Origin of the sequence: Streptomyces sp. NPDC014734 (assembly GCF_043083325.1) — a bacterium.
GTDB lineage: Bacteria > Actinomycetota > Actinomycetes > Streptomycetales > Streptomycetaceae > Streptomyces.
Window position 1 is genome coordinate 231,938 of the sequence record NZ_JBIBYN010000005.1, and the last position, 115,343, is coordinate 347,280.

The window sequence follows — 115,343 nt, forward strand, 5'->3', positions numbered from 1 at the left end:
CGGCTGCGGGTGAGGAGGTTGAAGGCGAACTGCTGGGGCGGCTGGTCGACGTGGGTGGCGAGTTCCTCGAACCAGCGCAGGCTGGCCGCGGCGGCCCGCTGGGTGGACTCGACGACCGGCCGCCGCTCGGCCTCGTACGCGGCCAGCGCGTCCGGCAGCCCGGTCCGCTCCTCGACGCAGGCGGCGAGTGCGAGCGCGTCCTCGACGGCGAGTTTGGTGCCGGAGCCGATCGAGAAGTGCGCGGTGTGCGCGGCGTCGCCGATGAGCACCGTGTTGCCGTGCGACCAGTGGTCGTTGACGACGGTGCGGAAGGTGAGCCAGGCGGAGTTGTTGGAGCGCAGCGGCCGTCCGCCGAGGGCCTCGGCGAAGATCTCGGCGCAGCGCGCGGTCGAGCGCTCCGCAGAGCAGGTGTCGAATCCGGCGGTGTGCAAGACCTCTTCGCGCATCTCGACGATGACGGTGGAGGCGTCGGCGGCGAAGGGGTAGCCGTGGAGTTGCATCACCCCGTACGGGGTTTCGGCGATCTCGAAGCGGAACGCGTCCAGCGCGAAGTCCGCGGCGAGCCAGATGTAGCGGCAGCGGTGGGTGGCGAGGCGGGGGCGGAAGATGTCGGCGTGGGCGGTGCGGGTGAGGCTGTGCACCCCGTCGGCGGCGATCACCAGGTCGTACGCGGCGGCGAGTTCGGCGGCGGGCGGGGCCGCGGTACGGAAGCGGAGGCGTACGCCGAGGGAGGCGCAGCGTTCGTGCAGGATCTCCAGGAGCCTGCGTCGTCCCAGGGCCGCGAAGCCGTGGCCGCCGGAGGTCCGGGTCACGCCGCGGTGGACGATGTCGATGTCGTCCCACCGCACGAACTCGTGCTGGAGGGCCCGGTGGACCACGGGGTCGGCGTGCTCGATGCCGCCGAGGGTCTCGTCGGAGAGGACGACGCCGAAGCCGAAGGTGTCGTCGGGGGCGTTGCGCTCCCAGACCGTGATGTCGCGTTCCGGTCCGAGGCGCTTGAGCAGGGCCGCGGCGTAGAGCCCGCCGGGGCCGCCGCCGATGACCGCGATCCGTCGCACGCCGGGCCGGTGCGGGACGGGGTCCGGCTGGGTGGGGCGGGGTGCGACGGGCTCCTGCGGGGCGGGAGCGCCGGTGCGGGGGATGCCGGTTCCGGAGGGCATCGCGCTACCGGCCCTGCCAGTTCGGGGGCCGCTTCTCGGTGAAGGCGGCATGGAATTCGGCGTAGTCCTCGCCGTGCATCAGCAGGGCCTGGGTCGCGGCGTCCATCTCGACGGCGGCGGCGAGCGGCATGTCGAGTTCGGCGGTCAGCAGGGCCTTGGTCTGGGCGAGCGCGAGGGCCGGCCCGTCGGCGAGCCGGCGGGCCAGCTCCGCCGCCCGCGCGTCCGCGCCGCCCTCCTCGGTCAGTTCGCTGAGCAGCCCGATCCGTTCCGCTTCGGGGGCGCGGACCGGTTCGCCGAGCATCAGCAGCCGGGTGGCGTGGCCGAGGCCGACGACGCGTGGCAGCAGGTAGGCGGCGCCCATGTCCCCGCCGGAGAGGCCGACCTTGGTGAAGAGGAAGGCGAAGCGGGCGGAGGGGTCGGCGATCCGGAAATCGGCGGCCAGGGCCAGAACCGCGCCCGCGCCCGCGGCCACCCCGTGTACGGCGGCGATGACGGGGAAGGGGGTTTCACGAAGGGCCCGCACCACCTGGCCGGTCATCCGGTTGAAATCGAGGAGCTGGGCGGTGTCCATGGCGAGCGTCGCGCCGATGATGTCGTCGACGTCGCCACCGGAGCAGAAGCCGCGGCCCTCTCCCGCGAGCACCAGGGCGCGCACGCGGCGTTCGCGGGACAGTTCGGCGAGCAGGTCGCGCAGATCGGCGTAGGCGCCGAAGGTGAGCGCGTTGAGTTTCTCGGGTCGGGCGAGGGTGACCGTGGCGACTCCGTCGTCCGTCGTCACCCTCAGATGACGCCAGTCATCCGTTCGAGGGGCGGAGCTGGGAAACGGGCTCATGGAGGGTGCTCCCCTTCAGCCGTCGGGCCGCTGCCTGTCGTCGAAGCTATCACTTGCACGTGACTCCCGTCACGGGAACGTCACATCAGGAGCGTGAGAGCGTAGTGCCGAACGTCCCCTTCGTACCGGTCGACGGACCCTTGTCCGCGTTGTTGCACTTCGTAAGGTTGAAGTGCAGAAGTATTGGCCGCCAAACAGTCCATCGACTCCGGAACGGAAACCTTCCCTTGCCCCCCGATGTCCCCCTTCCCGCCTCCTGGCGGATCGCCCTGCCGCACTCCACGGCGGCCGTACCGGTCGCCCGTGCGCTGATCCGTACGGCGCTGGCGGACATCGACGCACCGGCGGACTCCGACACCGCCGAGCTCCTCACCGCCGAGCTGGTGGCCAACGCGGTGGAGCACACGCGCGGCGAGGAGCCCATCGAGCTGGTGGTGGAGCTCTGGCCGACGGGCTGCCAGGTGGAGGTGCACGACCGCGACCCGACCCCACCGGGCGACCTCTCCCGTCCGGTGCCCGGCAGCGAACCGAACCCCTGGCAGGAGCACGGACGGGGCCTGCTGCTGATCCGCGCGCTCAGCTCCGCCTGCGGTCACCGCACCACGGAGCGGGGCAAGGCGGTGTGGTTCACGCTGCCGTCCCGTGCGCCCCGTGTCTGACCGCCGCGCGACGCCTCCCGCGCGGGAGGCGACCGGCGGCACGCCGCATCCGCCCCGCGGGCCGCTCGACGATCACCGCCCCGTTCCGTCCGCCGCGGCCAGCCGGGAACGGGCGCGCCCGTAACAGGCGTACACCGTCGCGCCGACCGCGAGGAAGACGGCGAACTGCGCCCAGGTCCGCCACCCCGTCCCGTACATGAGGTAGAGGCAGAAGCCGACGCCGAGGAGCGGGCTCAGCGGATACAGCGGCACCCGGAACGATCCCCTCACCTCGGGGTTGCGGCGGCGCAGCACGATCACCGCGAGGTTCACCGCGACCATGGTGGCCAGCGTGCCGATGGTGGTCAGGTTCACCACCATGTCGAGGGACGCGAAGGCCGCGGGCACCGCGAAGACGGCGGCCACGATCCAGGTGTTGGCGACCGGCGTCGAGGTGCGCGGCGAGACCCGCTCGAAGACCCGCGGGATCAGGCCGTCCCGGGACATCGACATCAGGATGCGGGTCTGGCCGTACATCACCGCGAGCACGACCGAGGCGATCGCGGCGACCGCCCCGAACGCGATGACACCGCCCCCGATGGTCGAGTCGGTGACCTGGTCCACGACGATCGAGAGCGCCGCGGGCCTGTCGGCGACCTCCCGGGGCCCGAGCGCACCGATGGCGGCGAGCGCGACGGCGCAGTAGAGCAGGGTGACCAGGCCGATACAGACCATGATCGCGATCGGGATGTTCCGGCGCGGGTTCCTCACCTCCTCGCCGGCGGTGGTGATGGCGTCGAAACCGATGTACGAGAAGAACGCCAGCGACGCGCCTGCGGTGACCCCGCCCGCCCCGTGCGCGAAGAAGGGCGTGAGGTTGTCGTGCCGGAAGGCGGTGAAGGCGATGGCGCAGAACAGGATCAGAACGGTGATCTTGAGAACGGCCATCGCGGCGGTGGCTCCCGCGCTCTCCCGTACCCCGCGCACCAGCAGGGTCGCGGCCATGAGGATCACCAGGACCGCCGGCAGATTGATCACTCCGCCGTCACCGGGGCCCGCCGAGAGCGCGGCGGGCAGTTGCCTGCCGATCACACTGTCCAGGAGTTCGTTGACGTACTGGCTCCAGCCGACGGCGACCGCGGAGACCGAGACCCCGTACTCCAGCAGCAGGCACCAGCCGACGAGGAACGCGACGCGTTCCCCCAGGGTCGCGTAGGCGAAGGAGTACGAGCTGCCGGACACCGGGATCGCGCTGCCCAGCTCGGCGAAGGAGAAGGCGGTGAACACACAGGTGATCGCGGCGAGCGCGAAGGACACGACGACGGCCGGCCCGGCCTCGGCGACGCTGTCGGAGAGGCCGACGAAGATGCCGGTGCCGACGACCGCGCCGACACCGAAGCACACGAGCTGGAAGAGGCCCATGGTGCGCTTGAGGCCGTGTCCCTCCAGGTCGGCGCCGGACTCGGCGATCAACTGGTGAGGGTTCTTGACGCGCGGACCGGACGGGCTCGGGCGGTTCGACGGTCGCAGCGGACTCACGGGGTGTTCTCATCTCCGGTGGAGCGTGTGGGGGGAACGCGACTCGGGGCCCTTGGGGGGCTCCGGGAAGCGGGGCTTGCGGATCGGCGCTTTTCGGACGACGGGGTTCCGGGAACGGCCGGCGTCTTCCGGGAGTGGGGTCCCGGACCGCTCGCAGGCGTGGCCCTCGGCCGTTGTCCCGCGACGGCGGGTGCGGCACGGCCGACGGTGGCACGCACGGGAGCGGGGTTCGAGCGTGCGAGCCCGAACCCCACCGCGCGGCGCGGAACGGCGCGTGCGCGCGCGAGTTCACCCCGACGGCCGCCCGCTCACGCGGTGAGCCGTTCGCGGCCGACCGTCCGCGTCCAGTCGCTCGAACGGTCAAACGTTCGCGATCAGCCGTTCGCGGTCAGCCACGCGCGGTCAGCCGGTCATGGCCAAACCGTTCGTGATCAGTCGTTCGTGATCAGCCGTTCGCGGTCAGCGGGCGGCCAGCGTGGCCACCAGAACCGCCTTGATCGTGTGCATCCGGTTCTCGGCCTCGTCGAAGACGACCGAGTGCGCGGACTCGAAGACCTCGTCGGTGACCTCCAGCTCGGTCAGCCCGTGGGCCGCCTCGATCTCCCGCCCGACCGCGGTGCCCAGGTCGTGGAAGGCGGGAAGGCAGTGCAGGAACTTCACGTCCGCGTTGCCCGTGGCGCGCAGGACGTCCATGGTCACCGCGTACGGCGCGAGGGCCTCGATCCGCTCGGCCCAGACCTCCTTGGGCTCCCCCATGGAGACCCAGACGTCGGTGGCGACGAAGTCCACGCCCCCGACGCCCTCGGCGATGTCCTCGGTGAGGGTGATGGTCGCCCCGCTCGCCCCGGCCAGCCTGCGGGCCTCGTCGACGACCGCCTCGGCGGGCCAGTACGCCTTCGGCGCGACGATCCTCACGTCCATGCCCAGCAGGGCGCCCGTGACCAGGTAGGAGTTGCCCATGTTGAAGCGGGCGTCGCCGAGGTAGGCGAAGGCGATCCGGTCCAGCGGTTTGGCACAGTGCTCGGTCATGGTGAGGACGTCGGCGAGCATCTGGGTGGGGTGCCAGTCGTCGGTGAGTCCGTTGAAGACCGGAACGCCGCCGTGGGCGGCCAGCTCCTCGACGGCCGCCTGACTGTCGCCCCGGTACTCGATGCCGTCGAACATCCGGCCGAGGACACGCGCGGTGTCCTTCACCGATTCCTTGTGTCCCATCTGGGAACCGGAAGGGTCGAGGTACGTCGTGGAAGCGCCCTGGTCGGCGGCGGCCACCTCGAAGGCGCAGCGCGTGCGGGTCGAGGTCTTCTCGAAGATCAGCGCGATGTTCCTGCCGCGCAGCCGCTGCTCCTCGGTCCCCGCCTTCTTCGCGGCCTTGAGGTCGGCCGCGAGGTCGATCAGACCGCGGAACTCCTCGGCCGTGAAGTCCAGCTCCTTGAGGAAATGGCGGCCTGCGAGGTCTATGGCCATGGAACAGCTCCTGGGTGGGCGACGGTCGGACGTACAGCAACCATGAAAGTCTATACGAAAGAACGCATCAATATACAGTGTCTGTGCGAAGCACCGCACACGGCACCTCCATGCGCGGTGGTGCGGTGGCGGTGCGGCCGGGGGACCGGGCCCTACGGCACGGCGTCCCGCTCCACGGGGCAGCTCATGCACCGGGGGCCGCCCCGGCCCCGGCCCAGCTCGCTGCCCCGGATCTCGATGACCTCGATGCCCTCCTTGCGCAGGTGGGTGTTGGTGGTGGCGTTGCGCTCGTACGCGACGACGACGCCCGGCTCGACGGCCAGCACGTTGCATCCGTCGTCCCACTGCTCGCGCTGGGCGGCGTGCACGTCCTGAACGGCGGTGAGCACCCGGATCGCGTCCAGCCCCAGGGCGTGCGCGATCGCCCGGTGCATGTGCTCGGGCGGGTGGTCGGTGACCCGCAGATCCCTCGGCCCGTCCCCCGGTTCGATGGTGTACGAGCGGAGCATGCCCAGGCCCGCGTACTTGGTGAACGTGTCGCCGTCGACCATCGTCATGACCGTGTCGAGGTGCATGAACGCCCGGCGCTTGGGCATGTCCAGCGCCACGATCGTGCGCGCCGAACCCGCGTCGAACAGCCCCCGGGCCAGCATCTCCACGGCCTGCGGGGTGGTGCGCTCGCTCATCCCGATGAGGACCGCGCCGTTGCCGATGACCAGGACGTCGCCGCCCTCGATGGTGGAGGGGTAGTCGTCCTGCCCCTCCGACCAGTGGTGGAAGGCGCCCGCCTCGGGCCCGGTGAAGAGCGGGTGGTGGCGGTAGATCGCCTCGAAGTGGACGGTCTCGCGCTGCCGGGCCGGCCAGCGCATCGCGTTGATCGACACCCCGTCGTATATCCAGGCGGAGGTGTCCCGGGTGAAGAGGTGGTTCGGCAGCGGGTCGAGCAGGAAGTCGTCGAGACCCATGACATGGAAGCGGACCGAGGTCGGCTCGGTGTGCCGCTCCAGGAACTCCCGCTTGGTCATCCCGCCGACCAGCGCCCCGGCCAGTTCCGCCGCCGGCAGATCCTCGAACGCCGCGCGCAGGTGCTCGGTGGCGAGCGGGCCGTACTCCTTCTCGTCGAAGACCCGGTCCAGGACGAGCCGTCTGGCCACCGGGATCTCCAGCGACTCGCACAGCAGATCACCGAAGAGGTGCACCTCCACCCCGCGGTCGCGCAGCACGTCCGCGAAGCCATCGTGCTCCTGGCGGGCCCGGCGCACCCAGAGCACGTCGTCGAAGAGGAGCGCGTCCTTGTTGCCGGGTGTGAGCCGCTTCAGTTCCAGATCCGGACGGTGCAGGATGACGCGGCGCAGCCGCCCGGTCTCGGAGTCGACGTGGAATCCCATGTCTCCATCCTCACCATGCCGAGCACCGTTCACCCGGCGAATCGCCCGCGCGTTTCCGGTGGCCGCCAGGGGGCCGCCCACCGGCGCCGGTGGGCGGCCCCGGTTCCGGTGGACGGGGCGGCAGGCACGGGGAACGCCACAGCCGGGAAGCGCCCACCGCGGGCCGGCGCTCGGTCGTGGTCCGCCGCGCGACGTGCCCGGTGCCGTACGGGATGTGCCGGACACGGCCTACAGCCGGGGGTCGACCGGCTCCGACTCCAGGGCCAGCACCGCGAACACCGCCTCGTGGACCCGCCACAACGGCTCCCCGTCGGCCAGCCGGTCCAGCGCTTCGAGCCCGAGCGCGTACTCCCTCAGCGCCAACGACCTCTTGTGGCCGAGGAACCGGCCGCGCAGCCGTTCCAGGTTCTCCGGGCGGGTGTACTCGGGACCGTAGACGATCCGGAGGTACTCCCGGCCGCGCACCTTGACGCCCGGCTGGACGAGCCGCCCCTTGCCGTCCCGTACCAGCGCGGCGAGCGGTTTGACGACCATGCCCTCGCCGCCGCGTCCGGTCAGCTCCAGCCACCAGTCGACCCCGGCGCGGACCGATGCCTCGTCCCCGGTGTCGACGACGAGCCGACGGGTCATCCGGAGCAGCCCGGTCGGGTCGTGCTCGACGAGCCGGTCGATCCCGGCCAGTTGCTCGTCGTGCGGCACGGAGGCCAGCGAGCGGCCCCGCACGGCGAGGATCTGGAACGGTGCGAGCCGCACCCCGTCCAGCCCCCGGGTGCCCCAGCAGTAGCGGCGATACGCCTCGGTGAAGGCGGTCGCGTCCTCGGCCCGTCCGCGTAGGCGGTCGGCGAGGGCCATCACGTCCACCCCGCGGGCCGCCGCAGCCGCGAGGGCCTGGCCGGCGGCCGGGAGGGCGGCGCCGGACGCGGCGCCGACCGCCGCGTACTGCGTGCGCAGCAGCCCGGACGCCTTGAGGGACCACGGCATCAGTTCGGCGTCGAGCAGCACCCAGTCGGTGTCCCACTCCTCCCAGAGCCCGGCGGCGGTGATCGCGGTGCGCAGCCTGTCGAGAATCGCCTCGGTGAGCGCGTCGTCGTCGAGGAACGGTCGGCCGGTGCGGGTGTAAAGCGCCCCGGTCGGGCCCGGCGCGGCGCCGGGGGCACGGGTGGTGTCGCCCACGCCGAAGCGTTCGCGGGCGGCGTCCGCGTCCCGGCAGACCAGGGCCACCGCACGCGAGCCCATGTGCTTCTCCTCGCACACGACCCGGGCGACACCGTCCGCCCGGTACTGGGCGAAGGCCTCCGCCGGGTGCTCCAGATAGCCGTCCTCGCGCGAGGTGGCGGTGGGCGCCATGGTCGGCGGGAGGTAGCCGAGCAGCCGGGGGTCGACGGCGAACCTGCTCATGACTTCGAGCGCCGCCGCGGCGTTCTCCTCACGGACCGCGACGCGCCCCAGGTGCCGGGTCTCCACGACCCGGCGGCCCTGCACGTCCGCGAGGTCCAGCGGGCGGCCCTCCCGGCCCCCGGGCGCCTCGGTGGTCAGCGGTCTGACCGGCTCGTACCAGACCCGCTCGGCCGGTACGTCGACGAGCTCGCGCTCCGGCCAGCGCAGCGCGGTCATCCTTCCTCCGAAGACCGCACCCGTGTCCAGGCAGATGGTGTTGTTGATCCAGGAGGTGCGGGGCACCGGGGTGTGGCCGTAGACCACGGCGGCACGACCCCGGTAGTCCTCCGCCCACGGGTAGCGCACGGGCAGACCGAACTCGTCGGTCTCCCCCGTGGTCTCCCCGTACAGCGCGTGCGAGCGGACCCGCCCGGAGGTGCGGCCGTGGTACTTCTCGGGCAGGCCGGCGTGGCAGACGACGAGCGCGCCCCCGTCGAGCACGTAGTGACTGACGAGTCCGTCGATGAACTCCCGTACCCGCGCGCGGAACGCCGGGTCCTTCTCGTCCTCCCGGTCGAGCTGCTCGATGGTCTCGGCGAGTCCGTGGGTGGGCCGCACCGTACGGCCCGCGAGGTACCGCCCGAGCTTGTTCTCGTGGTTGCCCGGTACGCACAGCGCGTTGCCCGCGGACACCATGGACATGACGCGGCGCAGCACGCCGGGGCTGTCGGGCCCCCGGTCGACCAGGTCGCCGACGAAGACCGCCGTACGTCCGTCGGGGTGCGCGCCGTCGACATAGCCGAGCCTGCCGAGCAGCGTCTCCAGCTCGGAGCTGCACCCGTGGATGTCACCGATGATGTCGAAGGGGCCGGTGAGGTGGCGCAGGTCGTTGTGACGGCGCTCCAGCACGACCTCGGCGTGCTCCGCCTCCTCCTCTCCGCGCAGGACGTGCACCTTGCGAAATCCCTCGCGCTCCAGGCCCCGTAGGGAACGGCGCAGTTCGCTGCGGTGGCGCCGGACGACATGGCGCGGCATGTCGGCGCGGTCCGGACGGGCCGCGTTGCGCGCCAGGCAGACCTCCTCGGGCAGGTCGAGGACGATCGCGATGGGCAGCACGTCGTGGCTCCGGGCGAGCTGGACGAGCTGCTTGCGGCTCTCGGGCTGGACGTTGGTGGCGTCCACGACGGTCAGCCGGCCGACGGCGAGCCTCTTGCCGGCGATCACGTGCAGGACGTCGAAGGCGTCCCGGCTGGCGCTCTGGTCGTTCTCGTCGTCGGCGACCAGGCCGCGGCAGAAGTCCGAGGAGATGATCTCCGTCGGCTTGAAGTGCCGACGGGCGAAGGTCGACTTGCCGGAACCGCTGGCCCCGATGAGGACGACGAGGGAGAGGTCGGTGACGGGCAGGGTGCGGGCGGTACCGGTCATGCGGCTTCCCCCTTCTTCTCGGTCCGGTGTGCGGTGTCGCCGGCGGTCATGGTGAACACGGCCATCTGGGTGGGTGGCCCGACCTCCGGGTCGTCGGGACCGACCGGCACGAACTCGACGCCGTATCCGTGCCGGTCCGCCACCTCCCGGGCCCAGTCGCGGAACTCGGCCCGCGTCCATTCGAACCGGTGGTCGCCGTGGCGGACGTGTCCGGCCGGAAGGGTCTCCCAGCGGACGTTGTACTCGACGTTCGGTGTCGTCACGAGGACCGTCCGCGGGCGGGCCGAACCGAACACGGCGTACTCCAGCGCGGGCAGCCGCGGCAGGTCGAGATGTTCGACGACCTCGCTGAGCACGGCCGCGTCGTACCCCTTGAGCCGCTTGTCGGTGTAGGTGAGGGAACCCTGCCGGAGGGTCACCCGCCCGGCCTGCCGCTCGCCCATCCGCTCCAGCTTCAGGCGGCGCGCCGCGATGGCGAGGGCTCGTACGGAGACGTCGACGCCGACGATCTCCGTGAAGGCCGCGTCCTTGAGCAGGGCCTGTACCAACTGGCCCTGGCCGCAACCGAGATCCAGCACCCGGTGCGCTCCGGCCGTGCGCAGCGCCGCCAGGATCGCGGCACGCCGCCGCTCGGCGAGCGGCACCGGCCTCTCCTCGGTGTCCGTGGTCTCGTCGACCGCGTTGTCGACGTTCTCGACGTCGAGGTCGTCCGACTCGGCGAGCCGCACCAGTTCGAGCCGCTGCGCCGCCTGACGGGTCAGGCTCCAGCGCCGGGACAGGTAACGGCTGGTGATCAGCTTCCGCTCGGGGTGGGTGGCCAGCCAGCCCTCACCCGCCCGCAACAGCTTGTCCACCTCGTCCGGCGCGACCCAGTAGTGCTTGGCGTCGTCGAGCACCGGCAACAGGACGTACAGCTGCCGCAACGCGTCGGCGAGCCGCAGTTCACCTTCCAGCACCAGTCGTACGTACCGCGAGTCGCCCCACTCCGGGAACCGTTCGTCCAGCGGCACGGGCGTCACGTCCACGTCCGTCCAGCCGAGCGGGCCGAAGATCTTGCGCACCAGCTCCGCCCCGCCGCGCGCGGGAAGCGCGGGCACCTCGATCCGCAGCGCGAGCGGCTCCCGCGCCCGCTCCGGCAGCGCCCGGCACGCCCCGTTCAGCGCCGACTTGAAGACGGTGCTCATCGCCACGGAGAGCAGCGACGACGCCGCGTACGGGCGGTCGTTGACGTACTGCGCCAGCGCCGCGTCCGGGGCGCCTCCCCGGCCCTTGCCCTTGCCGCGACGCACCAGGGCCACCGGATCGACCTCCAGCAGCAGCGCCGCGGTGCAGCGCTCGGTGGATGCCTCGGGATAGAAGACATGTGCCGTGCCGTGGGAGGTGGAGAACGTCTGCGCCCGATCGGGATGCTTGTGCAGGAGGAAGCCGAGATCGGTCGCGGGACGTTCCGCATGGCCGGTGGTACTGATCGTCAGGAACACGTGTCCGAGTATGGTCCGGTCCGCCCATCCGCCACCAAGCATTTTCACGTGTTCTCAAGGCTGTCGTCCCCTCCGGCCGTCCCTCCCCCGGCCGCTCCCCCGCTCGCTCGTACCTTCCGCTTCCCCTGCCGGTCTCCGGCTCTCCCCCGGTCTCCCCGGCTCTCGGCCGATCCGCCGATCAGTCCGGCCAGTTCCGCGACGGTGTCCGGCCCGACCCGGCAACAGCCGCCCACCAGCCGGGCCCCGGCGTCGCACCACGCCCGCGCCCTCTCCGCGTCGTAGGTGGCGCCGCCCGCCCACCTCCGTTCCGCGGCATCCCATCGCTCGCCGCTGTTGGGATAGACGACGACCGGTTTCCCGGCCGTCCCGGCCGCCACCCGCACAGCACGGTCCACGTCCGCCGGGTCGCAGCAGTTCACCCCGACGGCGAGCACCCGCTCGTGCCCCGCCGCGAGGGCGAAGGCCGTCTCCAGCGGCTGCCCCGCCCGGGTTCGGTCCCCCGTCACGCTGTACGAGAGCCAGACGGGCAGCCCGCATCCCCCGACCGCGCGCAGCATCGCCTCCGCCTCGTCGACGTCCGGCACCGTCTCCAGCGCCAGTACGTCGGGCCCTGCCGCGGCCAGCGCCTCGACCCGCGGGCGGTGGAACCGCTCCAGTGCCCGGACGGAGAGCCCGTAACGCCCCCGGTACTCGCTGCCGTCCGCCAGCATCGCCCCGTACGGACCGATCGACGCCGCGACCCAGACGTCCCGCCCCGCCCCGGCCGCGGCCCGACGAGCCAGCCGCACGCCGCGGGCGAGCAGCTCCGCCGTCCCGGACCTGTCGACGCCCCGTCGTTCGAACCCCTCGAAGGTGGCCTGGTAGGTCGCCGTGATGAGCACCTGGGCGCCCGCCCGCACATAGGCCGTGTGCGCCGCCTCGATCTGCTCCGGGGCGTCCGCGAGCAGCCGGGCCGACCACAGCGCGTCGGAGAGGTCGCAGCCCTGGTCCTCCAGTTGGTTGGAGAGACCGCCGTCGAGCAGAACCGGTCCCCTGGCGAGCGCGTCGCCGAGCGCGCCGACGGGCACCCCCTCGGCCGGACGGACGGACCGCACGAACACCTCCCTGTCATGCCCCGGTTGATGCCTTCTGGTGCACCGGGGCTCCGATCCGGATCGCGCACGACCGGTGGCCGGTTGCCCGCGCTCCGCCGAACCGGAACCGTCCTCGCGCCGGGGGTGGGACGCGGACCGGTGATGTCCGCACGTCCGAGGACGCAAACCGTCCGCACGCCCCGGCGGGTCCGCGGCGGGACCGGGCGGTGCGAGCCGCCCTCCCGGCCGAGCCGCGCCCTCTCAGCCGAGCTGGGACTGGACCTGGGACGAGATCAGCTCCAGATGCTCCAGGTCCTCCAGGTCCAGGACCTGGAGGTAGATGCGGGACGATCCGATCGCGCCGTACCGGCCGATCTTGTCGACCACCTCGGCCGGCGAGCCCGCGAGCCCGTTCGCCTTCAGCTCCTCCACCTCACGGCCGATGACGGAGGCGCGACGTGCCACCTCCGCGTCGTTCTTTCCGACACAGACGACCAGCGCGTTGGAGTACACCAGGTCGTCCGGTCCGCGGCCGGCCGCTCGCGCCGCTTCCCCGACCCGCCCGAACTGCTTCTCGCTGTCCTCCAGCGACGCGAAGGGAATGTTGAACTCGTCCGCGTACCGCGCGGCCAGCCTCGGTGTCCGCTTCGCCCCGTGGCCGCCGATCAGGATCGGCACCTTGGTCTGCGCCGGCTTGGGCAGCGCGGGCGAGTCGGTCAGTCGGTAGTACTTTCCGTCGAAGTTGTACTTCTTGCCGGCCTCGGTCGCCCACAGGCCGGTGACGATCTCCAGCTGCTCCTCCAGCCTGCCGAACTTCTCCTTCGGGAACGGGATGCCGTAGGCCTGGTGCTCCTCCTCGAACCAGCCCGCGCCGAGCCCGAGTTCGACGCGCCCGCCGGACATCCGGTCGACCTGCGCCACCTGGATGGCGAGCACTCCGGGGAGTCGGAAGGTCCCCGCCGTCATCAGCGTGCCGAGACGGATCCTCTTGGTCTCGCGGGCCAGCCCGGCCAGGGTGATCCAGGCGTCGGTCGGACCGGGCAGGCCGTCCCCCGGCCCCATGCGGAGGTAGTGGTCGGAGCGGTAGAAGGCGTCGAAACCGAGGTCCTCGGCCGCCTTGGCGACGGTGAGCAGGGTGTCGTAGTCGGCCCCTTGCTGGGGCTCGGTGAAGATTCGAAGATCCATGCGTCCATCCTGCACCCAGGGGCGCCGGTCGTTCCTCCTCGTCTCCTCCCCCCGTGACACCACGGCCCCCGCGTCGAGCGCCGTCCGCCTTCACCGCGCACCCCGCCCTCCCGGCCCCGGCCGCCCACGAACGTGCGGGCCGCTCGCGAGAGGCCCGCACAAACCCGCACGGCCACGATGCTCCAGTCGGTCACGGTGCCGCACCGGCGCGGAGCCCCGCACGATCACGACCGGCCCGCCGCCGAACCGGCCGGTCCGCGGAGCTCGTCGTACGGGCCGTCCCGCTCCCGGCCGCGCTCCAGATCCTGCTGTCGTTCACGCTCCTGTTCGTCGAGACGCCGCAGCATCCCGTGCACCCGGTCCATCGACTCGTCTGCCGCGTCGATCGCCTCCATGCACTGCCAGTACAGCGCCTGCTCATCGGTTTCGCAGGCCACCCCGACCAGGGCCATCCCCACCTCGCCGAGCAGCGTGCCCAACCCCGTCAGCGCCGCCCTCGGCTCGGCGAGCCCGGAGAGCTGTGCGGCCCGCGCCACCTGCGCCCGTGCCACCGGATGGTCAAGTGGCCCGCCGCTCCTCCCGCCGATCTCGCTGAGCCCGCGCGCCTCGCCCCGTAACTCCTTGGGACCGTCCACCGCGATCCTGCTGCCGATCGCCTGGGCGAGCGCCTGGGCCTGCCACGCCTCGGCGATGATGTCCGGTGTGCCCCGGCTCTGCGCCAGCGCACGCCGGCTGACTCCGACGAGCCTCTCCGCTTCCATGCGTTACCCCCGTCCGTACGAAAAGCCGCTCAACTCATCCATTACCCACAGTGAGGGCACCGGTACCGAAAAGCCAGGGGAATTCGGAAATCTGTGGACAGGAATTCAACTGTGCACAAGTGGATCACTCCGAAGAGTGACGATTCGGGGTCTGGAGGTTCTCCGGGCGCTCCGGGGCCGGGAAGCGGACCTCGTTCCGGTCGATCTTCTCCGCGAGCGCCGTCGGCGCGTCGATCCCCAGCACCTCGCAGAACTGCAACAGATACGCGAGCACGTCCGCGACCTCGTCCGCGACCCGGTGGGCCGTGTCCGCGTCCTCCATCACCCGTGCCGACTCGTCCGGCGTCAGCCACTGGAAGATCTCGACGAGTTCGGACGCCTCGACGCTCAGCGCGATCGCCAGGTTCTTCGGGTTGTGGTACTGCCCCCAGTCACGTGCTGCCGCGAACGCGGCAAGTCGTCGCTGCAGGGCGCGTACGTCGGGTTCTGTCACCGTTCCAGGTCTACCACCCTCACCCCGGCCGTCTCACGGGCCCCCGCCGCACCGCGCTCCGTGACCGTGCCCACCAGCCCGATGTGCCCCGCCGCCGCGACCGCCACCGCGAGGTCCAGCAGCCCGCGCACCTGCCGCCCGTCCAGATCGCGGTCGAAGCCGTCGGCCAGCACGGTGAGGGTCTGCAGGGCCGAGGGCACCTCCCCCGCCGCGTCCACCGCCAGCACCCCGGGGCCGACGAGCAGCACCAGCGCGTGCGCGAGGTACCTCAGTTCGCTGTCGCCCAGACGGTCGAGCGGCGTGGTGCGGCCCGCGTCGCGCCCGACCGTCGCACGCAGCCTCCCGTCCGCCGTGCGCTCCACCCCCAACGCCGTGACCGGCCCGGCACAGCCGGCGTGGGCGACGGCGACCAGTCGGGCGTGACGCCGGGCGCAGCCCGTGTGCGTGCGCCCCAGCACCGCCGCGAGGTTGCGGCAGCCCCGGCGCAGCCGGTCGTCGCCGGCCGGGACCGGGGCGCGCATCCGGGACGGCTGCGGTTCGCAGGGGAAGACCGATCTCAGGGCCACCACCGTCTGCTCCGCGGCGGCCAGGACCTGTAACTGCCCCGCGGTCCGGCCCGCCACCCGTAACGGCAGCAGGGCCGTTCCGAGCCGGTCGTCGGGCAGCGGGGCCCGTGTGACCGGGACCGTGCCGGCGGTGTGCCAGGCGGCCTGGACCGTCGACCGTCCCGGGTCGCGCAGCGCGGTGGCGAGCAGTGTCTCGCCGCCACCGGTGAGACGTTCGCCGACGATGCGGAGGGTCGGTTCCGCCTGAACCGCGACATCGAGCCGCACCGGCCCCGCCGGCCCGTCGGTCGTACAGCCGATCCGGAATCCGCGGCGGCCCTGTGCGTCGGCCGCGGCGCCCTCCGGCACGCAGCCCACCGGATCCGGGAACACCTCGTCCAGGGATTCCCCGCCGCCCAGCCGTGCCAGCGCCTCGTACGCCCTCAGGACGCTCGACTTGCCGCTGCCACCGGGACCGGTGAAGAACGTGACCGGGCCGAGGGGGAACGTGGCGCCGCGGTGCGAGGCGAAGGCGGACAGCCGCAGCTCGGTGACGACGGGGCCGGCCCGACGGACGGATCCGGGAGACCGGACGGGCCCGGTGACGCGGACGCGAGCCGCGGGGACCGGCGGGCTCGCCGCGCGGGCCGGCGTACCGGAGGAGGGCGGCGCGGCGGCGGCCTCCGGGCGGAGTGCAGTCATGGGCGGACGGTACGCGGACGGCGAACAGGAGAACCGTTCCGCCCGAATGGCCTTCCTACGATCGGGCTACGTGCGCTCCGGCGGTCCCGTGCGGACGGCTTTCCCGCTGTCGCGGCAGGCCCGTCGTTCCTCGCCGGTCCGGCCCCGCCCCGGATCCCGGCGGGACATCGGCGGGCATCCGGCCGTCGCGGTCGGCCGCGCCCGTTCGGCACCGGGTCGGCGCCACGGCCCGCCGCCCCGGCGGCCCCGCTAGGAGCCGGGAAGGCCCGCCGCGGCGGCGGCCCCCTCGACCTCCATGCCGATCGGGGACAGCAGGAAGACGTTCCGGTCGACCCGGTGCATCCCGCTGCCGAGCCCGAAGACGACCCCACTGGTGAAATCCAGGATGCGCTTGGCCACGTCCGATTCGGCGCTGGTCAGATCGAGCAGTACCGGAACCTGCGCGACAAGGTACTCAGCCACCTCCCGCGCGTCCGCGAAGACCTGGACCCGGAGCACCACGAGGCGCCGCTGTTCGGCCTCCGGCCCCTCGTCGGGAACCGCGCGGTGATCGACCCGGGACGGCCACGCGTTGCGGCTGCGCAGCGGCACGACCTGGGCAAGCCCCTCCCACTGCTCGTCCGTGACGTCGTACCTGTCATACCTGCTCACCGGACCACCCCGTCTGTGCTTCGGTCGGCGTTGCGCCCGCTGCGCTCGCTGTTCATCGGGCAATTCTCTCGTCCCTCACCCGTTCGGCGTACCACCGACACGGTTCACGGGCCGATCGGCACCTCCGCCGCTCCGTGCCGAATGTCCGTCGCGGCCTCGTCCGGGCCCGATGTCGCGCTCATGTCGACCGGAGTGAAACGTACCGGAAGGCTGACCAGGGCTCGGTGGAAGGGTCCGGGTCGCCAGGTCAGCCGGTCCACCGGAACGTCCAGTTCGGCGTCGCACAACTGGCTGGTGAGCTGCTCGATCGCGGTCATGGCGATGAGCAGTGCGGGCTGCTTGGCCGGGCACCGGTGCGGCCCGGCCGACCAGGCGAGGTGGGCGCTGGAACCGGAGCGGGTCCCGGGCGCCGAGGAGCCCGGCTCGGCCTGGGTGTTGGCCGCCGCGTAGGAGACCAGGAGCAGTTGTCCGGCGCGCAGCCGGACGCCGTGGAACTCCGTGTCGTGACGCGGGTAGTGGGCCGAGAGGTTGGCCAGCGGCGGATCCTGCCAGAGCACCTCGTCGATCGCCTCGTGCGCCGTCATCGCGCCGCCGTGCAACGAGCCCGCGTAGCGGGCGTCGGTGAGCATGTGGAGCAGGGCGTTGCCGATGAGGTTGGTCGTCGGGTCGTGGCCCGCGCTCATGAGCAGGGTGATCTGACGCACGGTCTCGTCGTTGTCGAGATCCGCCGGATGGGCGAGGAGGTACGAGGTCAGGTCGCGGCGCGGCGCGGCCCGCCGGGCAGCGACCAGATCGGTGACGACCCGCACCAGGTCGGCGTAGGCGGTGGTGGCGTCCTCGGCCGAGTTGAACATGCCGGCGATGCCGTTGACGATGCGCTCCGCGTCGTCCGACGGCACGCCGAACCAGGTGACGAAGACGTGCAGCGGGAGCCGCCGGGCGTACTGCGCGATCAGGTCGCCCCTGCCGGTGGCGGCGAACTCGCCGATGAGCCGCCGGGCGACCCGGGCGACCTCGGCCCGCAGGACGTGCGGCTCGATCAGGGCGAGGCCGTCGTTGATGGCTTCCCGGTAGCGTGCGTGCACCTCGCCGTCGCTGAACAGCGCGGTGGGCCGGTAGCCGAGCATCGGCAGGACCGGTGAGTCGTCGGGCACCGTGGCCTGCCAGGCGCGCGGGTCCTTGGTGAAGGTGTGGGTGTCGCGCAGCAGGTCGACGGCGGCCTGGTAGTCCGTGACCAGGAGGGCGTTGATGCCGGGGGCGATCCGGACGGGGGCCAGGGGGCCGTGTTCGCGCAGGCGCCGGTAGTGGCCGCGCGGGTCGGCGGCGAAGTCCGGGCCGTACAGCGCGAGGGGCTGCGGGGGCTGTGAGAACGGTGTCATGACGGGTCCTCGGGCCGGGGCAGAGCGGTCAGCACGTGTTCGGCCAGCGCGATCAGCGCGTCGATGCCGCCGCGGCGCTCACGGGCGTCGCACTGCACCAGCGGGGTCTCGGGGGCGAGGTCGAGGTGCTTGCGCAGGACCTCGTCGCTGTGGGCGGGGGCGTCGGGGAAGCGGTTGACGGCCACCGCGTACGGCAGCCCCTGTTCCTCGACCATGTCCATGACGGCGAAGGAGTCGGCGAGCCTGCGGGTGTCCACCAGGACGAGGGCGCCGAGCGCGCCGCGCGCGATGTCCTCCCAGAGCGGGAGGAACCGCTGCTGGCCCGGGGTGCCGAACAGGTAGAGCACCAGGTCGTCGAGGACGGTGAGCCGACCGAAGTCGACGGCGACGGTGGTCGTGGTCTTGTCCGGCAGGCCCGCGGTGTCGTCGACCCGGGTGCTGGACTGGGTCATCGCCTCTTCGGTGTGGAGCGTGGCGATCTCCGACAGCGTGCGGATCAGGGTGGTCTTGCCCACGCCGAACGGACCCGTGACGACGATCTTCATCAGGGTCCGGGCGGCGGGCGGGAGGTACCCGACGCCGGCGCGGTCAGTGGAGGGAGCGGAGTCCAACGAGCAGCCTCTCGACGAGCGACCGGTCGATCTCCCCGGCGCTGGGGATGGGCGGTCGGGTGTGCAGATGTCCGGCGGCCGCGAGGTCCGTGGCCAGGAAGACGGTCGCGCTCACCGGGAGGTCCAGGTGGGCCGCGCATTCGACGACGGTGAGCGCGCCCGGTTCGAGCAGTTGGCAGAGTCTGCGCTGCTCCGAGCCGGTGTCCGGCGGCAGGTCGGTGTCGGTGCGCACCAGCACGGCCAGCCGGTCGAGCGCGCGGCCGGCGGGCCGGGTGCGACCGCCGGTGACCAGGTAGGCGGGTATCAGACGGCGTCCTCGGCCGGCGGTCACGGCCGGGCGGCGCTGTCCGGTTGACGGGCGGGGGCGTTCATCGCCCGGGTCAGGGCGGTGACCTGCACCTGCATCTGGTAGGCGATGTCACCGAGTTTGGCCCCGGGTTCCGCGAACAGGGCGAGCGTGGTGTTGTTCCCGGCCGGCACGACGATGGCGAAGCCCAGGTCGGACTCGACGACGGTCTGCGCCAGGCCGGGGGTGTCGACGTCGGTGAAGGCCGTGGTGAAGGCGCGGGCCGCGGCGTGCAGCGTGGCGGTCATGGCGGCGACCCGTTCGCCGGACGCCCGGTCCAGGCCGGGGGACGCGCCCTCGACGAGGCCGTCACCGGTGGCGACCACGGCGTGCTGGACCCCGGGGAGTTCCAGCAGAGGGGTCAGCACCCATGCGAGGTCACCTGTGGTGGGGGTGGGGGCGCTCACGTCTTGTCTCCTTGCTCGTCCTGGCGACGGTGGTGGTCCTGGTCGTCCGGTGCCGGTGCGGTGGGGCGCCGGACGACGCTCCTGCCGTTGAGGGTGCCCTGTTGGAGGGCCGCCCAGGAAGCCTCCGCCTGCTCCGGTGTACGGGACACCTGGTCGCGGTCCGGGCCTGCGGACGCGGCGGCCGGTGTCCGGGCCGGACGGGGCGTGCGTCGCCTCCGGGTCGGGAGCCCGGCGGGCGCTGCGGGGGCGGCGGACGCGGACTCGGGGGCGGACCCGACCCGGGGGGCCGTCTCCTCGGCGTGCGGCGCGGGCTCGGGCCGCGCCGCCGCGGTTGCCCGGTCGGCGGGTCCGGCCCCGGCGCCGGACGCCGGTACGGGCGCCGGGTCCTGGGCGGGGGCGGACGTCGGGCCCTGGGCCCGGACGGGCGCCGGGGCGAGCACGGACAGGGTGCGTTCGTTCTCCAGAACGATCAGCAGATGGGCCGGGACCCTGAGCATCGTCCGCATGCCGCCGAACGGCGATGCCTCGATGTGGCAGTCGAATCCGTACTGGGCCACGAGTCGGCCGACGACGGCGAAGCCCGTCTGCGGCGGGTCGCCCAGCTCGGTCAGCAGTACCTCGGACGGACCGGCCAGCAGGGTGCGGGCCCGGTTCAGCGCGTCGTCGTCCATGCCGATGCCGCCGTCGTCGACGACCAGGAAAGCGCCGCGTCCACCGCTCTGCTGGATCGTCACCTGGACGTCGGTGTCCGGATGCGAGTACGCCGTGGCGTTGGCCAGCAGTTCGGCGAGCGCGATGGCGAGGGGCTCGGCGGCGCGGGCGACGAGTGCGAGCCGTTCGTCGCGCAGGTGGTTGGCCACCTTGATCCGCTCGTAGCCGGCCACCCGGGACTGGGCGCCGAGCACGATCTCGACGAGCGGCGAGTTCTGCCGGGCGAGCCCCGGCCAGGCGTCGCACAGCACGGCGGTGGACTGGGTGCGCCGGAGCGCCAGTTCGTTGCGGAAGTCAAGTTGCAGGATCCGCGGGTCGTCGTACTCGTGCTGGAGCTCGTGGAGCAGTTGCTGGGACTGGTTGAGCAGGGACTGGATCTTGGCCGAGGTGCCGCGCATCGCCGCCCGCGCCGCGGCGTCCACCCGGCCGCGCTCCTCGGTGACCGCCGTACGGGTGGCCTGCACGGCCTCGGTGAGCAGCCGGGCCGCCTCGCCGTCGATCTCGGCCGCCTCCCGCAGTCCGGGGACCGGCGCGTTGGGGTGGGAGAGCGCGAGGGCGGCGGCGGGTATGCGTCGCCGGGCGAGTTGCCTGATCTCGTCGGTGAGGGCGACGGTACGGGCCTCGGCGGCCTTCGTCTGCCGTTCGGCGACCTCGGCGCGGGCCAGCGCCAGTTGCTCCGAGCGCGCCGCGTTCTGTGCGCGGACGGCCGCCGCCACGGCGGCCGCGGCGGCGATCACCGCCAGGATCCATCCCATGCCGTCACCGCCTTTCTGTAGTCGGGCCGGTCTTCGGCCGGCTCGGTCTTCGCCCTGACCGCGGAACCGGGCGGAGCCGGTCCCCGGTGTGGGCCGTTGCGGGGGTCGTGCTCACCGCTCCGTCGCACCCACCGGGTCGCTGGACTCCTCGACCTCCCGGGCGACCACGGCGACGTCGGTCATCACCTGGAGCACACCGGGCAGCTCGGAGCCGTCCAGTTGCCGGTACTCGCTGCCGATGGTCACCACCAGCCGCTCCGGCAGCCCGAGTTCCGGGTAGCGTCCCTCGCCGATCACCCGGCGGGCCGCCTCCAGGGCCGGGATGCCCGCGGAGTGGAAGGCGTGGGCGCGCTCGCGCACGTACTCCAGGTAGACGACGTGCTCGCGCACCCCGGCCCGGTCGAGCACCGGCCCGTGCCCGGGGACGATGGTCCCGGCCCCGGTGTCCAGGATCCGTTCACAGGCGGCGATCACGTTGTCCAGCGGGCCCGCCCAGTGCACCGGGTGGTCGCCCGGCTGGGCGGAGCTGGAGGAGAAGATGACGTCCCCGCTGAACACCGCTCCCTGTGCGGGCAGATGGACCATCAGGTCACCGGTGGTGTGCGCGGACGGCAGGGCGGAGATCCGGACCGGGTACTCCCCCAGGGTCAGTTCGAGCTCGCCGGTGAAGTAGGTGGTGGGGTGCACCGGCTCGGTACTCGACCAGTCGAAGGGACCGAAGTGGCGTGCGAGGTAGGCCCCGAGCGCGGACTCCCGGTCGCCGCCGGTGACGAGCGCGTGCTGCTGCTTGGGCGTCGGCTCGTAGTGGATGTGCTCCCGGGCCTCGCGGGTCGCGATGATCTCCGCGTCCGGCAGTACACCGGCGCCCCAGAAGTGGTCACCGTTCGCGTGGGTGACGATCACCCGGTCGATGGAGACCCCTTCGGGCAGCCGCTCGGTGGACTCGGCGAGGAACTGGCCGGCCAGCGCCGTGTCGTAAGGGGTGTCGATCCAGAGCGCGCCGCGGGGTGAGACGAGCAGACCGCAGTTCGCCAGCCCCCAGCCTCGTTTCGGCGGGAGCCAGGCGTACAGGCCCCGCCCCAGGTCAACGACTTCTCCACCCGTGATCGACATGGACGCGATTATGCCGACCACGTTCCGGCCATGCGTTCGAACTCGGTCACGATTGGGTTCCGTTGGCGCAAAATCGCTGCTCGACCGGCTCGACGGTGGCAAATCGGTGACCCTGCGGAACCGACATTCCACCACCCCATACAGCGCCATTCTCGTCATTTACGACATTGCGCTCCATGGTCCCCTGCCCCGCTTCCGGCCTTCGACGGGCGGTCGCCAAACCCGAGGAAGCCGACTACCCACCGAGCATGGCCGAAAGTAGTCGCCCCGGAACCGGGGGCCGTGCCGTCGGACGACGGCCCCACCGGGCCGTGCGCGGACACGGCCCGGGGCTCGGGGCGATTCGGCGGTGGGGGCGTCCTCAGCGGACCTGGCCGCGCTCGAAGTACGCGATCAGCTCCGGGTCCAGTGCCGGTACGTCGTACGGCATGCCGCCCTCGCGCAGCGAGCGGGTGGCGAGCACCCCGGCGGCCACACTCATCCGCGCGGCCACCGGCGAGGTGTCGGTGACACCGCCGTCGCGCACGAACCGGCAGAACTCCTCCATGATCCGGGTGTCGCCGCCGCCGTGCGTGCCTCCGGCGTCCGGCACCCGGTAGGTGATGTCGGCCTCGCGCCGGTATCCGCCGGGGCCGGTGTTCCAGACCTTGACCTCGTCGCCGGGACCGTCGCCGAAGTTCTCCAGGCGGCCCTCGGTGCCGATGACGGTGTAGTTGCGCCAGTAGTCCGGGGTGAAGTGGCACTGCTGGTAGGCGGCCACGACGCCGTTGTCGAGCTGCATGTTCATCACCGAGACGTCCTCGACGTCCACGACGTGGTGCAGGTCCTTGCGGGCCGTGGGCGGCCAGTCGAACTCGCGCAGCCAGTTCTCGGGGCGCGGGGTGTCCGGCTCGCGGCGCGGCAGGTCGCCGTAGACGAGGAGATCGCCGAGCGCGTTGACGCGACGGGTGTAGCCACCCGCCAGCCAGTGCAGGACGTCGATGTCGTGGGCCGCCTTCTGGAGCAGCAGGCCGGTGGTACGGGTCCGGTCGGCGTGCCAGTCCTTGAAGTAGTAGTCACCGCCGTAGCCGACGAAGTGCCGCACCCACACGGTCTTGGGCTCGCCGATGTCGCCGCGGGCGATGATGTCGCGCATGAGGCGCACGACGCCCATGTGGCGCATGTTGTGCCCGACGTACAGCCGGGTGCCGGTCTCGTACGCCGCGCGCAGGATGTTGTCGCAGCTCTCGACGGTGATGCCGAGCGGCTTCTCGACGAAGACCGCCTTGCCGGCGCGCAGCGCGTCGACGGCGATGGTCTCGTGGGTGTCGTCGGGGGTGGCGACGATGATCGCGTCGAGGTCGTCGCGGCCGAGGAGCTCCTTGTAGTCCTCGACGGCGAGATCGGTGCCGAAGCGCTCGGCCTCACGCCGGCGCACCTCGGGGTCGAGGTCGCAGACGGCGGTGATCGCCGACCCCTTGCCGGGGTGGTGGGCGGACGTCGCGATGGAGCGGCGCAGGCCGAGCCCGATGACGCCGAGGCGCAGATCTGACACGGTGGTCCCTTCTGTCTGTACGTGTGGTGCGGGCCGTTGGCGCTCGGGACGGGGGCGGGGACCGCTCGCCGACGAGCGATGCCCCGCACCGGCCGATGGGGCAAGGGCGTGTCCCGCGGGCACGGAGACGGGCCCGCACCGTCGGATGCGGCCGACGCCCCTTCGCGGGGACAGGCACATAGTTCACGACGCCACACCCGGATGGCAAGAGTTGTTCGTTTCACACATGTAACGAACATTTATTGACACGGAAAAGGTTACCGCCTCGCCCCCACAGACACCCCAAGAGGCCCGGCACGACCCGAAATAAGGTGACCAAGCATCACGAAAGCGGCAGCGACCGGGGCGCCGGGGCGCGGCGAGGCGGGCCCGCCCCTCCCCCATGGCCGCGATCGCGGATGCTCGAACATGCATCACGGGTGAGCTTCAGCAACATCTCCGAGCAGTCACCCATCGAGGGCAGCATCCCGTTTCGCGCATATCGTCCGGCTTCGCCCACCCGTCGCACATGACGGCGGGCCGCCACCCCGAAGGGCGGCGGCCCGCCGTCGTGACGAGCGGTTCAGACGGCCACGACCGTGACACCGGCCTCCGTGAAGCGGGCGGCGGCCTCGGGCGTGATCCCCTTGTCGGTGACGAGGAAGTCGACAAGGCCGAGGTCGCAGACCCGGGCGAAGGCCCGCTTGCCGATCTTCGACGAGTCCGCCGCCACCACCACCCGCTGCGCCTGTTGGGCGAGCAGCCGGTTGATGCTGGCCTCGCCCTCGTGGTGGACGTAGGCACCGCGCTCGGTGTCGATCGCGTTGACCCCCAGAACGGCCACGTCCAGCGTGATCTCGCCCAGCACGCCGCTGGCCAGCGGTCCCGTCAGCTCGTACGACTGGGGCCTGGCCACGCCGCCGGTGACCACGATCTTGATCTGCGGACGGATCACCAGTTCGTTGGCGATGTTGAGGGCGTTGGTGACCACGGTCAGGGCCGGCTGGCCCCCCACCCCCGCCGCGGTGTCGCCGACGACGTCGGAACGCACCGCCAGCGAGCGCGCCACCTCCGTCAGCGTCGTGCCGCCGGTCAGCCCCACCACCTCGCCCACCGCCACCAGTTCGGAGACGGCACGGCCGATGGCCTGCTTCTCGGGGGCGTGGCGGCCGGTCTTGTAGCGCAGCGCGAGCTCGTAGCTGACACCGTGCGCGACCGCGCCGCCGCGGGTGCGCGTCAGCAGCTGCTGCTCGGCGAGCTGGTCCAGGTCGCGGCGGATGGTCGCGGCCGAGACGTCGAGGGTGACGGCGGCGTCCTCGACCTCCACCCGGCCGTTCTTGCCGACGAGTTCCAGCAGCGCGTTCCACCGGGTTTCCCTGGACAAGAGAAGTCTCCTCACGAGCCCGGGCTTCGGGCACCCATCCCCTTGGGTACGGTCACCGGACACGCGCAAGCGTCGCACAAGGCTCTGTCCAGTCAAGTCTCTCGCAAGCAGAATGCTTGAAAATGCTCGCACTACGCGTATAGCGTGCATAAACGAGCATCCCACTACGAGTTCGGAGTGCAAAAGTGTCATTTGTCGAGATCGAGATCGCGAGTCAGCCGGAGTGCTGGCGCCGCGCCGCCGAACTGGCCGAGACCCGGGCCGACGCCCTGCCCGCCGCCGGTGAGCGCGTCGCGATCGTCGGCTGCGGCACCTCGTTCTACATGGCCCAGGCGTACGCCGCGCTCCGCGAGGGGTCCGGGCAGGGCGAGTCCGACGCCTTCGCCGCCTCGGAGTTCCCCTTCGGCCGACGCTACGACCGGGTCGTCGCGCTCACCCGCTCGGGCACCACGACCGAGGTGCTGGAACTGCTGGACCGTCTGCGCGGCGAGATCCGCACGGTGGCCGTCACCGCCGACCCCGACACGCCGATCATGACCTCGGCCGACGAGGTCGTCGTCCTGGACTTCGCCGACGAGAAGTCCGTGGTGCAGACCCGGTTCGCGACCACCGCGCTCACGCTGTTCCGCGCCCACCTCGGGCTGCACACCGACGCCGTGGTGCGCGACGCGGAGACCGCGCTGGCCGAGCCGCTGCCCGAAGGGCTGGTGGACTGCACCCAGTTCACCTTCCTCGGCCGGGGCTGGACGGTGGGCCTCGCCAACGAGGCCGCGCTGAAGATGAAGGAGGCGTCGCTCTCCTGGACCGAGTCGTACCCCGCGATGGAGTACCGCCACGGCCCGATCAGCATCGCCTCCGACACCACCGCGACCTGGATGTTCGGCACCGCCCCGGAGGGCCTGTCCGAGCAGTTGCTCTCGACCGGGGCCCGGTGGGTGGAGAGCGGCCTGGACCCGCTCGCCGATCTGGTACGCGCCCAGCGCCTTGCGGTCGCCCGCGCGACGGCCCGCGGCCTGGACCCGGACAGCCCGCGCAACCTGACCCGCTCGGTGGTCCTCACGGATGCCTGACCGCCCGATGGATATCGTCGAGCACACGTTCGACGCATCGGGCGCGAACACGCGCGGAACCGACCGGAGAACCCCTCACGATCCGCCCCTCCCGGGCGCGCGCGAGGGGTTTCTCGCCATGCCCGCGGGCGGGACCGCGGACGGCGGGGCCGGGGTGCTCGTGCTGTCCGGGTCCAGCGGGCGCGTCGAGGTCGAGCGGTGCCGCCTGCTGGCCGGGGAGGGCATCTGCGCGCTGTCGGTCCGCTGGTTCGGCGGCGGCGCCGGGCAGCCACCGGGCATCTGCGAGGTCCCGCGATCGAGGTGCTCCGCACGTACGGCGCCCGGCGCATCGGGGTGCTCGGCTCGTCCAAGGGCGCGGAGGCGGCCCTGCACCTGTCCGTGCTGCTGCCCGGGGTCGACGCCGTGGTGGCCCTCTCGCCCACCTCGCCGACCTGGGCCAACGTCGGGCCGGGCCACGACGGCCGGGACCGGCCGTACCGCTCCTCGTGGACCTGGCGCGGCGAACCGCTGCCATTCGTCCCCTACGACGAGGACTGGGTCCCGGCCCCCGCGTCCGCGCACTTCCGGTACGGGGGCTCACCGGCGGCGGACGCGGCACTGGGCGCGACGGCATGGCCGTACGTCCTCGACGCGCTCCGCGGGGAGCACGCGTGCCGGGACGACCGCCGCGAACCCGCCGGATGACCTCCGGCCGGAAAACGGACGCGGCAGGGTGCGTACGTTTCCCGGGCGGACGGGTCCCCGGCGCGATCCGGGGGCCGGTGTGCGTTCCGGCCCCTCGGACGGCGTCGTCGTCTCAGGACTCCTCGAAGTAGGCGTCCAGGACCGCGTCGAGCTTCTCCGCCCACGGCTTCAGGTCGCTCCTGGCCGGCGCCTCGACCTCGGCGTTGAACCACCGGCGGGTCGACATGTGGACCGTGACGGTGAACCTGCGGCCGAACCGCGGGGTCTTCACCTCGACCGCCCCGATCTCGTGCCAGTCGAATTCGGCCTCCTGGTCGTCGAGCCGGAACCTGACGCCCTCGTGGTTCACGGTGATCGACCCGCGACGGTCGCTCACCTCGAACACCGGGCCGTCCTGCGTCGGCCGGTCCTCCGTCTCCTTCCCTTCCTCCTCGGCTGCCGCGGCGGTACCGGCCCCGGTGTCGCCGTCGGCCGCGTCGTCGGTCGTGTCGTCGGTCGTGTCGTCGGTCGTGGCCCGTGCGGGGGCGTCGTCGACGGCCACCGCTGCCGGGGCCGTCTCCTCCGTCCGTTCCTGGTCGTGCCCGTCCGGGCTCGATTCGGCCTTCACGGCGGTGACGGGGGCCGTGAGGCCGGGAATGTACGCCGGGTCTGTCCCCGCGGCGTACCCGGGCTGAGTGTTCGGATCTATGCGCTGCTCCACGGCGGGCAGTATGGCCGACGAACCTGTACGTGACCAGCGACCGCCGCGCCGGGCGCCCCTACGGCTTACGGCCTGGGGAGCAGGAGAGGGGCGGGCCCGCGACGCCCCCTCTCGCTCCCCCGCTCGTTGCTCCCGGTGCCTCCCCGGGCGGACGACGGGGAGGCACCCCGTGTCACCTCGTCCGGTGCGCCATCAACTCCGTCACCCGGTGCAGCGGGAGCGCCGGTACGTGATGGCCCGCCCGTCCGGTCATGGAGTGCGCGCCGGTGAGCACGTTGAGCACCGCCTCCTCCACCGACTCGACCACCGCTGTGAAGAACGGATCCATCCGCCCCCACGGCACGAACCGCATCGACTCGTACGGCGCGCTGCCGTCGTCCTCGGGGAAGGTACTGGTCAACGCGGACGGGTTGGCGGTCGAGAAGGCGAGGAAGAGGTCTCCGGAGAAGTGGCTCCCGGTGGTTCCGGTGCGGGCCAGACCGAGCGTCACACGACGGGCCAGCGCCTTGCACTGACCCGGCAGCAACGGCGCGTCGGTCGCCACCACCACGATCACCGAGCCGGCGCCCGGGGGCACCGGACGCTCCGCGTCGTCCGCCGGTCCGGGCGCCGCAGCCGCGACCGGGTCGGGCAGCTCGCGCCCCACCGGCACGCCGGCCACCACCAGTTCGCGCCGTGCGCCGAAATTGGCCTGTACGAACGCGCCGACGGTGTAGCGGTCCTCCCCGTACCGGACCACCCGCGACGCGGTCCCCGAGCCCCCCTTGAAGCCGTAGCAGCGCATGCCCGTCCCGCCGCCGACACACCCCTCCTCGACCGGGCCGGAGGCCGCCGCGTCGATCGCGGCCCCCGCGTGGCCGGACCGCACCGCCGGGCCGTGGATGTCGTTGAGGTGGCCGTCCCAGGTCTCGGTCACCACCGGCAGCAGCCACTCGGGGGCCATGCCACCGCAGTTGGCGCGCACCCACTCGACGACGCCGCGGTGCACCGGGCCGACCGCGTAGGTGTTGGTGATCACCACGGGGACCGCGAGCGATCCGGTCTCCTCGATCCACGCCGTTCCGGTCATCTCGCCGTTGCCGTTGAACGAATGCCATCCGGCCGCGCAGGGGGTGCCGACGCCGTCCCTGCCGCGCGGCAGCACGGCCGTCACGCCGGTGCGCACGTCGTCGCCCTCGACGAGGGTGACGTAGCCGACCTCGACCCCCGGCACGTCCGTGATCGCGTTCCACGGGCCGGGCTCCCCCACCAGGGGGATGCCCGCCTCCCGCGCGCGTCTGCGGCCCTCGTTCGCGTGATCCCCGTTCGCACGGCCCTCGTTCGCACGGTCCTGGTTCATGCGCTCAGACACCGACGCCCGTGCCCGTGACGGGTGTGGTGAGGCCGTCGGCCGCCGTGGACGGGTCGGTGGGGGCCGTCGGTCCGTTCACGACGACGATCGAGGTCGCCAGCAGGCCGTCCGCGACCAGCCAGCGTCCGCGGAGGACCCTGGGGACCGCCGGGGACGCGGTGGACGGTGGGAACGGCCGTCCGGGCCCGCTCCCCGGGACGGGTTGTACGGGCACCGCCGCGGCGGGGCTCAACATCTCTTCGGGGACGAGGAGTTCGGCGGTGAATTCACCGTCCGGGCGGAGCACGATGTCGGCCTGCTCGAAGCCCAGCCAGCGCCGGGTGAGCGGGAACCACGCCTTGTAGACGCTCTCCTTCGCACTGAACAGCAGCCGGTCCCACCGAATCCCGGGTATCCGGGCGCTCAGTTCGCGCTCGCGCCGCTGTTCCGACGGAAGGGCGATGGCCTCCAGCACGTCGTCGGGCAGCGGCGCGTGTGGTTCGGCGTCGACCCCGATGGTGAGGATGTCCGCCCGATGGGCGACGGCCGCGGCCCGGAAGCCCTTGCAGTGGGTCATGCTCCCGACCGTCTTCTCCGGCCAGATCGGCGCGCCGCGTTCGCCCTTGAGGATCGGCGCGGGAGCGATGCCGAGCGTTCCGAGCGCACGCCGGGCGCAGTGGCGCACCGTGGTGAACTCCTTGCGCCGCACCTCGACGGAGTTGCGGATCAGTTCCTCTTCCGCGGGGAAGAGCGTGGCCAGGGGCGGATCGGAGAACGCCTCCTCCACGACCACCTGGGACGGCACGATTCTCTCGATCACGGTCTCCCCCTCGCCGGCGTACTGCCTCGACGTTCCGGCGCCGTCCGGCCGATGCCGGTCCCGGCGATTTCCACACGGGAACAGTAGAGGGAATCGGGGGCGGCGGCGACACCGGCCCGACGGACCACCGCCCGCCCCGTCACGGCCCGTTCCGCCCCTGCTCCGCCGGCGGTTCCACGACACGCGGCGCGCCCCGGACGCCGTGGGGACGTCCGGGGCGCGCCCCGTATCGCTCGATGTGCTGCCGAACCCCGTGGCACCGGGCCCGGGAGCGGCCGTTGGCCGCGTTGGTGCTCAGGGCCTGTCGGTGGCCTCCGGCCGGGCGGCCGAAGGTGGCCCGACAGGCTCTCAGACCGTGCTCGGCTCCGGTTCGGCGGCGGTCTTCGGCCAGCTGATCCGGGTCGCGCACAACGACACGAGGAGGGCGCTGACCGCGACGGCGCCCATCCCCCACACCAGGTTGCTGGCACTCGCGATGAAGCCGATCAGCGCGGGGCCGGCCAGCAGGCCCGTCGTCCCCATGGCGGCGACCAGGGCCAGCGCCTGTGTGCCCTGCCCGGCCGCCGCCACGTAGACGCACGGGGTGACGGCGGCGACGCCCAGGCCGACGCAGGCGAACCCGATCAGCGCGGGCACCACGCCACCGGTCAGCAGGGCGAGTGCCAGCCCGACACCGCCCACCGCGCTGCCGATCCTCACGATGCGTCCGTCGCCCCAGCGGCTGCGCCAGCCGTCGGCGAAGAGACGGGCCAGCACCATCATGACCGAGACGACCGCGATGCCCATGGGCGCGAGTTGGGCCGACGCGTCGACGACGTCCTTCATGTAGAGCGCGGACCAGTCGTTCATGGCGCCCTCGGTCACCGTGCCGAACACCATCGCGAAGCCCATCCACAGGGTGACCCGGGTCGGCACGGTCCACTTGCTCCGGCGCTTCTCCCCGGTGCTCTCGCCGGACTCCTCCCCCTCACCCTTCTCCTTCCGGTCCTCCGTCAGGAGTCCCGAGCGGGTGAGGACGACCAGCAGCAGGAGGATCACGGCGGCGACCCCGAAGTGCGCGGCCACGGACGTGGTCACCGTGTTCACCCCGGAGGCGAGCAGCGCGGCGAACAGGGACCCGGCGCTGAAGGTCGCGTGCAGCCGGGACATGGCGGTGCGCCGGTGGGTGGCTTCGAGCGCCGCCCCCTGCGCGTTCATCGCGACGTTCAGGCAGCCGACGGCGACGCCGTCGCAGCAGACGACCGCGAGAGCGACCGGATAGTTCGGTGCCGCGGCGAGCGCGAGCAGCAGCAGACTCAGGCAGACCGCGGACAGGAACGCGAGGCGTCGCGAACCCAGTCGCCTCATCAACACCGTCACCAGGGGGAACGACGCCGCCGCGCCCGCCCCGCAGGCCATCAGCAGCAGGCCCAGTTCCGCTTCCGAGAGGCCGAGTTCCGTCTTGATGGCGGGGAGCCTCGACGCCCAGGTGGCGTACTGGAACCCGAGAAAGCAGAACAGTGCCGCGATGGCCAGTTGCGCCCGGTGGAACGGGTCACGAACGCCCAGCATATGAGATCAGCCCACTTCGTCTTGCAGAGGTGCCCCGAGCGACGGCTCGTCGGCGAGGTTCGTTGTCCCGTGGCGGTCGCCCGGCACCGTCCTGGACATGTACACCGCGTCCGTGCCGTAGCCCGGTGGTGGTGCGACGTCGGGGTGGGCCCGGTAGCCGTTGGCCGCCCAGAAGGTGTCACTGCCCGACACGGCGATCAGGGAGATTCCGTCGTAGCCCTTCGAGGCGGCCGTGCCCGTGAGGTGGCGCAGCAGGTTCTTCGCCAGCCCCCGGCCGCGGAACTCCTCGGCCACGACGAGGTCGTGCAGGTGCAGGTTCCGCGAGTGGAAGACGACGTCCTCCTCCCGTTCCAGGTCCGGGAACGCGAACATCGGGTACGGCAGGGCGAGCAGGTATCCCGCCGCGCGTCGTCCGTGGTCGAGCACGAAGCAGGTACCGGGAGAGGCGTGGGCCCTGGACCGCAGCGCGGCCCGTCCCTCCGACAGTCCGAGCGGGCCGTAGACGTCGGCCTCCAGTGCCGTGATGCCGTCCCAGTCGTCCTCGGAGATATGTCGTATGCGCACGGTGGTGATTCCTCTACTCGCCCTGTGTCCAGGTGTACGGAAGCGGGGTGAAGCCGTTGAACCCCTGGGTCATGTATCCGGTTGCGTAGGCGCCGCAGGAGAGGATCCAGACCGGATCCCCCGACGCGACGGCCCCGGGCACGCGGACCCGGTTGTGCTCGTGGGCGTAGGCGTCGTCGCTGTCGCAGGTGGGTCCGGCGACGACGGCGTGGACGTGGTCCGCGTCGGCGTGGAGGCAGCTCCCGTCGGCGTGGACGCGGTCCCCGTCGGCGTGAGTGGGAAACAGCAGCCGGTACTGCAACTGGTCCATCTCGTACAGGCCGTTGAACTTCCCGCAGCTCAGGTAGAGCCAGTGCTCACGTGCGCCGTCGAGCTGCTGCCTGGACGAGAGACGGGCCACGTGCGCCCTGATCGCCCCGTGGTCGGCGACCAGGTGGCGGCCCGGTTCGACGAGGAACTCCAGTGGGGATTCGGAGACGGCACCGAGGTGTTGCATGCCCTCCCGCATCACGGCGAAGATCTTGTCCACCGGGGGGTCCAGCGGACGGCCCCGGTTGTCGAGGTAGCCGAGGGCGGGCAGTCCGCCGCCGAGATTGACGTGGTCCAGCAGGATGCCCCGCCGGTCGAGGGCCACGATCACGTCGGCGAGGCGGTCGAAGGTGTCCTGCCACGCCTCGGACGTCATCTGCTGCGAGCCCACGTGCACGGACAGGCCGGCCGGTACCAGCCCGGCCGATCGCGCCGCGTCCATCACGAGCAGCGCGTCCGCCGCCGAGCAGCCGAATTTCCGGCTGAGGCCCCACAGCGCCCCGTCCCCGGCGGTGGCCAGTCGGCAGAACACCCGTGCCCCGGGGGCGTGTTCCGCTATCGCCGCGACGTCCTGCAGGCTGTCGGTGGCGAAGTCCCGGATGCCGAGCCGGTACGCGGCGGCGATGTTGTGGTCCGACTTGATGGTGTTGCCGTAGTGGATCCGTTCGGCCGGAACACCGGTGTCGAGTGCCTGCCGGATCTCGTTGGGGCTCGCCGCGTCGAAGCCCGATCCCCTGCCCGCCAGGCGGGCGAGGACCTCGTCGACGGGGCATGCCTTCATGGCGAACCGGACGCGGACGCCGGGGAGTTCCCGCAGCAGTTCGTCGTACTGCGCCTCGATTCCGGCGAGGTCGAAGACGATCCGGTCCTCGGTGGCGGCCGTCAGCGCGGCCCGCATGTGTGCGTTCAGCCGCATGATGCCGATGCGTCCGGGGCCGAGGACGGACGCGGGTGCGGCCGGTGGAGGGCGGTGGTCCTGCTCGCCTCGACCAGCGGTCCCCATGCCTCGATCAGCAGGGCGAAGTCCTCCATGTCCGCCTGGGCCTCGTCGAGCAGCCGCTCGCCGCGCGCGGCGAGGGACTCGGCGAACTCCGCGTATCTGCCGCCGAGTCGGCGGTACGAACGGTCGATGACGTCCAGCCGGTGCACGTTCTCCTCCCGGTCGAGCAGGGTGCTCTCCCGGACCATGTCGGCGACCGCGGCCGGCCGGACCCGGTGCCGGTCGTCGAGGAGCGAGGCCCCGGCCCCGGCCATCTGGTCGTAGACGGAGTTGAGGTAGAGCATCGAGAGGAAGAACTTCGTGAACCTCAACTGGTACGCCATGAAACCCGCGTCGGTGCGGCGTTCGGGCGTGTAGAAGTTGACGATGTTGCGGTTGTGCAGCACCCCCGGCAGCGTGCCGTCGTGCACCAGGTGCATGAGGAAGTAGTCGCTGCCGATGGTGTCGGTGGCGGGCGGCAACGGCACCCGCTCGTACACCTCGTCCAGGAAGGCGATGTTGCACATGTCCACGCGCATCGGGTCGACGTGGGTGAGGGTCGAGTGGTCGCGGACGAACGGGTCGGTGCCCGCCCCCGTGAACGACTCCTCGACCAGCGCCCGCTTCTGCTCCTCGGGCCAGGCGCGCGGGGCCCACAGGCTGACCACGTCGTGGTAGACGTCGTTGTCGAGCCGGGCGATCTCACCGATGTCCACCGACAGTTCGCCGACGAAGGAGCTGCCCACCATCGCCACGGGCTTGTCGGCGTGTTCCGGGCCGAGCACCGTCTCGGTCACACCGCTCGCCGCGTCGGCCGCGGTCCTCCCGAGCGAGGTGAGCTCGTGATGGACGGGAAAGACCGGCCGGCCGTCGAGGGCCTGGTAGTCGCTGTCCGAGTCCCTGCGGTGCACGGAGCGGCAGCCGAGAGCCCCCGCGATGAGGAAGGCGCGGTTGGTGCAGGCGCCGTAGGACACACCGGACGGGAGCATCAGGTCGAGGAGTAGGTCGGGCTTGCCGACTCCGGAGGTCCGGATCACCTCCTCGAGGAAGGCCCGCTGGTCCGCCTCGGCGAGGTGGTGCACGGTCACACCTGGGGCCCGGCGCGACTCCTGCACGACCCGCGCGTGCTGTGCGAACACCTCCGCGTCGGAGGAGTCGAGGATCAGCAGGTCCACTTCCACGTCGAAGTGGGTGGCCGCGTGGTCCGCCTCCTCGCCCACGGCCGCGATCGTGGCGGCGCAGGCCCTGTTGGTGGGAAGTGTCAGGCAGATTCTGCGCATGCCGTGTCTCCGGTCGACTGCTCGGATTTCTGTCCGTGCCAGGACCTGAGCCCCAGCAGCTTCTCGCCGAGGGCGTCAAGTTCGGCGGTGCCGTACCTGAGGGATTCGTGCGTCGTCAGATCGCCGACCAGGGTCTTGTTCCAGTCCGGGGTGGACAGGTCGCGCCAGGACTCGACCCGCGAACGGCGCAGTGCGTCGTACGACTCCAGGGCGGGCATCATCGAGAGGTACTGGACGGCGCGGACGCCGTTCCCGGAGGTGTTGCGGGCCACGCCGTGTGCCAGCAGCCCGTTCCAGATCAGCAGGTCACCGGCTTCCAGCTGCGGCCGTACGACGGGGAACTCCTCCCGGTCGGTGTCCGGCCGGATCGGGTCGCGGTCCGCGGGCTGCCCGATCTTCCACGGCTCGAACTGCCGGAACAGCTCCGGCGAACACTGGAATCCGCCGAGCTCCGGCTGGGTGTCGTTCAGCGCGATGATGCCCTGCACCCGCTGCGGCAGCACGGCGAGCGAGGTGTCGACATCCCAGTGCAGCTCGATGTCGAAGCCCTTGTCCGTGGGGGCGATGAGCGCGCGGTCGCGGTTCTTGACGTTGGGCGGGTTGAGGTTGAGCCGGTCCAGGGTGACCCACAGCTCCTCGCAGTCCCACACGTCGACGAACGCGTCGTAGACGCGCTGCGCCTGGCGGCTGTCCCAGATCAGCTGGTGGTGGTACGCCTCGACGAAACCGTAGACGTGCAGTTCGCGGTCCAGGTCCGTGCGGAACGGCCGGTCCTCGTACCAGCTGTCCGGCCGGTCGGGGTCGAGGCCCTGGAAGTCCCAGGTGAAGTCGAGCAGCCGCTTCGCCGCGTCGGCGGTGATCGCCCGCTTCACGACGACGTAGCCGTAGGTCTGCCAGTGGGCGAAGTCCTCTTCGGACAACACGCGCAGGTCGTACGACTTGCGGATGTCCCGCAGCGGCGTCTGCGCCAGGTACGACTCGCCGTCCGCGCTGAAGTACGGGCGGGACGAAGGGGCTCGGTACAGGTAGGGGGCAGGAGTCGGCATGCAATCACTCCGTCGTTCGAAGTTCGTCGACGCTCGTCGGCGTTCTCTGGGGCTGGTCGGTCCGGTCGCCTCGCGGTGGCACCCGCGCGGGGCACGTCACCGGGGCGCGGAAGGCCGGTACGGCTCCGTCGCCGGGGTCCGGGGCCGGCCGTCGCCGACCGCGCCGGTCCGGTTGCGGAAGGGGAGGTGGAAGGGAGATCGGGGGTGGTACCGCGCGGCCGGGGCCGCCGGTGCCACGACGTGCGCGTCGGACGTCGTGCGCCGCGGGCCGGGGGTACGGATTCGACGGGGCGCGGGTCCGCCTCCGGTGTTGTGCTGTCACCGGGGGGGGCGATGTCACGGCGGGTGGGCGAGGACGGCGGTGTCGTCACGGTCCCGCTGCCACGACCTGGTTCCGACGACCTGTCAGGTCGGCAGCGCGTCGGGGCCATCCGCGACGCTCGCGGGTCTCAGGAAGTTGACGGTTCCAAGTGGCTTGCACACGGCGTTGCGGTCCTCCGGTCGAGCGGTTCCCACCTCGACTCTTGTCGACCGCCCCACACCGGACAACCCTTTCGGTGTGCGCCGAATCGCCTTGGTTGCACGTCTGGTTGGGCATTCGGATCCTGTCCGGCACAGGCCCGCGCGCATCGCCGACTCCCAGATGAATGACGTGAGCCTGCCAACCTATGCGGTGCGGAGGACGAAGGGCGCCGCCCCCGTCGCGGGTCATGACGGCCGTCGGACCGGTCCGGCGACTCCGCGTCGGCAACGGGTCATTGGTTCATGAAGCACTCGGTGAGCGTCATGCCCTCGCGGTTGAGCTCGTACAGCACCCGCGTACCGGCCCGGTGACGTTGCACCACACCGGCGGACACCAGGGCCGACAGATGCTCGGAGACCGTGCTCACGGCGAGTCCCAGGTGATCGGCGAGCGCGGACGTGGTGGTCGGCGCCGACAGTTCGCGGACGACGGAGGCGCGCCCCCTGCCCAGCAGGATGGCCAGCCGGTCGCCGCGTTGCGGCTGCGCGGTACCGTCCCGCTTCGCCGAACCGCGCAGGAGGCCCGCTCCGCGCGCGGCGTACGAGACCACGGTGCGGTCGCCGACCGCCGACCACAGGTGGGTTTCGTCCGTGAGCAGCATCGGCACCACGGTCAGACGATCCGCGTCGTCCGTGCGGTCGGCCGGAAGCCCGAGCTCCTGCAACAGCGCCGCACCCCCGCTCATGGCGAGTGTGCGCGACCGGAAGAGGATCTCCTCCTCCAGGGAGCGCGCGAGTCCGGTACCGCGCGGTTCCATCGCGACGCGCCAGAAGTTGGTGAACTCCACGGCGAGATAACCGAGTTGCACCTCGGGCTCACGGATCAGCGCGGCGATCAGCGGGTCGTCGAACCCCTGCGGGTACTCCCGGGCGAGTTCGTCGCGGACGAGTCCGGCGGGCGTGCGCCTCATGCCGTCGATCTCGTCGGCGATGCCCGTCCTGCGCGAGCCGACGCCTCCGGTCAGGAACGAGGGAACACGCCCCCGCGGCCGGGCCAGCTCGGCCACCGCCCTCAGACGCGGCGTCAGCGCCCCCTGCGCCTCTCGGGCCCAGGACGAATGTGGCCAGGGCGCGTCGGCACCGTACCGGGCCAACAGGGTCATGCCACCGAACGCCTGCCACAGTTCGCACAACGCGAGCCGCACGTCCGCGGGCCGACGGTCCATCAGCACCCCCGGCCGCCGCGCACCGCCGCCACCGGCCCGGACGACAACGGCACCGGACCGTCACCGCACCCGGGCCCCCCGCGCCGGCCGGCCGCCGCGATCCCCCGCGGCCCCGGTCCGGGGCGTTCGAACCGTGGTTCACCGGGCGCACGCGACGAGCCCGTGGCGGAAGTATGTGACGGCTCGAACATGAACCCCGCCCATTCATCGTGGTCCAGACCAATGATGAACGAGCTTTCGACACCTCCCGACGACTGTCAAGGATCTTGTGATTCAGGTCACATTCCCATCGCTTTTCGCGTCCGGTCCAGTACGTACAGTCACGCACTTTGGTCTAGACATGATGTCGTGACGCCTGTTAGGTTCGCTTCGGCGAAGCATCGCCGAGGCCCGGAGGACGCGCCCTTCCGAGCGCCAACCGCCATATCCACAAGCCGATGTGACGCTCCCTCACGAGACGCACCGACCTTCGTGACGTCGGGGCCGCGGCAGCGCCCGCCCCTTCCCCGCAGGCAGGGCCCGGATCGGCGAACCCCGGCGAGGCGCACGCCGCCGACCGCACCGGCGGCAGGCCCGCCCCACACCGCGGACGCCGCGCGCACGCGCCCCACCGGCAATCGCCCCGCTCCCCCCGTCGACCGCAACGACGCCGCGTCCGCGTTCCGTTGGTCGCGGCGCGCTCTCCGCCCGTCCCCGCACCCACGACGACACCGCCGCCACCCCGCCGCAACCTCTACAGTGCTGTAGATTTCAGTTGGTGTCGCAGTGCGCGCGGGCGGTCACCGTCCGGCGTCGTGCTTGGGAAGAGACGCCATGTTCGACATGAAATCGGGAAGAAGGAGAATCACTGTGGGTGTGAGCCTCGCCAAGGGTGGGAACGTCTCGCTGACCAAGGAGGCTCCCGGACTCACCGCTGTGCTGGTGGGACTGGGCTGGGACGTCCGTACGACCACCGGCGCGGATTACGACCTGGACGCCAGCGCCCTGCTGTGCGACGCGGCCGGAAAGGTCCTCTCCAACGGTCACTTCGTCTTCTACAACAACCTCCGGAGCCCCGACGGTTCGGTCGAGCACACCGGTGACAACCTCACCGGCGAGGGCGAGGGGGACGACGAGATCGTCAAGGTCGATCTCGCCGCCGTGCCCGCGGAGGTCGCCAAGATCGTGTTCCCGGTGTCGATCCACGAGGCGGAGGGCCGGGGCCAGAGTTTCGGCCAGGTCCGCAACGCGTACATCCGGGTGGTCAACCAGGCGGGCGGCGCCGAGATCGCCCGCTACGACCTCAGCGAGGACGCGTCCACCGAGACCGCGATGGTCTTCGGCGAGCTGTACCGCAACGGCGCCGAGTGGAAGTTCCGTGCCGTCGGCCAGGGGTACGCCTCCGGTCTGAGCGGCATCGTCGCGGACTTCGGCGTCAATCTCTGACGTGTCGGGGCCGCCCGTCGGCCCCGACACGTCCGACCCGTCCCGTCGGACCGACCACCGGCGGGCACATCCGAGAGGCGAAACGGATCCATGAGCGTCGATCTTTCCAAGGGCCAGCGCATCAGCCTCGCCAAGTCCGGCGGCGGTGAACTCACCGTCGTACGCATGGGGCTCGGCTGGAAGGCCGCACCCCGCAAGGGGTTCCTCGCCCGTCTCACCGCACGCGAGATCGACCTGGACGCCTCGGCGATCCTGTTCGCCGGTGGACAGGCACAGGACGTCGTCTTCTTCCAGCATCTGACGAGCGACGACGGGGCGGTGCGCCACACCGGCGACAACCTGGTCGGGGGCGCCGGCCAGGGGGGCGACGACGAATCGATCGTCGTCGATCTGCACCGCGTCCCCGCCCATGTCGACCAGATCGTGTTCACCGTGAACTCGTTCACCGGTCAGACCTTCGAGGAGGTCGAGAACGCCTTCTGCCGTCTGGTCGACGAGACCACCGGGCAGGAGCTGGCGCGCTACACACTGACCGGCGGCGGGCGGCACACCGCGCAGATCATGGCCAAGGTGACGCGTTCGGGGTCGGGTTGGCAGATGACCGCCATCGGCGCCGCCGCGAACGGGCGTACCTTCCAGGACCTGATGCCGGCCGTCGCCGGCCACCTGTAGTGCTGTGACCGGGAGGCCTTGCCGGGAAGCCCGCGGCGTCCGGTGCGGTGCATCGCGGGGCGGAGCACCGTCGGCGTACTGGATGTACGCGGACGAGGTGACGACGCGGCGAGGTGCCGTACCGGGCGTCGCGGGCCGGTGAACCTTCCCGGCCGCAGCGCTGGGCCCGACGGGTCCTGCATGTCGCGCCCGGCACGAGCCGGGCAGCGGATCACACACATCGGGGGAACGGAATGGACCGGTCGTTCCGGCTGCGGGACGAGGACAGGGCCGACTACGCGGCGGTCCTCGACGAGGTCATCGGCTCGGCGGAGATACAGCGGCTGCTGGCCCGGTCACGCATCGGCGCGGGGCAGTTGCGCGTCAAGGGCCTCGCGGCCGGTCCCCGTGTCGCGTCGGCCGCCGAGGCCGAGTACCTGTCCTACCTGGCGCTGCGGCGGCGGACGCACGACGGCGGGCAGCCGGGCGGGGCGGCCTCCCTGTCCGGGCCGGGGCACCAGGAGCGCACGGGCGCGGGTCTGGTGCCCGTACTGGCTGTGCTCACCCCGGTCCTGGCCGCCGTCGCCGCGGCAACGTTCCTGGGACTGGGGTACGTACTGCGGCTCACCGACAGCTGGACCGTCATGGCGGCCACCCTGATCGACGCGGGCTGGATCAGCCTCGGCACGGCGGCGCTGGCGGCCGTCATCGGCGTCGTGGCCCTCTACCGGACCGCGGCGGAGCACAGGGCGTCCGGCACCGACGTCCGGGCCGAGCACTCCGAGGACCTCGACCGGGCCAGGGAGGCGTGGCACGACGCGCTGCGCGACGCCGGCATCCGGCCGTTCCTCGTCGCCCGGCTCCGGGAGGAACCGGTGGAGGCCGAGCCCGGCCGGAGCGGGGCCCCGGATCACCGGCCCCGCTTCAGCAGCCCCGACTTCGGTCGTCCGGCATTCGGCAGCCCGGATTTCGACAGTCCCGACTTCGCCGGTCCGGGCTCCACCGGTGGCTCCGGCTCCGGCGGACCGGACTTCGGCCGGCCCGACTACAGCGGACCGGGTTTCGCCAGCCCGGGCTTCGACGGACCGGGCTCCACCGGTGGCTCCGGCTCCGGCGGACCGGACTTCGGCCGGCCCGACTACAGCGGACCGGACTTCAGCGGGCCGGGCCTCCCCGACCTGCGCGGCTGACCGCGGCGCGCGGAGAGCGGACCGGGCACCGGACCCGTCCGGACACGGCCGCTCGCCCGGTGTCCGCGCGGCATGCGCACCGGCGGTGTCCGCGTCGGCCGGGAGCTCCGATCCGGCGCGGACACGACCGGACCGGGCCCGATTCCGGGCCCGGTCCGGGGCTCCCGCTCGTCCGTCCGCGGCCACTGCTCGCAGGCGAGGGGTGTGTTTCCGAAGGTCCCGCTCGCTCAGGAGACGTCCACGCCGTAGTCCGTGGCGATGCCGGCCAGCCCCGACGCGTATCCCTGCCCGATCGCACGGAACTTCCACTCGCCGCCCCGGCGGTAGAGGGCGCCGAAGACCATCGCCGTCTCGCCCGCGGCGTCGTAGGAGAGTTCGTAGCGGCACATCTCGCGGCCCGTGAGGTTGTCGACCACGCGGATGTAGGCGTCCTCCACCTGCCCGAAGTTCTGGCCGCGGTTCTGCGCGTCGTGGATGGAGACGGTGAAGACGATCTGTCCGGTCTTCTCGTCCAGCCGGTCGAGGTCGATGAGAAGCTGCTCGTCGTCGCCGTCGCCCTCTCCGGTCACGTTGTCACCGGTGTGCCGCACCGCCCCGTCCGGGCTGGCGAGGTTGTTGTAGAAGACGAAGTGCCGGTCGGAGACGACCTTCTGATCCGGTCCGCAGATGATCGCGGAAGCGTCGAGGTCGAAGTCCGCGCCACCTACCGGTTGCGCGTCCCAACCCAGGCCGACGGTGACATCGGCGAGCGGTGTGCCGTCCTGGTTCAGGACGACGTTCTGACCCTTGGCGAGACTGACGCCCAACACTACTGCTCTCCTTCGACGCGCGCCGATGATCTGCCCACCGGAGCACCGGGCTCCGTCGGGTGCGTACTGACCTCACGATAGTTCAAACATTACGCAATCTTTGAAGTGCTCGTGCGGGTCGGGGCGCGCCCGTGCACCCGATCGTGACACGCGCACCGGGCCGGCGGGCGCGAACGGGACGGGACCGGAGAGGGCCGCCGCACGCGTCAGCGCGGCTCGGTGCCGTTCTCCCTCACGGGACGGGCCGAGGAGGCGTCGCCCGGCGCCGACCGGACGCTCCGGGACGCGGCGGCTTCGGACGACACCCCCGGCACGATCCGGACCGACGGGGACACCGTCTCGGACCCGCCAGACGCGTCGGACGCGGCCGGGTCGGGCGGAACCGGGCCGGAGGAGGCCGGAGCCGAAGTCGGCGCGTTCTCCTCCTTCATGGCCCTGGTCTCGCTCTTCAGGATGCGCAGCGACTTGCCCAGGGCCCGGGCACTGTCGGGCAGCTTCTTCGACCCGAACACCACGACGATCACCAGCACCAGGATCAGCAGATGCCAGGGCTCCAGCGCGTTGCGGAACACTCCACCCACCCCTCTCTTCTTCTACGGCCCGCGCGGGGCGTCGTTCACCGATCACGCTTGCTACATTGCGCAACTGTACAACCGTGGGGCGGGATCAGTCGTCCTTCCCTGTGACCGGAACCAATGGGTTGCCCGCATGACCGATGGGATGGACACATGACAGACAGCCGCCAGGCATCCCGGCGCCGCGCGCGCCCAGCGGCGGAGCGCGGCCGGCGGCGCAGGCGGGGGCGCGGCCGGACCGTCCTCGCCATCACCGCCTCGCTGCTCGTCCTGGGGACGGCCGGTGCGGGCTGGGTGTATCTGCGGCTGAACGGGAACATCACCACCTTCGACGCGGACGGGGTGTCCGGCGACCGGCCGCCCGCCTCCACCAAGGGATCGAACGTCCTGGTGATCGGCTCGGACGGGAGGACCGACGGCAACAGCGAGCTGGGCGGCGGGGACAAGGACGACGTCGGCCGCTCCGACACCGCGTTCCTGCTGCACACCTACGCGGACCAGAAACACGCCGTCGCCGTGTCCATCCCCCGCGACACCCTTGTCGACATCCCGTCCTGCAAACTGCCGGACGGCAGCTGGTCCCGCCCCCAGCACAACGTCATGTTCAACGCCGCCTACTCGGTCGGCGAGACCGCCCGGGGCAATCCCGCCTGCACCCAGAACACCGTCGAGAAGCTCACCGGGCTGCGCGTCGACCACACCGTCGTCGTCGACTTCAAGGGCTTCGCGACGATGACCGATGCCGTCGGCGGCGTCCAGGTCTGCCTGCCCCAGGACGTCTATCAGCAGGACCTCAACCCGAACCGCACCACGCGGGGCGAGCGGATCTTCGCCAAGGGCCCGCAGACCGTCTCCGGCCGGAAGGCACTGGACTACGTGCGCATCCGGCACGGCATCGGCGACGGTTCGGACATAGGGCGCATAAAGCGGCAACAGGCCTTTGTCGCGAGCCTGTTGAAGCAGATCAAGAGTGACGGGCTCACACCGGCCAAACTGTTCCCGCTCGCGGACGCGGCGACCAAGTCGATGACCGTCGACCCCGGGCTCGGCTCGGCCGACAAGCTGGTCTCCTTCGCGATGTCGATGAAGGACATCGATCTCCACAACACCAAGTTCGTGACCGTGCCGTGGAAGTACCAGGGCGCCCGGGTGGCGATCGTCCACCCGGACGCCGACGCCCTGTGGGCGGCGCTGAGGGCCGACCGCACCCTCGACGGAGAGGACGCCGGGAACGGGAAGGCCGGGGCACCGGCCTCGTCGCCCACGCCGGGCGCCGACGGGCCCGTGTCGGGCGCCGGCATCTCGGTGGCCGTGCACAACGGCACCACGGTGCCCGGCCTCGCCGCCCGCGCCGCCGAAACCCTGAAGGGGCACGGTTTCACCGTCACCGACGTCACGACGGCCGACGTCCGCACGCAGGTCGGCACGGTGATCCGGTACGGCCCCGGCCAGGAGGACCGGGCCGGGGAACTCGCCCGCGTCTTCCCGGGCGCGGAACTCACCCAGGTCACCGCGCCGGGCATCGCCGTCGTCGTCGGCAGCGTGTACGCGGACCAACCGGACGCCTCCGCCTCCACCCCGCCGCCCGCCGTCCCCGTCAAGGTGGCCGACGACGCACGCTCCGCCGACGACAACCCCTGCTCGGACCTCTCGTACGGATGACACATCCCGCGGGGGGCGGGATCGCACCCCCTGCCGCCGCGGCCGTGCGGCCCCGGCGCACGGGGGCGGCCCGGAGCCGGTCGAATGGCCTTCGGCCGGAAGGCGGACGCGGCACGGCGCGGGCGGTTCCAGTACGCCGGGACGGCCCGGCGGCGGAGCCGCTCGGCCGTCCCGGCAACACCGGAAGCGCGCGTGCCAGGACGTGGCCGCCCGGCCGGAGGTCACCCGACAGGCCCTCGGGGGGCCGACCGGGCACCGGACGCGGCCGGGCAGCACACGCGCGGCTCCGTGCAACCGCCTCATCGACGCCGGCAGCCGTATCCTCTACCACCAACGAGGCCAATGGGGCATCCCTGACAAAAAGGAAAGTGCAACGCCATGCATGCCGATCCCCCTCCGCCGCCACTCCACCGGTGGACCGCACACCACCGCCCGACCGGACCGGAGTTCGGCCTCCCGGTGGGGCGTCCGGTCGCCGCGCCGGACGGCCGCGCCGGCCTCCCCTCCCCCGGAGGCTTCCCGGCATGACCACCCGCACCGACACCACGCCCACCGTCCTGAGCCTGGAGAACCGCACCGCGGGCACGCTCGTCGGGGCCGCCGTGGGCGACGCGCTCGGCGGCCCCGTCGAGGGCTGGACCCCGCAGGCCATCGTCGAACGGCACGGCGGCCGGGTGCACGGCATCGTGGGTCCGTTCCACGGCGACGCCTGGCGGACCGCACGCCCCATCGCGCCGTACCACAAGGGCGACGGACACGTCACCGACGACACCCTGATGACCCATGCCCTGGTCCGCGTGTACGAGAAGGTCCGCGACCACCTCGACGCCCACGCGATCGCCGACCACCTGGTCCCCGACCTGATGACCCGTCCCCGCTGGATTCCCGAGCTGGAGGCGGAGGCACTGCCGCTCCAGCGGATCTTCCTCGCGGAGAAGTGGATCGTCGCGCGCCTCCACTACGGGCACGTCGACCCGCGCGAGGCGGGCGTCGGCAACATCGTCAACTGCGGTGCGGCGATGTACATGGCCCCCGTCGGTGTGGTGAACGCGGGCAACCCGCGCACGGCGTACGAGGAGGCCCTGGACATCGCGGGCGCGCACCAGTCGTCCTACGGCCGCGAGGCGGCGGGCGTCTTCGCCGCGGCGGTGGCGGCGGCGTTCGTGCCGGGCGCGACGCCCGCGTCCGTCGTCGCGTCCGCCCTCGGGGTGGCGAAGGACGGCACCCGCTCGGCGATCGAGGCGGTGTGCGACGTCGCCGTGCGGTACGACGACTTCGAGGAGGCCCTCGCCCCGCTGCGGGAGGCGGTGGCCCCCTTCGACACCGTCGGTCCGGAGTACCGCAACCCGTCCCTGGGGGCCCGGCGCCCCTCACGCCTGCACTCCATCGAGGAACTCCCCATCGCGCTGGGCATGTTGCTGGTGGGCGGCGGCGACTTCCGGCGGACGGTGCTCGGTGCCGTGAACTACGGCCGCGACTGCGACTCGACCGCCACGATGAGCGGTGCGCTCGTCGGCGCCCTGCACGGCGAGGGCGCGGTGCCCGAGGAGTGGGGCACCGAGGTCGCCCGGGCGAGCCGGCTGGACCTGTGGTCCCCGGCCGTCTCCCTGGCCCGCGTCGCCCGCGAGGTCCACACCCGCGACCTGGAACGGCGACGCGCCCACGAGGCCGCCTTCGCCGCGATCACGAGCCTCTGATGACACGTCTGACATGGGTGCAGCCCGAGGACCTGGTCGGGCACGAACTGCGTCAGGCGGCGCTGGACGGCCGTGACGCGACGGAGATCGGACGCCGCTGGGCCGCGGCGGGCGGCCACCCGGCGCCGGAACGCGCGGGCGCCTCGCCGCACCCCGCCCCGCCCCGGCTGCGGGCACTCGCGGAGGAACTGCTGGACGCGCTCGCCGATCTCCCGTCGCCGCTCACCGCGGCGGAAGCGGCGCCCGCACCGCTCCGCGAGGACGCGGACCGTGACCCGGCGGGTGACACGCCCCCTCACCCCCGGCCCGCCCCGAACACGGAACACGACCGCCTGCACGCGGCGTGGCTGGGCCGGGCGATCGGCTGCCTGCTGGGCAAACCCGTCGAGAAGGTCTCCCTCGACGGCATCCGTGCCATCGCCCGTTCCACCGGAAACTGGCCCCTGCGCACCTGGTTCACCGCGAGGGGCCTGGACGCGGCCGTCGCCACCGCCCATCCCTGGAACCGCCGCTCCCGCTCCACCTCGCTCGCCGAGAACATCGACGGAATGCCGGAGGACGACGACCTCGACTACCCGCTCCTCAACCTGCTGCTGCTCCGTGGCCGCGGCGACGGGTTCACCACGGACGACGTGGCACGGCTGTGGCTGGACGAACTGCCGGCGGGCCGCACGTTCACCGCGGAGCGTGTCGCCTACCGCAACCTCCTCGCCGGGCTGGAACCGCCGCTGACGGCGACGTACCGCAATCCGTTCCGCGAGTGGATCGGCGCCCAGATCAGGGCCGACGTCTTCGGCTGGACCAACCCGGGAAACCCGGCGCGGGCCGCCGAACTCGCCCGCCGTGACGCGGTGCTGTCGCACACGGGCAACGGTGTCCACGGCGCGGCGTTCGTGGCGGCGGCCCTCGCGCACGCGGCCGGCCCCGGCCCCACCACGGTGCACGAGGCGTTGGCCGCGGCCCTCCGTCACGTCCCGCCGAACTCGCGTTACGCACAGGCCGTCCGCCTCGGTGTCGACACCGCGCGCGCGGAACCCACCGGCACCGCCTCCGGCTTCGAGCGGGTCGTCGACGTACTCCACGCCCGATACGCACCCGACCACCACTGGGTGCACGTCCTGCCGAACGCCGCCCTGGTCGCCGCCGCCCTCACCCACGCCGACGGCGACTTCCAGGGCTCCATCTGCCGTGCGGTATCGGGCGGTTGGGACACCGACTCCAACGGCGCCACCGTCGGTTCGATCGCGGGGCTGCTCGCGGGGCGGCCGGAGGCGATCGGCGAACGCTGGTCGGCCCCGCTGAAGAACCGCCTGACCACCTCCGTGGGCGACTTCGACGGCATCGGCTTCGACGAACTCGCCCGCCTCACCCTGGAAGCACGCACCGCACGCCCGGCGGCACCGCCCGCGCGACGTCACCTCTGATGTCAGAGGTGACGTCAGAGGTGACGTCAGGAGTGGCAGTGGAGCCGGACGAGGACGGTGTCGCCGGGCAGGTCCGCGAGATACGCCTCACTTCCCGGCCACACCGCGGGCCTCGAAGGAACGTGAGGGCAGAGGGCGGGCTCGCAGAAGGCATGGACGGCGTGGGTGCCGCCCTCCAACCACCAGCCGTCCGGGGTGAGCACGTCCGTGTCCGGCGGGTTCGCCCCGGTGAAGTCACGGATGTACGCGGCACGGGTTCCGGCGTAGCCGATGACGGGGTGCTCCTCGGGATCGTGGGGGCCCAGAAAGCCCAGATATCCCATGTCGAGGCTGAACGGATGATCGAGGTAGGCCCCGATCAGCGGCTGGGCCCGGTAGGCGGCAAGCATCTCCTCGCCGAACCGGTCACCGGGGAACGCCTCCGGATCGTTCCGCCAACGGTCCACGAAGACCGCGAGGGGAACGGCCGGGGGATGCGTGGCGGACAGGCTGTGCCACAGGTCCCAGGACGCTACGACGGCACGCTCGGAAGCGAGGTGCGGCTGCGAGAAGTCGAGCAGGGCGCGCGGCCCTCCGGCACAGACGCCCGGGGCGCTGGGGCATGGTGTGCCGTCGTACCGGCGGTCGTCGTGGATGAGCCTCGGATCGTCCTCGTGCCCGGGAGCGACGGCGAAACCCATGCCGTCGCTCCCCCCGTGGATGCGACGCGCGTCCCACATGCCGCGGTCGACGGGGTTGTCGCTCGTGTCCTGATAGAAGGGTGCGAGGGCCTTGGCGAGCGCTCCCTCGACATCGACCACCGCCTCGGGCGGCAGACAGACCGTCACCCATACACCCGCCATCCGACCGTCCCCCTGCCGTGTCGTCGAGCACACCGACCGCGACGGCTTGTCCGGGTTCGGGAGCAATGCCGCGCACGTTGCGGCAAGTTGAGTACGGAACCTATCCGGGACGCGCATCCCGCACCAACGGGTTTCGGGGTGGGAAGCGACGTCTCGGCGCCCCGCAGGCCCGTGCACGCCGAAGTGCCGGACGGCCTCGGGGCCCACGCGCCGCGGGGCCCACTCCCGCGGCGACGGGCGACGGGTGACGGGCCGGGCGTGGCACGTGTCAGGGGGCTTCCAGCGGCCGGACCGTCAGCATCTGCTGACACTGGCCGATCGGGCCGTGGACGTCGTGGAGCACGGTGCTGGTGACACCGTGGCCTTCGGCGCCGAAGGTGACGGAAGTGTCCAAGCCGGCCCATTCGCCCCGGGGTTGACGGTGCAGGTGGAGAGTCAGGTCGACGTTGGGGAACATCCACTTGCCGGGCGGCTGACGCACCGCGATGCCGTTCGCGGTGTCGACGAGGGCCACGTAGGACGCGAGCGGACCGGCCTGCTCACCGGCCACCAGGTCCAGGCCGGTGGTGATCCAGGCGGTGGTGCGGCCGGGCTGCGGGAGGCCGACCGTACGCACGTCGATCGAGGCGATGAAGCCGCCGGACCAGAGATCGGCCATCGGCCACGGTTCGGCGCGGTCCGGGTGGGGCAGCGGCTCGGTGTCGCCGCCCGCCACGGAGGCGGTGTCGCCCGCCGCGAGGAGCCACGCGCGGGCACGGACCACGGAACGTCCGGCGATGGCGAGCGTCGCCTCGACGAGCTCGATGGTGCGACCGGGGCGGATCGTCTCGACGTGGATCTCGATGTCGTCGACGGCGATGCGGCCGAGGATGTCGAAGCTGATGCGGCCGATGCGCATCTCCCCGCCCCCAGCACCGCCCGCGCCCCCGCGCGCGGCGAGGAAGCGCTCGATGGCGTGCGTGACGAGGCCGCCCACGGGGCTGAAGTGCAGTTCGTCCGCGTTCCAGGCGCCGCCGGCGTGGCGGGTGGGCCGGTACCTCCGTTCGTCGATTCGCTCGAAGTAGCTGGTCGGGGAGTCGTCCGCGGTGCTCAACAGGTCTCCTGCATCCGATGGGCCGGGCTGAACACTTGCAGGGTACGACCATGTTCATGCGGCACGGACGGGGAGGGGTGGCCACTGAACCGCCACGTCCCCTCCGTCCGCGCCGACTCTCCCCGCGGGAGGGGATTCCGGCAGGTGGTCCCGGGCGATGGTCCCGGTCGGTGGTCTTCAGGCGGTGATCTTCAGGCGGTGATCTTCAGGCGGTGATCTTCAGAAGTACGGCCCATTCCTCGATCGCCGGGCGTTCGGCGAGGTCCGCGACGGCCGTGTCCACCCCGTGTGCCTCGCGCCAGCGGCCGACCAGCATCATCAGGCGGACGGAGTCGAGGCCGTAGTCGACGAGGTTCTCGTCGTCGGGGATGTCGTCGACGGACTCGCCGAGGACGTCGGCGATGTCCTTCCGCATGTGCTCCAGGGTGAGCGTCATGGTGTTCAGATCCCTTCGAGAACGGTGTCGACGGTGGTGACGGCGGCGCACCGGCCGGCCGCCCACTTCAGGGCCATGGCGTGGTCCTCGGCGGAGAAGTCCGCCACGGCGTCGGCCACGACGAACGCCTGGATGTCCCGCGTCCAGGCGTCGCAGGCGGTCATCAGCACGCCGATGTGGGCGTAGACACCCGTGATGACGAGCTGGTCGCGGCCGAGTACGGCGAGCCGGTCGGCGAGGTCGGTGCGGGCGAAGCCGCTGTACTTCCATTTGGTGACGACGGTGTCCTCGGGGCCGGGTGCGACGGCCTCGGCGATCGCCTCGGCGGCCGGGTCGGCGGGCAGGCCGGGGCCCCAGAAGTCCTGTTGCAGGCCTCGCTGCGCTGGGGTCTGTCCGCCGGGCTGGGCCGTGTAGAGGACGGGGATGCCGAGTTGTCCGGCACGGGCCCTCAGGGCGGCGACGCCTGTGAGGAGTTCCGGGATCAGGTCGGTCCGGTCGTCGTAGGCGGAGAGGAAGTAGTTCTGCAGGTCGTGCACGAGCAGGACCGCGCGGGACGGGTCGACCTTCCAGTCGACCCGGTTGGCGGGCAGGTCTGCCGCGGTCGGCATGGAGTACGAGGTGATCTCGGGCAGGGCCATGAGGGGGTCCGGTTCAGTTCTGTGCGGCTGCGGATGCGGAGGTGGGAAGGGGACTGTCGGTGGCGGAGGCGGGGCTGGGGAGGGAGCTGTCGGCGCTGGGGCCGGGAAGGGCGTTGTCGGGGACGGAGGCGGGGCCGGGGAGGTGACTGTCGGGGACGGTCCGGGCGGCGGCCCGGAGGTCCTTCTTGGAGATCTTGCCGACGCCGGTCTGCGGGAACTCGGTCACGAACTCGACATGGTCGGGCACCTTGTAGGCGGCGAGACCGCGGTCGCGGACGAACCGTTTGACCGCGACGGGCTTCGGCGCTTCGGCCCCGTCCCGCAGGATGACGTAGGCGCGGCTGCGTTCGCCGAGGTAGGGATCCGGTTCGCCGACCACGTTGGCGTCGTGGACGGCGGGGTGGGCGAGGATGTGGTTCTCGACCTCCTCGGCGGCGATCTTCTCGCCGCCGCGGTTGATCTGGTCCTTGGCCCGGCCCTCCACGATCAGGTGGCCGGTGGCGGTACGCCGGACGATGTCCCCGGTGCGGTAGAAGCCGTCGTCGGTGAAGGAGCGGGCGTTGTGCCGGGGTGCGCGCCAGTAGCCGCGGATGGTGTACGGGCCGCGGGTCAGCAGGTGGCCGGTGCTGCCCTCGGGAAGGTCCTCGTCCTGGTCGTCGACGACGCGGATCTCGTCGTCCGGGGAGATGGGGCGGCCCTGGGTGGTGACGACGGTCTCCGCGGGGTCGTCGAGGCGGGTGTAGTTGACCAGCCCTTCCGCCATGCCGAAGACCTGTTGGAGGGTGCAGCCGAGGGCGGGGCGGACCCGGCGGGCGGCCTGTTCGCTGAACTTGGCGCCGCCGACCAGCAGGACGTCCAGGCTGCTGAGGTCGTACGGGGTGGCCGGGGCCGCTTCCGTCCAGACCAGGGCGAGCGGCGGGACGAGGCCGGTGAGGGTGACCCGCTCCCGTTCGATCAGCGGGAACGCCGCCTCGGGGCTGGGCTGATGGCACAGCACGACGCGGGCCCCCGCGTACAGCGCGCCGAGTGTGCCGGGCGAGGAGAGCGGGAAGTTGTGGGCGGCGGGCAGGACGCACAGGTAGACGCTGTGCTCGTCGACCGCGCAGATCTCGTTGGAGCCGCGCAGCGAGTAGATGTAGTCGTCGTGGGTGCGCGGGATGAGTTTGGGGATGCCGGTGCTGCCGCCGGAGAGCTGGAGGAAGGCCAGATCGCCGGGTTCGGGGCCGTCGATGTCCACGGGTTCGGCGGGCACCGCGTCCAGCCGTTCGAACTCCCCGGCGTCCGGGCCCACCACGAACACGTGACGCAGGGTGGGTACGTCGGCGCGGACCGCCGCGGCAAGTTCACGGTAGTCGAAGCCCCCGTGCTCGCTCGCGATCACGTAGGCGGTGGCCTCGGTGAACTCGCAGAAGTAGCGGATCTCCGTCTCGCGGTGCGCGGGCAGCGCGAAGACCGGCAGCGCGCCGATCCGGAACAGCGCGAAGATCACTTCGAAGAATTCGGCGGTGTTGGGAAGTTGCACCACCACCCGGTCGCCCTTGGCGATGCCCCGGGCCAGCAGGCCGGCGGCCATCCGGTCGGCGCGGGTGTCGAGTTCGGCATAGGTCCAGCGGCGTTCGGCGCTGCCGTCGGTGGCCGGGTCGACGATCGCGACGCGGTCGTGGTGGTCGAGGGCCCGGTCGCGGAGCATCTCGCCGAAGGTCTCGCCGCGCCAGTGTCCGGCGGCCCGGTAGCGTTCGGCGAAATCGGCGGGCCAGGTCGGGGTCGGGTCGGCGTTCACAGCTGGGCCCCCACGGCGCCGAGGAAGGTGCGGAACTTGGCGGCGGTCTCGGCGGTCTCCGCCTCGGGCTCGGAGGCGGCCACCACTCCGGCTCCCGCGTACAGGCGCAACGAGGTGGGTTCGGCCTCGGCGCAGCGGATGGTGACGACCCATTCGCCGTCGCCGTCGGCGTCGCCCCAGCCGACCATGCCGGTGAAGAAACCGCGGTCGAAGGGTTCGCTCTCCCGGATGATCCGGCGGGCGGTGTCGGTGGGGGTGCCGCAGACGGCGGGGGTCGGGTGCAGCGCGCAGGCGAGTTCGAGCGAGGTGGTGTCCGGGGAGCGGAGGGTGCCGGTGACCGTGGTGGAGAGGTGCCACATGGTCGCGGTGCGGACCAGGGTGGGCTTGGCGGGCACGGTCAGGCCGGTGCAGTGACGGGCCAGGCTCTCCTGGACGGCGTTGACGACGACGGCGTGTTCGTGCAGGTCCTTGGCCGACTCCAGGAGGGTCGCGGCGCGCCGGACGTCCTCGGCGAGGTCGTCGCTGCGGGGCACGGAGCCGGCCAGCGGGTTGGCGACCACCCGGGAGCCGTGCCGTGACACCAGCAGTTCGGGGCTGGCGCCGAGCAGGGTGCGGTGGGGGCCGGTGGGCAGGGCGAAGGTGTAGCCGGAGGGGTCGCGGCGGGCGAGTCGCTGGAGCATCGCGGGGACGTCGAACGGTGCGTCGGCGTCGACCCGGAGGGTGCGGGCGAGGACGACCTTGCTGAACTCGCCCTTCCACATACGAGCGACGGCGTCGGCGACGGCTGCCGAATAGTGTGCCGGGGCAGGTTCTTGATGAACCGTCAGGTCTGTACGGGAGGGCGGGTCGGTGGGGAGGGCGACGAGCGGGTCGGCGGTGAGCGGCGGAGCCGTGTGCAGGGTCGCGGGGACGGCGAGTGCGGCGGGGGCGTCCTGGTCGAAGGGGATGGCGCCCATGACGACGGGGTGGGCGTGGCCGGCGGCGCGGGCCTCGGCGAGGGTGGCCGCCACCCGCAGGGCCGGTGGCCGTTGGTCGTGCGGCACCTCGCTGTGCACGCCCTCGCCGAGCAGGGTGCGGGTCGGGGTGCCGAGGAACCGTGCGCCCGGGACGTAGGAGTTGAGCAGGCCGGTGGCCACGCCCACGGCGGGGTGGCCGGGCTCGGCGGTGGTGCGGGGTGCGGCGACCTGGGGTGCCGTCGACACGGTGGCTCCGTTTCTCGTACGTCCGGCCGCGGGCACGGGCGTACGGGGTGGGGATGGATGCGCGGGGTGGGGCGAGCGGGTGAGGTCGTCACGGACGGAGTCGCGGCGACCGGAGACGACGCCGGGGCGAGGCCCCGGGACGGCGCGAGCCGACGGCCGTCGTGGAGGCGGCTGTCGTGGAGGCGGCTGTCGCGGACAGGGCCGTCGCGGATACGGCTGCCCTGGAGGACGCCGTCGGCGAAGAGGCCGTCAGCGAAGGGTGGCGCCGCCGTCGACGTAGAGCTCCTGCATGGTGATGTGGCGTGCGAGGTCCGATACGAGGAAGAGGACCGCGTCGGCGATGTCGGACGGGGCGGCGATCCGGCCGAGCGGGATGCCGGTGCGGTAGGCGGCCGGGTCGCCCTCCACCACGCGGGCGGGGGCGTCGGGGTCCTGCCAGAGCGCCCGTTGCATCGGGGTGTCGGTGGAACCGGGGGCGACCACGTTGCAGCGGACGCCGCTGCGGGCCAGTTCCAGCCCGAGGCATTTGGTGTACATCGCCGCGGCGGCCTTGGAGGCCGCGTAGGCGGCCATCCGCGTCCGGGGCACACCGGCGGCGTTGGAACCGACGGTGACGATGCTGCCGCGGCCTCGGGCGGCCATGCCGGGGGCGACGGCCCGGGCGGTGTGGAAGACGCCCGTGGTGTTCACGGCGAAGGTGGCCGCCCAGTCCTCGTCGGACAGTTCGGCCGCCGGGCCGGGACGGAGGATTCCCGCCACGTTGACCAGGATGTCCAGGGGTCCGTGACGGGTGCCGGCCGTGTCCACCACGCCGCGCACGGCCGTGGCGTCCGTGACGTCCATGGCGTACGGCGTGATGACCCCGGCCGGTTCCGGCGCACCGCCTCCCGCGAGCGCCGCGCGGTCGGCGGACTCGACGCGGGCAGTGGACTCGGCGTGGTCGGCCGCGAGCGCCTCGACGCCCTCGGCGTTCCGGTCGGCCGCCGCCACGTGGGCGCCCTGCGCGGCGAGCGCGCGGGCGACGGCGGCGCCGATGCCCTGCCCCGCTCCGGTGACCAGGGCGCGACGGCCGGTCAGGAAACGGCTCCCGCACAGGGCTTGGCGCCCGTCCCGGGCCTCGGACACGGAACCGGACGCGAACGCGGAAGCGCCGGATATGACGTCGGACATGACTACTGACCCCCATTTCGTAAGGTAAGCCTAACCTTACCCATTCGCGAGGGCGGTGACCATGCGCGACCCGACGGCGACTCCACCGCTTGTATGGTTAGGCTAACCTCACTTTATGCACATGCGGCATTCCGAGGTCCGAAGTCCCCACGCCCAAATGGACGAAAGCGCCGGGACGTTGACGGTCGAGGCCGACTCGTCGACCACCGCCGTACCCACCGCCGCGGACGGTCCCCTGCCCGGGGGCGGGCCCCCGGACGGCACCGGGGGCGTCCCCGCGGCCGAACCGTCCGGTCGCCGTACCCGTCTTGTCGTCGCCGGGTTCGCGGCGGTCGTCGTGCTGCTCTGCGGCGTCTCGCTGTGCGTCGGCGCCGGAGAGGTCGGTCCGGGCGGCGCCCTGGACTATCTGCTGAACCGTCACGGCGCCCGTGCCGACAGCCGGCTCGCCCTGGTCATCGGCGATCTGCGGCTGCCCCGTACGCTCACCGCCGTGCTGGTGGGCGCAGCCCTCGGCGTCGCCGGCTGCCTGCTCCAGGCCGTCACCCGCAACCCGCTCGCCGAAACCGGCCTGCTGGGGGTCAACGCGGGTGCCTCGCTGGGCGTCGTGGCGGGCATCGCACTGCTCGGCCTGGATTCCGGATACGCCTACCTGGTGTGCGCGTTCGTCGGCGCGGTGACCGCGAGCGGCCTGGTCCTGCTCATCGCGGGACGGGGCCGCGGAGGCTCGCCCATGCGGCTGGTGCTCGCGGGTTCCGCGCTGGGCGCCACCTTCGGCGGACTCACCAGTGTCATCGTGGTCAACTCGGCCGAGACCTACGACCGGTTCCGGTTCTGGGTGCTCGGCTCGCTGGCGGGGGTGGAGGGCTTCGGCGAGCTGTACCGGTTGCTGCCGGTGCTCGTCATCGGCTTCGTGATCGCCCTGCTGGTGACCCGGCCGCTGTCGGCGCTCGCGCTCGGCGACGACCTGGCCCGCGGCCTCGGTCACCGGCCGTCGCTGATCCGCACCACGGTGGCCGCGGCCGTCACGCTGCTCACCGCCGCGGCGGTCGCCCTGGCCGGGCCGATCTCCTTCCTGGGACTGCTCGCCGGGTTCCTTGCCCGCTCGCTGGCCGGAACCCGGACGGCCGCGCGGATCGTCCTGGCCGGGCTCATCGGTGCCGGGGTGCTGACCGTGGCGGACGTGGCGGCCCGGGTGGTGTCGCGGCCGTTCGAGGCGCCGGTGTCGGTGATCGTGGCGCTCATCGGCGCTCCGGTCCTCATCGGCATCGTGCGCTCACGGCAACTGGCGGCGATGGGCATGGCCGAACCGGCCGCCGACGGCGTCCCGTCGGGGCGGGGCGGACGGCCCGGACTGTCGTCCCGTCTCACCGGTGTCGTGCGACGCCCGCGTCCGGTGGCCGGAACCGGGACGGCGACGGGCACGAAGACGCCGCACGGAGCGGCGGCGGGCAGGCCGACGATGGCGCCCGCCGGGACACTCGGCGCCGGAACTGCCGTGCTGCGGCGCGGACCGCTCTCGCTGCTGGTGCACCGCAGGCCGGCCCTTGCCGTGCTCGCGCTCGCCGCACTCGCCCTGGTGGCCGTCACGCTCTCGGCGTACGCGGGCCAGAGCGACATGGGTGTGACCCGCACGTTCCGCGCGGTGCTCGGTCAGGGCGACCGCTTCGACGTACTGCTCGTGCAGAAGTTCCGGCTCGGCAGGATCGTCGCCGGGCTGGTCGCCGGAGCCGCACTCGGGCTCGCCGGGTGCCTGACCCAGACCCTGGCCCGCAACCGGCTCGCCACACCCGAGCTCCTCGGCGTCAACGACGGCGCCACGGCCGCCATCCTGCTGTCCGTGACCTTCAGCACGACCGGCACGTTCGGCTCCTGGTGGGCGGGCCCGCTCGGCGCGCTCGCCGCCGTCCTCGTCGTCACGACCGTCTCCGGCGGGCTCGGCCGACGCGGCTACCGGGTACTCGTGGTCGGCCTCGCGATGTCGGCGCTGGCCTCCGCCGTCACCCAGGTGGTGCTCTCCCGCCGCTCGCTCAACTCGGCGAGTTCGCTGTACGTGTGGACGTCCGGCAGCCTCAACGGGCGCGGCTACTCCGTCGCGGTGCCGGTGCTGATCGGACTCGCCGTACTCGTCCCCGCGGCCCTCGTCGTGGCCCGGCACCTCGCCGTACTGCGCTTCGACGACGCGACGGCCTCCTCCGTGGGCGTGCGCCCGGACCGCGTCCGGTTGCTGTGCATGCTGCTGGCCGTGGCCCTGGCGGGGCTCGCGGTCGGCGTGTGCGGGCCGGTGGCCTTCGTCGCGCTGGCCTCCCCGGTCATCGCCGCACGGCTCGCCGGACCGCTGCGGGTACCCCTGGTCGGGTCCGTGCTGACCGGTGCGGTGATGGTGGTGGCCGCCGATGCCCTGGGGCGGATCGCCTTCTCCGGCGTCGAACTCCCGGTGGGCGTGGTGACGACCGTCCTCGGCGGGCCCTTCCTGCTGTGGGTGCTGCTGGGCCGGTCGTCCGCCACCCGGGTCTGAACACCGGGGGCGGCTCGCCCGTCTCACCGGACGACCCCGCACGGGCCCCTCGCACGGCGCCGGACCGCCGCCCCACCCCGACCGACACACGAGGGCCAGAAGGCACGAAGGCACGCAGCACGAGGCCCAGTTGTACGAAGGCACGAAAGGCGGACGACCGTGACCGCGACCATATGTCCCACCCCCGCACTGCGCGCCCTGCGCGACGCCGTCCGGGCCCGGGTACCGGGCGCCGAGGCCGAGTTCTGGCTCCGCGCCGAACGGACGGGAACACCGCTCGTCGAGCCCGACCCCGAGGGCGACCCGGCCCGCCGCCTGGTCACCTTCGTCCTGCGGGACGAACCGGACCGTCCCGCCACCGATGTCCTGCTCCTGGTGCACACGGTCACCGACCGGGACCGTCACGCCGGTGACCTGACCCGGCATCTGATGCACCGCGTCGAGGGCACCGGCGTCTGGGCGCTCTCCCACCGGCTGCGCGCCGATCACCGGGCCTCCTACCAGTTCCTGCCCGGCCACGGCACCCGTGAGGAACTGCTGCGCACCGACCGCGCCTCCTGGCGGGCGGCACTGGACCGGGCGGTGCCGGATCCGCTGAGCCGGACACCGCCCCTGCCCGCGCGGGGCGGACGCCACTCCTCCTCGGTCCTGTCGCTGCCCGCTGCTCTCCCGCAGCCGTACGTCACGGACGACGGCGACGGCGCGGCGCGCGGGACGGCCTCGGTACGAGAGGTGGACGGCCGCCGGGTGACCGTCCACCTGCCGCCGGGGCACGGCCCGTCGACGGCGCCGCACGCGGTCGCCGTGCTGCTCGACGGGGAGATGTGGGGGCCGGTCCTGGACATGGGCGGCGTGCTGGACCGGATGCGCGCGGACGCGGCGCTGCCTCCGACGGTGGCCCTGCTGGTGGACACCATGGACCGCAGAATGGAGGACCTGAGCTGCAACGACGCGTTCGTGGACTGGCTGGCGGACACCCTGCTGCCGTGGGCCCGGGCGGAGTTCGGCACGACGTCCCGGCCGGAGCGGACCCTCGTCGCCGGACAGAGCGCGGGCGGCCTGACCGCCGCGTTCGCCGCGTTCCGGCGCCCCGACCGGTTCGGCCTGGCGGTGTCGCAGTCCGGTTCCTTCTGGTGGCCGGAGAACGATCCGGAACGCGGTGAGGAGTGGCTCACCCGGCAGTACGCGACCGGCCACCGGCGGCCGGTCCGGCTGTGGCTGGAAGTGGGTCTCCAGGAATGGATGCTGCTGGCGGAGAACCGGCGGCTGCGCAACGTCCTGCGGGCCCGCGGCTACGACGTCTCCTACCGCGAGTTCAACGGAGGCCACGACTACGCCTGTTGGCGGGGCGGTCTGGCCGACGGGCTGTCGGCGCTGCTGGGTGACGCGGGCGCGGGAACGGCCCGGGACGCGGACGGGGGAACGGCCCGGGGCAGGGGCGCGGGCGAGAACACCGGGCGGTAGTACACCCCTCGGAGGGCCGGAAGGACACGAAGACGGGGAAGGGCCCCGCGGCGCGTCGGCCGCGGGGCTCCCTCCCCGTCACGCGGTCGGGGTCAGGTCGCGCCGGACCGCTCCGGCGCCCCCGTTCCCGTTCCGGTTCCCGCTCTCGTTCCCGTTGCCGCTCCCCCGCTCAGTTCCGTCACCGGTTCCGCGACGCCCGGTACCTCCTCGTCGCCCGGTACCTCCTCGTCGCCCGGCACGTCCGCGTCGCCCGCCGCTTCCCCGCCTCCCGGCGCTTCCTCGTCGAACGGCGGCGGCTGGGGCGCCGTGCGCGGGAGCCGCAGGGCGAACACCGCCGACAGCGCCACGAGCGCGGCCGTCGCTCCTACCGCGGCGCGGAACGGACCCGCGTCCATCGTCCCACCGGCCGTATGCGCACCGCCGCCCACCAGAGCCGCGCACAGCGCGATGCCGAGGGCGCCGCCCAGGGTGCGGACGATCTGGAAGAGGCCCATCGCCCGGCCCATGTCCGGCGGTGCGACGGTCTCGAACCCGGCGAGCTGCACGGTCAGCACGGCCGTGCCCAGCACCAGCCCGATCAGGAACATCAGGGCCCGCACGGCCCATTCGTTCTCCGCCGTGCCGGGTACCGCGAGCGCCCCGAACACCACGGCGGCTGCGAGCAGCGCGGCCGCGGCGAGACGGCGTGGCCCGAGGCGGGGCAGCAGCCGGTCCACGGCCCGCGAGGCCAGCATCAGGCCGATCGCCTCCGGGAAGACGCTCAGTCCCGCGTCCAGCGCGGAGCCGCCGAGGGCCGCCTGGAACAGCAGTGGCACCACGAACAGCACGCCCATCAGCCCGGCGGCGGTGAGCGCGGCCAGCGCGGCGACCGGGCCGTAGTAGCGGTCGGCGAAGAGCCGCAGCCCCAGCAGCGGAGCGGGGGCGCGGCGCTGCTGGACGACGGTCGCCACCAGCAGCACCGCGCCCGCGACCGCACCCACCACCACGAAGGGGTCGGACCAGCCGTGTGCCGGGCCGAAGCCGAGCGCGTAGGTGAGCAGGCCCAGGGCGGGCGTGGCGAGCCAGAAGCCGGCCCGGTCGAACGGGCCGGTGGTGCCCTCGACATGCTCGCGCAGCCCGACCGCCCCGAGCAGCACGGCGGCCGTGCCGATCGGCACGTTCACGAAGAACAGCCAGTGCCAGGAGAGATGTTCGGTCAGCAGGCCGCCGAGCGGCGGGCCGAGGGCGGGCATCAGCGCCGTCGGCACGATCAGCACCTTCGACAGCCCCACCCGCTCCGGCGGTGTGAACGCGCGGAACAACAGGGTCATGCCCACCGGGGTCAACAGCCCGCCGGCCAGGCCCTGGAGGGCGCGTGCCACGACCAGGACCGGCAGGTTCCAGGCAAGTCCGCACAGCGCGGACGCGGCGGTGAACACGGCGAGCGAGCCGAGGAAGACCCGCTTGGTGCCGTACCGGTCGCCGAGCCAGCCCGCCACCGGCAGAGCGAGCGCCAGCGCGACCAGGAACGCCGTCTCGACGGTGTTGGCGGCGGCGACGGGCCTGCCGAAGTCCTCGGCGATGGTGTAGAGCGCCGGGTTGACGATGGTGGAGTCCAGGCCGTTCATGCACATCGCGGCCACGTAGACCAGGACCACGGCGAGGCGGGGACGGATGCGCGGCACCGGGAGCAGGCCGCCCCGCCCGGTACGGGGCTCGGTGGCGGTCACCGGACCGGCAGCCCGTCGGCGTGCGCGGTGACCAGGTCCAGCGCGTCCTGGCGCGGGCAGGGGCCGTGGACCGCCGTCCAGCCGGCCGGCACCTCGGCGAACCGGGGCCACAACGAGTACGCACCCCGCTCGTTGACGAGGACGAGGAAGGCGACGCCGTCCCCGTCGGCGTCGAAGGGGTTGACGGGGGCGTCGTCGTTCGGGGTGTGCGCGGCCATCGGGTCACTTCTCCAGGTCGGTCAGGCGGTCGGCGACCACGCGGGCGATGTGCGCGATCGGTCCCGGCAGGGTCATGTCCTTGTGCGAGCAGGCGACGTCGGTGTTGTCGATGTGCCCGGCCGTGTACGGGGCCCAGGTGCCGGGGGTGAGGTCGTCGTCGATGGTGTCGACGGTGGCGCGGAAGAACAGCACGTCGCCGTCGAAGCGCCGGTGGTCGAAGCCCCGCACCAGGTGGTTGGTGTTCAGGTAGATGTCGGCGAGTGCTTCCAGCGTGCCGGTGGTCAGCGCGGCCAGCGGGCTCTCCTCGCGCTGGAGCACCTCGATCACGTGGGCGGTGGTGAGCGGTTTGCCGTCCAGCGCGTCGGGGCCGTGACCGCCCATCGCCAGCAGGGATTCCATCGCCTCGGCGTGGTCGGGGACCGGCAGCTCGCGGAAGCCCTCGGCGGGGTAGGCGTCCAGGACGGCGAGCAGTTCGACGGTCTCCCCCAGGTCCTGGAGGTGGGTGGCCATGGCCTGCGCGATGATGCCGCCGGTGGACCAGCCGAGCAGTCGGTACGGTCCGGCGGGCCGGACCTCCCGCATCCGGGTCACGTAGTGCGCGGCGAGCTCCTCCAGGGTGGTGGGCAGCGGGTGGCCGGCGGTGGCGGGGCCGACGCCCTGCGCCTGGAGGCCGTAGATCGGCACGTCAGCGGGCAGGTGGCGGATGAGCCCGGCGTAGCACCAGCTCAGCCCGCCGGCCGGGTGCACGCAGTACAGCGGGGCGCGGTCGCCGTCGCGGGCCGGGCGCAGCGGCAGCAGCACGTCGAGCGGGTCGTCGCCGCCGTCCGGGGCCGTGTCGAGTGCGGTGGCCAGGGACGCGACCGTCGGGGACCGGAAGACGGTGCCGATCGACACGTCGGTGCCGAGGGCCGCCTTGACGCGGGCGGCGAGGCGGACGGCGAGCAGCGAGTGGCCGCCGAGGTCGAAGAAGTTGTCGTCGACGCCGACCCGGTCCGTGCCGAGCACCTCGGCGAAGATGGCGCGGAGCTGCTCCTCGCGCGGGCCTCGCGGGGCCCTCGCCGGGGCCCCGGCGGCGGGGCGGCGGGGCGCGGGCAGGGCCCCGCGGTCCAGCTTGCCGTTGCCGGTCAGCGGCAGCCGCTCCAGTTCGACAACGGCGGAGGGGACCATGTGGACGGGCAGGTCACGGGCGGCCCGTTCCCGCAGCCGTGTCGCGAGGTCATCCGCCGCGTCGCCGTCCGGCGCGGCGCCGGGGGCCGGTGCGGCGGGCACCGCGTAGGCGACGAGCCGCTTGTCGCCGGGGACGTCCTCGCGGACCACCACGGCAACGTCCGCCACCTGCGGATGGGCGGCGAGAACGGCCTCGATCTCGCCGAGTTCGATGCGGAAGCCGCGGACCTTGACCTGGTGGTCGGCGCGGCCGAAGTACTCCAGGGTGCCGTCCGCGCGGCGGCGGGCGAGGTCGCCGGAACGGTACATCCGGGTGCCGTTCTCGCCGAACAGGTGGGCGTGCGGGTCGGCGACGAAGCGGGTCGCGGTGAGGCCGGGCCGGCCGAGGTAGCCGGCGGCCACGCCCTGTCCGGCGACGTACATCTCCCCCGTCACCCCGGGCGGCACCGGCTGGAGCCGGTCGTCGAGGACGTAGACGCGCAGGTCGGGAATGTTGACGCCGATGGTGGACGAGGTGGCGGCGGCGGCCGTCCGGCGGTCCAGGGCGTGGTGGGTGACGTGCACGGTCGTCTCGGTGATGCCGTACATGTTGACGAGCCGGGGCGCGTCGTCGGCGTGCCGCGCGTACCAGTCGTCGAGGCGGCCGAGTTCCAGTGCCTCGCCGCCGAAGACGACGTGGCGCAGGGCGAGTCGGTGTCCGGGCTCCTCGCGGTCGGCGGCGGCGAGCTGGTAGAAGGCGGACGGCGTCTGGTTGAGGACGGTGACCCGTTCCGCCGCCAGCAGCCGCAGGAAGGCGTGCGGGTCGCGGCTGGTCAGGTGGGGTACGACGACGACCTTGCCGCCGTACAGCAGGGCGCCCCACAACTCCCAGACGGAGAAGTCGAAGGCGTAGGAGTGGAACAGTGTCCAGGCGTCGTCCGGTCCGAAGCCGAACCAGTGGTCGGTGGAGGTCAGCAGCCGGGTGACGTTGTGCTGGGTGACGACGACGCCCTTGGGCCGGCCGGTGGAGCCGGAGGTGTAGATGACGTACGCCGGGTCGTCGGGGGTCAGCGGGCGGACCCGGTCCTGCTGGCGGAGCGGGGCGTCGTCGTACGTCGTGGCGGCGTCGCCGTCGGCGGTGATGACGGGCAGTTCGTGGGCGGGCAGCCGGGGCGCGGTGGCGGTGTCGGTGACGAGGGCGGCGGGGTGGGCGTCGGCCAGCATGTACGCGAGCCGGTCGGCCGGGTAGTCGGGGTCGAGCGGGAGGTACGCGGCGCCCGCGAGGGAGACCGCGAGCAGGCCGGTGACCAGGTCGAGGGAGCGGGGCAGGGCGAGGGCCACGATGGAGCCGGGGCCGATGCCGCGGTCGGCGAGCAGCCGGGCGAGGCGGTGGGCGTTCCCGGAGAGTTCGGCGTAGGTGAGGCGGGCGCCGTCGTGGCTGACGGCGGTCCGGCCGGGGTGGCGGCGGGCCGCCTCCTCGTAGCGGTCGGCGAGGGTGGCCGGGGCGGCGGGCAGCTGCCGGGCGGCGGCGTCCCCCCTGTCCTCGGGGAGGTTGCCGTCGACGAGGGCGCGGCGGCGTTCGTCGCCGCTCAGCAGCGGCAGCAGGCCCAGCGGGGTGTCGGGGTTCTCGGCGGCGGCGGTGAGCAGGCGGGTGAGGCGGTCGGCGAGGGCCTGGGCGGTGGAGCGGTCGAACAGGTCGGTGCGGAACTCCAGGAAGCCGCCGATGCCGCCGGCGGCGTGTTCGCCCGCGTTGAGGGTGAGGTCGAACTTGGCGGTGCCCGAGGTCGTGGTGGACAGCCGGGCGGTGGCTTCGGGCCCGAGCGGGAAGGCGGCGTCCGGTACCGACTGCCAGGCCAGCATGGTCTGGAAGAGCGGGTGGCGGGAGAGCGAGCGGGGCGGGTTGAGGGCTTCGACGAGGTGGTCGAAGGGCAGCGCGTCGTGTTCGAACGCGGCGAGCGCCGACGTCCGCGTCCGCCTCAGCAGTTCCCGGAAGGTGGGGTCGCCGGAGGTGTCGGTGCGCAGCACGACGGTGTTGGTGAAGAAGCCGACGAGGGCGGCGGTGGCGTCGTCGTCGCGTCCGGCGACGGGGGTACCGAGCGGGATGTCGGTGCCGCAGCCATGCCGGGTGAGGAGGGCGGCGAGGCCCGCCTGGACGGTCATGAAGACGCTGGCGCCGGTGGTGCGGGCGAGCCGGGCGAGCGCGGTGTGCGTGCCCGCGTCCAGTGCGAACGGGACGGTGTCGCCGTCGGACGAGGCGACGGCCGGGCGCGGGCGGTCGGTGGGCAGGTCGATGTGGTCGGGCAGTCCGGCCAGTGCCCGCTTCCAGTGGTCGAGCCGGGCGGTGGCGAAGGGGGTGGGCTCGGCCGGGGTGCCGAGGAGCAGCCGCTGCCGGGCCGCGTGGTCGGCGTAGCGCACGGGCAGCGGGGCGAACTCCGGTGCCCGGCCGGCCAGCCGGGCGCGGTAGGCGGTGGCGAGGTCGTGGGAGAGCGGAGTCGTGGAAGCGCCGTCGCCCGCGATGTGGTGCAGCACCAGCAGCAGGGTGTGCCGGTCCTCGGCCCCGGTGAACAGGCTGGCGCGCAGCGGGATCTCGCTCGCCAGGTCGAAGGCGTGGCGGGCGGCGGCGGTCAGGTCCTCGCCGTCGGGGGCACGGTGCAGGACGGGCCGGGCCGCCGGGTCGCCGGGGGCGAGGACGTGCTGCCGGGGCAGGCTGTCCGGGCCGTCCTCGGGGACCGGGTGGAGCGTCCGCAGTGTTTCGTGGCGGGCCGTCAGGTCGGCGAGGGCGGTGGTGAGGGCTGCCTCGTCGAGTGGTCCCTCGACGGTGAGGACGAGCGGGATGTTGTAGGTCGGGCTCGGCCCTTCCAGCCGGTGCAGGAACCACAGCCGCTGCTGGGCCGGTGACAGGGGCGGTTCGCCGGTGCGGGGCACGGGGACGAGGGGTACGTCGTCGCCGGGGGCGTCGTCGGTGTGGCGGGCGCGGACCAGGGCGGCGAGGGCGGCCGGGGTGGGCTCGCGGAACACGTCGGCGACGGAGACCGGCACGTCGAAGGTCTCGCGCAGCCGGGCGGCGAGCCGGGCCGCGAGCAGCGAGTGGCCGCCCAGGTCGAGGAACGAACTGCCGGGGGCGGGGGTGGTGTCCGTGCCGAGCAGGTCGGCGAAGAGTCCGGCGACGACGTCGGTGTGCGGGCCGGCCGTCGCCGGGCCGGTCGTGGTGGCCGTGGCGGTCGGCGGGGCGGGGTCGGGCAGGGCGCGGTGGTCGAGCTTGTCGTTGGCGGTGAGGGGCAGGGCGTCGAGGAGGACGACGGCGGCCGGGACCATGTGTGCGGGGAGTTCGGCGGCGAGGTGGTCGCGCAGGTCGGCCGGGTCGGCGGTGGTGCCCGGCCGGGGCACGGCGTAGGCCAGCAGCCGCTTGCCGCCGGGCGCGTCGCGGGCGATGACGGCGGCCCGGGCGACGGCGGGGTGCCGGGCCAGGACGGCCCGGATCTCGCCGGGTTCGATGCGGAAGCCGCGGATCTTGACCTGGTCGTCGGTGCGGCCGAGGAACTCGACGGTGCCGTCGGGGCGGCGGCGCACCAGGTCGCCGGTGCGGTACATCCGGCCGCCGGGCTCGCCGTGCCGGTCCCCGAAGGGGTCGGCGACGAAGCGTTGTGCCGTCAGGCCGGGCCGCCCGAGGTAGCCGCGGGCGAGGCAGGCCCCGGCGACGTACAGCTCGCCGGGGACGTTGTCGGGGGCCGGGCGCAGGGCCGTGTCGAGGACGTAGAGGCGGGTGGCGCGCACCGGGCTGCCGTCGGAGTCGGGGCCGGTCCAGTGGCAGGCGTCGACGGTGGTCTCGGTGGGCCCGTAGAGGTTGAGCGGGTGGACGCCCTCGGTGGCGGCCAGGCGGTGCCACAGCGGTGCGGGGACGCTCTCGCCGCCGACGACGAGGACGGCCGGACGGTGGTGACCGTCGCCGAGCAGTCCCTCGGCGAGCAGGGCCTCCGCGTAGGAGGGGGTGACGTCGAGGTAGTCGACGCGGTGGTCGTCGACGTAGGCGGTCAGCGCGGCCGGGTCACGGTAGGTGGCGTCGTCGAGCAGGTGCAGTTCGTGGCCGTGGACCATCCACAGCACCGGGTCCCAGGAGGCGTCGAAGGCGAAGGAGGCGCTGTGGGCGACCTTGAGCCGGGTGCGGCCGGTCCGGGCGACGGCGGGCGCGATGTGGTCGGTGCCGTGACCGGCGTACAGGTTGGCCAGGGAGGCGTGGGTGACGACCACGCCCTTGGGGCGGCCGGTGGAGCCGGAGGTGTGGATGATGTAGGCCGCGTCGTCCGGTCCTGGCACGGCGGCGGGTCGGTCGTCGGGGGCCGCTGCGAGGGCGGCGCGCGTCTGTGGGGTGTCCAGGGCGATCACCGGGAGTCCGTGTGCGGGGAGCGCGGCGAGTGCCTCGGCGGTGCCGACGACGCAGGCGGGGCGGGCGTCCTCCAGTACGGCGAGGGTGCGGGCGGCGGGGTGGCCGAGGTCGAGGGGCTGGCAGACGCCACCCGCCCCGAGGACGGCGAGCAGGGCCGTGATCATGGTGGTGGAGCGCGGCAGGGCGAGCGCGACGGGCGTCTCGGGGCCGACGCCGTGCGCGGCGAGGTGGTGGGAGAGCCGGTTGGCGGCGGCGTCCAGTTCGGCGAAGGTCAGTGTGTCGTCGCCGCAGCGGACGGCGGTCGCGTCCGGGGTGCGTGCGGCCCGCGCGGCGAACTCCTCGGGCACGGTGGTGGTGACGCGCGGCTCGGAGCGTCCCGTCGTGGCGCGGTGCACCTCGTCGTCGGTGAGCAGGTCGAGTGCGGCGAGCGGACGGTGCGGGTCGGTGAGCAGCAGTTCGGTGAGGCCGTCGAGACAGTGGCGGAGGGTGGTGGCGCAGCGGTCGGTCTCCGCGGCGGTGTACCGGCCGGCGTCGGCCTCCAGGACGAGGGCGAGGCTGTCGTCGGGGCCGGGCCAGGCGCCCACGGAGAGGTCCTCGACCGGTCCGGCGGCGAGGTTGCGGACGGTGCCGGGCAGGCCGTCGAAGTCCAGCGGACCGCCGTCGTGGGGCTTGATGTTGACCAGGGGGCCGGTGAGCGGGGCGGCGGGGGCGGTCAGGCCCAGGTCGCGGCGCAGGTCCGCCTGCGGGTAGCGCTGGTGGCGTCGGATCTGCCGGATCTCCAGCACGATGCGGCGCAGCAGTTCGGCGGCGGTGTCCTGGGGGCGGACGGCGATGCGCAGCGGGAGCACGTTCACGGACATCGAGGGGGTGCGCAGCGCGGCCGGGCCGCGGCGGTTGGTGAGCGGCAGGCCGAGGACGACGTCGTGGGAACCGGTGAGCCGGTGCAGGTGCGCGGCGGTGGCGGCGATGACGAGTTCGGCCCAGGTGGCCCCGGCGGCACCGGCGGCACGGGTGAGGCGGCTCAGTGTGCCGGCGGGCAGGTCGACGGCGCGTCGCGGCGGCGCGCCTGCCGCGGGGGCGGCGCCCGGTGCCGGCGCGGCGGGCGGTGCCGGGGTGACGGGGACGGCGCCGGCCATCCGGCCGGTCCAGAACTCCCGGTCGGCGGCGTACTGTTCGCCCGCCAGGTACTCCTGTTCCTCGGCGACGATCTCGCGCAGCGGCGCGAACCGGGGCTCCGGCGCCGTCCCTCCGCCTGCCGTGTACAGCTCGGCGACCCGGCGGCCGATCAGCGTCAGCGCGTAGGCGTCGACGGCGATGTGGTGGACGCGCTGGTACCACCAGTAGCGTGTGTCGCCGACCCGGAGCAGCGCCTGGTTCATCAGTCCGTCCGTCGCGGCGGGGTCGGACGGCAGGGAGAGGTCGGCGCGGATCCACCGCCCGGCCTCCCGGACGGGCTCGCCGCCCGCCCTCAGGTCGATCCGGTGCAGCGTGAACCCGGCGCCGGGATCGGCGTACTGGACCGGTGTCCCGGCCTCCTCGGCGATCCGCAGCCGCAGAGTCTCGGCCTCGGCGACGGTGCGACGCAGCGCGCGTTCGAAGCGGTCCTCGTCGAGGGCTCCGGCGATCTCCACGACGTCCGCCGTGTGGAACTCGGTGCCGCCCGGGGCGAGCTGTTGTGCGTAGTGGATACCGCTCTGCGCGGTGAGCAGGGGGAACGGCTCCGGACGCTGGTTCATGTGGGAACAACTCCTCGGTTGTGAAAGCCTTGCCGCGCACTGGCCGCCAAAGACTTAGGTAAGCCTAAGCTAATTTCCCGTACCGCATGTCCTCGGCGCGAGCTTCACGACGGAGGGCGGCACGCACACGCACCGGAGGAGGAGCCGATGACCGACTCGCGCGGCGACGCCACACCTCCCAGGACGTCAGATCCCGCATACGGCAGGAGATCGAGCACGAGACGGACGCCCCGCGCGGTCTCGGCCGCGACCCCGTCGCCACGGCCGGGATCGGTGCCGCGCCCGGACTCGCCCCGCTCGCGGACGGACTCGGGCCGCGGATACGGGTGCCGGGCACCCCGGCCGGGGAACGGGGCGCGGGCAAGGCACCGATGCACCGGGAGGGCGCCTTCGACGGGGTGGACGCCGCGCTGACGGTGCATCCGTGCCCGTTCGGGATGACGGACTTCCGGCCCTTCGCGCCCGGCACCCCGCCCGTGACCCACACCGGCCGGACCGCGCGTCCCGGCCCCGATCCGCACAATGGCAGCAACGCCGCCGACGCGTCGGCCGTGGCCCAGATGACCACCGGTCCGCCGCGTCGGCAACTGCCGCCGGCGGTGGCGGACGCACGGCATCACCACGGAGGCGGGCGGCGCGCCCCACGCGATCCCCGACCCGGCCCGTGCCTCGTACGAGCTGCGGGCCCCGGCCGCCGAGGACCTCGCCGAACTGCGGGCGCGGGTCGAGGCCCGCTTCCGGGCGGGCGCGCCGACGACCGGCCGCGAGGCGAGCCCGGAGCGCCCCGAGCCCGACCACCTGGACTTCGGGGGCGATCCCGGGGTGCTGCGGCTGCGGACGGCCAACGCCCGCGCCCTCGGCCGCCCGCAGCACGTGGAGCGGCCCCCGTTCGCCCGCACCGGCAGGGGCAACGTGTCGCACGCGCCGCCCTCCATCCGTCCGGCGCCCGACATCAGCGGCGGCACCTGCGGTCCGCACGAGGCGGCCTTCGCCGAGGCGGCCGTCTCACCGGCGGCCGAGCGGGCACCGCCGGACGGGGCGACGGCGATGGCGTGGACGGCCGCCGGCCTCGCCGGGGCGCGACGGGACGGGCAACGGCCCGCGTGACGTGCGCCGGGGTGCGGACGGGGTCCCGACCGCACCCCGGCCCGCACCCGGCGCGCGGTCAGGAACCGCTCAGCGCCTTGACGATGTCGTTCACGACCACCCCGGCGGCGAGCGGTCCGCCGCGGGTCGACCAGACGGAACCGTCGACCGTCACGGCATGCCCCTTCCCGACGGCGTTCAGCTCCTTGTACGCCGGCTTGGTCCGGACGTCCTCCAGCGCCTTCTCGCCGTCGGAGGTCAGCGTGGACAGGAACAGCCAGTCGCCGTCGATCTCGTTGATCTTCTCCAGGCTGAGCGACGGGGTGTGGGCGTTGCCGTCCCTGTTCTGCGCCTTGGGACGCTTCAGTCCCATCTCCAGCGCGATGCCGCTGGCGAACTGCTTGTTCTCCATCCAGCTCGGGCCGTCCGGGTTCCAGCGGACGATGGAGACCTCGGCGCCCTTGTTCGCGCCCAGCTTCTCGCCCGCCGCCCTGGCGGCACCCTCCCGCTCGGAGATGACCTCGTTCGCCGCGTCGAGCTTGTTGAGGGCGTTGCCGATGCCGCGGAACGACAGCTTCCAGTCGTCCGTCGGCGCCATGGTGACCAGGGTGGCCGGGGTGATCTCGCGCAACTGCTTCAGGACCTGCTCGTCCTGCATGTCGCCGGCGAGGATCAGGTCGGGCTTGGCGGCGACGACCTTGTCCATGACCGGCTGGAGCAGATTGCCGACGACGTCGATGCCCTGAACCCTGTCGGCGAGGTAGGCGGGCGGCTTGTTCAGCCCCTGCCCGTTGGTGATGCCGACCGGCTTCACGCCGAGCGCGAGGACCGCGTCCAGCTCCTCCTGAGTGAGGGTCACGATCCGCTTGGGATCGACCGGCACCTGGACGGCACGGCCGGTGGCGTCCTTCACCGTGCGGGTGGCCGGGGCCGCGGACTCCTTGCCCGAGTCGCCCTTGGCGTCGTCGGAGTCCGAGCCGCAGCCGGTCACGAGCAGTGTGGCCGCCGCGGCGACGGCGGCGGCCCGCACGGCACCGCGCGAAAGCGTCGAGGAAGGGCGTCTGGGCAGGGACATGGGGACTCCATGGTTCACGGGGACGTGCAAACAGCGCGGAGGGCATGCCGATGCCCCACAGGCACCGAACCACCCGGCCACGATCACTAAGGTTAGCCTTACCTCACATACTTCGGGCAAGAGGATCACCCACGCCCGCCGACGCGACACCGGCTCCACCCGCGCCCGACCGGCCCGCCCCGGGGCCCCGCGAGCCCCCAGGGGTGGCGCGCCACACGTAAAGGCACGGCAAAACGCGCTCGTCAAGCGCCCGAACGGACGGTCTGGGAAGCCCTTTTCGGACTTTCCCGCCCGTCGGTCGCGCGCACCCCGCGAAGCCCCGTCGTCGGCCCTATGCTTCTACACGCCTGTAGAGCGCGGGTGCCCGTCCGGTGTTCCCGGCGGGTGCCCGACGCCCCTCGTACGCATGTAAGGGAGTGAACGCCGCGATGGTGTTCAAACGACTGCTCGGCTCACTCGGCGTGGGCGGCCCCACCGTCGACACGGTTCTCGACGCCGGGGCGGCCGTGCCCGGCGGCCGTCTGTCCGGCCGGGTCGAACTCAGGGGCGGCGCCGCCGCCTTCGACATCGAGCACATCACGCTGGAGCTCGTCGCGCGAGTGGAGGCCGAGCACGACGGGGGCGAGCGGGAGGGCGTCGTGGTCTTCGAACGCCTCGCCGTCGGCGGCGGCTTCCGGCTGGCCGAGAACGAACTGCGCGGCGTGCCCTTCACCGTCGTCCTGCCGTGGGAGACCCCGGTGACCGAGCTGTACGGGCAGGACCTCGGCATCGTCCTGGGCGTGCGCACCGAACTGTCGGTGGCCGGCGCCAGGGACAGCGGCGACCTCGACCAGCTCGTCGTGGCCCCGCTGCCCGTGCAGGAGGCGGTCCTCGACGCGTTCGGGCAGCTCGGCTGCGGTTTCAGGTCCGCGGACCTGGAGTACGGCCGGATCGGCGGCACCCGGCAGCAGCTCCCCTTCTACCAGGAGATCGAGCTGCTGCCGCCGCCGCGGTACGCGGACCGGGTCGACGAGATCGAGGTGACCTTCCTCGCCTCCCCGGGCGGCATGGAGGTCGTCATGGAGGCCGATCTGCGGGGCGGACCCCACGCCGACGGGCACGACGCGCTCTCCCGGTTCACGGTCACGCACGACGTGATGGCCCGCCAGGACTGGTGCGCGCTCGTCGAGGACCGGCTCCGGCAACTGATCGAGCACCGGCCGGTGTTCCCGGCGGACCGCGGATACGAGACACACGGGTACCACGGCCACGACGAGGCGCACGGTTACCACGGCCATGACGAGGCGCACGGACACGGGCACGGCGGTGGCGCGGTCCACGGCGACGACGGGCGCCGCTCCGGCCCCGGCGTGGGCACCGCCGTCGCGGTGGGCGCGGCCGGTCTCGCCGTCGGCGTCGTCGGTGGCCTGGTCGCCGCCGAAGTCATCGACGAGGTGGGGGACTTCTTCGAGGGGGACGAGGACGAGGGGGGCGAGGACTGATGTTCGGGATCAGCGAGATCGGGGTCATCCTGATCGTGGTCGTACTCGTCCTGGGAGCCAAGAAGCTCCCCGAACTCGCCCGTTCCGCGGGCAAGTCGGCGCGCATCCTGAAGGCCGAGGCCGGAGCGGCGAAGGAGAGCCGCGGCACCGACGGCCGGGCCCCGGCGCCCCGGATCGTCCGCGGTGAGACCGTCGCGCCGACGCAGCCGGAGGAACCGGGGAGCGGACGGCGCCCGACGGGCTGACGGCGGCTCCCGACGGGGCCGGGGTGACGGCCCCGGCACCTCACCGCGCCGCCCGCACGCCTCGGGGAAGGCAGTCGGTCACCGTCCAGGGCCACCGCGCCGCCCGCACGCCTCGGGTGTGCGGGCGGCGCGGCCCGTCCCCGTGCGGAGTCCGGCATCGACGGAACCGATCCCGGCGTTCGGGATGTCGCATGGGGCGGGCCTTGCCCCGGGTCGGCGTGGTGTCCCAGGCTGTGGCCGTCGGCCAAGTCATGTGTGGAGGTGGGACGTGGTCCGGGACGACGGCGTCGCGCAGTTCGTCGTGGTGATCAACGACGAGGAGCAGTACTCGATCTGGGCGCGGGAACGCGAACTGCCCGCCGGCTGGCGGGAGGCGGGATTCTCCGGAACACGTGAGGAGTGCCTGGCGCACGTGGACGAGGTCTGGACCGACATGCGCCCGTTGAGCGTCCGCGGCGGCGCGTAGCCGACGTCGTGCGGTCCGCCCCCGCGCAGGTGTCACAGATCGCTGGGAAGCCATCCCCGTTGGACCGCCCGCACGCCCGCCTCGAACCGGCTGCGCGCGCCCAGACGTTCCATCAGGACCGTCGATATGCGGCGGGCGGTGCGCTGCGAGAGTCCGAGCCGCTTGGCTATGCCCGCGTCGGTGTGCCCCTCGGCCAGCAGACGCAGTGCCGCTGCCTCCTGGCGGTTGAGCACGTCCTCCTCGTCCCGGCGTGCCGACTCGCCCAGCGGTTGCGCCGTTTCCCACACCACCTCGAAAAGGGTGCACAGCGCGGTGAGAGGGCCCTGACCGGTCAGGACGACGGCTCCCTCGCCGCTGTCCTCGCTGTTGACCGGGACGACCGCCGTCTCCCGGTCGATGAGGGTCAGCCGGAGCGGAAGCGTCGCGACGGTGCGGACCTGGCCGCCCAGCCCGGTGAGACGGCGTGCGTGGGCGAGGGTGGCCGGATCGTTGCGCACGCTGTCCAGGTAGACCGTCCGCATCGCCACCCCGTCGCGCAGCAGTCGCTCGTCGAGCGGACAGGCGGCCCTCATGTTCTCCTCCGTCTGGGCCCCGCCGGGGGCGAAGGCCATCACCTCGCGCCGCACCTGCTCGGAGAGCGCGGCGAGTCTCACGCGGACCTGGACCACGTCGGCGAGGTACTCGACACCGACCGGACAGTGCGGAGCCTTGAGTTCCGCGTATTCGGAGAGCAGCCGGGACGCCGTGGTGCGCGCGACGGAGATCCGCTCGCGGTCGCGGGCCAGTTCGGCCTGCATCTGGGAGAGCAGGTGGTCGAAGGCGATCTCGGGGCTGACCGGACGAGGGGGCTCCGCCGCCACGGACCGGGACGGCGTTCCGTCCGGGAGCTGGACCAGGGACAGCCCGGCCAGCGTGTCCCAGGCCCGGCGCACGGATTCCTCCGAGGTCTTCAGACGGAGGGCGAGCGTCGCCGCGTCCTCCCCGGGCCCGGCGAGCATGGCCCGGTAGACGGCCTCGGTCAAGGTGTCCAGTCCCAGCACTTCAAGCACGAGGGCCTCAGTCCTCCCGTTCGCCCATGCGCGATGGGCATCCTCGCGTGCGCGACGCCGACGCCGGGCCGGTGCTCCGGCCCCCGGGCGATGGCCTGAATGGGCCTTGGCCCAATGGGGCCACCCCTTCCCCCTTTCCTCACACCCCACGTGCGGTGATGCTAATGCGCGGCGGCAGACCCCGCCAAAGGCAACACCGCGCTCGGCCGTCACCCGTCCATCACCCATCGGAAGCCGGCCCCGGAGGGATGTTCCGCATGCTCCGCGACCGCGTCGCAAGGACCGCCGCCGTCACCGTTCTCGCGGCCGTGACGCCCGCCGTCCGACATGGGGTGGCAGTGACTCACTGAGCGGTGAACCACGGGGGATTGAGATGGACCTGAGACAACTGACCACGTTCCACCGCGTCGCGACTCTGCTCAGCTTCACCCGGGCGGCGACCGAGCTCCACTACGCGCAGTCCAGTGTGACCGCGCAGGTCAAGAGCCTCGAAGTGTCGTTGGGGGTGGAGCTCTTCGAACGGCTCCACGGCAAGATCCTGCTCACTCCGGCCGGGGAACGGCTCCTTCCGTACGCGGAACGGATTCTGTCCCTCGTCGACGAGGCCCGCGAGAGGACGACCGGTTGGGCGGAGCCCTCCGGGGTGCTCACCGTCGGCACCGTGGAGAGCCTGACCTCGTACCGGATGCCACCGGTGCTGGAGTTCTTCCACCACCGCTACCCGCAGCTGCAGATCGCGCTGCGGCCCAGTCCCTCGGCGCAGACCTGCGAGGCGCTGCGCCGGGGCACGCTCGACATGGGGTTCTTCATGGAGGCGCGGACCACGCACGTGGGGGTGCGGGCGGAAGTCCTCGGGGCGGAACGGCTCGTGGCGGTCGCTGCCGCCGGGCACCCCCTCTCGGGAGTGCCGGACGTCACGGCGGAGGACCTGAGGAGCGTTCCCGTCCTGGCGCCCGAGGCGGGCTGCTCGTACCAGGAGCTGCTGGCGACGGAGTTGCGTGCCGAGGAACCCGGCACGCCCTGGCTGGAGTTCGGCACCATCGAGTCGATCAAGCGCGGGGTGGCCGCCGGACTCGGTGTCAGCGTGCTGCCCGAGATCGCGGTTGCCGATTCGGTAACGGCCGGGACGCTGGCGGTGCTCGACTGGGAGCCGCCGTTCGAGGTCTACACGCAGATCGCCTGGCGGCACGGCAAGCAGGTCACCCGCGAGATGCGGGCGTTCATCGACCAGACGGCGCGCTTCATGTCCCAGGACCGGCCGAGTCCGGTGGGCTGAGAGCCTGTCGGGCGGCCTTCGGCCGGAAGGCGGACGCGGCATGGCGCGTGCGGTTCCAGGACGCCGGGAGGGCCCGGTGGCGGAGCGGCCCGGTCGTGCCGGCAACGCCGGAAGCGCGCGTGCCGGGACCTGGCCGCCCGGTCGGAGGCCACCCGGCGGGCTCTGAGGCGCTCCGGTCGGACCGGACCGCTCCGCGTCGGCCGGTCCACGCGCACCGGCCCGCGCACACCGGTCCGCACGGCCATCGGATTCGCCGATCCTTCGCATCGGAATCGCCGTCGCCGGAACGTTGACCGCGTTGTTTGCTCTGACCAAGGCTGTGGGCGGTCCCGTTCGACGGGACCGTTCACGACGACGGGGGACGTCATGCAAGGGACCATCGAGGTGGTCGGGATCGGGGGATCCTCCATTCCGGACTTCACGGCGGAGCGGGCCGTGCGCCCGGCGCCGGGCACGGGGGCCGGGCCGATCGCGGGTCCCGAACGGGGAACGCGATCCGGTCGGCGTGCCTCCGGCCGCCGCACACGGGCACACCGGCCGCCGCACACGGCCGACGACACCGCCGCGACCGGCTCCACGGCAACCGGTTCCACCGCGGCCCGCGTCGGCGCCCGCGGGTATGTCCGCACCCGGTCGACGCCGACGGCCGCGCCGGTCGTGGCACCGGGGCCCCACGGGTGAGGGAGTCCGGCCGGGCGCGGCACGCCCCGCGGACGCGACGTCACCATTCCGCGCCGACGCGCCGGACGGGTTGAGCACCGGGGCCCCGGCCCCGCTCCTCCTCGAACCCCGTACCCCTGCCCGTACCCGCGCGTGCCCACGCCCGCGCTTCCCTCTTCCCTCCTTCGCTTCTCGACGTCCACGCACACGGATTCGACAGGGATGAACGTTGACTCGTGACACAGACATTGACGGTGAGGACACGGACCGCTGGCTCCGGTGCTTCCGTCCCGAAGCCGAGACCAGGACCGGGGCCGAACGCACGGTGATCTGTTTTCCGCACGCGGGAGGTGCGGCCAGCTACTACTTCGGCCTGTCCGCGACACCGCCCGCGGGCACCGAGGTGCTGGTGGTGCAGTACCCGGGGCGGGAGAACCGGCTGTTCGAGGAGCCCCTCGCCTCCGTGGCGTCCCTCGCGGACTCCGTGGCCCGGGTGCTGCGGGCCCGGCGGGTGAACCGGCCCGTCCTGTTCGGGCACAGCATGGGGGCGCTCGTGGCCTTCGAGGTCGCCCGGCGCCTTGAGGAGGCGTCCACGGCCTCGGCTCCGGGGCCGGTTCCGGCCGCGCTCGTCGTCTCGGCATGTGCCGCGCCCTCGCACCACGCGGACCGCGCGCGGCTTCTGCACGGAATCGAGGAGGAGCGGGACGCGGATGTCCTCGCGCGGGTCGTGGGACTCGGCGGCACCGGCCGGGCGGTGGCCGAGAACGAGGAACTCGTCCAGCTCTTCCTCCCGGCGCTCCGCGCCGATCTGAGCGCGGTGCGGGGGTACCGCGCGGCGGCGGACGCGACGGTGCGCTGCCCGATCACGGTGTGTGTCGCCGACGCCGACCCCGATGTCCCGGTGGCGGGGGCCGCGCTGTGGGGCCGCCACACGTCGGCGGGCACCTCGGTGCACGTCTTCGAGGGCGACCACTTCTACCTCGGTACCTGGCCGCGGCGCCTCCTGGACCTGCTGCTCCCGGCCGTGCACCCCTCGTGTCCCGAGGTCGTGTCCGCATGACGGCCCCGGGATTCGTGGAGGAGGAACTCGCCCTGCTGTGGGGCGAGGTGCTGAACGTCACGGGTGTCGTTCCCACGTCGCGGTTCGGCGCGCTGGGCGGCGACGGGGGCACCGCGGACCGGCTCGCCGCCCGGATCGACGCGGACCTGGGTGTGCGGGTCGACCCGGCACGACTGCTCGGCGCGGACACCCTGGGAGCCATGGCCGGGCTGGTGCGCGAGGCCATGCGGGCACCGGCGGCGGAGCCGGCCGGGGCGGCACCGGCGGTCGCCGGCCCGGGGGTGCGCGACGAGCGCCCGCCGCTCTCCTTCGCACAGCAACGACTCTGGTTCATGCAGCAGTTGGACCCCGACACCACCTTGTACAACGTGCCCACGGTGCTGCGTCTGCACGGCGTCCTGGACCGGGCGGCCCTGGGCCGCGCCCTGGACGCGCTGGTCGCCCGCCACGAGGTGCTCCGGACGACGTACGCGGCGCCCTCCGGGCGCCCGCATCAGGTGATCGCTCCCCCGGCGCCGGTGCCGTTGCCCCACACCGACCTCGCGGGCGAGCCGGACCCGGTGGCGGCGGCGGAGCGCGTCGCCGCCGAGGAGGCGGCACACGTCTTCGACCTGGCCACCGCGCCCCCGTTGACCGCCCGGCTGGTCCGGCTCGGCGACACGGAACACCGACTGATGCTGACGTTCCATCACATCGCCGTCGACGGCGCGGCGGTGACCATCCTCTACCACGAGCTGGGGCTGCTCTACGGCTCCGGGCCGGGGACGCTGCCCGAGGTGACGTGGCACTGCGCGGATCACGCCGCCGCGCAGCGGGCCCGGCTCACCGGTCGTGCGCTGGACTCCCTCACCGCCCACTGGCGCTCCGTGCTCGGGGACGACCCGAAGGCCCCGGCCCTGCCCTCGGACCGGCCCCGCCCCGCCACCAAGAGCTTCCGCGGCGCGGTCACCAGCCGCGAGCTGCGCCCCGAACTGTCCCGTGCGGTGAGGGACTTCGGCAGACGTGAGCGGGCCACCCCGAACATGACGCATCTGGCGGCGCTGTACGCGCTGCTGGCCGGATGGGCGGACACCGCCGATCTCACGGTGGGCATTCCGGCGGCGGGGCGCAACCGCCCCGAGGCGCAGGACATGGTGGGCTGCCTGATCAACATGGTGCCGGTCCGGGCCCGGCTGGACGGCGACCCCGGCTTCCGGGAGCTGCTGGCCCGGGTGCGCGCCGCGGTGCTCGACGCCACGGCACACCAGGACCTGCCCTTCGACAAGCTCGTCGAGGCCCTCGTCTCCCGGCGCGGGCGGGACTTCATGCCGGTCTTCCGGGTGATGTTCAGCTATCTGGGCGGGCGGCGGCCCCCGGTCTTCGACGGGCTCGACGGCTGTGTCCTGGACCTCACCGGCCCCCAGGACACCGCCAAGTACGACCTGAGCCTCTACGTGGAGGAGCGCGGCGACGGCGTCGCGCTGACCCTGGAGTACGACACCGACCTGTTCGGGCCGGACACCCCGGCCGCCCTGCTCGCCGCCTACGAGCGGACGTTGGAGGAGGTCGTCGCCTTCCCCGACAGGCCGGTCCCGGACCTCGCGGCGGTCCGGTCCATCGGCACCGGCCCCGGCACTGAGAGGAACACCGATCGTGAGCGTTGACGGACGGGCCCGGGCGGGCCAGGACACCCCCGGGACCCTGCACGCGTGGTTCGCACGGCGGGCCGCCGAACGCGGCGACGCCGTCGCCGTGACGGCCCCCGACGGCCGTGCGACCTACCGGGAACTGGACCGCGCCGCCAACCGGCTCGCCCACCACCTGAGGTCGCTGGGCGTCGGCCCGGAGGTACGGGTCGCCGTCCGGACGCGGCGCACCACGGACCTGGTGACGGCGCTGCTCGCGGTGGTCAAGGCGGGTGGGGCGTACGTCCCGGTGGATCCGGCGAGTCCGCCGGAGCGGCAGGCGTTCGTGCTCGCCGACGCCGGGGCGACGGTGCTGGTGACCGACGAGCCCGACGGGGGGCCGCGCGCCCCGCACACCGTGGTGACCGGTCCCGGCGGCACCGGCCTCGGCGACCGGCCCGACACCGCTCCCACGGGCGTCACGACGGGTCCGGCGCATCTGGCGTACGTCATCTACACGAGTGGTTCGACGGGCACGCCCAAGGGCGTCATGGTCGAGCACCGCAATGTGACGGCGCTGCTCGCCGGGGTGCGGGAGATGTTCCGGTTCGGGCCCGAGGACGTGTGGTCGATGTTCTCCTCGGCGGCGTTCGACGTGTCCGTGTGGGAGATGTGGGGCGCGCTGCTGCACGGTGGCCGCCTGGTCGTCGTGCCGGACGACGTGCGACGGTCCCCGGGGGACTTCCACGCGCTGCTGCGCCGGGAGCGCGTCACCGTCCTCAACCAGACCCCGTCCGCCTTCCGGCAGTTGGTCCGGTACGAGGAGGAACGGGCGGCGGAGGGCACCGGCCCGGCGGAACTCGATCTGCGGCTGGTGGTCTTCGCCGGGGAGGCGCTGCCGCTGGCGTCGCTGCGCCCGTGGATCGCCCGCCACGGCGACGCGGCGCCGGTGCTGGTGAACATGTACGGGATCACGGAGACCACGGTGCACTCCACCCGTCGGCGGATGACGGCGGCCGACTGCGGGGACGCGGGCGACAGCCCGATCGGCGGGGCGCTCGACGGCTGGACGATGCGCGTGATCGGTGCCGACGGCCTGGAGGCGGCGCCGGGCACGGCAGGTGAGCTGTACGTCGGTGGGGCCGGGGTGACGCGCGGCTACCTGGGCCGCCCGGCCCTCACCGCGGAGCGCTTCGTGCCCGATCCGGAGGCGTCGGTGCCCGGTGCGCGCCGGTACCGTTCGGGCGACAGCGCCCGGCGCGACGCGGACGGCGACCACGCGTACCTGGGGCGGCTGGACCTCCAGGTGAAGGTGCGCGGACACCGCATCGAGCTCGGCGAGATCGAGAACGCGCTGTCCCGGCATCCGGCGGTCGGCGGCACTGCCGTGATCGTCGACCGGGATGCCGCCGGGGAACCGCGGCTGGTGGCGTACTGGGTCGCCGTGGCCCCGGCCGGGCCGTCGGAGCTGCGCGAACACCTCGCCCGGAGCCTGCCCGAGTACATGCTGCCGAACCTGTACGTGGTGCTGGACCGGCTGCCGCTGACGCTCAACGGCAAGACGGACCGGCGGGCGCTGCCCGCCCCGGACGCGGTGCGGCCCGACCTGGACGCGGGGTTCGCCGCCCCGGACACCCCCGTCGAGAAGGCGGTGGCGGACATCTGGGCCGAGGTGCTGTCGGTCGACCGGGTGGGGCTGGACGACGACTTCTTCGAGCTGGGCGGCCATTCGATGCTCGCCACCCAGGCCGTGGCCGTCGCAGCGGAGCGGCTGGGCGTCGGGGTGACGCTGCGGATGCTCTTCGACCGGCCGACGGTACGGGAACTCGCGGGCGCCCTTGACGCATCGCTCGCGGCACAGAACGGGTCCGGCGAAAGCCGGTCCACATCCGAACCGCACGGGGGGAACGCATGACGGAACGCGTGACGCACGAGACGGAGCTGCCCGAGCAGTGCGTGGCCATCATCGGGATGAGCGGGCGCTTCCCGGGCGCCGAGGACGTCGACGCGCTGTGGCGCATGGTGGTGGCCGGTGAGGAGGGCGGCACCCGTTACACCGACGAGGAGCTCGCCGCGGCCGGGGTGCCGCAGGACCTGCTGGACGATCCGGCGCTGGTGCGGGCCGGTTTCCCGTTGGCCGGGTTCGACCGCTTCGACGCCGACTTCTTCGGCGTCACCCGGTCCGAGGCCGAGCTGATGGACCCGCAGCACCGGCTGCTCCTGGAGACGTCCTGGCAGGCCCTGGAGCGGGCCGGCCACCCGGCGGGCGCCACCGGGGGCCGGACCGGGGTGTTCGCCGGCGTCTCGGGCAGCGGCTATCTGCGCGAGCGCATCCCGCACGGTGGCGCGGACGGCCGGGTCTCGGACGAGATCCAGGTGGCCATCGGCAACGATCCGGGCATGACGGCGCTGCGGGTGTCGTACAAGCTGGGCCTCACCGGTCCCAGCCTCACCGTGCAGAGCGCCTGTTCCTCGTCGCTGGTGACGGTGCACCTCGCCGTTCAGTCGCTGCTGAGCCGCGAGTCGGACCTGGCGCTGGCCGGTGGGGTCGCGGTGCGGGAGTTCGAGCCGCGCGGCTACCGCTACGAGGAGGGGGCGATCCTCTCCGCGGACGGGCACTGCCGCCCCTTCGACGCGGAGGCGACCGGCACCGTCTCGGGCGACGGCGTGGCGATGGTGGTGCTCAAGCGGCTCCAGGACGCCGTCGCCGACGGCGACCACATCCACGCGGTGATCCGGGGCAGCGCCGTCAACAACGACGGTGCGGCGAAGATCGGCTTCACCGCGCCGTCGCAGCACGGACAGGCCGAGGTCGTGGCCGAGGCGCTGGCGGTCGCCGGGGTGGAGCCGGACACGGTCCAGTACGTCGAGGCGCACGGCACGGCCACGCCTCTCGGCGACCCGATCGAGGTGCAGGCGCTCACCGAGGTCTTCGGCCCCGGCCTCGGCCCGGGGACGGTGCATCTGGGCTCGGTGAAGTCGAACGTCGGCCATCTCGACGCGGCGGCGGGGGTCACCGGTCTGATCAAGGCGGCACTGGCGCTGGAGCACCGGCACATCCCGCCCACCGCGCACTTCGGCAGCCCCAACCCACGTCTCGCGCTGGAGAAGGGGCCGTTCCGGGTCGACGCCGAGGGGCTGCCCTGGCCCGAGACGGAGCGACCGCCGCGTGCCGGGGTGAGCGCCTTCGGTATCGGCGGCACCAACGCGCACGTGGTCCTGGAGGCGGCACCGTCCGTCCCCGGAGCCGGGGACGACGCCGGGCGGGAACCGGCGGACGACTGGCAGGTGCTGCCGTTGTCGGCCCGCACCCCCGAGGCCCTGCACGCCTCGGCCGAACGGCTGGCCGCCGCGCTGGAGGCGGAGCCGGGCGGCGGGCTCGCCGACGTCGCGCACACCCTCCAGACCGGCCGTGCCGTCCTCCCGCACCGCCGCGCCGTGGTGGCCGGTGACCGGGCGTCGGCCGCCGCCGCGCTGCGCCGCCCCGCGCCCGCCACCGGGCCGGTCGCAGCGGACGCCCCGGCGCCCGCCGTGGTGTTCCTCCTGCCCGGCCAGGGCGCGCAGTTCGTGGGCATGGGCGCGGACCTCCACCGTCACGAGCCGGTGTTCCGCGAGGCGTTCGACCGCTGCGCCGAGATCCTGCTGCCGCTCATCGGCCGGGACCTGCGCGAGATCGTGTTCGCCGCCGACGGGGACGGGGCCCGCGAGCGGCTGCGGCAGACCCGGTACACCCAGCCCGCCGTGTTCTGCGTCGACTACGCCCTGGCGCGTCTGCTGATGTCCTGGGGCGTGCGCCCCGACGCGATGACCGGGCACAGCATCGGGGAACTCGTCGCGGCCTGCCTGGCCGGGGTGTTCACGCTGGAGGACGCGTTGCGGGTGGTGGCCCGGCGGGCCGCGCTGATGCAGGACCTGCCGCCCGGCCGGATGCTGTCCGTGCTGCTCGACGAGGACGCGCTCACCGGGGCGCTGGACGGCCGGGCGACGATCGCCGCCGTCAACGCGCCGGGGTCCTGCGTGGTGGCCGGAACCCCGCAGGAGGTCGCCGGGGCCCGTCGGCTGCTGACGGAACGGGGCGTGTCCGTGAAGGAGCTGGAGACCTCGCACGCCTTCCACACCGCGCTCGTCGAACCGGCGCTGCCCGGGCTCGCCGAGGTGCTGCGCCAGGTGCGGCTGAACAGGCCTCGCATCCCGTTCCTGTCCAACGTCACGGGCACCTGGATCACCGACGAGCAGGCCACCGACCCGGAGTACTGGGTCGCCCACACCCGCCGCCCGGTGCGGTTCTCGGACGGGATCGGCGCGCTGGCCGAACGCGGTGCCGCCGTCTTCGTCGAGGTGGGCCCCGGAAGCCAGTTGAGCGGTCTGGTGCGAAGCCGCCCGGAGCCCTCGGTGGTGGTGGCGCCGCTGCGCCGGCCGCGCGGCACCGCGGAGGCCGCCGGGCACCGGTCGGTGCGCGAGGGGCTGGGCGAGCTGTGGCGGCTCGGGGTGCCGGTCGACTGGGCGGCGCTGCACGGCGGCCGGGCCCGGCGCCGTGTCCCGCTGCCCGCCTACCCCTTCGAGGGCCGCGCCCATCTGCTGCCCCGGCCGGAGACGACGTCCCCGGGCGGGAGTGCGCGCACCGACCCGGCCCGGTGGACGTACGCCCCCGTCTGGCATCGCGCGCCACTGCCGGTCGCGCCGGAGGAGACCGCCGGTGAGCCGCCGACCTGGCTGGTCCTCGCCGACGAGCGCGGCCTCACCGACGAGGTGTCCGCCGCGCTGCGGGCGGACGGCCACACGGTCGTCACCGTGCGCAAGGCAGCGGCGTACGCCCGCACGTCCGGGCACGACTTCACCGTCGATCCCGCCGACCCCGGCCATCTCCCCCGTCTCGTGAGGGAGTTGCGCGGTGACGGCACGACGCCCGACCGTGTCCTGCACGGCTGGTCCGTCACCGACGGGGACGGGGACAGGAACGGCGCCGCGGACAGCTACCGCGACGCGCTGGACGCGGGCTTCCACAGCCTGGTCGCGCTGGCCCAGACCCTGGGCGAGAGCGGCGAGGACCGGCCGGTGCGCGTCGACGTCGTCACCGACGCTCTGCAGGACGCCCACGGCTGCGCCGTCGTGCGCCCCGAACGGGCCACGCTGTACGGCGCGGTCACCGTGCTCCCCCAGGAGTACGCCTGGCTGACCTGCCGCGGCGTCGACGTCACGCTCCCGCACGACGCGCCGGAACGCGCCAGGGTGACCGGGCAGCTGGCCGCCGAGCTGGCGGGACCGGGCCGCGAACCCCTCGTCGCCTACCGGGGCGCCCAGCGGCTGTTGCGGGCCTTCGCCCCGGTGGAACTGGCGGCGGTACCGGCCGCGCGGGCGTGGCGGGAGGGTGCCGGGTACCTGGTGACCGGGGTGTCCGGCGAGGCCGGGCTTGCCTTCGCCGAGCACCTGGCGTCCGCCGGGGCGCGGCTGATGCTCGTCGGCGCCCCCGGCTTCCCCGCGGAGGACGACTGGACCGCCTGGCGGGAGGGCGCGACGGGTGACGACGAGACGGTACGGGACCGGGTAGCACGCCTCGCCGCGCTGCGGGCGGCCCGGCCGGACGACGTCGTCTACCGGGGCGCCGATCTCGGCGACCGCGCCCGGGCGGACCGCGTCGTCGCGGAGGCGCGGGAGCTGTTCGGGGCAGTCCGCGGAGTGCTCCACTTCGCCGACGAGCGGGGATCGGGCCTGGTGGCGCTGAAGGAGCGGGGCGACTTCGACGCGGTGCTGGCCGCCCGGGTGCGCTCCACACTGCTGCTGGACGAGCTGCTGGCCGCCGACCCGCCCGACTTCTTCCTGCTCGGCTCGGCGACCACGGGCGTCCTCGGCGGTTTCGGCCAGTCCGAGAACTGCGCCGCCGCCGCGTTCCTGGACGCCTACGCCCAGGCCGCCGCGGGCGCCGGCCGGAGCGCGGTCACCGTCGACTGGGCGCAGTGGGAGTGGGACGACTGGTTCGAGCAGCAGATGGCGGGCCTGCCCGAGGTGCGCGCGCTCTACGAGCGGCTGCGCCGCACCCAGGGTGTCCCGGTCGCCGACGGCCTGGCCCTGGCACGGGCGGCCCTCGCGGGCGGGCTGCCGCAGGTCGTGGTCTCCCGGGCGGACTTCCAGGATGTGCTCGCCGACCAGTCGGGGCTGACGGCGACGTCGTTCACCGACGCGCTCGGCAGCGGGCGGGAGCGGTCCGACGACGACTGGGACCCGGCGACGGTGTGGCCGGACGACGAGGTCGCGCGGTCGGTGGCCGGGGTGTGGCGCGACATGCTCGGGGTGTCGCCGATCGGCCCGGACGACGACTTCTACGACCTGGGCGGCAACTCGCTGTTCGCGATCCAGATCGTGGGACGGCTGCGCCAGGCGCACGGCGACTTCCCGATGAGTGCCGTCTTCGAGGCACCGACCGTTCCGGCGCTGGCCGCCGCGATCCGGGCACACCAGGCCGAGGCGATCGGCCTCGACGAGTTCGAGGCGCTGCTGCGCGAGGTCGAGGGCCTCTCCGCGGACGAGGCCGAGGCGAAGCTGAAGGGCGATCATGTCTGACGAGACCACCGGACCCGACGAGAACGAGACGACGCGACGGCTCCAGGAACGGCTGGCCTCGCTCTCCCCCGGGCAACGGGCCGTTCTGGAGAGATCGCTGCGCGACCGGGGCGCCAAGGCGCCCACCTCGCTGGACGCCGGGGAGCGCGCCGCGGCCCGGGCCACCGCTCCGCGCCGCGCCCGGCGGCCGGACAGCGTCATGGACTTCAGCCTGTTCTTCTTCTCCGGCGACGGTTCGGCGGCCGGGCCGGGCAAGTACCAACTGCTGCTGGACAGCGCCCGCTACGCCGATGCCAACGGCTTCAGCGGCATCTGGGTCCCCGAACGCCACTTCGTGGACTTCGGCGGCCTCTACCCGAACCCGTCGGTGCTGGCCGCCGCCATCGCGGTGCTCACCGAGCGGATCCAGATCCGGGCCGGCAGCGCCGTCCTCCCGCTGCACCACCCGGTGCGGGTGGCCGAGGAGTGGGCGGTCGTGGACAACCTGTCGGGCGGGCGGGCCGCGATCTCCGCCGCGTCGGGCTGGCACCCCGACGACTTCATCCTCGCGCCCGGTGACGGGCAGCGGCGCTACCCGCACCGCAAGGACGAGATGTTCGAGGCGATCGACACCATCCAGCGGCTGTGGGCGGGCGAGAGCGTCGAGCTGCCGCGCGCCGACGGAACGCCGCAGACCGTCCGCACGCTGCCGCGCCCGCTCCAGCCGTCGCTGCCGGTGTGGGTGTCGGCGCAGGGCAGCCCGGAAACGTTCGTGCGGGCCGGTGAGATCGGCGCGCACCTGCTGACCGGGCTGGTGGCGCAGCGGCCCGCCGACCTGAGGGACAAGGTCGCGGCGTACCGCGAGGCGCGGGCCGCGGCCGGGCACGATCCGGCGGCGGGCCGGGTGACGGCGATGGTGCACACCTTCCTCTGGGCGGACGTGGACGAGGCGAGGGAGCTGGTGCGCGGTCCGCTGACCGGTTACCTGAAGACCTTCCTGGCGCAGCAGGACAGCTTCGGCAGCGAGTTCTCGAAGCTCGGTGACGCCGAGCGGGATGTGATGCTCGCCGCCACCTTCGAGCGCTACTTCGACTCGCTGGCGCTGCTCGGCACCCCGGACACGTGCGAGTCGCTGATCGAGGACCTGGTGGACATCGGGGTGGACGAGGTCGCCTGCCTCGTCGACTTCGGCCTCGACCAGGACCGGGTGCTGAAGGGTCTGGAACACCTCACCGAGCTCAGGAACCGGTACCGGGGCACGTCCGAAGGAGAGCGGTCATGACGGAACTCGCCGACCGGCTCGCCGGTCTCACCCCGGCCCAGCGCGCCCTGCTGGACCGCCGGATGCGCGAGCGCGCCCAGGCGCCCGCCACGGCGGGGCCGATCACCCGGCGCACCGGCGGGAACCGGATCCCGCTCACGGTGGACCAGGAACGGATCTGGCTCATCCACCAGTTCGACCCCGGTGACCCCGTCTACAACGTGTACTTCGCGTCGCGGCTGCTCGGCGCACTCGACGCGGACGCGCTGCAGCGCGCGGTGGACGCCTTCGTGGACCGGCACGAGGCGATGCGCACCACGTTCGAGCAGGACGGCCACGCGCCCGTGCAGGTCGTGCACGCGGCGATGCCGGTGCCGGTGCGTCATCTGGATCTGCGTCCCGTTCCCGCCGGGCGGCGCGAGGAGGAGATGCTGCGGCTGGCCACCGAGGAGCTGCGCACCCCCTTCGACCTGGTGCGCGGCCCGCTGCTGCGGGTGGCGCTGCTGCGCCTGGGCGACCGGGAGCACGTGCTGGTCGGCACGGTGGACCACCTGGTCTGGGACCGGGGTTCGATGGGTGTCTTCAACGCCGAGATCGCCGAGTTCTACACGGCGTTCGCCACCGGCCGGGCACCGGAACTTCCGGCGATCGAGGTGCACTACCCGGACTACGCCGAGTGGCAGCCGCGATGGCTGCGGGAGGAGGTCGCACGCCGGCACCTGCCGTTCTGGAAGCAGCGGCTCGACGGCGCCGCCCCGGTGCTGGAGCTGCCCACCGACCGGCCGCGCCCGCCGATGCAGACGTCGAACGGTGCCCGCCACCAGTTCCCGCTGACCCCGGAACTGACACAGGCCGTCCGGGACCTGGCCCGGCGCGAGGGGGTCTCGGTCTTCGTCGCGCTGCTCGCGTCCTGGCAGGTGCTGCTGCACCGGCTGTCCGGGCAGGAGGACATCGTGGTCGGCACCACGTCCTCCACCCGCGGCCGGCCCGAGACGGAGCCGATGGTCGGCTACTTCCTGACCATGCTGCCGCTGCGCACCGAGGTCCGGCCCGGGATGACGGTGCGGGAGCTGCTCCGGGCGACGCGGACGACGATGCTGGGGGCGTTCGACCACAACGACATCCCGTTCGGGACGCTGCTGGACGAGCTCGCGCCGGACCGCGATCCGAGCCGTACACCGCTGTTCCAGACCTCGTTCATCCTCGTGGACTTCCACCACGAGGAGGAGGCGCCGATGGCGGGTCTTGAGGTCGAGGAGCTGATGCTCGACAACGCCACCGCCAAGGACGACGTGATGCTGGGCTTCTTCGACGACCCGGCGGTCGCCGAGGACCACTTCCACGCGGTGCTGGAGTACAACACCGATCTGTTCGACGAGTCCACGATGGCCCGGATGGCCCGTCAGATCGTGCGGCTGCTGGAGCAGATGACCGGGAACCCGGAGCTGGCCGTGCGCGATCTGTCGCTGGTCGGGCCCGAGGAGGCCCGCACGCTGCTGGTGGAGTGGAACGACACCGCGGCACGGCGCGAGGCGGGCGTGTGCCTGGAGGACCTGGTGCGGCGATCCGCGTCCACCGCCCCGGACGCGATCGCCGTCTCCTGCGGCGACGAGCGGGTCACCTACGCCGAACTCCTCGACCGGGCGGGCCGCCTCGCCTCCCATCTGCGCCGCCGCGGAGCGACGGCCTCCAGTGTCGTCGGGGTCTGCCTGGACCGTTCGGTGGACCTGGTGACCGCGCTGCTGGGCGTGCTGATGTCGGGCAGCGCCTATCTGCCGCTGGACGCCGGGTATCCGTCGTCGCGTCTGGTGGACATGACCACCGACGCGGGCACCGGGCTCGTGGTGACCCGTTCGGGGCTGCTGGACGCCCTCGACGGCTGTCCGGGCGAACGGGTGTGCCTGGACACCGACGCGGCGGCCGTCGCCGCCGAGTCCCCGGAACCGTCCCGGGCCGAGGGCGGCGAGGACCGGCTCGCCTACGTCATCTACACCTCGGGATCCACCGGCCGTCCCAAGGGCGTGGAGATCACCCACCGCAACCTGGTCAACCTGCTGCTGGCCATGGTGGAGGAGATCGGCCTGGGCGCGGACGACATCCTCGCCGCGGTGACCCCGGTGACCTTCGACATCGCGGGGCTGGAGCTGTACGCCCCGCTCGTCGCGGGTGCGCGCACCCATGTCGTGCGCAAGGAGGAGGCGGTCGACGGGCGGCGGCTGACGGCCGTGCTCGCCGGGAGCGGCGCCACCGTCATGCAGGCCACCCCCGCGACCTGGCATCTGCTGGTGGAGGCCGGCTGGGACGACGACGGACGGCTGCGCGCCCTGGTCGGCGGCGAGGCGCTGCCCCCTTCCCTGGCCGAGCGGCTGGTCCGCGCGCCGGGCCGCGCCTGGAACGTCTACGGCCCCACCGAGACGACCGTCTGGTCCACCGCGCACCGGCTGGACAGCGGTACCGGGCAGATCTCGATCGGCCGACCGCTCGCCAACACCCGGGTGTACGTCCTGGACGACCGGCTGCGGCCGGTTCCGGTCGGTGTGCCCGGCGACCTGTACCTGGGCGGCACCGGTGTGGCCCGCGGCTACCGCGGGCGCCCGGGCCTGACCGCGCAGCGGTTCGTGCCGGACCCGTTCGGCGGCCTGCCCGGCGCCCGGATGTACGCGACCGGCGACCGGGCGCGGCTGCGCGCGGACGGCACGCTGGTCTTCCTCGGCCGCGACGACGGCCAGGTCAAGCTGCGCGGGTTCCGCATCGAACTCGGCGAGATCGAGGCGCGGCTGGAGGAGCATCCCGCGGTGCGCCGGGCGGTCGCGCTGGTCCGGGAGGACCGGCCCGGCGACATGCGGCTGGTGGGGTACGTCGAGTGCGCCGACGCGTCGGCGTCGGCGGAGGCCCTGCGCGAGCACCTGCGGGGCCTGCTGCCGGACTACATGGTGCCGTCGGTGATCGTCCGGCTGGAGGCCCTTCCGTTGAACACCAGCGGCAAGGTCGACCGCCGGGCGCTGCCCGCGCCCGTCGTCGAGCGGGACGCCGGGAGCTACGTCCCGCCGCGCGACGCCGTCGAGCTGGAGGTGGCGCACATCTGGGAGGAGGTGCTCGGGGTGACGCCGGTCGGGCTGCACGACCGGTTCTTCGACCTGGGCGGGCACTCCCTGCTGGTGCTGCGGCTGATGGCGGAGATCGAGCGGCACTTCGGGCAGCAGCTGCCGATGGCGGCGATCTTCCGGGGCGCGACCGTGGAGCGGTTCGCGCGCATGCTGCGCGAGGGGTACCAGGAGGAGGACGGCGTCCATCTCGTGGAGATCGGTTCCGGGACGTCCGGGGACCCGGTGTTCTTCGCCCACCCGGCGGGCAGCGAGGTGGTCTGTTACATGCCCTTCGCCGGGCTGGTCGGGGGCGACCGCCCGCTGTACGCCCTCGCGTCGCCGCCCCCGGTCGACGGGGTGCTGCCGTTCGGCGGTTTCGGGGAGCGGGCCGCCGCGTACGCGGACCTGATCCGCGAGGTGCAGCCGCGGGGGCCCTACACCCTGGCCGGCTGGTGCTACGGCGGTGCCAACGCCTTCGCCGTCGCCGGTGAGCTGGAGAGGGGCGGTGCGCAGGTGTCGGTCGTCATGATGGACGCGCACGCCCCCGCCGTCGTCCCGGCCGGATCGGAGCCGGACCGGGCCGACATCGTCGAGGCCGTCGCCGCGAACCTCCAGTGGGGCTACGGCGAGCGGCTGAAGGCGGCGGACGAGCTGCGGACCATGACGTCCGAGGAACACCTCGACTACCTGCTGGAGCTGGCACGCGCCTCCGACTACCTGCCGCCGGACGCCGGACGCGAGCAGATCAGCCAGGTCCTCGACCTGTGGCTGGCCAATCTGCGGCTGTTGTGGAACTTCCGGCCGACACCGCTCCAAGGGCGGGTCACACTGCTGCGGGCGGCCGAGGAGGAGAACGACCTCGCCGCCTCGTGGCGGGAGCTGACCGGGCAACAGGTCGATGTCCGGACGGTCCCCGGCAACCACTACACGATGATGCGCCACCCGCACGTCGGGAAGCTGGCCGAGGTCCTCGACGAGGTCGTGGGCGGACCCGTCGGCGGAACGCCCGGCGACGGGGCGGCGCCGGCACCGGCAGGAAAGGCCGTGAAGCATGCTTGAGCTCCTCAAGGACCGGACGTACATCCGTTACTGGCTGTCCGTCGTCGCGTCCTTCCTCGGTGACGCCATCACCAAGATCACTCTGATCTACGTGGTGGCGACCGAGACGGACAACCCGGTCCTGTACGTGTCGCTGGTGGTCATCGCCCAGTTGCTGCCCTCCGGTGTGCTCGGCGCCTTCGTGGGCCCGCTGGCCGACCGGATTCCGGCGCGGCTGCTGATGGTCGGCTCGGACCTGGTGCGGGCCGTGCTCGCGCTGGCGATGATCACCGTGCGCGACGAGCCGCTGCTGCTGCTCGTGCTGATCCTGCTCAGCGGCGTCGGCAAGGCGGTCTTCGAGACCGCCCGGATCACGGCGATCCCGCTGGTCGTGCGGGGGCACAGCATTCCGACGGCGGTGGCGCTCTTCCAGTCCACCAACCACACCCTCAACCTGGTGGGTCCCGCGCTCGGCGGGCTGCTGCTCGCCATCGGCAGCGTCACCGCCGTCTTCGTCATCGACGCGGCGACGTTCGTGCTCTCGGCGGTGCTGCTGGGCAGCATGGCGGTGCTGCGCGAGGTTCCCGTCCCCGGGCCGGACAACGGCCGGGAATCCTACTGGCGGTCCCTGCGCACCGGCGTCGGCGGGGTGCTGGCCGTTCCCTCGCTGCGCTTCCTCGCGGTGGTGCTGGTGCCCGTGATGCTGGCCCTCGGACTCTTCACCACCAACCTCAACTCCCAGCTGCTGGCGGTCTTCGACCTGAAGCCGTTCGACTTCGGCCTGTCCCAGGCGGCGTTCGGCGCCGGATCGATCGCCGGTGCGCTGACCGGGCCGCCGCTGGTCCGCAGGTTCTCCGACCGGAAGCTGCTCATCGGCTCCATCGTCCTGTTCGGGGTCTCCCTGCTGCTGCTCGACCCGACGGGCCGGCTGCGGGACTCGCTCGGCGTGTCCGTGGTGCTGGTGTGGTGCCTGGTGGCGGGGCTCGGCTCCGGGCTGTTCCAGGTTCCGGTGGCCAACACCCTGCTGAGCGATCTGCCCGAGGCCCTGCGGGGCCGGGGCGTCGGCCTGCTCAACGCGCTGATGGTCAACTTCACCATCCTCGGCGTGGTCCTGGGCGGGATCGCCGCCGACCTGGTCGGCATCGCCCACTCGATCGTCCTCACCGGCGCCGTGCTGCTGCCCGCCGCGGCCCTGCTCGCCCTGCACTCGGTGCGCGGCGCGCGCCGGGCCGGGACGGCCGCGGGTCCGGCACCCGCCGACTCGGAGGTGGCCCGGTGACCACCGACCGGTACCTCCCGCTCACCCCGGCCCAGCGCAGACTGTGGGCGCTCGCCCAACTGCGCCCCGGCGACCCGTTCTTCAGCATCCCGTTCGCCGTCACCGTCGACGGGCCGCTGGACACCGGGGCCCTGCGCCGGGCCCTTGACGAACTGGTGCGCCGGCACCCCGCGTTGCGCACCCGGATCGTGCGGGACGCCTCCGGCGAGCCCGTGCAGCGCGTCGGCGCGCCGGCACCGGTGACGGTGGAGAGCGTCGAGGCGGCGGGCCGGGCCGAGGAACTCGCCGACGCCTTCGCCCGCACCCCGTTCGACGTGGACGGCGGGCCGCTGCTGCGCGTGCGGCTGCTGCGGGTCGACGACACCGCGCACCGGCTGCTCGTCGGCGTCCACCACATCGTCTTCGACGGGGCGTCGCTCGATGTCTTCACCACCGAACTCGTCGCCCTGTACGGGGCGTTCGCGCAGGGCCTGCCCTCGCCGCTGCCGGAACCGGCGGTCGACCAGGGAGCGTTCCTCACCGCGCGCGCGGAGCGGGACGACCGGGACCGCGGCGAGAACCTGCGGTACTGGACCGGGCGCCTGGCCGGTGCCCCCGAGGTGCTGGAACTGCCGCTGACCGGGGTGCGCCCGGCTCGCGGCGGGCACGACGGCGGCCGTCGCGGCGCCGTCGTGCCGCACGAGGTGGTGGAACCGCTCCAACGGCTCGCCCGGGCCCGCCGGTGCAGCCTGTTCATGGTGCTCAAGGCGGCGGTGGACGTGGTGCTCAGCCAGTACGGCGGCACCGACGTGCTCACCGGCATGGCCGTCTCCGGACGCGATTCGACCGACAGCGCCGGACTGATCGGCTACCTCACCCGGCCCGTGGTGCTGCGTTCCGACCTGTCGGACGACCCGGCGTTCGACGAATTGCTGAGCCGGGTGCGCGGCGACCTGCTGGACGCCCTGGACCACGCCGACCTGCCCGTCGACGAGGTGATGGACGCGCTCGGCGTCGCCCGCGACCCGAGCTACCACCCGCTGTACCAGGTGATGTACACCCACCAGCCCGCCGCTCCGGTCCGCCGGGCGGGCGGGGCGGTGTTCCGGACGGCGGAACTGCGGCTCCCCACGCTGAAGACCGATCTGGCGATCGACACCGTGGAGACCGGGGACGGGCTGCTGGTCCTGGTCGACTACCGCACCGACCTCTTCGAGGACGCCACCGCGGAGCTGCTGACGGCCCGGCTGCGGACCGTGCTGGAGCGGATCGGCGCGGACCCGCGGGCCCGGGTCTCCGCGCTGCTGCGGCCCACCGCGCGGGAGCGCGCGCGGCTGGTCGGGGAGGGGGACCCGGCGGCCGGGGAACCCGACGCCGAGGAGTGCCTGCACACCCTGGTCGCCGAGCAGGCCGCCCGTACCCCGGACGCCGTCGCCGTGGCGGCCCGGGGGCGGACCTGGAGCTACCGGAGCCTGGACGCCGCGGCGGAACGCCTGGCGGCCGGGCTGCGGCGGCGCGGCGTCGGCCCCGAGGTGTGCGTGGGGGTGTGCGCGCCGGTCTCCTTCGACCTCGTGGCCGCCCACCTCGCCGTACTGCGGGCGGGCGGCGTGTGCGTGCCGCTGGATCCGGCGGCACCCGCCTTCCTGCTCCGCCTGGCCGTGGACGACCTGGGGGTGGACACCGTCCTGGCGGACGGCGTGTCCTTCTCGCTGTTCGACCACACCCGGGTCCACGTGGTGGAGCTGGACGCCGCCGACGCCGGGCCGGATGCCGGGGCCCCCGGCACCGGGACGCCGGAAGGACACGCCGCGCCCGGCCCGCGCAACGCCGCCTGGGTGCTGCGCACCTCCGGCGCCACCGGAGAGCCCAGGGCGGTCGTGGCCGAGCACCGGCAGCTCGTGTCCCGGCTGCGCTGGGCCCACCAAGCGCTGCCCGCCGCGGCGTTCGACGCGGTGGTGCCGCTCGGCCCGCCGGACGCGCCGGGCGCGGTCTTCGAACTCTTCGCCCCGCTCACCCGGGGCGGCCGGGTGGTCGTGCCGGACGGCTCCGCCCCGGGCACGGTGTACGCGGCCCCCTCGGAGCTTCCCGCGTCGGTGCCCGGCGCCGCGCACGTACTGACCGGCGGCGAACCGCTGGTGGCCGCGCGGGGGCGGGCCGCGTACGACGCCGGGGCCCGAACGCTGCACCACCTGTACATCACCGCCGAGACCGCCGGACCCGCCCTCGGCGGGCCGGTCCCGCCGGACGGCACGGACCCGGTGGCCCTCGGTGCCCCGGCCTCGGCGACCGCGTACGTCCTGGACCCGCGGGGCCTGCCCGTCGCGCCGGGCGTCGTCGGCGAACTGCACATCGGTGGACCGGCGGTGACCCGCGGCTACCTGGGCATGCCGGGCGCGACCGCGGAGCGGTTCCGGCCCGACCCGTTCGCGACGCGGCCGGGCGGGCGGCTGTTCGCCACCGGTGACCTGGCGCGCCGGACCCCGGACGGGCGCCTGGTGTTCGCCGGGCGGGCCGCGGAACAGGTCCGGGTGCGGGGCGTCCGGGTGGCCGCGGCCGACGTGCGGGCCGCGCTGCTGGCGCACCCCGCGGTGGTGCGCGCCGACGTGCTTACGGATTCCGGGGAGGCGGGCGACCGGGGCTCCTCGGCGACGGACGGCGGGCTCGCCGCCGCAATCGTGGTCCGGACCGGCACCGGCGCCACCGCCGACGTGCTGCGCGGGCATCTCGCGGAGTCGCTGCCCGGGTACATGCTGCCCGCGCGGCTGGAGGTGCTGGACCGTGTGCCGCTGCTGCCCGGCCAACGCGTGGACCGCACCGCGCTGATGAGGGCGCTCGGCGAGGCGACGGCACGGCGCGAGGCCGCACGGGAGGCGGCCGGGCAGCCGGTCGACGAGGCCGAACGCCTCGTCGCGGAGGTGTGGGAGCGGGTCCTGGGCCGCGTCGTGGGCCCTGAGGTCGGCTTCTTCGACGCGGGCGGCAACTCGCTGCTGCTCATCCGGCTGCGGGATCGTCTGCGGTCCGCGCTGGGGCGCGACATCGATGTGATCGACCTGTTCCGGCACTCCACCGTCCGGTCCATGGCCGCGCTGTTCGCGGGCGCGGCCGACGGCGGACCGAACGGCGCACCCGGCACGAAACAGGTGACGTCCGGGGCCGGATCCGAGCGCGGCCGGGCGAGGCAGGCGGCGATGGGATCGAACGTCCGTGCACGCGGCAGGGGGAGGACCCGATGACGACGACCGGCACGGAGGCCGTGCCCCGGCTCGGCGGGGCCTACTCCGACGACCTCGCGGCGACTGCCGCCTTCCTCACCCGCATCGAGGACGAACCGGACGCCGCCGGACCGGACGGCGGGGCCGACGGGCCGCTGCGCACGGCCGCCCGCCGGGTCCGGCGCCGTTTCGTCGGGCTCCACGCGGAGCGGCTGTACGCCGAACTCACCGACGACCGTCGGGCGTTCCGCCGTCTTGACGAACTTGCCGCCGGGGCGGCGGAGCTGGTGCCCGGTCTGGTCCCGACGAAGGAGCAGATCGAGACCGAGCGGCGGCGTCCGCAACGGGAGAAGGAGGGCCGGGAGATCGACCACGGCATCCTCTTCCACGGGCTGCTGCGTTCCCGGACGGCGGGACGCCACCTGATGGAGGCGATGCGCAGGCCGACCCCGGGGGCGCTGGCGGCACTCGCCGGTTTCCGCGCGAGGGGCCGTGCCGACCTGGGCATCGCGTCCGTCGAACGGCGCGGCGAGGTGGGCGAGGTGACCGTGAACAACGCGGAGTTCCTCAACGCGGAGGACGATCTGCTCGTCGCGGCCCTGGAGGTCGCGGTCGACCTGGTCCTGCTGGACGACCGGATCCGGGTCGGCGTCATGCGCGGCGCCCCGATGACCCATCCGCGCTACGCCGGGCGCCGGGTGTTCGGGGCGGGCATCAACCTCACCCGCCTGTACCGGGGCGAGATCTCGCTCGTCGACTTCTTCCTGGCCCGTGAACTCGGCTACATCAACAAGGTGTTCCGCGGTCTGAGCGTGCCGGACGACGGCCGGGACTGGCTGCCCGAGCCCGTCGAGAAGCCGTGGGTGGCCGCCGTGGACACCTTCGCGATCGGCGGCGCGGCGCAGATCCTGCTCGTCTTCGACCGGGTGGTCGCGACCGACGACGCCTACTTCACCCTGCCCGCGCTGCGCGAGGGCATCATCCCGGGGGCGGCGAACCTGCGGCTGCCCCGGGTGGCGGGCAACCGGCTGGCCCGGCAGTCGATCTTCGCCGACCGGCGGATCGACGCGTCCTCGCCCGAGGGGCGGCTGCTGTGCGACGAGACCGTGCCCGCCGCGCGCATGGACGCGGCGGTCGACGCCGCGGCCGTCGCCCTCGCCGACCCGGCCGTCGTGGCGAACCGGCGCGTCCTGCACGCGCACGAGGAGCCCGAGGACCTGCTGCGGCACTACCTGGCGGACTACGCCGTCGAACAGTGCCGACGCCTGCACAGCCCCGACCTGGTGGAGAACCTGGAACGCACCTGGATATCGAGGAACCGATGACATCCGTTCAGCAGCGCACCCTGTACCAGTGGTTCGAGGAGTCGGCCCTGCGGCAGCCGGACCACCCGGCACTGGAGGTCGGCGACGAGGTCCTCTCCTTCGCCGGGCTCCGGGCCCTGGCCATGACCCTGGCGGAGCGGATCGTGCACAAGCACGGCCGCGCCCCGCGCCGGGTGGCGCTCGTCGCCTCCCGGACGGTCGCCGCCTACGCGGGATATCTGGCCGCCCAACGGCTCGGAGCGGGCATCGTCCCGCTCAACCCCGACCATCCCGACCAGCGCAACCTGGACATCGCCCAGCGTGCGGGGGTGGAGGTCGCCCTGGTCGGCGGGCGGTCGGCCGGTCTGTTCGCGCGCCTTCCCGAGCGGCACCGGCCGACCGTGCTGGAACTCGACGAGGACGAGCGGGCCGACGGCCCCGTGCCGGAGGGAACGCCGCCCGCGGCGTACGACCTGGACGGCGAGGCGTACCTCCTGTTCACCTCGGGATCGACCGGCCAGCCCAAGGGCGTGCCGATCCTGCACCGCCACATCTCGCCGTACCTCGCGCACAACATCACGCGCTACGGGATCACGCCCGGCACCCGGCTGTCGCAGGTGTTCGGGCTGACCTTCGACGCGCACGTCTTCGACCTGTTCGCGACCTGGGGCGGCGGGGGCACCCTGGTCGTGCCGTCGGCCACCGACCTGTACTCCCCGGTGGACTTCATCGTGGAGCGGCGGCTCACCCACTGGTTCTCGGTTCCTTCGGTGGTGCGTGAGGCCCAGCGGCTCGGCAACCTGCCGCTGGGCCGGGCCGTCACCCTGCGCCACAGCCTGTTCGGCGCGGAGCCGGTCACCGCCCAGCACGTCGCACTGTGGCGCGAGGTGGCCCCCGCCTCGCAGATCCACAACGTGTACGGCCCCACCGAACTCGCCATCTGCTGCACCAACCACCGTCTGACCGGGCCGAGTGCGCGGTGGCCGCAGTATCCGGGCGGCACCGTGCCGATCGGGGTGATGTTCCCGCACATGGAGGGCGTCCTGCTGGGCGGGGACGGGCTGCCCGCCGACGAGGGCGAGTTGTGCGTGCGCGGGCCGCAGCGGTTCGACGGCTACCTCGACCCGCGGGAGAACGCCGGACGGTTCCTCTCCTACGAGGACGGGGGCCGGGCCGTCGCGTACGACGGCTCCGCCCCGCTCACCGACCGCCACTGGTACCGCACCGGTGACCGCGTCCGCCGCGTGGACGGCGTCATGGTGCACTGCGGCCGACTCGACCAGCAGGTCAAGGTACGCGGCCACCGTGTCGAGATCGGCGAGGTGGAAGCGGTGCTGCGACGCCACCCGTACGTCGTCGACGTCGCGGTGGCCGCACTGCCCACGGACGACGGCGAGACCGAACTCGTCGCCGCGTACGCCGGACGCGCAGTGGATCCCGCCGTGTTCGAGGCGTGGCTGGGCGACCAGGTGCCCCTGCACATGGTGCCCGCCCGGATCCGGCGGCTGGACGGACTACCGCTCAACGACAACGGAAAGACGGACCGCAACGCACTGGCGCGGATCCTCGCCACCCGGGAGGGGTCATGACCGACGCACCCATCGACGCGCTGGACCACCGGCGCACCGAACTCGCCGGTCTGGAGCCCCTGGGGCTGCCCACCGACCTGCCCCGCCCCTCGGCGCCGGACGGCGGGACGGCCCGGCACACCCGGACCGTCCCGGCCGGCGCCGCCGACGCCCTGCGCAAGGCTGCCGCGGATCGCAGCGTCGCCCCGCCGGTCGCGCTGCTCGCCCTGTACCAGCTCCTGCTGGGCCGGTGGAGCCGGAAGCACGACGTCGCCGTGGGCACGCCCCGGGACGGCGAACTCGTCGTCGTCCGGACGGATCTCGACGGCGATCCGGACCTCGGGCGGCTCGTCGGGCGGGCCGACGCGGCCCTGCGTTCGGCCGCGGCGCTGCCCGGGCCTTCGTTCGGGGAACTCGCCGCCGCCCTCGAACCCGGGGCCCCGCACGGTCATCACCCCCTCGTACAGGCGGTGTTCGCCACCGAGGACGCCGTGTGGACCGCCGCGGCCGGTGGTTGCCCGCCCGATCTGGTGCTGCGTCACGCCGAGCACGGGGCCGAGATCCGGCTGTCTCTGGAGTACCGCACCGCCCTGTTCACCGCCGCGACCGCCGAACGGTTCACCGACGCCCTCCTCACCCTGACGCGGGGCGTCTGCGCGAACCCGGACGCCGCCGTCGGCGGGCTCGACCTGCTCACCCCGGACGAGCGCGACCGGACGCTGGAACGGGGCCGCGCCGCCGTCGGGTTCCCCACCGGTGCGACGGTCGCCGGGCTGGTCTCCGAGCAGGCCGCACGCACACCGGACGCGACGGCCGTGGTGTTCGGCGCCGAGGAGGTCGACTACCGGGAACTGGAGGACCGGGCCGGACGGCTGGCCCGCCACCTGCGCGCGCTCGGCGTGGCGCCGGACGTGCCGGTCGGTGTCTGCCTGGAGCGCGGCACCGAGCTGATCGTCGCGCTGCTGGCCGTGCTGAAGGCGGGCGGGGCCTTCGTCCCGCTCGATCCGGAGCATCCCGCGGAGCGCCTCGCGTTCGTCCTCGCCGACACCGCGGCGCCGGTCGTCGTCACCCAGGAGTCGCTGCGCGGCCGGCTCACCGGCGCGGGGCGGACCCTTGTCGCGGTGGACACCGACCGGGAGGCGATCGCCGCCGCCCGCGACGAGCTCCCCTCCCCCGCGTCCGGACCTGAGCACCTCGCGTACGTGCTCCACACCTCGGGCTCCACCGGCACCCCCAAGGGCGTCGCCGTCACGGTGGGTTCGCTGGTCAACCTGCTGCTCGGAATGGGCCGGACGTTTCCCTCGCCCGCCTGCGACCGGGTGCTGTTCACCACGTCGTCCACCTTCGACATCGCGAACGTCGAGGTGTTCCTGCCGCTGATCACCGGTGGCACCCTGATCGGCGCGGACCGGAACCAGGTGCACACGCCGAGCGCTCTCGCCGGCCTCGTCGACCGGCACGCCGTCACCCTGGTCCAGGCCACGCCCTCGGCCTGGCGGCCCCTGCTGGACGCCCTCGGCGACCGGGAGGCGCCGCGCGAGCTGACCCTCTTCACGGCGGGCGAGGCGCTGCCCGCGGAACTGGCCGCGAGGATGCTGCGGGTGGGCCGCCGGGTCGTCAACGGCTACGGCCCGACGGAGGCCACGGTCTACGCGACGACCGCGGAGATCCGCGACGCGACGGACCCGGTCCCGATCGGACGGCCCACGGCCAACACCGAGGTCTACGTCGTGGACGGGGCCGACCGGCCGGTGCCGGTCGGTGTGCCCGGTGAACTGCTCATCGGTGGTGCGGGGCTGGCCCGCGGCTATCTGGGCCGGCCGGACCTGACGGAGCGGCGGTTCACCGGGGCTCCGTTCCCGGGGGCGGCCGGGCGGGTGTACCGCACCGGGGACCTGGTGCGGTGGCTGCCCGACGGGAACCTGGAGTTCCTGGGGCGGCTGGACCACCAGGTGAAGGTGCGCGGCTTCCGCATCGAGCCGGGTGAGATCGAGGCGGCGCTGCTGGCCCACGCGGACGTCGCGGCCTGCGTGGTGATCGCTCGTGAGGACGTGCCGGGCGGGCGGGCGCTGGTCGCGTACTGTGTGCCGGCCGCGGGCCGGGCGCTCGGGGTCGGTGCCCTGCGCGAGTGGTGCGGGCGCACCCTGCCCGGCTACATGGTGCCCGCCGCGTTCGTCTTCCTCGACCGGCTGCCACTGACCACCAGCGGCAAGACGGACCGGGCGGCACTGCCCGCGCCGGACGGCGACCGGTCCGGCCTGGAGACCGGGTTCGTGGCGCCGCGCACCCCGGCGGAGCGGGCGGTGGCCCGGGTCTGGGCCGAGGCCTTGTGGGCCGACGAGGTCGGCGCCCACGACGACTTCTTCGAGCTCGGCGGGGATTCGCTCGTCGCGACCCGGGCGGCGCTGAAGCTCCAGGAGGAATTCGGCCTGGAGATCCCGGTGCACGTGCTGTTCTCCTGCTCGACGGTCGAGACGCTCGCGAGGGCCCTGATGACCGCGCGCCGGGGCGGGGGCTTCCCCGCCTCCTGAAAGCCCGTCGGGTGACCTCTGACCGGGCGGTACGACGTGAAGGGGCCGCGTCCGCCGTCCCCGCCGGGGCCCGGACCCCGTTCCCGTGTGCCTCCCGGCCGTACGGCCCGACCGCCCGCGCGGGCCCACGCCCCGGTCGTCACCGCGACGCGCCCCGCCCCATCGCCCTTCCGACACAGAGGTGGAATCCCATGAGTGACCAAGCGGTGCTACTCGTCGTCTACGACACCGGCAGCCTCGCGCCGACCCGGCTGGCGCAGGCCGCCCGGGAGGTGGGCTGCGCACTGGTGTTCGTCGTCGCCGACACGGACCACGCGCGGGAGATGGTCCCGACCCTGGAGACGGTCGGCACGGTGGTGGACACCGCGGGCCTCACCGAGGCGGAGACCGTCGAGACCCTGCGCGCCCTCGACCCGGCGGGCATCATCACCTTCAGCGAGTTCCGGATCGCCGCCACCGTCCGGCTCGCCGCCGCGCTCGGCCTGCGCTACCACCGTCCGGCGGATGTGGACGCCATCACGCACAAGGACCTCCAGCGCGCCCGTTTCGCGGAGGCGGGTGTCGACACGGTCCGCTTCCGCACCATCACCTCGGCCGACCGGGTGGACGACGCCGTCGCGCACGTCGGACTGCCGGCCATCATCAAGCCCGTCATCGGCGCCTCCAGCCGCAACACCCGGGCGGTGACGACCCCTCAGGAGTGCCGCGCCGCCGTCGCGGAGGTCTTCGACGCGAGCGGCGACGGTCCCGTCGAGACGGCCGTGATGATCGAGGAGTTGCTGGTCGGGCGGCCGACCCCGGCACCGTGGGGCGACTACATCGCCGTGGACTGCGTGGCGGACGGGGACGACGTCCGGCCGGTCTTCGTCACCAGCAAGTTCGCGCTGGCACACCCCTTCCGGGAGCGCGGTGGTTACGGCGGCTTCTCGATGGTGTCCGAGGACGACGAGCGTGCCGTGCGGGAGCTGGCGTGCCGTGCGGTGCGGGCCCTGAACGTCCACGGTGTCGCCGATGTCGAGATCAAGCTGACCGCCGACGGCCCCCGGGTCATCGAGGTCAACGGCAGGCTCGGCGCCTGGGTGGACGATCTGGCCGTCCGTTCCGGCACCTCGGACCCGGCTCGGGTCGCCGTGGCCGCCGCGCTCGGCCGGCCGTACGAGACGCCGGAGATCAGGAAGGACGGGCCGATCGCCTTCCACTACCTGGTCGTACCGCCCGCCGGCGCACACCGGGTGGGGTCGATCCGCAACGTCTCGGCGCTGCGGAGGCTGCCGGACGTCGACCGGGTGACCGTACTGACCGAACCCGGCGCGTCGGTGGACTGGCGCATCGGCGCACGCGGCAACGCCGCGGCCGTCATCGGCACGGCCGCGACCCACCAGGACCTGGCCGCCACCGTGGCCGCCATCGAGAACGTGGACTGGATCGACTATGAGTGAACTGCTCGTCATCTGCGACCTGGACGGGGTCCTCGTCGACACGCAGGACGCCGAGAACGGCGCACTGGCCCACATCGGTGAACTGATGGGTCTGTCCCTCGGCAGGGAACGGCGTGACGAACTGTTCTCCGGCAAGAAGATGCAGGAATGCCTGGACCTGATGGAGGAGCTCACCGCGACGGCTCCGCCGCCGGACGCGATCGGGCTGGCCCGCGCCAGGTGCGAGGAGCTGATCGGCGACCGGCTGGAGCCCCTCGCGGGTGTCGCGGAGGCGCTCGACGCACTCGGCGCCCTGGCGCACACCGGCCTGTGCGTCGCCTCCAACAGCCCGCTGGAGATCATCACGAGCCGGCTGACGAAGGCGGGCATCCTGCACCACTTCGAAGGGCGGCTCTTCTCCGCGTACGACGTCGGGGCCTGGAAGCCGGATCCGAAGCTGTTCCTGTGGGCGGCCGAGCGGTGCGGCGCCGCCGTCGACGACTGTGTCGTGGTCGAGGACAGCCCCGTCGGCGTGGACGCCGCGCTCGACGCCGGTATGCGGGTCCTGCAGTACGCCGCCGATCCGGCGACGGGACCGCACCGCGACGGCGCCGTCGTCCTCCGGTCGATGCGCGACCTGCCCGCCCTGGTCGCCGCCGTGCGCCGTCCGGCCACCGCCCCGCACGCCCGTGTCAGCGCTCCCCTCGGAGGTACTTCGTGAACACCACACGCAAGATCATGGTCCTGGGCGCCGGGGATCTCGGCCGCCGGGTCTTCCACGAACTCGCGCGCGGCGACCGGCGCCGGCACGTCCAACTGGTCGGCCGGGACGAGGAGACGGTGCTGCGGGCCGCCAACCTGGCCCGCTTCTGCGGCCTGCAGCGCGGTCACACCCCCACCATCAGCCATGCCGTGACCGATGTGACGGATGCGGCGCGCACCGCGGAGCGGATAACCGCGTTCGGCCCGGACGTCCTCTTCCTCGCGGTCAGCCTCCAGTCGTGGTGGGTCATCTCCACGCTGGAGGAGTCGGCGTTCAAGCGGGTGTACGCCGCGAACTACGGTCCCTGGCTGCCGATGCACCTGGTACCGGTGATGCAGGCCATGGAGGCCGTGCGGCTGTCGGGGACGGAGGCGGTCGTCGTCAACGCCGCCTACCCGGACGCCGTGCACCCGGCGCTCGCCGCGGTCGGTCTGTCCCCGGACATCGGCATCGGCAACGTCGCCAACAACGTGCCGGGCATCACCGCCGCCGTGGCAGACGAACTGGGCCGCGATCCCTCGGACGTCGAGGTGCGGCTGGTCGCCCACCACTACGTCTCGCACCGGCTGTCCCGCCACGGCGACAGCGGTTCCGCGGCGATGGGCCTGGGCGTTCGCGTGGACGGCCGCGACATCACGGCGGAACTCGACGTCCCGGCCCTGCTGAACCGGCTGCCCGCCCGGTACCGCCGCACCGGCGGCCTGCCCGGTCAGGCGATGACCGCGGCGTCCGCGCTCAGTGTGCTGGAGCCGCTGGCCGACGGGCGGGACGCGCTCGTCCACGCGCCCGGGGCGGACGGCGCGCTCGGCGGCGGCCCGGTGGCGATCGAGTCCGGCAAGTTCCGCAGGCTGCTGCCGGACGGCATGACGGAGGAGCAGGCGCACGCCATCAACGTCTCGGGCCAGGTGCAGGACGGCATCAGCGAGATCCGCGCCGACGGCACGGTCGTCTTCGAGCCGTCGGCGATGGCGGTCATGACCGAGGAACTCGGTTACGCCTGCGCCGAGATGAAGCTCCCGGAGGCCCGGGACCGCGCCGTCGAGATCGCCGGGCGCTTCGAGGCGTACCGCGCCCGGACCTCCGGCTGAAAGGCCGTCGAGGACCGTCGGGCGACCCCCGCCCGACCCGAACCGGATGGAGGATGAGCTGTGAGACTGCTGCTGCTCGGCGGTACCGATTTCGCGGGCCGCTCGATCGCCGAGGCCGCCCGCGACCGGGGCTGGGACGTGACGGTCCTCCACCGCGGTGAGCACCCACCGCCCCCGGGGGTGACCGTTCTCCACGGGGACCGCACCGCGCCGGACGGTCTGTCCGCGCTCGCCACCGGCACGTGGGACGCCGTCGTCGACACCTGGTCGTCGGCGCCCCGCGTCGTCCGGGACGCGGCCCGGCTGCTCGTCGGCCGCGTCGGCCGCTACGCCTTCGTGTCAAGCCGCTCGGTGTACGCGTGGCCGATCCCGGCGGGGCTCGACGAGGACGGCCCGCTCGTGGCAGGGGACCCGGACGCGGAGGCGGACGACTACGCCGCGGACAAGCGGGGCGCGGAGTTGGCCGTCCTGCGGGAGTTCGGCCCGGAACGCACCCTGCTCCTGCGCGCCGGGCTGATCCTCGGTCCGCGCGAGAACTGCGGCCGTCTGCCGTGGTGGCTGGACCGGATCTCCCGGGGCGGTCCGCTGCTGGCCCCGGGACCGCGCGACACCCCGCTCCAGTACATCGACGCCCGCGACCTGGCGATATGGACCCTCGACGCCCTGGAGGCCGGGCTGCACGGCCCGTTCAACGTGGTGAGCCCGCCGGGACACACGACGATGGGCGACCTGCTCGACGCGTGTGTCGCCGTCACCGGCTCGGACACCGCGCTGGTGTGGACCGGCCCGGACACCGTCGCGGCGGCCGGTGTCTCCCCCTGGAGCGACCTGCCGATCTGGTGGCCGCCGGGCGGTGAACTCCACGACGCGCTGCACCGCGGCGATGTCACCCGCGCCCTGGCCACCGGCCTGGCCTGCCGCCCCGTCACCGAAACGGTGGCGGACACCTGGACCTGGCTCCGGGAGACGGCTCCCGCCCCGGCGGCCCCCTGATCCGGGGCGCCCCGGCGCCGAAGAACACCTCGTCCCCGGCGGGGCCGCGCGGACAGCCGCGCGGCCCCGCCGACGTATGACGAGTCCCTCCCCCCGCGAACCCGTCGGACCGTGACGCGACGCCCCGAGGACGCCGACGGCGAACCGCGACAGCTGCCCGATCCCTCCCGGCCGGGCACGACGCCCGCCCGGCCCCGCGGACCGCGCGGGACGGACCGCGATCCCGGGAACGTCGACCGGACGTAGTGGATATGGCCCCACTCCTGTCCACACATCGACGCGGACCAGGTTATTGGCACAGAAAAGGGCACAGGGTGAACCCCGCCCCGGGGAAGGGCCGATTTTCGCCTGTCGTAACTTTCACGTGAACTGGTGATGGAGCTACTGCCCGACGGCCGTGAAGCAATGGTGGAGAAATCAGCCAGTGGTGCGTGGAAATCGACGCTCCGACAGCGGTTCACCGGCTCGAATCCGACGCCGTGACATGCGGGATGACGTGCTCGACGGGCTTCGCGGAGCCCGATGTACGACTGTCAAGGACACATTCGAGCCCATCGTTACCCATCGCGGATTCGTCACAAACCGTGAAATGGACGACCTACGACCGGGGGGTCGGACACTGCTACAGTCCCCTCAGCCTCTCGGGACAACAGGTTTGCAAACACGGCCTGGTGTACGTCCCGCCGCCGAGGGCCGGGTGCTCTTGACCGGAGCATCACGCCGCCGGCACAGCTCAATACCGGAAGGAGTCGGGGCGGGCCCGAGGGCATGGGCAGTTCTGAGTACGGGGAGCGCGCTTTCTTCGGTCCCGGATATCCGTGGATGAATCGCATGTGCGCAGAGTGCGCGAGGACCTATCGCGCCCCCGGAAAGTCTTTATCGGGGGAAGGAGTTCACGCAGGTGTTGGTGGAGCGCGACGAGGAAATAGTTCGGCTCACCCGGCTGTTCGCCGGGGAGGGCGGCGAAACGGGCGGGCTCGGCGTCATCAGCGGTACCGTTGCCTCGGGCAGGACGGAACTGCTCAATCAGGTTTCCGACAACGCCGCCGCGAAAGGCGTCCGGCTGCTGAGCGCCGTCGCGTGCGCGTCGGAACAGGACTTTCCCTACGCGGTGCTGGAGCAATTGCTGCGCGGGGCGTCCTCACCACTGCTCGGACCGGAGTTCGCGGTCGCCGGGGACGAGGAACCGGGGCAGGTACCGCTGGGCGTGCTCCAGGGCTTTCACCGCGTGATCACCGGCCTTGCCGAATCCGGACCGCTGTTGATCGCCATCGATGACGTGCAGTTCGCCGACGCCCAGTCGCTCCAGTGCCTGGCCTACACCGTGCGCCGCTGCCGCGGCATGGCACTGACCACGGTGGTCACCCACCGTCCGAGGGCCGGGCACGCCGCCCCCACCACCCTGTACGAACTGCTGCAACAGCGGCAGATCTGCCACGTACGGCTGGGTCCGCTCACCGTCGCGGGCGTCTCCCGGCTGCTGACCGAGGAACTCGGCGCCGAGGTCGCACGACGCCACACCGCCGCCTTCCACGCCACCACCGGCGGCAACCCGCTGCTGCTGCGCAGCCTGCTGGAGGACCGCCTTTCCCGGCTCGCCCGCGACCAGCACCGGGACACGTCCGGGGACGGCACGGACGACGGCCCGGTGGTCGGGGAGATGTTCCGGCAGGCGGCCCTGTCGTGCGTGCACCGCTGCGGCGGCGCGGACCGGCTGCGCATCGCCCAGGGCATCGCGCTCCTCGGCGACGCCACCTCCCCCCGGCTGCTGAGCAGTCTGGTCGAGAGGGACGAGCGCACGGTGCGGCAGTCCGTGGCCGCCCTCGGCGAGGCGGGCATCCTCAAGGACACCGGGTTCCGGTGCGAGGAGGTCCGGACCGTGCTGCTGGACGACCTGCCCGGCGAGGAGCTCGGCCGGCTGCACCGCCGGGCGGCGCGTCTGCTGCACCAGGAGGACGCCGACCCCACCGACGTCGCCGAACAACTGCTGAGCCACGAGGCGGCGGCACCGAACGAGGAGTGGGTGTCGCAAGCCCTGCGGGAGGCGGCCCGGCTCGCGCTCGCCGAGGACCGGCCCGAGTTCGCCGTCCGCTGTCTGCAACTGGCGAGACGGTGCTGCACGGACGAACAGGAATCACTCATCATCCAGGCGACACTCGCCGACGCGCTGTGGCGGGTCAAACCACTGACGCAGGGACGGCGGATCCAGTCGCTGGCCGCGCCGGCACGCGAGGGGCTGCTTCCGCCCCTGCACACCCTGCGCGTGGCCACCGGGCTGCTGCGCATCGGCTCGCTGGACGACGCGGCCGCCGCCATCGGGCAGGTCACCCGGGCCCTGGACGGGGCTCCCGGCCCGGACCTGGCCGCGGAGCTGCGCACCCTCGGACTGAACATGTCCTGCACCTACCCCGGCGCCCCCGAGCTGCGGGAGTTCCAGGAGCTGCGGCGCGTCGTCGAGGGCGAGGGACGGCGCCGGGGCCTCGGCCGGACACCGGACCCCGACGTCGCCGACACCCCCGAGATCACCGCCCTGACCGCCCTGCGGCAGGTCATGACGGACGCCGCCGACGACTCCGCCGTGCAGGCCGCCGAACGGGTGCTGGAGAACACCCGGCTGAACGAGCGGACGGCGTACGCGCTCCGTGCCGCGCTGCGCACGCTGATCTACGGGGACCGCCTCTCCGCCGCGGCCACCTGGTGCGACAGGGTGCTGGCGGAGGCCGGGGACCGCTTCACCCGGGCGTGGCTCGCCGACTTCGAGGCCGTCCGCGGCCAGATCTCGCTGCGCAGGGGCCGGCTCCACGACGCGGCACGGTACGCGGAAGGCGCCCTGGAGCAGTTGCCCGCACGCGGTTGGGGGGTGAACGTGGGCATGCCGCTGGCGGTGCTGGTCGAGGCGCGCACCGCCATGGGCCAGCACGACGCGGTCGGCAGACTGCTGGCCCGCCCGGTGCCCGAGGCGCTGTTCCAGACCCGGTTCGGGCTGCACTACCTGTATGCCCGCGGGATGCACCAGCTCGCCACCGGCCGCCACCACGCGGCCCTCACCGACCTGCGCGCCTGCGGCGAGAGGATGACCGCCTGGGGTCTGGACTCCCCCTCCGTGGTGCCCTGGCGGCTGGGCATCGCCGAGACCTGGCTGGCGCTGGGACACAAGGAGAAGGCGGCGCGGATCGCACAGGAGCAGCTCGACCTGGCTCCCCCCTCGCTGCCCCGCACCCGCGGTTCGTCGCTGTACGTGCTCGCCGCGACCCGGCCGGTCGCCGAGCAGCCCGCGCTGCTCCAGCAGGCGCTCGACCTGCTGCAGAGCGGCGACAGCTGGTACGGGATGGCGCGCACGATGGCGCAGCTCGCCGAGGCGCACAAGCAGCTGGAGGACGCGGACCAGAGCCGGCTGATGACCCGTCGGGCCTGGCGGCTGGCGGACGGCTGCGGCGCCGAGGAGCTCTCCCGCTCGCTCCAGCGCACCCCTGGCCGGGGGCCGGCCGAGACGGTCGGCGCGGGGCCGGTGGGCGGCGAGCCCGGGGCCGGGTTCTCCTGCCTGTCCGACGCCGAGCGGCGGGTCGCGGCACTGGCCGCCTCCGGGTACACGAACCGTGAGATAGCGGCCAAGCTGTTCATCACGATCAGTACCGTGGAACAGCACCTCACCCGTGTCTACCGGAAGATCAACATCAGTCAGCGGCGTGATCTGCCGGCCGGTCTGGGCGCCGACGTGGCGCACACCGCGTAGAGCGTCCCCGTACCCTTCCGGCGACGTGCCCCGACCGTTCGTGGCACGTCGCCAAGGGGCGGCTAGGGGTTGTTGCCCCGATCGGCCCGCCCCTAGCGTGAGATCGTCTTCGGCACGCCCCCGAGAGGTTCTCCCATGACGTCAGCCACTACGGCTGCGACGACGATGCTCGTGCCGGATTTCCCTTTCTCGTACGACAGTTGGCTGCGTCATCCGGCGGGTCTCGGCACGCTTCCCGCCGCTGCGGCGGGTACCGAGGTCGCCGTGGTGGGCGGTGGGATGGCCGGTTCGACGGCCGCGTACGAACTGATGCGGCTGGGACTGCGTCCGGTGCTCTACGAGGCCGAGCAGCTGGGCGGGCGGATGCGCTCGGTTCCCTTTCCCGGGCATCCGGAGCACGTGGCGGAGATGGGGGCCATGCGCTTCCCGGTCTCCGCGCGCTCGCTGTTCCACTACATCGACCTGCTCGGGCTGCGGACCCGCCCGTTCCCCAATCCGCTGGCGCCGTCCACCCCGAGCACCCTGATCGACCTGAACGGCGCCCGGCACCGGGCGTCCTCCGTGGCCGAACTGCCCGGCGTCTACCAGGAGGTCGCCGACGCCTGGGAGAAGGCGCTCCAGGAGCGCGCCGAGCTCTCGACGGTCCGCGACGCCATCCGGCGACGGGACGTGGAGACGCTCAAGGCGGTCTGGAACCGGCTGGTGCGGGACTACGACGACCAGTCCTTCTACGGTTTCCTGGCGACCTCGGGCGCCTTCCAGTCCTTCCGTCACCGGGAGATCTTCGGACAGGTCGGCTTCGGCACCGGCGGCTGGGACACCGACTTCCCCAACTCGGTGCTGGAGATCCTGCGCGTCGTCTTCACCGAGGCGGACGACAACCACCGGATCATCGAGGGCGGCTCCCAGCAGGTGCCGATGGGGCTGTGGGAACACCGGCCGCGGCGACTCGCGCACTGGCCGCGGGGCACCTCGGTCGCCTCGTTGCATCCGGACGGCCGGCCCCTGCCCGCGGTCACCCGGCTGCGGCGCACCGCCGAGGGCATCCGGGTCACCGACGAGAGCGGCCGGGCCCGGGATTTCCCCGCCGTCGTGTTCAGCCCGCATGTGTGGGCGCTGCTCAACCGCGTCGACTGCGACCCCGCGCTGCTGCCCACCGGGCACTGGACGGCGGTGGAGCGCACCCACTACATGGGGGCGTCCAAGCTGTTCGTGCTGGTCGACCGCCCGTTCTGGCGGGACCGTGATCCGGTCACCGGCGCCGATGCGATGAGCATGACGCTGACCGACCGCATGCCGCGCGGGGTCTACCTCTTCGACGAGGGCCCGGACCGTCCCGGTGTGATGTGCCTGTCGTACACCTGGAACGACGACTCCCTGAAGGTCGCCACGCTCCGCGCCGAGGAACGGCTGGAGGTGCTGCTGTCCCGGCTGGCGGAGGTGTATCCGGACGTCGACATACGTTCCCATGTCATCGCGGAGCCGCTGGCCGTGACCTGGGAGACCGAGCCGCGCTTCATGGGCGCGTTCAAGTCCAACCTTCCCGGTCAGTACCGCTATCAGCGACGGCTTTTCACCCAGTTCGCGCAGGAGGACATGGAGGCGGCGCAGCGCGGCTTCTTCCTGTGCGGCGACGACGTGTCCTGGACCGCGGGCTTCGCCGAGGGCGCGGTGACCACGGCCCTCAACGCGGTGTGGGGGGTGCTGAACCACCTCGGTGGGGTCACCCATGCGGACAATCCGGGCCCCGGCGATCTGTTCCACGCGCTGGCGCCGGTGGAGCTGCCGTACGGCTGATCGTCCGCCGGGGCCTTCCGTCACGGGCACCGGCACGGGAGAGGGAGCCGGTGGCGGCGGTGATCCGCCACCGGCTCCCTCGTCCTCGCCGTCCGGGGCCGTACGGTTACGGCTGTTCCCCGGCCAGTTTCTCCAGCGCCTTCTTGTCCGGCTTGCCGTTGCGGTTGAGCGGGAACGACTCCAGCACCACGACCCGGTTGGGCTGTTCGTAGGCGGGCAGTACCTCGCACAGCCGGTCGCGCCAGTGCGATGCCTCGCGCAGTTCCTCGTCCTCGACGAAGAAGACGAGTTGCGCGCCGCGTCGGTCGTCGGGGAGCGGAACGATGCGGGTGGATATGTGCGAGACGGCGGCCTTGCGCTCGATGAGCTCGGGGTAGAGCGTGTATCCCATGCGGTGGACGGCGAACTTGCGGCCCAGGACGTAGAGGTTGTCCTGCGCGTCGAGGTATCCGAGGTCGCCGGTGGTCTGCCAGCCGGTGGGGAACGAGTCGATGCCGCCGTCCTCGGCCAGGTGGCCCTCCAGCGCGTCCGGGGTGTCGACCTCGATCTCTCCGGCCTCCCCGGGAGACACCGGGATCCCGTCCTCGTCCACGATCCGCAGCTTGATGCCGTCCATGGCCCGGCCGCAGGAGACCGGGTTGTCGAGGGTGGCGAACGCGATGTTGCCGAGTTCGGTGGAGCCGTAGCTGTCCAGCAGCGACAGCCCGAACTCGTCGACGTAGCGGTCGGAGAGCGTGCCGTCCAGCGGGGCGGCGCCGGAGCAGAACATCCGCACCGACTCAAGCTGGGCGCGCAGCGCGGGTTTGCGGCGGACCAGGTTGAGGATGGAACGGTAGCTGGAGGGGGTGGCGTCGACGACGGTGGCGCCGGTCCGTCCGGCGAGCTGCACCGCGCGGTCGAGCCGCTTGTACGGGGCGATGACCAGCGAGCACTGCCGTATCCAGGCGATCAGCACCATGGAAAGACCGTACTGGTGGGCGAAGGGCAGCAGCGGCATCAGGACGTCGTCCGGCCGGTGGCCCACCTGGTCCGCGTTGCGTTCCAGGTTCTTCAGGAATTTGGCGCCCGACTTGACGGCGGCCTTGGGCCGGCCGGTGGAGCCCGAGGTCCACATGATGAGGCCGTCGGGCCGGCTTCCCCATGGGGTGAAGTCCAGCCGCAGGCCGGCGCCGATCGGGCGGCCGACGGCGGGGGCGATCAGCTCGTAGAGGTGTACGGCACGGGTCTCTTCGTCGATCGGCGCGTCGTCGTCGACCAGTGCCATGACGGCGCCGGTGCGCAGCGCGATGCGGCGGGTCTCGGCGGCGTGTTCCTGCTGGTCCACCAGCACGATGGAGGCACCCACGTGCATCAGTGCGAACAGCACGCTGACGTAGGCGGCGGAGTTGCCCGCCTTGAGAATGACGCGGTCGCCCTCGGACACCCCGCGCTCACGGATCACATCGGCCACACGCAGCGCGTCCTGCTCGAAATCTGCGAGGGTCTGCGCCGAGTCGACTGCAAAGATCTTCGCGGTCATCGGTCGTACTCTTCCTCTTCCTCTGTGGAGTACGGGCAGCCGCGGACCCTTACGGCCCCTGGACGCCCTTGTCGTCGGCGCCGATTTCCCACTCGGCATCGAGGTTTGACTGGGAGAGCAACTGGTCGTGCACCAGATTGACGACCTCTCTCCGGCTCGCGTCGAGACAGCCGCGGGCCCCGGGGAACACTTCGAGGTCGAACCGTCCGCGGGTGCACCGCCGCCAGGCCCGTACGGCGTGCAGCGGGGTCTTCGGGTCGCGTTCACCGGCGAGCGCGACGACACGGCAGGCGAGTACCGGCGGGCCCAGTGGGGTGTCCCGTCGGCCGGGGTCCCGCTGCGCGGCGCTCCCGGAGACGAACAGGGTGAGCACCGCCGACTCCGACTCCCGTTCCAGGCGTTCGGCGACGCGGTAGGCGAGGGCGGCTCCGGCCCGGTGGCCGAAGAGCGCGACGGGCCGGCCGGTCCACTCCCCCAGGACGTCGAGGACCCGGTCCACCAGTTCCGGCGAGTCGGCGACGTGGTCGCCCTGTCCACCGTCGATGTCGGGCAGGTACTGGACCACGAGCACCTCCACTGTGGGCAGGAGCAGCTCCGAGAGGGAAAGGAAATACGCGGTGGAATCGGCGCATTCGGGAAAGCAGATCAGCCGGAAGCTGCTGGGCGTCTCCGGCTGCACGATCCGAATGAGGTTGACACCATCGGGCTCGACCTGGCTCAACGAATACATCCCCGATGCCGGTTGACCCCGTCGGCGTCTGTGGCGCCGGTCGTCCCGGTGGTCGATGCCTTCATGAGTGGATCTACACCTTGCCGTCGTCGCCGCGAAGCCTCGACGCGTTACCCACCCTCCCCCTTGCCATTACTTTCGGTAAAGGGCCGTTCGGTAAAGAGCTATTCGAAGCGCTCACGCCGCAAGGCTACGAGTCCGCATCCGGGTGCCACAACCCCTAGTAACCGCTATCCCGGGTACGTGGTTGCGTCCGCTCGACGCGGGGTATTCCATCGTCGCCGCAGGGGTGCCAGAGGTGTAAATTGATGAATTCACCGCCCATACCCGGCACTCCCCTAGGACCCCCTAATCCGAGCGGGCGGCCCCTAGTTGTCGAGGTCACCCCTGCCGTCGGGTTCACGGTGCGTGTTAGAACTGGACACGTACGTTTTCCGTAATCCCATAATCGGTGCGCGACAGCGCAGCAGGTCGCCTTTGGTCTGTTCTGGCACAACACCGCGCTGCCGTCTCGTGTTCCGTCCGATACACAGGCATCGATGGATACATCACACACCATGGATTTCGCCGTCATCGTCGACGGCCTCAAAAAGCATTATTCCGGCCGCCCCGCACCCGCGGTGGACGATCTGAGTTTCACGGTCAACCACGGCGAGGTCTTCGGGTTCCTCGGGCCCAACGGGGCCGGCAAGACCACCACCATCGGCATCCTCACCACCCGGGTCGCGCCGACCGGCGGGCGGGCGTTCGTGCAGGGGGTCGACGTGGTGGCCAAACCGGCCGTGGCCCGTCAGTCCTTCGCCGTCGTGCCGCAGCGGAACAACCTCGACCGTTCCCTGACCATCCGCCAGAACCTGACGTTCCACGCCGGGTACCACGGGCTGTCTCGGGTGGAGCGCAACAAGCTCGCCGACGAGAGTCTGGAGTGGGTGGGTCTGGCCGACCACGGCGACGCCCGGGCGGATCAGGTCTCCGGCGGTCAGGCGCAGCGGGTGATGATCGCCCGTGCGCTGATGCACCGTCCGAGAGTGCTGTTCCTGGACGAGCCGGCCACCGGCCTCGACCCGCAGTCGCAGATCTTCGTCCACGAGCGGGTGGCCGAGCTCAAGGAGCGCGGCGTCACGGTGGTCATCACCACGCACAACATGGAAGAGGCGGCCAAGCTGTGCGACCGGGTCGGGATCGTCGACCACGGCAAGCTGTTGGCGCTCGACACCCCGCAGGCGCTGGTCGACACCATCAGCGACACCGCGCTGACCGTCACGGTGCATCCGCCGTCCAACGGCCTTGACCACGCGCTCTCGCTGATCCGCAGCATCCGGGGCGTGGCACGGGTCGAGACGTTCCAGCAGGATGACGACGCCCTGGTGGACAGCCTGCTGGAAGGCGGGGCGAGCATCGACAACAGCGTCCGGCTCAAGGTCTACAGCGATGCGCCGTCCTCGGCCATCCTGCCCACGTCCATCAAGGCCCTCACCGACGCCGGTTGCGGGATCAAGGATCTGAGTGTCAGCCAGGCGACCTTGGAAGACGTCTTCGTCGAGCTGACCGGAAGAGAGCTGCGATGACCACCTCCGCGACCCCTTCCACGCCTGCCGGGGGCGCCAGGCCCTCCGGCGGTGGGGCCGCCGGTGCGGCAACGTCCGGCACGGGCGACAAGCCGTCCGGCGCGGACACCCTCGTCATCACCGCCGTTCCCGCCGCGAACAAGACAGCGCCCGGGCCAGGGCCCGTCGTCGGCACGACGCCCGGCCCCGCCGGGCCGCCCGGCCCCGCCGGCCCGAAGACGACCATGGACTCGGCCCGTTCCCCGGGCGCCAAGGGCGGCCGGCACCGGCGCCGGGCGGGCCGCTGGCGGACGTTCTGCTTCATCCTGTGGCGGGACATCTTCGTCACCGGCCGGGAGATCGCGCCGTTCCTGGGCCAGGTGCTGGTCGAGCCGTTCTTCATCCTGTTCGTCTTCGGCAAGGTGCTGGGCGAACTCGGCTACACCACGCCCGGCTTCGAGCAGGTGCTGCTGCCCGGTGTCGTCGCGCTGAACAGCTTCCTCGTCGCGTTGCAGAACACCGCACTGCCGCTGGCCATCGACTTCTCCTGGACCAAGGAGATCGAGGACCGGCTGCTGGCGCCGATCCCCACCGCCCTGGTGGCGGTGGAGAAGGCGATCTTCGGTGCGATCCGCGGTCTCATCGGTTCGCTGATCATGATCCCGATCGGGCTGCTGCTGCTGGACAACGTCTCCTGGCCGTTGCACACCCTCCCCCAGACACTGGGCATCCTGAGCCTCGGTGGTCTGGTCGGCGGGTGTGTCGGGCTGACGCTGGGGACCCTGGCACCTCCGCGCCACATCAGCATCGTCTTCGCCATGACGCTCACCCCGATCATGTTCACCGGCGCCACCCAGTTCCCGTGGCAGAGCCTGTCGGACATCCGTTGGTTCCAGATCCTGTGTGCCTTCAACCCGCTGACGTACGTCAGTGAGGCGATGCGCGGGCTGCTGCTGCCGCCCGAGGGCCCGGACTCGATCCCGTTGTGGATCTGCATCTCCGCCATCGGTGTCGCCTGCCTGGTCTACGGCTTCATCGGCATCAGGGGATTCAACAAGCGGGCGCAGGACTGACCGCGAACCACCTGTGCACGACAACGAGGGGCCTGCCCGCGCAGGCCCCTCGAACGCGTTTTCTCCCACCCGTCCAGTAGTGAGGACACACCGACCATGACGGCAACCGAGCAGACCGCGGCCGGGCGGCCCAGGACCGCCCTCGTCTTCCCCGGCATGGGGCCGTCCGCCTTCGCCGAGGTGGGCAGGTTCCTGGTGCTCGACCCCTTCGCCCGCAAGCGGCTGGCCGAGGCCGACGAGGCGCTGGGGTACTCCGTCTTCGACCGTCTCCGCGATTCCGAGGGCGACTACTCCGAGGCCACACAGATCGCCTTCCTCGTCAACTCGATGGCCTCGGCCGACCGGGCGGTCGAGGAGCTGGGCATCGTCCCGGAGATCTGCGTGGGCCCCAGCTTCGGCCAGAAGGCGGCCACCGCGTTCGTCGGATCGCTGCCCTTCCCCGAACTGGTCAGGCTCACCGCCGAGATGGCCCGTTGCGAGATCGCGTACTTCACCGAGGAGTACCGGGACGCGGTCACGCACACCTTCTTCCGGACCCCGCAGGACGAACTCGCCCTTCTGCTGGCCGAGTTCGACGAGCGCGGCGAATGGTACGACTACTCCGGCCACCTCGACGAGGGCTTCTGCATGGTCTCCCTGCGGGAGAAGGAGCTGGCGGAGCTCAAGCGCCGGGTCAGCGCGATCGGCGGCTACTCGATGTACACCATGGCACCGGCGGTGCACGCGCCCGCCTTCAAGGAGCTGCGGCGCCGCGTCGAGGAGGACGTCCTGCCGAAGTACGAACTCGCCGATCCGGGGCTGCCGGTCGTCACCGACCAGGACGGCACGGTCGTCCGGACCGCCGACGAGCTGCGCACCATGCTGCTGGACACCTTCGACCGGCCCATCCACTGGCCCAGGGTGGTCGACGCCCTCAAGGCCGACGGCGTGACGAGGCTCTGCATCACCGGCCCCGACAACCTCTTCCACCGCCTGGACCGCACCAAGTCCAACTTCGAGGTGGTCAGGGTGGGTCCCGCCAAGCGGGGCCGGCCGCCGCGCCGGCGCTGAGAGCCTGTCGAGCCCGTGGACGCGACCGGACGGCACGCGAAGAGGGCCGGAGCCCGCACCCCCGAGATTTCGGGAGGTGCGGGCTCCGGCCCTCTTCGCGTGCCGTTGTGTCAGGCCGCCAGCCAGTCCGTCACGGCTCGTGCGGTCGTCGCGGCGTGCTCCTCCATCATGGTGAAGTGGTTGCCGGGCACGTCCAGCACGGTGTGCGCCGAGTCCCAGTACGCGCGCCAGTCACCGCCCTCGCCACGCGTCCAGTCGAACAGCCGCTCCCCGGCCCGCACCAGCAGCGTCGGCGTCTTGATCTCACGCGGCCGCCACGCGCCGAAGAGCCGGAAGTAGGCGCCCATCGCCAGCAATCGGGCGTCGTCGACCGGCACGTAGCTCTCGCTCCGCTCGTCCACCCCCGCGGTCAGACCGGGCTGGATGCCGGTGGCCGCGTCCGCGTCGTGGGAGTAGATGTCGAGCAGCACGACCCCCTCGGGGAAGACGCCGCGGCTCTCCAGCCGCGCGGCCACCTCGTGGGCCAGCATGCCGCCCGAGGAGTGGCCCAGCAGCACGAACGGGCCGCCGTCCGCCTGCCGCAGCACCGCCTCGGCCAGCACCTCGACGACCGCCTCCGCGGTCGCCGGGAGCTGTTCCCCGGCGACGAAGCCGGGGTTGGCCGCGGCCCAGACGTCCCGGTGGCCCCGGAAACCGGCGGCGAACCGCGCGTACTGGTGCGGGCCCGAGATGGACAGGATCGACGAGAAGCAGATCAGCGCGGGCGGCGCCGACTCCGTCTCGCCGCGCGAGAGCCGCACCGGGGCGGGGGTCCGGGTCAGCTCGGCGGCGGCGCCGAAGGACGGCCGGAAACGCGAGACGTCCATCAGCAGGCGGGTGAACTCCTCCTGCCGCCCGGACTCCCCGGCCTCCCGCAGCATCGCACCGAACACCCCGTCCCGCCCGGCCCCGCCGTCCGGCTCCTTCCCCGCGTCCGCCGGGGCCACGGAACCGGTCACCGCGTCGGCGAGGTGCTCCAGCATGTGCCGGGCGACGAGGGTGGGCGTGCCGTGGTCGAACAGCAGCGTCGGGGGCAGCCGCAGCCCGCTTGCCGCGTTGAGCCGGTTGCGCAGCT

General features: G+C 72.9%; 82 protein-coding genes and 1 pseudogene (2 of these 83 running past the window's edge). 36 read left to right on the plus strand and 47 right to left on the minus strand.

The features are described from left to right. Together ACF1CT_RS11620 and ACF1CT_RS11625 are read right to left on the minus strand one after the other, a co-directional pair. Nucleotides 1-1,160, minus strand: the 5' portion of a protein-coding gene (locus tag ACF1CT_RS11620) for a bifunctional salicylyl-CoA 5-hydroxylase/oxidoreductase (protein WP_391783620.1). It extends 1,213 nt beyond the left edge of the window; the window shows 1,160 of its 2,373 coding nt (coding positions 1-1,160); its start codon is at nucleotides 1,158-1,160; its stop codon lies beyond the left edge, outside the window. A 4-nt stretch (nucleotides 1,161-1,164) separates the two neighbouring features. Then, complete coding sequence (locus ACF1CT_RS11625; RefSeq protein WP_391783621.1) at nucleotides 1,165-1,992, minus strand: enoyl-CoA hydratase family protein; 828 nt, start codon at nucleotides 1,990-1,992, stop codon at nucleotides 1,165-1,167. Nucleotides 1,993-2,219: 227 nt separating this feature from the next. Between ACF1CT_RS11625 and ACF1CT_RS11630 the strand changes: the two genes are divergently transcribed. Beyond that, complete coding sequence (locus ACF1CT_RS11630; protein WP_391783622.1) at nucleotides 2,220-2,651, plus strand: ATP-binding protein; 432 nt, start codon at nucleotides 2,220-2,222, stop codon at nucleotides 2,649-2,651. A 72-nt stretch (nucleotides 2,652-2,723) separates the two neighbouring features. On the opposite strand, the gene ACF1CT_RS11635 is transcribed toward ACF1CT_RS11630, so the two are convergent. The 19 genes from ACF1CT_RS11635 to ACF1CT_RS11725 form a co-directional block, all read right to left on the minus strand. Next, a complete protein-coding gene (locus ACF1CT_RS11635; RefSeq protein WP_391783623.1) occupies nucleotides 2,724-4,169 on the minus strand; it encodes an amino acid permease in 1,446 nt (481 codons plus the stop codon). Nucleotides 4,170-4,628: 459 nt separating this feature from the next. Continuing rightward, nucleotides 4,629-5,633, minus strand: a complete 1,005-nt coding sequence (gene argF / locus ACF1CT_RS11640; protein ID WP_391783624.1) for an ornithine carbamoyltransferase — start codon at nucleotides 5,631-5,633, stop codon at nucleotides 4,629-4,631. A gap of 152 nt (nucleotides 5,634-5,785) precedes the next feature. Then, entirely contained in the window at nucleotides 5,786-7,021 is a 1,236-nt protein-coding gene (locus tag ACF1CT_RS11645; protein ID WP_391783625.1) for an arginine deiminase, read from the minus strand. A gap of 228 nt (nucleotides 7,022-7,249) precedes the next feature. Then, on the minus strand, nucleotides 7,250-9,823 hold the full coding sequence (locus ACF1CT_RS11650) for a polynucleotide kinase-phosphatase (protein ID WP_391783626.1): 2,574 nt from the start codon (nucleotides 9,821-9,823) through the stop codon (nucleotides 7,250-7,252). Continuing rightward, nucleotides 9,820-11,304 (minus strand): 3' terminal RNA ribose 2'-O-methyltransferase Hen1, encoded by a 1,485-nt coding sequence (locus ACF1CT_RS11655; RefSeq protein WP_391783627.1) that lies wholly within the window; start codon nucleotides 11,302-11,304, stop codon nucleotides 9,820-9,822. The genes ACF1CT_RS11650 and ACF1CT_RS11655 overlap by 4 nt, the downstream gene beginning before the upstream one ends. Before the next feature lie 44 nt (nucleotides 11,305-11,348). Next, complete coding sequence (gene mmuM, locus ACF1CT_RS11660; protein ID WP_391783628.1) at nucleotides 11,349-12,398, minus strand: homocysteine S-methyltransferase; 1,050 nt, start codon at nucleotides 12,396-12,398, stop codon at nucleotides 11,349-11,351. Nucleotides 12,399-12,638: 240 nt separating this feature from the next. Beyond that, the gene (locus ACF1CT_RS11665) at nucleotides 12,639-13,562 is read right to left on the minus strand and encodes an LLM class F420-dependent oxidoreductase (RefSeq protein ID WP_391783629.1); all 924 of its coding nucleotides are present in this window, start codon (nucleotides 13,560-13,562) and stop codon (nucleotides 12,639-12,641) included. Nucleotides 13,563-13,786: 224 nt separating this feature from the next. Further along, nucleotides 13,787-14,323, minus strand: a complete 537-nt coding sequence (locus ACF1CT_RS11670; RefSeq protein ID WP_391783630.1) for a DUF6099 family protein — start codon at nucleotides 14,321-14,323, stop codon at nucleotides 13,787-13,789. A 124-nt stretch (nucleotides 14,324-14,447) separates the two neighbouring features. Then, complete coding sequence (locus tag ACF1CT_RS11675) at nucleotides 14,448-14,816, minus strand: nucleotide pyrophosphohydrolase (RefSeq protein ID WP_391783631.1); 369 nt, start codon at nucleotides 14,814-14,816, stop codon at nucleotides 14,448-14,450. Beyond that, nucleotides 14,813-16,063 carry an ATP-binding protein gene (locus ACF1CT_RS11680; RefSeq protein WP_391783632.1) on the minus strand — a complete coding sequence of 417 codons (1,251 nt, stop codon included), beginning with the start codon at nucleotides 16,061-16,063 and terminating at the stop codon, nucleotides 14,813-14,815. Before ACF1CT_RS11680 ends, ACF1CT_RS11675 begins: the two co-directional genes overlap by 4 nt. Before the next feature lie 249 nt (nucleotides 16,064-16,312). Then, nucleotides 16,313-16,714, minus strand: coding sequence for a cell division protein SepF (locus ACF1CT_RS11685; RefSeq protein WP_391783633.1), 402 nt, complete (start codon nucleotides 16,712-16,714; stop codon nucleotides 16,313-16,315). A 104-nt stretch (nucleotides 16,715-16,818) separates the two neighbouring features. Continuing rightward, nucleotides 16,819-18,093, minus strand: a complete 1,275-nt coding sequence (locus ACF1CT_RS11690; protein ID WP_391783634.1) for a cytochrome P450 — start codon at nucleotides 18,091-18,093, stop codon at nucleotides 16,819-16,821. Next, complete coding sequence (locus ACF1CT_RS11695; protein WP_391783635.1) at nucleotides 18,090-18,704, minus strand: ATP/GTP-binding protein; 615 nt, start codon at nucleotides 18,702-18,704, stop codon at nucleotides 18,090-18,092. Before ACF1CT_RS11695 ends, ACF1CT_RS11690 begins: the two co-directional genes overlap by 4 nt. After that, nucleotides 18,682-19,035 (minus strand): DUF742 domain-containing protein, encoded by a 354-nt coding sequence (locus ACF1CT_RS11700; RefSeq protein ID WP_391783636.1) that lies wholly within the window; start codon nucleotides 19,033-19,035, stop codon nucleotides 18,682-18,684. The genes ACF1CT_RS11695 and ACF1CT_RS11700 overlap by 23 nt, the downstream gene beginning before the upstream one ends. Further along, the gene (locus tag ACF1CT_RS11705; RefSeq protein ID WP_391783637.1) at nucleotides 19,032-19,457 is read right to left on the minus strand and encodes a roadblock/LC7 domain-containing protein; all 426 of its coding nucleotides are present in this window, start codon (nucleotides 19,455-19,457) and stop codon (nucleotides 19,032-19,034) included. Before ACF1CT_RS11705 ends, ACF1CT_RS11700 begins: the two co-directional genes overlap by 4 nt. After that, nucleotides 19,454-20,923 (minus strand): ATP-binding protein, encoded by a 1,470-nt coding sequence (locus ACF1CT_RS11710; RefSeq protein WP_391783638.1) that lies wholly within the window; start codon nucleotides 20,921-20,923, stop codon nucleotides 19,454-19,456. The genes ACF1CT_RS11705 and ACF1CT_RS11710 overlap by 4 nt, the downstream gene beginning before the upstream one ends. 111 nt (nucleotides 20,924-21,034) lie before the next feature. Continuing rightward, on the minus strand, nucleotides 21,035-22,036 hold the full coding sequence (locus tag ACF1CT_RS11715) for an MBL fold metallo-hydrolase (RefSeq protein ID WP_391783639.1): 1,002 nt from the start codon (nucleotides 22,034-22,036) through the stop codon (nucleotides 21,035-21,037). 361 nt (nucleotides 22,037-22,397) lie between these two features. Next, on the minus strand, nucleotides 22,398-23,570 hold the full coding sequence (locus tag ACF1CT_RS11720) for a Gfo/Idh/MocA family protein (RefSeq protein WP_391783640.1): 1,173 nt from the start codon (nucleotides 23,568-23,570) through the stop codon (nucleotides 22,398-22,400). Nucleotides 23,571-24,132: 562 nt separating this feature from the next. Continuing rightward, nucleotides 24,133-24,933, minus strand: coding sequence for a DeoR/GlpR family DNA-binding transcription regulator (locus tag ACF1CT_RS11725; RefSeq protein ID WP_391783641.1), 801 nt, complete (start codon nucleotides 24,931-24,933; stop codon nucleotides 24,133-24,135). 185 nt (nucleotides 24,934-25,118) lie between these two features. Here ACF1CT_RS11725 and ACF1CT_RS11730 point away from each other — a divergent pair, with 185 nt between their 5' ends. Beyond that, nucleotides 25,119-26,003, plus strand: coding sequence for an SIS domain-containing protein (locus tag ACF1CT_RS11730; protein WP_391783642.1), 885 nt, complete (start codon nucleotides 25,119-25,121; stop codon nucleotides 26,001-26,003). 300 nt (nucleotides 26,004-26,303) lie between these two features. Then, nucleotides 26,304-26,687, plus strand: coding sequence for a hypothetical protein (locus ACF1CT_RS11735; RefSeq protein ID WP_391783643.1), 384 nt, complete (start codon nucleotides 26,304-26,306; stop codon nucleotides 26,685-26,687). A 112-nt stretch (nucleotides 26,688-26,799) separates the two neighbouring features. Here the strand turns inward: ACF1CT_RS11735 and ACF1CT_RS11740 are convergent, their stop codons facing one another. From ACF1CT_RS11740 to ACF1CT_RS11780, 9 genes are all read right to left on the minus strand, one after another. Then, a complete protein-coding gene (locus ACF1CT_RS11740; protein WP_391783644.1) occupies nucleotides 26,800-27,387 on the minus strand; it encodes a hypothetical protein in 588 nt (195 codons plus the stop codon). A 172-nt stretch (nucleotides 27,388-27,559) separates the two neighbouring features. Further along, a complete protein-coding gene (locus tag ACF1CT_RS11745) occupies nucleotides 27,560-28,726 on the minus strand; it encodes a P1 family peptidase (RefSeq protein ID WP_391783645.1) in 1,167 nt (388 codons plus the stop codon). A gap of 4 nt (nucleotides 28,727-28,730) precedes the next feature. Continuing rightward, nucleotides 28,731-29,537 (minus strand): 4'-phosphopantetheinyl transferase, encoded by an 807-nt coding sequence (locus ACF1CT_RS11750; protein ID WP_391783646.1) that lies wholly within the window; start codon nucleotides 29,535-29,537, stop codon nucleotides 28,731-28,733. A 348-nt stretch (nucleotides 29,538-29,885) separates the two neighbouring features. Beyond that, nucleotides 29,886-31,088, minus strand: a complete 1,203-nt coding sequence (locus ACF1CT_RS11755; RefSeq protein WP_391783647.1) for an MFS transporter — start codon at nucleotides 31,086-31,088, stop codon at nucleotides 29,886-29,888. A gap of 6 nt (nucleotides 31,089-31,094) precedes the next feature. Then, nucleotides 31,095-31,652 (minus strand): GNAT family N-acetyltransferase, encoded by a 558-nt coding sequence (locus ACF1CT_RS11760; RefSeq protein ID WP_391783648.1) that lies wholly within the window; start codon nucleotides 31,650-31,652, stop codon nucleotides 31,095-31,097. A 13-nt stretch (nucleotides 31,653-31,665) separates the two neighbouring features. Next, a complete protein-coding gene (locus ACF1CT_RS11765) occupies nucleotides 31,666-32,877 on the minus strand; it encodes a type III PLP-dependent enzyme (RefSeq protein ID WP_391783649.1) in 1,212 nt (403 codons plus the stop codon). Beyond that, nucleotides 32,868-34,220 carry a DUF6271 family protein gene (locus tag ACF1CT_RS11770; protein WP_391783650.1) on the minus strand — a complete coding sequence of 451 codons (1,353 nt, stop codon included), beginning with the start codon at nucleotides 34,218-34,220 and terminating at the stop codon, nucleotides 32,868-32,870. The genes ACF1CT_RS11765 and ACF1CT_RS11770 overlap by 10 nt, the downstream gene beginning before the upstream one ends. Further along, the gene (locus ACF1CT_RS11775; RefSeq protein ID WP_391783651.1) at nucleotides 34,202-35,266 is read right to left on the minus strand and encodes a phytanoyl-CoA dioxygenase family protein; all 1,065 of its coding nucleotides are present in this window, start codon (nucleotides 35,264-35,266) and stop codon (nucleotides 34,202-34,204) included. Before ACF1CT_RS11775 ends, ACF1CT_RS11770 begins: the two co-directional genes overlap by 19 nt. Before the next feature lie 755 nt (nucleotides 35,267-36,021). Continuing rightward, on the minus strand, nucleotides 36,022-36,954 hold the full coding sequence (locus ACF1CT_RS11780) for an ArsR/SmtB family transcription factor (RefSeq protein ID WP_391783652.1): 933 nt from the start codon (nucleotides 36,952-36,954) through the stop codon (nucleotides 36,022-36,024). An 849-nt stretch (nucleotides 36,955-37,803) separates the two neighbouring features. Here ACF1CT_RS11780 and ACF1CT_RS11785 point away from each other — a divergent pair. The 3 genes from ACF1CT_RS11785 to ACF1CT_RS11795 all read left to right on the plus strand — a co-directional run bounded on the left by ACF1CT_RS11785 (nucleotide 37,804) and on the right by ACF1CT_RS11795 (nucleotide 40,220). Continuing rightward, nucleotides 37,804-38,379 carry a TerD family protein gene (locus tag ACF1CT_RS11785; RefSeq protein ID WP_391783653.1) on the plus strand — a complete coding sequence of 192 codons (576 nt, stop codon included), beginning with the start codon at nucleotides 37,804-37,806 and terminating at the stop codon, nucleotides 38,377-38,379. Nucleotides 38,380-38,469: 90 nt separating this feature from the next. Beyond that, a complete protein-coding gene (locus ACF1CT_RS11790; protein ID WP_391783654.1) occupies nucleotides 38,470-39,051 on the plus strand; it encodes a TerD family protein in 582 nt (193 codons plus the stop codon). A 233-nt stretch (nucleotides 39,052-39,284) separates the two neighbouring features. Next, on the plus strand, nucleotides 39,285-40,220 hold the full coding sequence (locus ACF1CT_RS11795) for a hypothetical protein (RefSeq protein ID WP_391783655.1): 936 nt from the start codon (nucleotides 39,285-39,287) through the stop codon (nucleotides 40,218-40,220). A 227-nt stretch (nucleotides 40,221-40,447) separates the two neighbouring features. Here the strand turns inward: ACF1CT_RS11795 and ACF1CT_RS11800 are convergent, their stop codons facing one another. Further along, nucleotides 40,448-41,026 carry a TerD family protein gene (locus ACF1CT_RS11800; RefSeq protein ID WP_391783711.1) on the minus strand — a complete coding sequence of 193 codons (579 nt, stop codon included), beginning with the start codon at nucleotides 41,024-41,026 and terminating at the stop codon, nucleotides 40,448-40,450. 209 nt (nucleotides 41,027-41,235) lie between these two features. Next, nucleotides 41,236-41,610 carry a Sec-independent protein translocase subunit TatA gene (gene tatA / locus ACF1CT_RS11805; RefSeq protein WP_391783656.1) on the minus strand — a complete coding sequence of 125 codons (375 nt, stop codon included), beginning with the start codon at nucleotides 41,608-41,610 and terminating at the stop codon, nucleotides 41,236-41,238. A gap of 147 nt (nucleotides 41,611-41,757) precedes the next feature. On the opposite strand from tatA, the gene ACF1CT_RS11810 reads away from it, so the two are divergent. The 3 genes from ACF1CT_RS11810 to ACF1CT_RS11820 all read left to right on the plus strand — a co-directional run bounded on the left by ACF1CT_RS11810 (nucleotide 41,758) and on the right by ACF1CT_RS11820 (nucleotide 46,387). Next, nucleotides 41,758-43,266, plus strand: a complete 1,509-nt coding sequence (locus ACF1CT_RS11810) for an LCP family protein (RefSeq protein ID WP_391783657.1) — start codon at nucleotides 41,758-41,760, stop codon at nucleotides 43,264-43,266. A 524-nt stretch (nucleotides 43,267-43,790) separates the two neighbouring features. Next, on the plus strand, nucleotides 43,791-44,963 hold the full coding sequence (locus tag ACF1CT_RS11815; protein ID WP_391783658.1) for an ADP-ribosylglycohydrolase family protein: 1,173 nt from the start codon (nucleotides 43,791-43,793) through the stop codon (nucleotides 44,961-44,963). After that, nucleotides 44,963-46,387, plus strand: coding sequence for an ADP-ribosylglycohydrolase family protein (locus ACF1CT_RS11820; RefSeq protein ID WP_391783659.1), 1,425 nt, complete (start codon nucleotides 44,963-44,965; stop codon nucleotides 46,385-46,387). The genes ACF1CT_RS11815 and ACF1CT_RS11820 overlap by 1 nt, the downstream gene beginning before the upstream one ends. 26 nt (nucleotides 46,388-46,413) lie before the next feature. Here ACF1CT_RS11820 and ACF1CT_RS11825 read toward each other — a convergent pair whose 3' ends face one another. The 7 genes from ACF1CT_RS11825 to ACF1CT_RS11855 all read right to left on the minus strand — a co-directional run bounded on the left by ACF1CT_RS11825 (nucleotide 46,414) and on the right by ACF1CT_RS11855 (nucleotide 53,548). Next, entirely contained in the window at nucleotides 46,414-47,229 is an 816-nt protein-coding gene (locus tag ACF1CT_RS11825) for a hypothetical protein (RefSeq protein WP_391783660.1), read from the minus strand. Nucleotides 47,230-47,497: 268 nt separating this feature from the next. Continuing rightward, on the minus strand, nucleotides 47,498-48,322 hold the full coding sequence (locus ACF1CT_RS11830) for a thioesterase family protein (RefSeq protein ID WP_391783661.1): 825 nt from the start codon (nucleotides 48,320-48,322) through the stop codon (nucleotides 47,498-47,500). Between the two features lie 205 nt (nucleotides 48,323-48,527). Continuing rightward, nucleotides 48,528-48,758 carry a phosphopantetheine-binding protein gene (locus tag ACF1CT_RS11835; protein WP_391783662.1) on the minus strand — a complete coding sequence of 77 codons (231 nt, stop codon included), beginning with the start codon at nucleotides 48,756-48,758 and terminating at the stop codon, nucleotides 48,528-48,530. A gap of 5 nt (nucleotides 48,759-48,763) precedes the next feature. Next, nucleotides 48,764-49,396, minus strand: a complete 633-nt coding sequence (locus tag ACF1CT_RS11840; protein WP_391783663.1) for an isochorismatase family protein — start codon at nucleotides 49,394-49,396, stop codon at nucleotides 48,764-48,766. A gap of 13 nt (nucleotides 49,397-49,409) precedes the next feature. After that, nucleotides 49,410-51,176 carry a (2,3-dihydroxybenzoyl)adenylate synthase gene (locus ACF1CT_RS11845; RefSeq protein ID WP_391783664.1) on the minus strand — a complete coding sequence of 589 codons (1,767 nt, stop codon included), beginning with the start codon at nucleotides 51,174-51,176 and terminating at the stop codon, nucleotides 49,410-49,412. Next, nucleotides 51,173-52,378, minus strand: coding sequence for an isochorismate synthase DhbC (dhbC, locus tag ACF1CT_RS11850; RefSeq protein WP_391783665.1), 1,206 nt, complete (start codon nucleotides 52,376-52,378; stop codon nucleotides 51,173-51,175). The genes ACF1CT_RS11845 and dhbC overlap by 4 nt, the downstream gene beginning before the upstream one ends. A gap of 249 nt (nucleotides 52,379-52,627) precedes the next feature. Beyond that, on the minus strand, nucleotides 52,628-53,548 hold the full coding sequence (locus tag ACF1CT_RS11855) for a 2,3-dihydro-2,3-dihydroxybenzoate dehydrogenase (RefSeq protein ID WP_391783666.1): 921 nt from the start codon (nucleotides 53,546-53,548) through the stop codon (nucleotides 52,628-52,630). A 157-nt stretch (nucleotides 53,549-53,705) separates the two neighbouring features. Between ACF1CT_RS11855 and fhuB the strand changes: the two genes are divergently transcribed. Beyond that, the gene (fhuB, locus tag ACF1CT_RS11860) at nucleotides 53,706-56,063 is read left to right on the plus strand and encodes a Fe(3+)-hydroxamate ABC transporter permease FhuB (RefSeq protein ID WP_391783667.1); all 2,358 of its coding nucleotides are present in this window, start codon (nucleotides 53,706-53,708) and stop codon (nucleotides 56,061-56,063) included. A 159-nt stretch (nucleotides 56,064-56,222) separates the two neighbouring features. Next, the gene (gene fes / locus ACF1CT_RS11865) at nucleotides 56,223-57,527 is read left to right on the plus strand and encodes an enterochelin esterase (protein WP_391783668.1); all 1,305 of its coding nucleotides are present in this window, start codon (nucleotides 56,223-56,225) and stop codon (nucleotides 57,525-57,527) included. Between the two features lie 92 nt (nucleotides 57,528-57,619). Here the strand turns inward: fes and ACF1CT_RS11870 are convergent, their stop codons facing one another. The 3 genes from ACF1CT_RS11870 to ACF1CT_RS11880 are packed head-to-tail and all read right to left on the minus strand — an operon-like array spanning nucleotide 57,620 to nucleotide 66,721. Further along, the gene (locus ACF1CT_RS11870) at nucleotides 57,620-59,236 is read right to left on the minus strand and encodes a DHA2 family efflux MFS transporter permease subunit (RefSeq protein WP_391783669.1); all 1,617 of its coding nucleotides are present in this window, start codon (nucleotides 59,234-59,236) and stop codon (nucleotides 57,620-57,622) included. Beyond that, nucleotides 59,233-59,454, minus strand: coding sequence for an MbtH family protein (locus ACF1CT_RS11875; protein ID WP_391783670.1), 222 nt, complete (start codon nucleotides 59,452-59,454; stop codon nucleotides 59,233-59,235). Before ACF1CT_RS11875 ends, ACF1CT_RS11870 begins: the two co-directional genes overlap by 4 nt. A 4-nt stretch (nucleotides 59,455-59,458) precedes the next feature. Then, on the minus strand, nucleotides 59,459-66,721 hold the full coding sequence (locus ACF1CT_RS11880; RefSeq protein ID WP_391783671.1) for an amino acid adenylation domain-containing protein: 7,263 nt from the start codon (nucleotides 66,719-66,721) through the stop codon (nucleotides 59,459-59,461). A gap of 218 nt (nucleotides 66,722-66,939) precedes the next feature. Between ACF1CT_RS11880 and ACF1CT_RS11885 the strand changes: the two are divergent. Next, a pseudogene (locus tag ACF1CT_RS11885) lies at nucleotides 66,940-67,828 on the plus strand (peptidase dimerization domain-containing protein); the annotation flags it as partial. A 58-nt stretch (nucleotides 67,829-67,886) separates the two neighbouring features. Here ACF1CT_RS11885 and ACF1CT_RS11890 read toward each other — a convergent pair. Further along, complete coding sequence (locus ACF1CT_RS11890; RefSeq protein WP_391783672.1) at nucleotides 67,887-68,882, minus strand: ABC transporter substrate-binding protein; 996 nt, start codon at nucleotides 68,880-68,882, stop codon at nucleotides 67,887-67,889. 428 nt (nucleotides 68,883-69,310) lie between these two features. Between ACF1CT_RS11890 and ACF1CT_RS11895 the strand changes: the two genes are divergently transcribed. The 3 genes from ACF1CT_RS11895 to ACF1CT_RS11905 all read left to right on the plus strand — a co-directional run bounded on the left by ACF1CT_RS11895 (nucleotide 69,311) and on the right by ACF1CT_RS11905 (nucleotide 71,074). Then, a complete protein-coding gene (locus ACF1CT_RS11895; protein WP_391783673.1) occupies nucleotides 69,311-70,363 on the plus strand; it encodes a sporulation protein in 1,053 nt (350 codons plus the stop codon). Next, nucleotides 70,363-70,608 (plus strand): twin-arginine translocase TatA/TatE family subunit, encoded by a 246-nt coding sequence (locus tag ACF1CT_RS11900; protein WP_391783674.1) that lies wholly within the window; start codon nucleotides 70,363-70,365, stop codon nucleotides 70,606-70,608. Before ACF1CT_RS11895 ends, ACF1CT_RS11900 begins: the two co-directional genes overlap by 1 nt. A gap of 268 nt (nucleotides 70,609-70,876) precedes the next feature. Continuing rightward, on the plus strand, nucleotides 70,877-71,074 hold the full coding sequence (locus tag ACF1CT_RS11905) for an MbtH family protein (RefSeq protein ID WP_391783675.1): 198 nt from the start codon (nucleotides 70,877-70,879) through the stop codon (nucleotides 71,072-71,074). Between the two features lie 32 nt (nucleotides 71,075-71,106). Here ACF1CT_RS11905 and ACF1CT_RS11910 read toward each other — a convergent pair whose 3' ends face one another. After that, complete coding sequence (locus ACF1CT_RS11910) at nucleotides 71,107-72,123, minus strand: helix-turn-helix domain-containing protein (protein ID WP_391783676.1); 1,017 nt, start codon at nucleotides 72,121-72,123, stop codon at nucleotides 71,107-71,109. A 373-nt stretch (nucleotides 72,124-72,496) separates the two neighbouring features. Between ACF1CT_RS11910 and ACF1CT_RS11915 the strand changes: the two genes are divergently transcribed. The 18 genes from ACF1CT_RS11915 to ACF1CT_RS12000 all read left to right on the plus strand — a co-directional run bounded on the left by ACF1CT_RS11915 (nucleotide 72,497) and on the right by ACF1CT_RS12000 (nucleotide 108,310). After that, nucleotides 72,497-73,399: a LysR family transcriptional regulator gene (locus tag ACF1CT_RS11915; RefSeq protein WP_391783677.1), complete on the plus strand. Its 903-nt coding sequence runs from the start codon at nucleotides 72,497-72,499 to the stop codon at nucleotides 73,397-73,399. An 889-nt stretch (nucleotides 73,400-74,288) separates the two neighbouring features. After that, the gene (locus ACF1CT_RS11920) at nucleotides 74,289-75,119 is read left to right on the plus strand and encodes a thioesterase II family protein (protein ID WP_391783678.1); all 831 of its coding nucleotides are present in this window, start codon (nucleotides 74,289-74,291) and stop codon (nucleotides 75,117-75,119) included. Beyond that, nucleotides 75,116-76,762, plus strand: coding sequence for a condensation domain-containing protein (locus ACF1CT_RS11925; protein ID WP_391783679.1), 1,647 nt, complete (start codon nucleotides 75,116-75,118; stop codon nucleotides 76,760-76,762). The genes ACF1CT_RS11920 and ACF1CT_RS11925 overlap by 4 nt, the downstream gene beginning before the upstream one ends. Further along, on the plus strand, nucleotides 76,752-78,638 hold the full coding sequence (locus tag ACF1CT_RS11930; protein ID WP_391783680.1) for an amino acid adenylation domain-containing protein: 1,887 nt from the start codon (nucleotides 76,752-76,754) through the stop codon (nucleotides 78,636-78,638). The genes ACF1CT_RS11925 and ACF1CT_RS11930 overlap by 11 nt, the downstream gene beginning before the upstream one ends. Then, nucleotides 78,635-83,281, plus strand: coding sequence for a beta-ketoacyl synthase N-terminal-like domain-containing protein (locus tag ACF1CT_RS11935; protein WP_391783681.1), 4,647 nt, complete (start codon nucleotides 78,635-78,637; stop codon nucleotides 83,279-83,281). The genes ACF1CT_RS11930 and ACF1CT_RS11935 overlap by 4 nt, the downstream gene beginning before the upstream one ends. After that, nucleotides 83,274-84,542: a MupA/Atu3671 family FMN-dependent luciferase-like monooxygenase gene (locus tag ACF1CT_RS11940; RefSeq protein WP_391783682.1), complete on the plus strand. Its 1,269-nt coding sequence runs from the start codon at nucleotides 83,274-83,276 to the stop codon at nucleotides 84,540-84,542. Before ACF1CT_RS11935 ends, ACF1CT_RS11940 begins: the two co-directional genes overlap by 8 nt. Further along, nucleotides 84,539-88,666, plus strand: coding sequence for an amino acid adenylation domain-containing protein (locus ACF1CT_RS11945; RefSeq protein WP_391783683.1), 4,128 nt, complete (start codon nucleotides 84,539-84,541; stop codon nucleotides 88,664-88,666). Before ACF1CT_RS11940 ends, ACF1CT_RS11945 begins: the two co-directional genes overlap by 4 nt. Next, on the plus strand, nucleotides 88,659-89,924 hold the full coding sequence (locus ACF1CT_RS11950; RefSeq protein ID WP_391783684.1) for an MFS transporter: 1,266 nt from the start codon (nucleotides 88,659-88,661) through the stop codon (nucleotides 89,922-89,924). The genes ACF1CT_RS11945 and ACF1CT_RS11950 overlap by 8 nt, the downstream gene beginning before the upstream one ends. Continuing rightward, nucleotides 89,921-93,136 carry a condensation domain-containing protein gene (locus tag ACF1CT_RS11955; RefSeq protein ID WP_391783685.1) on the plus strand — a complete coding sequence of 1,072 codons (3,216 nt, stop codon included), beginning with the start codon at nucleotides 89,921-89,923 and terminating at the stop codon, nucleotides 93,134-93,136. Before ACF1CT_RS11950 ends, ACF1CT_RS11955 begins: the two co-directional genes overlap by 4 nt. Then, the gene (locus ACF1CT_RS11960) at nucleotides 93,133-94,440 is read left to right on the plus strand and encodes an enoyl-CoA hydratase/isomerase family protein (RefSeq protein ID WP_391783686.1); all 1,308 of its coding nucleotides are present in this window, start codon (nucleotides 93,133-93,135) and stop codon (nucleotides 94,438-94,440) included. Before ACF1CT_RS11955 ends, ACF1CT_RS11960 begins: the two co-directional genes overlap by 4 nt. Continuing rightward, nucleotides 94,437-96,008: an AMP-binding protein gene (locus ACF1CT_RS11965; RefSeq protein ID WP_391783687.1), complete on the plus strand. Its 1,572-nt coding sequence runs from the start codon at nucleotides 94,437-94,439 to the stop codon at nucleotides 96,006-96,008. Before ACF1CT_RS11960 ends, ACF1CT_RS11965 begins: the two co-directional genes overlap by 4 nt. Next, a complete protein-coding gene (locus ACF1CT_RS11970) occupies nucleotides 96,005-98,518 on the plus strand; it encodes an amino acid adenylation domain-containing protein (RefSeq protein WP_391783688.1) in 2,514 nt (837 codons plus the stop codon). The genes ACF1CT_RS11965 and ACF1CT_RS11970 overlap by 4 nt, the downstream gene beginning before the upstream one ends. Before the next feature lie 191 nt (nucleotides 98,519-98,709). Beyond that, nucleotides 98,710-99,957: an acetyl-CoA carboxylase biotin carboxylase subunit family protein gene (locus tag ACF1CT_RS11975; protein WP_391783689.1), complete on the plus strand. Its 1,248-nt coding sequence runs from the start codon at nucleotides 98,710-98,712 to the stop codon at nucleotides 99,955-99,957. Beyond that, on the plus strand, nucleotides 99,950-100,657 hold the full coding sequence (locus ACF1CT_RS11980; RefSeq protein WP_391783690.1) for an HAD family hydrolase: 708 nt from the start codon (nucleotides 99,950-99,952) through the stop codon (nucleotides 100,655-100,657). Before ACF1CT_RS11975 ends, ACF1CT_RS11980 begins: the two co-directional genes overlap by 8 nt. Beyond that, entirely contained in the window at nucleotides 100,654-101,787 is a 1,134-nt protein-coding gene (locus ACF1CT_RS11985; protein ID WP_391783691.1) for a hypothetical protein, read from the plus strand. Before ACF1CT_RS11980 ends, ACF1CT_RS11985 begins: the two co-directional genes overlap by 4 nt. A 60-nt stretch (nucleotides 101,788-101,847) precedes the next feature. Next, complete coding sequence (locus ACF1CT_RS11990) at nucleotides 101,848-102,780, plus strand: NAD-dependent epimerase/dehydratase family protein (protein ID WP_391783692.1); 933 nt, start codon at nucleotides 101,848-101,850, stop codon at nucleotides 102,778-102,780. A gap of 901 nt (nucleotides 102,781-103,681) precedes the next feature. Continuing rightward, the gene (locus tag ACF1CT_RS11995; protein ID WP_391783693.1) at nucleotides 103,682-106,513 is read left to right on the plus strand and encodes a LuxR C-terminal-related transcriptional regulator; all 2,832 of its coding nucleotides are present in this window, start codon (nucleotides 103,682-103,684) and stop codon (nucleotides 106,511-106,513) included. Between the two features lie 135 nt (nucleotides 106,514-106,648). After that, nucleotides 106,649-108,310: a flavin monoamine oxidase family protein gene (locus tag ACF1CT_RS12000; protein ID WP_391783694.1), complete on the plus strand. Its 1,662-nt coding sequence runs from the start codon at nucleotides 106,649-106,651 to the stop codon at nucleotides 108,308-108,310. A gap of 106 nt (nucleotides 108,311-108,416) precedes the next feature. Here the strand turns inward: ACF1CT_RS12000 and ACF1CT_RS12005 are convergent, their stop codons facing one another. Both ACF1CT_RS12005 and ACF1CT_RS12010 read right to left on the minus strand, forming a co-directional pair. Further along, entirely contained in the window at nucleotides 108,417-109,829 is a 1,413-nt protein-coding gene (locus tag ACF1CT_RS12005) for a class I adenylate-forming enzyme family protein (protein ID WP_391783695.1), read from the minus strand. Nucleotides 109,830-109,878: 49 nt separating this feature from the next. Then, on the minus strand, nucleotides 109,879-110,559 hold the full coding sequence (locus ACF1CT_RS12010; protein WP_391783696.1) for a thioesterase II family protein: 681 nt from the start codon (nucleotides 110,557-110,559) through the stop codon (nucleotides 109,879-109,881). Between the two features lie 539 nt (nucleotides 110,560-111,098). Here ACF1CT_RS12010 and ACF1CT_RS12015 point away from each other — a divergent pair. The 3 genes from ACF1CT_RS12015 to ACF1CT_RS12025 all read left to right on the plus strand — a co-directional run bounded on the left by ACF1CT_RS12015 (nucleotide 111,099) and on the right by ACF1CT_RS12025 (nucleotide 114,229). Beyond that, a complete protein-coding gene (locus ACF1CT_RS12015) occupies nucleotides 111,099-112,127 on the plus strand; it encodes an ABC transporter ATP-binding protein (RefSeq protein WP_391783697.1) in 1,029 nt (342 codons plus the stop codon). Beyond that, nucleotides 112,124-113,179, plus strand: coding sequence for an ABC transporter permease (locus ACF1CT_RS12020; RefSeq protein WP_391783698.1), 1,056 nt, complete (start codon nucleotides 112,124-112,126; stop codon nucleotides 113,177-113,179). Before ACF1CT_RS12015 ends, ACF1CT_RS12020 begins: the two co-directional genes overlap by 4 nt. A 96-nt stretch (nucleotides 113,180-113,275) precedes the next feature. Further along, nucleotides 113,276-114,229, plus strand: a complete 954-nt coding sequence (locus ACF1CT_RS12025) for an ACP S-malonyltransferase (RefSeq protein WP_391783699.1) — start codon at nucleotides 113,276-113,278, stop codon at nucleotides 114,227-114,229. Between the two features lie 110 nt (nucleotides 114,230-114,339). On the opposite strand, the gene ACF1CT_RS12030 is transcribed toward ACF1CT_RS12025, so the two are convergent. Beyond that, nucleotides 114,340-115,343, minus strand: the end of a protein-coding gene (locus tag ACF1CT_RS12030) for a type I polyketide synthase (protein WP_391783700.1). It continues 2,701 nt past the right edge of the window; the window shows 1,004 of its 3,705 coding nt (coding positions 2,702-3,705); its start codon lies off the right edge, out of view; its stop codon occupies nucleotides 114,340-114,342.

Coding starts and splice junctions, on each gene's coding strand:
- ACF1CT_RS11965 (WP_391783687.1), top strand. CDS start 94,437: ATGACATCCGTTCAGCAGCGCACCCTGTACCAGTGGTTCGAGGAGTCG.
- ACF1CT_RS11770 (WP_391783650.1), bottom strand. CDS start 34,220: ATGCGCAGAATCTGCCTGACACTTCCCACCAACAGGGCCTGCGCCGCC.
- ACF1CT_RS11780 (WP_391783652.1), bottom strand. CDS start 36,954: ATGGACCGTCGGCCCGCGGACGTGCGGCTCGCGTTGTGCGAACTGTGG.
- ACF1CT_RS11810 (WP_391783657.1), top strand. CDS start 41,758: ATGACAGACAGCCGCCAGGCATCCCGGCGCCGCGCGCGCCCAGCGGCG.
- ACF1CT_RS11975 (WP_391783689.1), top strand. CDS start 98,710: ATGAGTGACCAAGCGGTGCTACTCGTCGTCTACGACACCGGCAGCCTC.
- ACF1CT_RS11625 (WP_391783621.1), bottom strand. CDS start 1,992: ATGAGCCCGTTTCCCAGCTCCGCCCCTCGAACGGATGACTGGCGTCAT.
- ACF1CT_RS11880 (WP_391783671.1), bottom strand. CDS start 66,721: ATGAACCAGCGTCCGGAGCCGTTCCCCCTGCTCACCGCGCAGAGCGGT.
- fhuB (WP_391783667.1), top strand. CDS start 53,706: ATGGACGAAAGCGCCGGGACGTTGACGGTCGAGGCCGACTCGTCGACC.
- ACF1CT_RS11925 (WP_391783679.1), top strand. CDS start 75,116: ATGACGGCCCCGGGATTCGTGGAGGAGGAACTCGCCCTGCTGTGGGGC.
- ACF1CT_RS11970 (WP_391783688.1), top strand. CDS start 96,005: ATGACCGACGCACCCATCGACGCGCTGGACCACCGGCGCACCGAACTC.
- ACF1CT_RS11680 (WP_391783632.1), bottom strand. CDS start 16,063: ATGACTGCACTCCGCCCGGAGGCCGCCGCCGCGCCGCCCTCCTCCGGT.
- ACF1CT_RS11825 (WP_391783660.1), bottom strand. CDS start 47,229: ATGGCGGGTGTATGGGTGACGGTCTGTCTGCCGCCCGAGGCGGTGGTC.
- ACF1CT_RS11980 (WP_391783690.1), top strand. CDS start 99,950: ATGAGTGAACTGCTCGTCATCTGCGACCTGGACGGGGTCCTCGTCGAC.
- ACF1CT_RS11710 (WP_391783638.1), bottom strand. CDS start 20,923: ATGGGATGGATCCTGGCGGTGATCGCCGCCGCGGCCGCCGTGGCGGCG.
- ACF1CT_RS11940 (WP_391783682.1), top strand. CDS start 83,274: ATGTCTGACGAGACCACCGGACCCGACGAGAACGAGACGACGCGACGG.
- ACF1CT_RS12020 (WP_391783698.1), top strand. CDS start 112,124: ATGACCACCTCCGCGACCCCTTCCACGCCTGCCGGGGGCGCCAGGCCC.
- ACF1CT_RS11765 (WP_391783649.1), bottom strand. CDS start 32,877: ATGCGGCTGAACGCACACATGCGGGCCGCGCTGACGGCCGCCACCGAG.
- ACF1CT_RS11665 (WP_391783629.1), bottom strand. CDS start 13,562: ATGGATCTTCGAATCTTCACCGAGCCCCAGCAAGGGGCCGACTACGAC.
- ACF1CT_RS11945 (WP_391783683.1), top strand. CDS start 84,539: ATGACGGAACTCGCCGACCGGCTCGCCGGTCTCACCCCGGCCCAGCGC.
- ACF1CT_RS11895 (WP_391783673.1), top strand. CDS start 69,311: ATGGTGTTCAAACGACTGCTCGGCTCACTCGGCGTGGGCGGCCCCACC.
- ACF1CT_RS11875 (WP_391783670.1), bottom strand. CDS start 59,454: ATGGCCGCGCACACCCCGAACGACGACGCCCCCGTCAACCCCTTCGAC.
- ACF1CT_RS12000 (WP_391783694.1), top strand. CDS start 106,649: ATGACGTCAGCCACTACGGCTGCGACGACGATGCTCGTGCCGGATTTC.
- ACF1CT_RS11815 (WP_391783658.1), top strand. CDS start 43,791: ATGACCACCCGCACCGACACCACGCCCACCGTCCTGAGCCTGGAGAAC.
- ACF1CT_RS11935 (WP_391783681.1), top strand. CDS start 78,635: ATGACGGAACGCGTGACGCACGAGACGGAGCTGCCCGAGCAGTGCGTG.
- ACF1CT_RS11835 (WP_391783662.1), bottom strand. CDS start 48,758: ATGACGCTCACCCTGGAGCACATGCGGAAGGACATCGCCGACGTCCTC.
- ACF1CT_RS11855 (WP_391783666.1), bottom strand. CDS start 53,548: ATGTCCGACGTCATATCCGGCGCTTCCGCGTTCGCGTCCGGTTCCGTG.
- ACF1CT_RS11790 (WP_391783654.1), top strand. CDS start 38,470: ATGAGCGTCGATCTTTCCAAGGGCCAGCGCATCAGCCTCGCCAAGTCC.
- argF (WP_391783624.1), bottom strand. CDS start 5,633: ATGGCCATAGACCTCGCAGGCCGCCATTTCCTCAAGGAGCTGGACTTC.
- ACF1CT_RS11795 (WP_391783655.1), top strand. CDS start 39,285: ATGGACCGGTCGTTCCGGCTGCGGGACGAGGACAGGGCCGACTACGCG.
- ACF1CT_RS12015 (WP_391783697.1), top strand. CDS start 111,099: ATGGATACATCACACACCATGGATTTCGCCGTCATCGTCGACGGCCTC.
- ACF1CT_RS11820 (WP_391783659.1), top strand. CDS start 44,963: ATGACACGTCTGACATGGGTGCAGCCCGAGGACCTGGTCGGGCACGAA.
- ACF1CT_RS11715 (WP_391783639.1), bottom strand. CDS start 22,036: ATGTCGATCACGGGTGGAGAAGTCGTTGACCTGGGGCGGGGCCTGTAC.
- ACF1CT_RS11690 (WP_391783634.1), bottom strand. CDS start 18,093: ATGACACCGTTCTCACAGCCCCCGCAGCCCCTCGCGCTGTACGGCCCG.
- ACF1CT_RS11950 (WP_391783684.1), top strand. CDS start 88,659: ATGCTTGAGCTCCTCAAGGACCGGACGTACATCCGTTACTGGCTGTCC.
- ACF1CT_RS11670 (WP_391783630.1), bottom strand. CDS start 14,323: ATGGAAGCGGAGAGGCTCGTCGGAGTCAGCCGGCGTGCGCTGGCGCAG.
- ACF1CT_RS11960 (WP_391783686.1), top strand. CDS start 93,133: ATGACGACGACCGGCACGGAGGCCGTGCCCCGGCTCGGCGGGGCCTAC.
- ACF1CT_RS12010 (WP_391783696.1), bottom strand. CDS start 110,559: ATGTATTCGTTGAGCCAGGTCGAGCCCGATGGTGTCAACCTCATTCGG.
- ACF1CT_RS12005 (WP_391783695.1), bottom strand. CDS start 109,829: ATGACCGCGAAGATCTTTGCAGTCGACTCGGCGCAGACCCTCGCAGAT.
- ACF1CT_RS11745 (WP_391783645.1), bottom strand. CDS start 28,726: ATGAACCAGGACCGTGCGAACGAGGGCCGTGCGAACGGGGATCACGCG.
- ACF1CT_RS12025 (WP_391783699.1), top strand. CDS start 113,276: ATGACGGCAACCGAGCAGACCGCGGCCGGGCGGCCCAGGACCGCCCTC.
- ACF1CT_RS11645 (WP_391783625.1), bottom strand. CDS start 7,021: ATGGGATTCCACGTCGACTCCGAGACCGGGCGGCTGCGCCGCGTCATC.
- ACF1CT_RS11650 (WP_391783626.1), bottom strand. CDS start 9,823: ATGACCGGTACCGCCCGCACCCTGCCCGTCACCGACCTCTCCCTCGTC.
- ACF1CT_RS11900 (WP_391783674.1), top strand. CDS start 70,363: ATGTTCGGGATCAGCGAGATCGGGGTCATCCTGATCGTGGTCGTACTC.
- ACF1CT_RS11890 (WP_391783672.1), bottom strand. CDS start 68,882: ATGTCCCTGCCCAGACGCCCTTCCTCGACGCTTTCGCGCGGTGCCGTG.
- ACF1CT_RS11840 (WP_391783663.1), bottom strand. CDS start 49,396: ATGGCCCTGCCCGAGATCACCTCGTACTCCATGCCGACCGCGGCAGAC.
- ACF1CT_RS11755 (WP_391783647.1), bottom strand. CDS start 31,088: ATGCTGGGCGTTCGTGACCCGTTCCACCGGGCGCAACTGGCCATCGCG.
- ACF1CT_RS11915 (WP_391783677.1), top strand. CDS start 72,497: ATGGACCTGAGACAACTGACCACGTTCCACCGCGTCGCGACTCTGCTC.
- ACF1CT_RS11775 (WP_391783651.1), bottom strand. CDS start 35,266: ATGCCGACTCCTGCCCCCTACCTGTACCGAGCCCCTTCGTCCCGCCCG.